General features: G+C 71.4%; 99 protein-coding genes, 3 tRNA genes, 3 rRNA genes, 1 other RNA gene and 3 pseudogenes (2 of these 109 running past the window's edge). 60 read left to right on the top strand and 49 right to left on the bottom strand.

Annotated elements, in window-relative coordinates; all coding sequences use genetic code 11:
• Nucleotides 1–181: the 3' end of a non-reducing end alpha-L-arabinofuranosidase family hydrolase gene (locus J3R08_RS30120; RefSeq protein WP_209963658.1), read on the top strand. Its footprint begins 1,361 nt before the window's first position; the window shows 181 of its 1,542 coding nt (coding positions 1,362–1,542); its start codon lies beyond the left edge, outside the window; its stop codon occupies nt 179–181.
• A 176-nt stretch (nt 182–357) separates the two neighbouring features.
• Nucleotides 358–651, top strand: coding sequence for a DUF4287 domain-containing protein (locus tag J3R08_RS30115; protein ID WP_069089878.1), 294 nt, complete (start codon nt 358–360; stop codon nt 649–651).
• 146 nt (nt 652–797) lie between these two features.
• Here the strand turns inward: J3R08_RS30115 and J3R08_RS30110 are convergent, their stop codons facing one another.
• The 4 genes from J3R08_RS30110 to J3R08_RS30095 all read right to left on the bottom strand — a co-directional run bounded on the left by J3R08_RS30110 (nt 798) and on the right by J3R08_RS30095 (nt 5,151).
• Nucleotides 798–1,319, bottom strand: coding sequence for an alpha/beta hydrolase (locus J3R08_RS30110; protein WP_043327807.1), 522 nt, complete (start codon nt 1,317–1,319; stop codon nt 798–800).
• Nucleotides 1,320–1,389: 70 nt separating this feature from the next.
• Nucleotides 1,390–3,108 carry an arginine--tRNA ligase gene (gene argS, locus J3R08_RS30105; protein ID WP_209963655.1) on the bottom strand — a complete coding sequence of 573 codons (1,719 nt, stop codon included), beginning with the start codon at nt 3,106–3,108 and terminating at the stop codon, nt 1,390–1,392.
• 270 nt (nt 3,109–3,378) lie between these two features.
• The gene (gene trpS, locus J3R08_RS30100) at nt 3,379–4,437 is read right to left on the bottom strand and encodes a tryptophan--tRNA ligase (RefSeq protein WP_064448821.1); all 1,059 of its coding nucleotides are present in this window, start codon (nt 4,435–4,437) and stop codon (nt 3,379–3,381) included.
• Nucleotides 4,438–4,707: 270 nt separating this feature from the next.
• On the bottom strand, nt 4,708–5,151 hold the full coding sequence (locus tag J3R08_RS30095) for a PRC-barrel domain-containing protein (protein WP_064448820.1): 444 nt from the start codon (nt 5,149–5,151) through the stop codon (nt 4,708–4,710).
• Between the two features lie 125 nt (nt 5,152–5,276).
• Between J3R08_RS30095 and J3R08_RS30090 the strand changes: the two genes are divergently transcribed.
• The 5 genes from J3R08_RS30090 to J3R08_RS30070 all read left to right on the top strand — a co-directional run bounded on the left by J3R08_RS30090 (nt 5,277) and on the right by J3R08_RS30070 (nt 12,227).
• Nucleotides 5,277–5,540 carry an SCO4848 family membrane protein gene (locus J3R08_RS30090; RefSeq protein ID WP_043327811.1) on the top strand — a complete coding sequence of 88 codons (264 nt, stop codon included), beginning with the start codon at nt 5,277–5,279 and terminating at the stop codon, nt 5,538–5,540.
• 630 nt (nt 5,541–6,170) lie between these two features.
• A 16S ribosomal RNA gene (locus tag J3R08_RS30085) occupies nt 6,171–7,685 on the top strand.
• A 378-nt stretch (nt 7,686–8,063) separates the two neighbouring features.
• Nucleotides 8,064–11,171 (top strand): 23S ribosomal RNA (locus J3R08_RS30080).
• 74 nt (nt 11,172–11,245) lie between these two features.
• Nucleotides 11,246–11,362 (top strand): 5S ribosomal RNA (gene rrf / locus J3R08_RS30075).
• Together the 16S, 23S and 5S rRNA genes form the textbook arrangement of a ribosomal RNA operon.
• A gap of 238 nt (nt 11,363–11,600) precedes the next feature.
• Nucleotides 11,601–12,227, top strand: coding sequence for an NADPH-dependent F420 reductase (locus J3R08_RS30070; protein WP_030502154.1), 627 nt, complete (start codon nt 11,601–11,603; stop codon nt 12,225–12,227).
• A 58-nt stretch (nt 12,228–12,285) separates the two neighbouring features.
• Here J3R08_RS30070 and J3R08_RS30065 read toward each other — a convergent pair whose 3' ends face one another.
• Entirely contained in the window at nt 12,286–14,103 is a 1,818-nt protein-coding gene (locus J3R08_RS30065) for a VanW family protein (protein ID WP_209964499.1), read from the bottom strand.
• Between the two features lie 185 nt (nt 14,104–14,288).
• Here J3R08_RS30065 and nudC point away from each other — a divergent pair, with 185 nt between their 5' ends.
• Nucleotides 14,289–15,188, top strand: coding sequence for an NAD(+) diphosphatase (gene nudC, locus J3R08_RS30060; protein ID WP_209963653.1), 900 nt, complete (start codon nt 14,289–14,291; stop codon nt 15,186–15,188).
• On the opposite strand, the gene J3R08_RS30055 is transcribed toward nudC, so the two are convergent.
• The gene (locus J3R08_RS30055) at nt 15,085–16,353 is read right to left on the bottom strand and encodes a polysaccharide biosynthesis protein (protein ID WP_043327814.1); all 1,269 of its coding nucleotides are present in this window, start codon (nt 16,351–16,353) and stop codon (nt 15,085–15,087) included. The two genes, nudC and J3R08_RS30055, sit on opposite strands and share 104 nt — an antisense overlap.
• A gap of 169 nt (nt 16,354–16,522) precedes the next feature.
• Here J3R08_RS30055 and J3R08_RS30050 point away from each other — a divergent pair, with 169 nt between their 5' ends.
• The 5 genes and pseudogenes from J3R08_RS30050 to J3R08_RS32915 form a co-directional block, all read left to right on the top strand.
• A complete protein-coding gene (locus J3R08_RS30050) occupies nt 16,523–18,262 on the top strand; it encodes a hypothetical protein (protein ID WP_209963650.1) in 1,740 nt (579 codons plus the stop codon).
• Nucleotides 18,263–18,303: 41 nt separating this feature from the next.
• Nucleotides 18,304–18,465: a hypothetical protein gene (locus J3R08_RS30045; RefSeq protein WP_157539048.1), complete on the top strand. Its 162-nt coding sequence runs from the start codon at nt 18,304–18,306 to the stop codon at nt 18,463–18,465.
• Between the two features lie 9 nt (nt 18,466–18,474).
• Nucleotides 18,475–19,299 (top strand): glycosyltransferase, encoded by an 825-nt coding sequence (locus J3R08_RS30040; protein ID WP_209963647.1) that lies wholly within the window; start codon nt 18,475–18,477, stop codon nt 19,297–19,299.
• Nucleotides 19,296–20,744 (top strand): glycosyltransferase family 4 protein, encoded by a 1,449-nt coding sequence (locus J3R08_RS30035; RefSeq protein WP_209963644.1) that lies wholly within the window; start codon nt 19,296–19,298, stop codon nt 20,742–20,744. The genes J3R08_RS30040 and J3R08_RS30035 overlap by 4 nt, the downstream gene beginning before the upstream one ends.
• Nucleotides 20,738–22,798, top strand: a pseudogene (locus J3R08_RS32915) (DUF3367 domain-containing protein); the annotation flags it as partial. The gene J3R08_RS30035 and the pseudogene J3R08_RS32915, both read left to right, overlap by 7 nt.
• 2,061 nt (nt 22,799–24,859) lie before the next feature.
• Here J3R08_RS32915 and J3R08_RS32910 read toward each other — a convergent pair.
• Nucleotides 24,860–26,302 carry an acyltransferase family protein gene (locus tag J3R08_RS32910; RefSeq protein ID WP_374102415.1) on the bottom strand — a complete coding sequence of 481 codons (1,443 nt, stop codon included), beginning with the start codon at nt 26,300–26,302 and terminating at the stop codon, nt 24,860–24,862.
• Nucleotides 26,303–26,437: 135 nt separating this feature from the next.
• On the opposite strand from J3R08_RS32910, the gene J3R08_RS30025 reads away from it, so the two are divergent.
• Nucleotides 26,438–27,481: a DUF3068 domain-containing protein gene (locus tag J3R08_RS30025; RefSeq protein WP_083297040.1), complete on the top strand. Its 1,044-nt coding sequence runs from the start codon at nt 26,438–26,440 to the stop codon at nt 27,479–27,481.
• A gap of 85 nt (nt 27,482–27,566) precedes the next feature.
• On the opposite strand, the gene J3R08_RS30020 is transcribed toward J3R08_RS30025, so the two are convergent.
• Nucleotides 27,567–28,301: a class I SAM-dependent methyltransferase gene (locus J3R08_RS30020; RefSeq protein WP_051611329.1), complete on the bottom strand. Its 735-nt coding sequence runs from the start codon at nt 28,299–28,301 to the stop codon at nt 27,567–27,569.
• 416 nt (nt 28,302–28,717) lie between these two features.
• On the opposite strand from J3R08_RS30020, the gene J3R08_RS30015 reads away from it, so the two are divergent.
• Entirely contained in the window at nt 28,718–29,341 is a 624-nt protein-coding gene (locus J3R08_RS30015; RefSeq protein ID WP_043327818.1) for a DUF6230 family protein, read from the top strand.
• Between the two features lie 77 nt (nt 29,342–29,418).
• Nucleotides 29,419–31,014 (top strand): DUF6114 domain-containing protein, encoded by a 1,596-nt coding sequence (locus tag J3R08_RS30010; protein ID WP_209963639.1) that lies wholly within the window; start codon nt 29,419–29,421, stop codon nt 31,012–31,014.
• A 46-nt stretch (nt 31,015–31,060) separates the two neighbouring features.
• On the opposite strand, the gene J3R08_RS30005 is transcribed toward J3R08_RS30010, so the two are convergent.
• Nucleotides 31,061–32,731 carry a DUF885 domain-containing protein gene (locus tag J3R08_RS30005; protein ID WP_043327819.1) on the bottom strand — a complete coding sequence of 557 codons (1,671 nt, stop codon included), beginning with the start codon at nt 32,729–32,731 and terminating at the stop codon, nt 31,061–31,063.
• 72 nt (nt 32,732–32,803) lie between these two features.
• On the opposite strand from J3R08_RS30005, the gene J3R08_RS30000 reads away from it, so the two are divergent.
• Entirely contained in the window at nt 32,804–33,775 is a 972-nt protein-coding gene (locus tag J3R08_RS30000) for a DMT family transporter (RefSeq protein WP_197494897.1), read from the top strand.
• A gap of 3 nt (nt 33,776–33,778) precedes the next feature.
• Here J3R08_RS30000 and J3R08_RS29995 read toward each other — a convergent pair whose 3' ends face one another.
• Both J3R08_RS29995 and J3R08_RS29990 read right to left on the bottom strand, forming a co-directional pair.
• Nucleotides 33,779–34,849: a PHP domain-containing protein gene (locus J3R08_RS29995; RefSeq protein WP_209963636.1), complete on the bottom strand. Its 1,071-nt coding sequence runs from the start codon at nt 34,847–34,849 to the stop codon at nt 33,779–33,781.
• Nucleotides 34,850–34,897: 48 nt separating this feature from the next.
• Nucleotides 34,898–35,641, bottom strand: coding sequence for a M23 family metallopeptidase (locus tag J3R08_RS29990; RefSeq protein WP_043327822.1), 744 nt, complete (start codon nt 35,639–35,641; stop codon nt 34,898–34,900).
• A 109-nt stretch (nt 35,642–35,750) separates the two neighbouring features.
• On the opposite strand from J3R08_RS29990, the gene J3R08_RS29985 reads away from it, so the two are divergent.
• The 4 genes from J3R08_RS29985 (at nt 35,751) to J3R08_RS29970 (ending at nt 37,652) form a co-directional block, all read left to right on the top strand.
• Nucleotides 35,751–36,146, top strand: a complete 396-nt coding sequence (locus tag J3R08_RS29985; protein ID WP_209963633.1) for a hypothetical protein — start codon at nt 35,751–35,753, stop codon at nt 36,144–36,146.
• A 73-nt stretch (nt 36,147–36,219) separates the two neighbouring features.
• Nucleotides 36,220–36,390, top strand: a complete 171-nt coding sequence (locus tag J3R08_RS29980) for a hypothetical protein (protein WP_166457820.1) — start codon at nt 36,220–36,222, stop codon at nt 36,388–36,390.
• Nucleotides 36,391–36,511: 121 nt separating this feature from the next.
• Complete coding sequence (locus J3R08_RS29975) at nt 36,512–37,036, top strand: tRNA adenosine deaminase-associated protein (RefSeq protein WP_043327823.1); 525 nt, start codon at nt 36,512–36,514, stop codon at nt 37,034–37,036.
• Between the two features lie 178 nt (nt 37,037–37,214).
• Nucleotides 37,215–37,652 (top strand): nucleoside deaminase, encoded by a 438-nt coding sequence (locus tag J3R08_RS29970; protein WP_197494900.1) that lies wholly within the window; start codon nt 37,215–37,217, stop codon nt 37,650–37,652.
• 17 nt (nt 37,653–37,669) lie between these two features.
• Here J3R08_RS29970 and J3R08_RS29965 read toward each other — a convergent pair whose 3' ends face one another.
• The 3 genes from J3R08_RS29965 to deoD all read right to left on the bottom strand — a co-directional run bounded on the left by J3R08_RS29965 (nt 37,670) and on the right by deoD (nt 39,593).
• Complete coding sequence (locus J3R08_RS29965) at nt 37,670–38,137, bottom strand: thioesterase family protein (RefSeq protein ID WP_166457818.1); 468 nt, start codon at nt 38,135–38,137, stop codon at nt 37,670–37,672.
• Nucleotides 38,134–38,772 carry a TetR/AcrR family transcriptional regulator gene (locus tag J3R08_RS29960; protein WP_030502134.1) on the bottom strand — a complete coding sequence of 213 codons (639 nt, stop codon included), beginning with the start codon at nt 38,770–38,772 and terminating at the stop codon, nt 38,134–38,136. The genes J3R08_RS29965 and J3R08_RS29960 overlap by 4 nt, the downstream gene beginning before the upstream one ends.
• Nucleotides 38,773–38,885: 113 nt before the next feature.
• On the bottom strand, nt 38,886–39,593 hold the full coding sequence (gene deoD / locus J3R08_RS29955) for a purine-nucleoside phosphorylase (RefSeq protein ID WP_043327826.1): 708 nt from the start codon (nt 39,591–39,593) through the stop codon (nt 38,886–38,888).
• A gap of 75 nt (nt 39,594–39,668) precedes the next feature.
• Here deoD and J3R08_RS29950 point away from each other — a divergent pair.
• Nucleotides 39,669–39,755 (top strand) — tRNA-Ser (locus J3R08_RS29950).
• 113 nt (nt 39,756–39,868) lie between these two features.
• On the opposite strand, the gene J3R08_RS32315 is transcribed toward J3R08_RS29950, so the two are convergent.
• A complete protein-coding gene (locus tag J3R08_RS32315; RefSeq protein WP_245254837.1) occupies nt 39,869–40,747 on the bottom strand; it encodes a DUF4231 domain-containing protein in 879 nt (292 codons plus the stop codon).
• 282 nt (nt 40,748–41,029) lie between these two features.
• On the opposite strand from J3R08_RS32315, the gene J3R08_RS29940 reads away from it, so the two are divergent.
• Nucleotides 41,030–42,013, top strand: coding sequence for a hypothetical protein (locus tag J3R08_RS29940; RefSeq protein ID WP_209963630.1), 984 nt, complete (start codon nt 41,030–41,032; stop codon nt 42,011–42,013).
• A 42-nt stretch (nt 42,014–42,055) separates the two neighbouring features.
• Here J3R08_RS29940 and J3R08_RS29935 read toward each other — a convergent pair whose 3' ends face one another.
• From J3R08_RS29935 to J3R08_RS29915, 5 genes are all read right to left on the bottom strand, one after another.
• The gene (locus J3R08_RS29935; RefSeq protein ID WP_209963628.1) at nt 42,056–42,592 is read right to left on the bottom strand and encodes a DUF4362 domain-containing protein; all 537 of its coding nucleotides are present in this window, start codon (nt 42,590–42,592) and stop codon (nt 42,056–42,058) included.
• Nucleotides 42,573–43,091: an RNA polymerase sigma factor gene (locus J3R08_RS29930; protein ID WP_370446803.1), complete on the bottom strand. Its 519-nt coding sequence runs from the start codon at nt 43,089–43,091 to the stop codon at nt 42,573–42,575. Before J3R08_RS29930 ends, J3R08_RS29935 begins: the two co-directional genes overlap by 20 nt.
• Nucleotides 43,092–43,168: 77 nt before the next feature.
• Nucleotides 43,169–43,690, bottom strand: a complete 522-nt coding sequence (locus J3R08_RS29925) for a hypothetical protein (protein WP_187693942.1) — start codon at nt 43,688–43,690, stop codon at nt 43,169–43,171.
• A complete protein-coding gene (locus J3R08_RS29920; protein ID WP_064446823.1) occupies nt 43,687–44,301 on the bottom strand; it encodes a hypothetical protein in 615 nt (204 codons plus the stop codon). Before J3R08_RS29920 ends, J3R08_RS29925 begins: the two co-directional genes overlap by 4 nt.
• Nucleotides 44,302–44,352: 51 nt before the next feature.
• Nucleotides 44,353–44,865: an NUDIX hydrolase gene (locus J3R08_RS29915; protein ID WP_209963625.1), complete on the bottom strand. Its 513-nt coding sequence runs from the start codon at nt 44,863–44,865 to the stop codon at nt 44,353–44,355.
• A 164-nt stretch (nt 44,866–45,029) separates the two neighbouring features.
• On the opposite strand from J3R08_RS29915, the gene J3R08_RS29910 reads away from it, so the two are divergent.
• Together J3R08_RS29910 and J3R08_RS29905 are read left to right on the top strand one after the other, a co-directional pair.
• Entirely contained in the window at nt 45,030–45,362 is a 333-nt protein-coding gene (locus tag J3R08_RS29910; RefSeq protein WP_209963623.1) for a YciI family protein, read from the top strand.
• Entirely contained in the window at nt 45,359–46,579 is a 1,221-nt protein-coding gene (locus J3R08_RS29905) for an RNA polymerase sigma factor (protein WP_209963620.1), read from the top strand. Before J3R08_RS29910 ends, J3R08_RS29905 begins: the two co-directional genes overlap by 4 nt.
• A gap of 235 nt (nt 46,580–46,814) precedes the next feature.
• On the opposite strand, the gene J3R08_RS29900 is transcribed toward J3R08_RS29905, so the two are convergent.
• Entirely contained in the window at nt 46,815–46,964 is a 150-nt protein-coding gene (locus tag J3R08_RS29900; RefSeq protein ID WP_209963617.1) for a hypothetical protein, read from the bottom strand.
• A gap of 112 nt (nt 46,965–47,076) precedes the next feature.
• Here J3R08_RS29900 and J3R08_RS32310 point away from each other — a divergent pair.
• The 3 genes and pseudogenes from J3R08_RS32310 to J3R08_RS29890 all read left to right on the top strand — a co-directional run.
• A pseudogene (locus J3R08_RS32310) lies at nt 47,077–47,188 on the top strand (IS5/IS1182 family transposase); the annotation flags it as partial.
• Nucleotides 47,189–47,360: 172 nt separating this feature from the next.
• Nucleotides 47,361–49,016, top strand: coding sequence for an NACHT domain-containing NTPase (locus J3R08_RS29895; RefSeq protein ID WP_209963615.1), 1,656 nt, complete (start codon nt 47,361–47,363; stop codon nt 49,014–49,016).
• Nucleotides 49,016–49,903: a pentapeptide repeat-containing protein gene (locus J3R08_RS29890; protein WP_209963611.1), complete on the top strand. Its 888-nt coding sequence runs from the start codon at nt 49,016–49,018 to the stop codon at nt 49,901–49,903. The genes J3R08_RS29895 and J3R08_RS29890 overlap by 1 nt, the downstream gene beginning before the upstream one ends.
• Before the next feature lie 105 nt (nt 49,904–50,008).
• Here J3R08_RS29890 and J3R08_RS29885 read toward each other — a convergent pair.
• Together J3R08_RS29885 and J3R08_RS29880 are read right to left on the bottom strand one after the other, a co-directional pair.
• Nucleotides 50,009–50,442, bottom strand: a pseudogene (locus tag J3R08_RS29885) (transposase); the annotation flags it as partial.
• 370 nt (nt 50,443–50,812) lie between these two features.
• Nucleotides 50,813–50,897 (bottom strand) — tRNA-Ser (locus J3R08_RS29880).
• Between the two features lie 81 nt (nt 50,898–50,978).
• Here J3R08_RS29880 and ffs point away from each other — a divergent pair.
• The 9 genes from ffs (at nt 50,979) to J3R08_RS29835 (ending at nt 61,308) form a co-directional block, all read left to right on the top strand.
• An RNA gene (gene ffs, locus J3R08_RS29875) (signal recognition particle sRNA small type) lies at nt 50,979–51,068 on the top strand.
• 107 nt (nt 51,069–51,175) lie between these two features.
• Nucleotides 51,176–54,031, top strand: coding sequence for a DNA polymerase III subunit gamma and tau (locus J3R08_RS29870; RefSeq protein WP_209963608.1), 2,856 nt, complete (start codon nt 51,176–51,178; stop codon nt 54,029–54,031).
• Between the two features lie 108 nt (nt 54,032–54,139).
• Entirely contained in the window at nt 54,140–54,448 is a 309-nt protein-coding gene (locus J3R08_RS29865; RefSeq protein ID WP_030502117.1) for a YbaB/EbfC family nucleoid-associated protein, read from the top strand.
• 8 nt (nt 54,449–54,456) lie between these two features.
• Nucleotides 54,457–55,050 (top strand): recombination mediator RecR, encoded by a 594-nt coding sequence (gene recR / locus J3R08_RS29860; RefSeq protein ID WP_069088852.1) that lies wholly within the window; start codon nt 54,457–54,459, stop codon nt 55,048–55,050.
• Between the two features lie 322 nt (nt 55,051–55,372).
• The gene (locus J3R08_RS29855) at nt 55,373–57,037 is read left to right on the top strand and encodes an ABC transporter substrate-binding protein (RefSeq protein ID WP_104114940.1); all 1,665 of its coding nucleotides are present in this window, start codon (nt 55,373–55,375) and stop codon (nt 57,035–57,037) included.
• 78 nt (nt 57,038–57,115) lie between these two features.
• Nucleotides 57,116–58,120 (top strand): ABC transporter permease, encoded by a 1,005-nt coding sequence (locus J3R08_RS29850; protein WP_069089549.1) that lies wholly within the window; start codon nt 57,116–57,118, stop codon nt 58,118–58,120.
• Nucleotides 58,117–59,085: an ABC transporter permease gene (locus tag J3R08_RS29845; protein WP_113973605.1), complete on the top strand. Its 969-nt coding sequence runs from the start codon at nt 58,117–58,119 to the stop codon at nt 59,083–59,085. The genes J3R08_RS29850 and J3R08_RS29845 overlap by 4 nt, the downstream gene beginning before the upstream one ends.
• Nucleotides 59,086–59,092: 7 nt before the next feature.
• Nucleotides 59,093–60,208: an ABC transporter ATP-binding protein gene (locus J3R08_RS29840; protein ID WP_069089551.1), complete on the top strand. Its 1,116-nt coding sequence runs from the start codon at nt 59,093–59,095 to the stop codon at nt 60,206–60,208.
• Nucleotides 60,205–61,308: an ABC transporter ATP-binding protein gene (locus J3R08_RS29835; RefSeq protein ID WP_104114937.1), complete on the top strand. Its 1,104-nt coding sequence runs from the start codon at nt 60,205–60,207 to the stop codon at nt 61,306–61,308. The genes J3R08_RS29840 and J3R08_RS29835 overlap by 4 nt, the downstream gene beginning before the upstream one ends.
• A 56-nt stretch (nt 61,309–61,364) precedes the next feature.
• Here the strand turns inward: J3R08_RS29835 and J3R08_RS29830 are convergent, their stop codons facing one another.
• Nucleotides 61,365–61,811: a hypothetical protein gene (locus J3R08_RS29830; protein ID WP_187693158.1), complete on the bottom strand. Its 447-nt coding sequence runs from the start codon at nt 61,809–61,811 to the stop codon at nt 61,365–61,367.
• Nucleotides 61,793–62,452, bottom strand: a complete 660-nt coding sequence (locus tag J3R08_RS29825) for an HNH endonuclease family protein (protein ID WP_069089554.1) — start codon at nt 62,450–62,452, stop codon at nt 61,793–61,795. The genes J3R08_RS29830 and J3R08_RS29825 overlap by 19 nt, the downstream gene beginning before the upstream one ends.
• A gap of 108 nt (nt 62,453–62,560) precedes the next feature.
• Between J3R08_RS29825 and J3R08_RS29820 the strand changes: the two genes are divergently transcribed.
• Nucleotides 62,561–63,991, top strand: a complete 1,431-nt coding sequence (locus tag J3R08_RS29820) for an MFS transporter (RefSeq protein WP_209963606.1) — start codon at nt 62,561–62,563, stop codon at nt 63,989–63,991.
• Nucleotides 63,992–64,043: 52 nt separating this feature from the next.
• On the opposite strand, the gene leuA is transcribed toward J3R08_RS29820, so the two are convergent.
• Together leuA and J3R08_RS29810 are read right to left on the bottom strand one after the other, a co-directional pair.
• A complete protein-coding gene (gene leuA, locus J3R08_RS29815) occupies nt 64,044–65,789 on the bottom strand; it encodes a 2-isopropylmalate synthase (RefSeq protein WP_043327846.1) in 1,746 nt (581 codons plus the stop codon).
• A gap of 238 nt (nt 65,790–66,027) precedes the next feature.
• Entirely contained in the window at nt 66,028–67,302 is a 1,275-nt protein-coding gene (locus J3R08_RS29810) for an MFS transporter (RefSeq protein WP_051611334.1), read from the bottom strand.
• A gap of 71 nt (nt 67,303–67,373) precedes the next feature.
• On the opposite strand from J3R08_RS29810, the gene J3R08_RS29805 reads away from it, so the two are divergent.
• Nucleotides 67,374–68,360, top strand: a complete 987-nt coding sequence (locus tag J3R08_RS29805; protein WP_064446810.1) for a DUF5937 family protein — start codon at nt 67,374–67,376, stop codon at nt 68,358–68,360.
• A gap of 10 nt (nt 68,361–68,370) precedes the next feature.
• Here J3R08_RS29805 and J3R08_RS29800 read toward each other — a convergent pair whose 3' ends face one another.
• Nucleotides 68,371–69,135, bottom strand: coding sequence for a hypothetical protein (locus tag J3R08_RS29800; protein WP_051611336.1), 765 nt, complete (start codon nt 69,133–69,135; stop codon nt 68,371–68,373).
• A 238-nt stretch (nt 69,136–69,373) separates the two neighbouring features.
• Here J3R08_RS29800 and J3R08_RS29795 point away from each other — a divergent pair, with 238 nt between their 5' ends.
• Together J3R08_RS29795 and J3R08_RS29790 are read left to right on the top strand one after the other, a co-directional pair.
• Complete coding sequence (locus tag J3R08_RS29795) at nt 69,374–70,639, top strand: aspartate kinase (RefSeq protein ID WP_030502103.1); 1,266 nt, start codon at nt 69,374–69,376, stop codon at nt 70,637–70,639.
• Nucleotides 70,640–70,645: 6 nt separating this feature from the next.
• Entirely contained in the window at nt 70,646–71,704 is a 1,059-nt protein-coding gene (locus J3R08_RS29790) for an aspartate-semialdehyde dehydrogenase (RefSeq protein WP_043327848.1), read from the top strand.
• A gap of 99 nt (nt 71,705–71,803) precedes the next feature.
• On the opposite strand, the gene J3R08_RS29785 is transcribed toward J3R08_RS29790, so the two are convergent.
• Entirely contained in the window at nt 71,804–73,255 is a 1,452-nt protein-coding gene (locus J3R08_RS29785; RefSeq protein ID WP_043327849.1) for a diguanylate cyclase domain-containing protein, read from the bottom strand.
• Nucleotides 73,256–73,433: 178 nt separating this feature from the next.
• On the opposite strand from J3R08_RS29785, the gene J3R08_RS29780 reads away from it, so the two are divergent.
• The 3 genes from J3R08_RS29780 (at nt 73,434) to J3R08_RS29770 (ending at nt 77,062) form a co-directional block, all read left to right on the top strand.
• Nucleotides 73,434–74,213, top strand: coding sequence for a phosphodiesterase (locus J3R08_RS29780; protein WP_043327850.1), 780 nt, complete (start codon nt 73,434–73,436; stop codon nt 74,211–74,213).
• 11 nt (nt 74,214–74,224) lie between these two features.
• A complete protein-coding gene (locus J3R08_RS29775; RefSeq protein ID WP_245254836.1) occupies nt 74,225–75,004 on the top strand; it encodes a histone deacetylase in 780 nt (259 codons plus the stop codon).
• 315 nt (nt 75,005–75,319) lie between these two features.
• Nucleotides 75,320–77,062: a bifunctional UDP-sugar hydrolase/5'-nucleotidase gene (locus tag J3R08_RS29770; protein WP_043327851.1), complete on the top strand. Its 1,743-nt coding sequence runs from the start codon at nt 75,320–75,322 to the stop codon at nt 77,060–77,062.
• An 82-nt stretch (nt 77,063–77,144) separates the two neighbouring features.
• Here J3R08_RS29770 and J3R08_RS29765 read toward each other — a convergent pair whose 3' ends face one another.
• Nucleotides 77,145–78,434: an MFS transporter gene (locus tag J3R08_RS29765; RefSeq protein ID WP_209963603.1), complete on the bottom strand. Its 1,290-nt coding sequence runs from the start codon at nt 78,432–78,434 to the stop codon at nt 77,145–77,147.
• 113 nt (nt 78,435–78,547) lie between these two features.
• Between J3R08_RS29765 and J3R08_RS29760 the strand changes: the two genes are divergently transcribed.
• A complete protein-coding gene (locus J3R08_RS29760) occupies nt 78,548–79,018 on the top strand; it encodes a hypothetical protein (protein WP_233607679.1) in 471 nt (156 codons plus the stop codon).
• A 74-nt stretch (nt 79,019–79,092) separates the two neighbouring features.
• Here the strand turns inward: J3R08_RS29760 and J3R08_RS29755 are convergent, their stop codons facing one another.
• The 4 genes from J3R08_RS29755 to J3R08_RS29740 form a co-directional block, all read right to left on the bottom strand.
• Entirely contained in the window at nt 79,093–80,196 is a 1,104-nt protein-coding gene (locus J3R08_RS29755; RefSeq protein ID WP_043330855.1) for a calcium:proton antiporter, read from the bottom strand.
• Nucleotides 80,197–80,273: 77 nt separating this feature from the next.
• Nucleotides 80,274–80,948 (bottom strand): HAD family hydrolase, encoded by a 675-nt coding sequence (locus J3R08_RS29750; protein ID WP_209963601.1) that lies wholly within the window; start codon nt 80,946–80,948, stop codon nt 80,274–80,276.
• Nucleotides 80,949–81,030: 82 nt separating this feature from the next.
• Nucleotides 81,031–81,107: transfer RNA gene (locus J3R08_RS29745), tRNA-Pro, on the bottom strand.
• 153 nt (nt 81,108–81,260) lie between these two features.
• Complete coding sequence (locus J3R08_RS29740) at nt 81,261–82,154, bottom strand: metallophosphoesterase (RefSeq protein ID WP_043327854.1); 894 nt, start codon at nt 82,152–82,154, stop codon at nt 81,261–81,263.
• Nucleotides 82,155–82,179: 25 nt separating this feature from the next.
• Between J3R08_RS29740 and J3R08_RS29735 the strand changes: the two genes are divergently transcribed.
• A complete protein-coding gene (locus J3R08_RS29735; RefSeq protein WP_043327855.1) occupies nt 82,180–82,635 on the top strand; it encodes a GatB/YqeY domain-containing protein in 456 nt (151 codons plus the stop codon).
• Nucleotides 82,636–82,704: 69 nt separating this feature from the next.
• Here the strand turns inward: J3R08_RS29735 and J3R08_RS29730 are convergent, their stop codons facing one another.
• On the bottom strand, nt 82,705–85,143 hold the full coding sequence (locus J3R08_RS29730; RefSeq protein ID WP_043330857.1) for a transglycosylase domain-containing protein: 2,439 nt from the start codon (nt 85,141–85,143) through the stop codon (nt 82,705–82,707).
• Between the two features lie 402 nt (nt 85,144–85,545).
• Between J3R08_RS29730 and J3R08_RS29725 the strand changes: the two genes are divergently transcribed.
• Complete coding sequence (locus tag J3R08_RS29725; RefSeq protein ID WP_043327856.1) at nt 85,546–85,866, top strand: WhiB family transcriptional regulator; 321 nt, start codon at nt 85,546–85,548, stop codon at nt 85,864–85,866.
• An 8-nt stretch (nt 85,867–85,874) separates the two neighbouring features.
• On the opposite strand, the gene J3R08_RS29720 is transcribed toward J3R08_RS29725, so the two are convergent.
• The 3 genes from J3R08_RS29720 to J3R08_RS29710 are packed head-to-tail and all read right to left on the bottom strand — an operon-like array spanning nt 85,875 to nt 88,666.
• Nucleotides 85,875–87,023: an ArsA-related P-loop ATPase gene (locus J3R08_RS29720; RefSeq protein ID WP_174535410.1), complete on the bottom strand. Its 1,149-nt coding sequence runs from the start codon at nt 87,021–87,023 to the stop codon at nt 85,875–85,877.
• 54 nt (nt 87,024–87,077) lie between these two features.
• Nucleotides 87,078–88,052 (bottom strand): ArsA-related P-loop ATPase, encoded by a 975-nt coding sequence (locus J3R08_RS29715; RefSeq protein WP_043327858.1) that lies wholly within the window; start codon nt 88,050–88,052, stop codon nt 87,078–87,080.
• 26 nt (nt 88,053–88,078) lie between these two features.
• A complete protein-coding gene (locus tag J3R08_RS29710; RefSeq protein WP_069088218.1) occupies nt 88,079–88,666 on the bottom strand; it encodes a hypothetical protein in 588 nt (195 codons plus the stop codon).
• 336 nt (nt 88,667–89,002) lie between these two features.
• Here J3R08_RS29710 and J3R08_RS29705 point away from each other — a divergent pair, with 336 nt between their 5' ends.
• From J3R08_RS29705 to J3R08_RS29675, 7 genes are all read left to right on the top strand, one after another.
• A complete protein-coding gene (locus J3R08_RS29705) occupies nt 89,003–89,440 on the top strand; it encodes a hypothetical protein (RefSeq protein ID WP_043327859.1) in 438 nt (145 codons plus the stop codon).
• 62 nt (nt 89,441–89,502) lie between these two features.
• Nucleotides 89,503–89,658: a DUF4177 domain-containing protein gene (locus tag J3R08_RS29700; protein WP_013289021.1), complete on the top strand. Its 156-nt coding sequence runs from the start codon at nt 89,503–89,505 to the stop codon at nt 89,656–89,658.
• Between the two features lie 5 nt (nt 89,659–89,663).
• Nucleotides 89,664–90,125: a RidA family protein gene (locus tag J3R08_RS29695; RefSeq protein WP_043327860.1), complete on the top strand. Its 462-nt coding sequence runs from the start codon at nt 89,664–89,666 to the stop codon at nt 90,123–90,125.
• A gap of 123 nt (nt 90,126–90,248) precedes the next feature.
• Nucleotides 90,249–91,043 carry an MBL fold metallo-hydrolase gene (locus tag J3R08_RS29690; RefSeq protein ID WP_209963599.1) on the top strand — a complete coding sequence of 265 codons (795 nt, stop codon included), beginning with the start codon at nt 90,249–90,251 and terminating at the stop codon, nt 91,041–91,043.
• The gene (locus J3R08_RS29685) at nt 91,040–94,621 is read left to right on the top strand and encodes an adenylate/guanylate cyclase domain-containing protein (protein WP_209963594.1); all 3,582 of its coding nucleotides are present in this window, start codon (nt 91,040–91,042) and stop codon (nt 94,619–94,621) included. Before J3R08_RS29690 ends, J3R08_RS29685 begins: the two co-directional genes overlap by 4 nt.
• A gap of 133 nt (nt 94,622–94,754) precedes the next feature.
• Nucleotides 94,755–95,213, top strand: a complete 459-nt coding sequence (locus J3R08_RS29680; RefSeq protein ID WP_043327862.1) for a hypothetical protein — start codon at nt 94,755–94,757, stop codon at nt 95,211–95,213.
• A 30-nt stretch (nt 95,214–95,243) separates the two neighbouring features.
• Nucleotides 95,244–96,710: a serine/threonine-protein kinase gene (locus tag J3R08_RS29675; protein ID WP_209963592.1), complete on the top strand. Its 1,467-nt coding sequence runs from the start codon at nt 95,244–95,246 to the stop codon at nt 96,708–96,710.
• Here J3R08_RS29675 and J3R08_RS29670 read toward each other — a convergent pair.
• The 10 genes from J3R08_RS29670 to J3R08_RS29625 form a co-directional block, all read right to left on the bottom strand.
• On the bottom strand, nt 96,697–97,149 hold the full coding sequence (locus tag J3R08_RS29670) for a hypothetical protein (RefSeq protein WP_043327863.1): 453 nt from the start codon (nt 97,147–97,149) through the stop codon (nt 96,697–96,699). The genes J3R08_RS29675 and J3R08_RS29670 overlap by 14 nt on opposite strands.
• A gap of 274 nt (nt 97,150–97,423) precedes the next feature.
• Nucleotides 97,424–98,587 carry an acyl-CoA dehydrogenase family protein gene (locus J3R08_RS29665; RefSeq protein ID WP_043327864.1) on the bottom strand — a complete coding sequence of 388 codons (1,164 nt, stop codon included), beginning with the start codon at nt 98,585–98,587 and terminating at the stop codon, nt 97,424–97,426.
• On the bottom strand, nt 98,584–100,599 hold the full coding sequence (locus tag J3R08_RS29660; protein WP_209963590.1) for a biotin carboxylase N-terminal domain-containing protein: 2,016 nt from the start codon (nt 100,597–100,599) through the stop codon (nt 98,584–98,586). Before J3R08_RS29660 ends, J3R08_RS29665 begins: the two co-directional genes overlap by 4 nt.
• A gap of 13 nt (nt 100,600–100,612) precedes the next feature.
• Nucleotides 100,613–102,220, bottom strand: coding sequence for an acyl-CoA carboxylase subunit beta (locus J3R08_RS29655; RefSeq protein WP_069088221.1), 1,608 nt, complete (start codon nt 102,218–102,220; stop codon nt 100,613–100,615).
• Nucleotides 102,217–103,356, bottom strand: coding sequence for an acyl-CoA dehydrogenase family protein (locus J3R08_RS29650; protein WP_043327867.1), 1,140 nt, complete (start codon nt 103,354–103,356; stop codon nt 102,217–102,219). Before J3R08_RS29650 ends, J3R08_RS29655 begins: the two co-directional genes overlap by 4 nt.
• On the bottom strand, nt 103,353–105,029 hold the full coding sequence (locus J3R08_RS29645; protein WP_209963587.1) for an acyclic terpene utilization AtuA family protein: 1,677 nt from the start codon (nt 105,027–105,029) through the stop codon (nt 103,353–103,355). The genes J3R08_RS29650 and J3R08_RS29645 overlap by 4 nt, the downstream gene beginning before the upstream one ends.
• A complete protein-coding gene (locus J3R08_RS29640; RefSeq protein WP_064446797.1) occupies nt 105,026–105,820 on the bottom strand; it encodes a TIGR03084 family metal-binding protein in 795 nt (264 codons plus the stop codon). Before J3R08_RS29640 ends, J3R08_RS29645 begins: the two co-directional genes overlap by 4 nt.
• A gap of 30 nt (nt 105,821–105,850) precedes the next feature.
• Entirely contained in the window at nt 105,851–106,471 is a 621-nt protein-coding gene (locus J3R08_RS29635) for a TetR/AcrR family transcriptional regulator (protein WP_043327870.1), read from the bottom strand.
• A gap of 104 nt (nt 106,472–106,575) precedes the next feature.
• On the bottom strand, nt 106,576–107,319 hold the full coding sequence (locus tag J3R08_RS29630; RefSeq protein WP_043327871.1) for a metallophosphoesterase: 744 nt from the start codon (nt 107,317–107,319) through the stop codon (nt 106,576–106,578).
• A gap of 114 nt (nt 107,320–107,433) precedes the next feature.
• The gene (locus J3R08_RS29625) at nt 107,434–108,111 is read right to left on the bottom strand and encodes a Crp/Fnr family transcriptional regulator (RefSeq protein ID WP_007466162.1); all 678 of its coding nucleotides are present in this window, start codon (nt 108,109–108,111) and stop codon (nt 107,434–107,436) included.
• 219 nt (nt 108,112–108,330) lie between these two features.
• On the opposite strand from J3R08_RS29625, the gene J3R08_RS29620 reads away from it, so the two are divergent.
• The 6 genes from J3R08_RS29620 (at nt 108,331) to J3R08_RS29595 (ending at nt 113,720) form a co-directional block, all read left to right on the top strand.
• Nucleotides 108,331–109,008, top strand: coding sequence for an adenosylcobinamide amidohydrolase (locus tag J3R08_RS29620; protein ID WP_043330858.1), 678 nt, complete (start codon nt 108,331–108,333; stop codon nt 109,006–109,008).
• A 187-nt stretch (nt 109,009–109,195) separates the two neighbouring features.
• Entirely contained in the window at nt 109,196–110,335 is a 1,140-nt protein-coding gene (locus J3R08_RS29615; protein WP_051611570.1) for a CapA family protein, read from the top strand.
• Nucleotides 110,336–110,394: 59 nt separating this feature from the next.
• Entirely contained in the window at nt 110,395–111,174 is a 780-nt protein-coding gene (gene nth / locus J3R08_RS29610) for an endonuclease III (RefSeq protein WP_064446796.1), read from the top strand.
• A complete protein-coding gene (locus J3R08_RS29605) occupies nt 111,174–111,776 on the top strand; it encodes a TlpA disulfide reductase family protein (RefSeq protein ID WP_043327874.1) in 603 nt (200 codons plus the stop codon). Before nth ends, J3R08_RS29605 begins: the two co-directional genes overlap by 1 nt.
• Entirely contained in the window at nt 111,773–112,465 is a 693-nt protein-coding gene (locus tag J3R08_RS29600) for a CoA pyrophosphatase (protein WP_043327875.1), read from the top strand. Before J3R08_RS29605 ends, J3R08_RS29600 begins: the two co-directional genes overlap by 4 nt.
• Before the next feature lie 76 nt (nt 112,466–112,541).
• Nucleotides 112,542–113,720 (top strand): MarP family serine protease, encoded by a 1,179-nt coding sequence (locus J3R08_RS29595; RefSeq protein WP_043327876.1) that lies wholly within the window; start codon nt 112,542–112,544, stop codon nt 113,718–113,720.
• 15 nt (nt 113,721–113,735) lie between these two features.
• Here J3R08_RS29595 and J3R08_RS29590 read toward each other — a convergent pair whose 3' ends face one another.
• Nucleotides 113,736–113,803, bottom strand: partial view of a phosphatase PAP2 family protein gene (locus J3R08_RS29590; RefSeq protein WP_209963585.1) — the end only. 658 nt of this gene lie beyond the right edge of the window; 68 of the gene's 726 nt are visible here — the last part of the coding sequence; its start codon lies beyond the right edge, outside the window; its stop codon occupies nt 113,736–113,738.

The raw sequence follows: 113,803 nt of genomic DNA, 5'->3' as shown, positions 1-113,803 counted from the left end.
CAGCGGCGCCACCTGGACCAACGACATCAGCCACGGTGAACTGATCCGCACCACCGCCGACCAGACCTTCACCGTCGACCCCTGCAACCTCCAACTGCTCTACCAGGGCCGCTCCCCCAACTCCGGCGGCGACTACGGCCTCCTGCCCTACCGCCCCGGACTGCTCACGCTTCAGCGCTGAGCGCGTACCCCCGAGGTGTGGAGAGCCCGGCCCGCGACCACGCGGGCCGGGCTCTCCGGCGTCTCGCCCGATCGTTGTCCTGGAGGCAACGACGGTGGCCCGGTCCGTCGTTGATCGGACCCGCGCCGCCCGGGAGGGTGGAGTTGTCACCGCCTCCCGGACGAAGGGTTGAGCAGATGTCCTTCCAGGCATACCTCGACGCGATCGAGGACAAGACCGGCAAGACCCCGCGCGCCCTGGTCGACCAGGCCCGGGAGCGTGGCTACGACGCCGCCGACGTGAAGGCCGGCGTGATCGTCGGCTGGCTCAAGGACGAGTACGGCCTCGGCCGGGGACACGCGATGGCCCTGGTCCACGTGATCAGGAACGGGCCGAAGATCAGCGCCAAGCACGTCGGCTCCACCGGCTCGCACCGCGACGACAGCGACACGCTGTGGCTGGACGGCAAGGCCGCCCGAGCCGCCGCGTAGCGGGGCGTGGACAGCGACGCCTATCGTTCGCGGCATGGGAGCGATCAAGCCGTGGCACCTGTTCATCCTGACGCTCTGCTGCCTGCTGCCGCTCGTCGCTGCGGTGGTGGGGGTGGTGTGGACGCGGCGACGCCGCCGCTGACCCGTCAGCGGCCGGCGACGAACTCCTCCACCGCCGTGCAGACCCGCCCCAGCGCCTCGGCCGAGGCCGCCAGCGGTCCGGGCACCATCATCGAGTGGTCGGCGTCGGCGACCTCCACCACGTACGGGGTGAGCCGGCGCGCCACCGCCCCGTCCCAGACCGGGTCGGCGGTGCCGCCGGCCAGCAGGAACGGCGCGGTGGCCCGGGCCAGCGGCTCCCGTACCGCGGGGTCGGTCAGCAACGGCGTCAGCCAGACCGCCGGAATGCCCCGGTCGGCGGCGAGCGGCGCGGCGAAACTACCGAGCGACTTGCCCACGAGCAGATCCACCCCGGCGTCGAGGACCGGATCCAACTGCTCGGCGACCCACTCCGGCGCGGCGTCGTGGCGCAGATCGCCGATCGACCGCCAGGTCACCTCGTGCACCTCGAAACCGCGCCGGCGCAACGCCTCCCCGAGGTAGACGAACAGCGGCCCCCGGGTGTCGTAGCCCCGTCCCGGAGCGAGTACCGCGCGTCGATCCGCCATGGCCGCCTACCTCTCGTTCGATCGATGCGTCACGCTAGCCGCCGCACGGGCTTCCGGTGGCCCCGCGGCCTCACAACCGTTCCGGGGTACGGATGCCGAGCAGGTCCAGGCCCTGCCGCAGCACCCGCCCGGTCAGCTCGCACAACACGAGCCGGCTCTCCCGCAGCGGTCCCTCCGCCCGCAGCACCGGGCAGCGCTCGTAGAACGCGCTGAACGCGACAGCCAGCCGGTGCAGGTAGGCGGTCAGGCGGTGGAACTCCAGGCTGCCCGCCACCTCCTCGACCACAGCGGCGAAGCCGACCAGTTCCATCGCGAGCGCCCGCTCGGCCGGCTCGGCAAGCGAGACCTCCGCGTCCGGCCGCGCCGCCGCGCCGGCCCGCCGGAAGATCGACCGGACCCGGGAGTACGCGTACTGGAGGTACGGCGCGGTGTTCCCGTCCAGCGACAGCATCCGCTCCCAGTCCAGCACGTAGTCCTTGTGCCGGTCCCCGGACAGGTCGGCGTACTTGATCGCGCCGATGCCCACCGCGCGCCCCACCTCGGCGGCCTCGGCCTCGCCCAGCTCCGGGTTGCGTTCCCGGGCCAGCGCGGTGGCCCGCTCCACAGCCTCGGTGAGCAGCCCGACCAGCTTCACCGACCCGCCGGCCCGGCTGCGCAGCATCCGCCCGTCCGGGCCGAGGATCGAGCCGAACCCGACGTGCTCGGCCCGCACCGGCGCGGTCAGCCAGCCGGCCTGCGCGCCGACCGCGAACACCATCTCGAAGTGCCGCCGTTGCGGCAGCCCGACCACGTAGAGCAGCCGGGTCGCGCCGAGCGTGCCGGTCCGGTGCCGCAGCGCGGCCAGATCGGTGGCCGGGTAGCCGTACCCGCCGTCGGACTTGCGCACGATCAGCGGCAACGGCTCGCCGTCACGGCCCACCGATCCGGGCGGGAACACGCAGTCCGCGCCCTCGCTGCGCCGCAGCAGTCCGAGCCGGTCCAGTTCCTCGACAGTCGGCGCGAGCTGGTCGTGGTAGCTGCTCTCGCCCCGGAAGTCGTCGCCGGTCAGCGTCACGTCGAGCAGGTCGTACACGGTCAGGAAGTAGCTCTCCGACTGCGTCACCAGCAGCCGCCACAGCCGCAGCGTCGCCGGGTCACCGCCCTGCAACGCCACCACCCGCCGCCGCGACCGTTCCCGGAACGCCTCGTCGTCGTCGAACTTCGCCCGCGCCGCCTTGTAGAACCCGTCCAGGTCACCCATCGACAGCTCCTGCGCCGCCCCGGCCTCGCCCAGGTCGAGCAGGTGCTCGATGAGCATGCCGAACGGCGTGCCCCAGTCGCCGAGGTGGTTGGCGCGCAGCACCCGGTGCCCGAGCCACTCCAGCGTCCGGGCCGCCGCGTCCCCGATCACCGTCGACCGCAGGTGCCCGACGTGCATCTCCTTCGCCACGTTCGGCGCCGAGTAGTCGACCACCACAGTCTCCGGCTCGGCCACCGGCGGCACGCCGAGCCGCGGGTCGACGGCCAGCGCGGACACCAGCCCGCCGAGCGCGTGGTCGGCCACCGTCAGGTTCAGGAAACCCGGACCGGACACCTCGACCGACGCGCAGACGTCGGCCAGCGCCGCGCGCTCCCGTACCTCCGCCGCGATCTCCCGCGGCGGCCGGCTGAGCCGCCGGGCCAGGCCCAGCGCCGCGTCGGACTGGAAGTCCGCGTGCTGGGAGCGCCGCACGGCCGGGTCAACCGGCACGCCGGCCACCGCCGCGAACGCCGGCGCCAGCCGGTCGGTGAGCAACCTTTCAAGATCCATGGGTACGCCGATCTCGCTGTGGATCCGCCGCGCGGATCACCTGACGGGAACGCGACGGCGGAGCGAGAACGGTCGATGACGACCGGCGGCTCGATCCGCCGGTCGCAGGAGGGAAGGCTCAGCGCAGGCGGTCGCGGGACCGCCGGCGTCGCAGCGCGCCGAGCCGGACGTCGGAGGACGTCATCGGGTACGCGTGCGAACTGGCCATGTCGGCAGCGTAACCGGCCGGCCCGGGGCGTGCGCAAGCGCGTACCCCGGGCCGGTCTGTCGTCAGGCCGAGGTGGCGACGGCCTTGCGGTAGCGCTCGGCCCGGCGCCGCACCTGGGCGTACGCGCTGCTCAGGCCCATCGCCCGGCGGACCTCGACGAGCGTGCGGCGCACCTCGACGCGGGTCCGCTCGGTGCCGGTGACGATCAGCTCGTCGACCAGGCCGGGCTGTGCCTCGAAGCGGGCCCGGCGCTCCCGGATCGGGTCGAGGAACCGGTTGAGCGCCGTCGCCAGCGCCTCCTTGACCTCGACGTCACCGACCCGGCCGGCACGGTAGCGGTCCTTGAACTCCGCCACCTGCGCCCGGTCCGGGTTGAAGATGTCGTGGTACTCGAAGACCGGGTTCCCCTCGACGGTGCCGGGCACGTCGGCGCGGACCCGGTTCGGGTCGGTGTACATCCCCATCACCTTGCGGCGCACGGTCGCCGCGTCGTCGGAGAGCGCGATCGCGTTCCCCTTGCTCTTGCTCATCTTCCCGGCGCCGTCCGTCCCGACCAGCGTGGGCGTCTCCGACATGAGCATGTCGGGCACCGGGAAGACCTCGCCGTAGAGGTGGTTGAACCGCCGGGCGATCTCCCGGGTCACCTCGACGTGCGCGGCGTTGTCCTTCCCGACCGGCACGACCTGCCCCTTCACGCAGAGGATGTCGGCGGCCTGGAGGACGGGGTAGCCGAGCAGGCCGTACGGCATTTCGTCCTTGCCGGCGTCCCGGGTCATCTCCTTCAGCGACGGCACCCGTTCCAGCCGGGGCACCGTGATCAGGTTCTGGAACAGCGTGTTCAGGTCGCCGACCTCGGGGATCGCCGACTGGAGGTAGAACGTGGCCCGCTCCGGCTCCACCCCGGCGGCCAGGATGTCGGTGACCATCTCGCGGGCGTTGTGCGCCACCTGCTCGATGTCCGCGCGGCTGTTGCGAGTGGTGAGCATGTGCAGGTCGGCGATGATGAAGAAGCTCTCGTAGCGCTGGTGCAGCCGCACCCGGTTGGCGATGCTGCCCACGTAGTGGCCGAGGTGCAGCCGCCCGGTCGGGCGGTCTCCGGTGAGCATGCGTGCAGAGGACATGGTCGTACGCCTTTCGTGCCGTTCGCTGGCGGGGAGAAGCGACCCGGGTGTCACCCGGGTCGGTGGAGCGGGCTCGTCAGAACGAGCGCCGCCATCGCCCGCCGGCGCGGAATCGGAGTCCGCCGGCACGGAGTACGTCGAGGATCTGCTCCCGGCCGTCGACAGCGTGGCCCGGAAGACCGCTACGGGTCTCCGGGAGGCAGCTGCGCGGCCGGACCATGCCTGACACGGTAACCGCTCACCGGTCTGCGCCGCTGCCTCCTGCCGCGCTTACTGCTGTCGATAGCTCTCGGAGTAGTAGCTGCCGACCCGCTCCCGGTACTCCGGGTGCGCGAAGTGGTCGCTGTCGAACGCGGGCGACTCCTTCACCTGGTCGCGGGTGCGGTCCACGTGCACCACGCGGTCCAGGTGGTCGACCCGGGCCACGGTGCCGGCCGGCAGCAGCACCTTCTTCCCGAAGATCCACGGCCCGGTGTCCACCACCAGGTAGCGCGCGTCGGCGTCCTCGTTCGCCTCGTCGATCGACCCGATCCGGCCGTCAGTCGCCTCCACCCGGTAGCCGGTGAGGTCGAGCGGCGTACCGGGACCGGGGGCGTCGAGCTGGTCGTCGGTGTCCGCGGCGCGCTGCCGCGGTACGTCTCCGGGCCGGGTCTGGTCGTACCCACCCGCCAGGGCGGACGGGTCCCGCCAGGCCCAGGGGTTGAACGGCTGCATAGGTGGCACCTCCCGCGCATCGGCTCGACGCCGGGAACAGTGCCCCGGCGGCCACGCCGGAAACACGCGTCGCCGTCCCCGACGCCCTGACCTGCGGGTACGGCCCGCTGGCATACTGGCCGACCATGGTCCTGTCACGTGGTTGGTCACTGTTCCTGGTCGCCGTCGGCGTGTGGACCTGGGCGATCTGGCCGAGGTTCGCGGTCGCCATCTGGAACGACGAGCGCGCCTGGTCTGCCGGCGTCGTCGGCGAGGGCAGTCCGACGGGTTTCCTCTGGGTGCACGCCCTGCTGATCGGCGCCTCTCTGGCGATCGGCACGACTGTCGGTGTCCTGGGCATCCGCGCCTACCGTGCCTCCCGCCGCCCTGCCCGCGTCGGACGGGTGTGACGCGCGCCGCTACCCACCGATTTGACGATCAAACCTGTGGCCGCGTAACTTTCTCTCTGCCAGCGCGGAACGGGGCAAACGGGACGAAAGTCCTGAAGCACCGAACCGGGATTGGCGCCGGGTCCGAACGAGGTTCTCACCTCCGCAAGACCTGGTCCGGGCGATGCTCGCCAAGACGCCGGAGGGCGGATTTGGCGGAGCGAAACCGACCGGGTAAGGTTGTCGACCGGCAGGGAACCGGGCGAGCTAGCGGGAGACCGCAGCGGCCGGCCTGCCAAATCCGATGATCAGACGCAGCGGGTGACTGCTGCGTGGGTTCAGCGGCGCCGACCCGTACGAAGCGTGACAGACCGGGACACACGGTTTGACACGGCAGAGACGGTGAGGTAACGTAGTAAAAGTGCCCGGCGCGAGAGCGGCGGGTGGTTGAACGAAATGCCCCAAACGGGGGCTCCGCGGTGCGGGGTTTCTGGTTGGTGTGTGGTTGTTCTTTGAGAACTCAACAGGGTGCTTGTAAAGCCAGTGCCAATTGTTTTATACCCCGGACTGGTGGCTGTTCTTTGGAATGGTTGCTGGTTGGGATTCCTTTGGCAACACTTTTGTTGCCAGGATGCTGTTCGACAAAGATTTTTGTTGGAGAGTTTGATCCTGGCTCAGGACGAACGCTGGCGGCGTGCTTAACACATGCAAGTCGAGCGGAAAGGCCCTTCGGGGTACTCGAGCGGCGAACGGGTGAGTAACACGTGAGCAACCTGCCCCAGGCTTTGGGATAACCCCGGGAAACCGGGGCTAATACCGAATATGACCTCCGATCGCATGGTCGGTGGTGGAAAGTTTTTCGGCTTGGGATGGGCTCGCGGCCTATCAGCTTGTTGGTGGGGTGATGGCCTACCAAGGCGACGACGGGTAGCCGGCCTGAGAGGGCGACCGGCCACACTGGGACTGAGACACGGCCCAGACTCCTACGGGAGGCAGCAGTGGGGAATATTGCACAATGGGCGGAAGCCTGATGCAGCGACGCCGCGTGAGGGATGACGGCCTTCGGGTTGTAAACCTCTTTCAGCAGGGACGAAGCGTAAGTGACGGTACCTGCAGAAGAAGCGCCGGCCAACTACGTGCCAGCAGCCGCGGTAAGACGTAGGGCGCGAGCGTTGTCCGGATTTATTGGGCGTAAAGAGCTCGTAGGCGGCTTGTCGCGTCGACCGTGAAAACCTGGGGCTCAACCCCAGGCCTGCGGTCGATACGGGCAGGCTAGAGTTCGGTAGGGGAGACTGGAATTCCTGGTGTAGCGGTGAAATGCGCAGATATCAGGAGGAACACCGGTGGCGAAGGCGGGTCTCTGGGCCGATACTGACGCTGAGGAGCGAAAGCGTGGGGAGCGAACAGGATTAGATACCCTGGTAGTCCACGCTGTAAACGTTGGGCGCTAGGTGTGGGGGGCCTCTCCGGTTCCCTGTGCCGCAGCTAACGCATTAAGCGCCCCGCCTGGGGAGTACGGCCGCAAGGCTAAAACTCAAAGGAATTGACGGGGGCCCGCACAAGCGGCGGAGCATGCGGATTAATTCGATGCAACGCGAAGAACCTTACCTGGGTTTGACATGGCCGCAAAACTGTCAGAGATGGCAGGTCCTTCGGGGGCGGTCACAGGTGGTGCATGGCTGTCGTCAGCTCGTGTCGTGAGATGTTGGGTTAAGTCCCGCAACGAGCGCAACCCTCGTTCGATGTTGCCAGCGCGTTATGGCGGGGACTCATCGAAGACTGCCGGGGTCAACTCGGAGGAAGGTGGGGATGACGTCAAGTCATCATGCCCCTTATGTCCAGGGCTTCACGCATGCTACAATGGCCGGTACAATGGGCTGCGATACCGTGAGGTGGAGCGAATCCCAAAAAGCCGGTCTCAGTTCGGATCGGGGTCTGCAACTCGACCCCGTGAAGTCGGAGTCGCTAGTAATCGCAGATCAGCAACGCTGCGGTGAATACGTTCCCGGGCCTTGTACACACCGCCCGTCACGTCACGAAAGTCGGCAACACCCGAAGCCGGTGGCCCAACCCTTGTGGAGGGAGCCGTCGAAGGTGGGGCTGGCGATTGGGACGAAGTCGTAACAAGGTAGCCGTACCGGAAGGTGCGGCTGGATCACCTCCTTTCTAAGGAGCACCATCCACCGAAAGGTGGCATGGAGCCCGCACCGCCCGAACGTGGTGGTGGGGTGCTCAGATGGCGGAGACACTGGCAAGTCGGTCGCCGGCAACGGCTGCGGATCCTCTAGTACAGCTGCTCTTCGGGGTGGTGGGAACGAGTCTGTGGTGCGGCTGGGGACGGATGTAAGCACCCTGTTGGGTCCTGAAGGAACAACCCGAGGTGGTTGTTGTTTCAGAGCCTTGAGGCAGACCGATTGAGTCTGTCGGGCGCCAGGCATGGCCTGGTCTCGCATACCGCCGGCGGTTAGCTGGGTTTGGTGTGGGGCTGTGGGTTGTGGGTTGGTTGTTTGTTGAGAATTGCACAGTGGACGCGAGCATCTTTGTGGTCAAGTTGTCAAGGGCGAACGGTGGATGCCTTGGCACCAGGAGCCGATGAAGGACGTGGGAGGCCGCGATAGGCCTGGGGGAGCTGTCAACCAAGCTGTGATCCCAGGGTGTCCGAATGGGGAAACCCGGCATCAGTCATGTGATGTCACCCGCACCTGAACACATAGGGTGTGTGGGGGGAACGCGGGGAAGTGAAACATCTCAGTACCCGTAGGAAGAGAAAACAAATAGTGATTCCGTGAGTAGTGGCGAGCGAAAGCGGATTGAGGCTAAACCGGCTGCGTGTGATACCTGTCAGGGGTTGCGTGGTCGGGGTTGTGGGACCCTGCTGAGCAAGCTGACACTTGTTCGAGAAGTTACAAAGCCAGTGGTTAGTCGAACAGTCTGGAATGGCTGACCGTAGACGGTGATAGTCCGGTAGGTGAAAGTTGCTGGTCTTCTGTGGGTGTTCCCGAGTAGCGGCGGACTCCTGAAATCTGCCGTGAATCTGCCAGGACCACCTGGTAAGCCTAAATACTTCCTGGTGACCGATAGCGGACGAGTACCGTGAGGGAATGGTGAAAAGTACCCCGGGAGGGGAGTGAAATAGTACCTGAAACCGTTCGCCTACAATCCGTCGGAGCCTTGCGGGGTGACGGCGTGCCTTTTGAAGAATGAGCCTGCGAGTTAGTGGCATGTGGCGAGGTTAACCCGTGTGGGGGAGCCGTAGCGAAAGCGAGTCTGAATAGGGCGTTTTTAGTCGCATGCTCTAGACCCGAAGCGGAGTGATCTAGCCATGGGCAGGCTGAAGCGCGGGTAAGACCGCGTGGAGGGCCGAACCCACCAACGTTGAAAAGTTGGGGGATGACCTGTGGTTAGGGGTGAAAGGCCAATCAAACTCCGTGATAGCTGGTTCTCCCCGAAATGCATTTAGGTGCAGCGTCGCGTGTTTCTTGCCGGAGGTAGAGCACTGGATGGTCTAGGGGGCCCACAAGCTTACCGAAATCAGCCAAACTCCGAATGCCGGTAAGTGAGAGCGCGGCAGTGAGACTGCGGGGGATAAGCTTCGTAGTCGAGAGGGAAACAGCCCAGATCACCAGCTAAGGCCCCTAAGCGTGTGCTAAGTGGAAAAGGATGTGGGGTCGCATAGACAACCAGGAGGTTGGCTTAGAAGCAGCCACCCTTTAAAGAGTGCGTAATAGCTCACTGGTCAAGTGGTTCCGCGCCGACAATGTAGCGGGGCTCAAGCACACCGCCGAAGCTGTGGCATTCACATTTTAACTTCGCCTGGCCTTGATGCCAGGTGCAGGTGTGTGGATGGGTAGGGGAGCGTCGTGCCGGGGGTGAAGCAGCGGGGTGACCCAGTTGTGGACGCGGCACGAGTGAGAATGCAGGCATGAGTAGCGAAAGAAGGGTGAGAAACCCTTCCGCCGGATGACCAAGGGTTCCAGGGCCAGGCTAATCCGCCCTGGGTGAGTCGGGACCTAAGGCGAGGCCGAGAGGCGTAGTCGATGGACAACGGGTTGATATTCCCGTACCCGCGAAAGAGCGACCCTGACGAACCTCGTTGTGCTAACCACCCAAACCGGCCAAGACCTTCGGGTTGAGGTTGGGGAGCGTGGGAACCTGGCGGGTAGTAGTCAAGCGATGGGGTGACGCAGGAAGGTAGCTGAGCCCGGCCGGTGGTTGTGCCGGGGTAAGCGTGTAGGCCGTGTCGTAGGCAAATCCGCGACACATGGGGCTGAGACGTGATGCCGAGCCGATTCAGGTGAAGTCAGTGATCCTATGCTGCCGAGAAAAGCCTCTAGCGAGTTCTTAGCGGCCCGTACCCCAAACCGACACAGGTGGTCAGGTAGAGAATACCGAGGCGATCGGGCGAACTGTGGTTAAGGAACTCGGCAAATTGCCCCCGTAACTTAGGGAGAAGGGGGGCCGGAGACGTGAAGCCCCGCGCGGGTGGAGCGTTGTATGGCCGCAGAGAGCAGGGGGAAGCGACTGTTTACTAAAAACACAGGTCCATGCGAAGAAGTAATTCGATGTATATGGACTGACGCCTGCCCGGTGCTGGAACGTTAAGGGGACCTGTTAGCCCGCAAGGGCGAAGCGGAGAACTTAAGCGCCAGTAAACGGCGGTGGTAACTATAACCATCCTAAGGTAGCGAAATTCCTTGTCGGGTAAGTTCCGACCTGCACGAATGGCGTAACGACTTCCCCACTGTCTCAACCACAGGCCCGGCGAAATTGCAGTACGAGTAAAGATGCTCGTTACGCGCGGCAGGACGGAAAGACCCCGGGACCTTTACTATAGCTTGACATTGGTATCTGAATTAGCTTGTGTAGGATAGGTGGGAGCCGGTGAAGCCTATACGCCAGTATGGGTGGAGGCAATCTTGAAATACCACTCTGGTTGATTTGGGTATCTAACTTCGGACCGTTATCCGGTTCAGGGACAGTGTCTGGTGGGTAGTTTAACTGGGGCGGTTGCCTCCTAAAGGGTAACGGAGGCGCCCAAAGGTTCCCTCAGCCTGGTTGGCAATCAGGTGTTGAGTGCAAGTGCACAAGGGAGCTTGACTGTGAGACTGACAGGTCGAGCAGGGACGAAAGTCGGGACTAGTGATCCGGCACTGGCATGTGGAAGCGGTGTCGCTCAACGGATAAAAGGTACCCCGGGGATAACAGGCTGATCTTCCCCAAGAGTCCATATCGACGGGATGGTTTGGCACCTCGATGTCGGCTCGTCGCATCCTGGGGCTGTAGCAGGTCCCAAGGGTTGGGCTGTTCGCCCATTAAAGCGGTACGCGAGCTGGGTTTAGAACGTCGTGAGACAGTTCGGTCCCTATCCGCCGTGCGCGTAGGATACTTGAGAAGGGCTGTCCCTAGTACGAGAGGACCGGGACGGACGAACCTCTGGTGTGCCAGTTGTCCCGCCAGGGGCACGGCTGGTTAGCTACGTTCGGAAGGGATAACCGCTGAAAGCATCTAAGCGGGAAGCTCGCTTCAAGATGAGGTATCCCACCCACTTTGTGGGGTAAGGCCCCCAGCTAGACGACTGGGTTGATAGGCCGGAAATGTAAGCCCGGTAACGGGTTCAGTTGACCGGTACTAATAGGCCGAGGACTTGACTACCAAGCTGCTACGCGTCCACTGTGCAACTCTGAACAAACGATCACCCACAGGGTTGGTTGACATGTTCATAGAGTTACGGCGGTCATGGCGGAGGGGAAACGCCCGGTCACATTCCGAACCCGGAAGCTAAGCCCTCCAGCGCCGATGGTACTGCACTCGGGAGGGTGTGGGAGAGTAGGACACCGCCGGACAAACATTCGATTTCAGGGCCACCCCTCACGGGGGTGGCCCTGAAACGCGTCCACCCCGAAAACCGGCCACCACACCGCCTGGATTCGGGCCGGCCGACGGGAATCACCACGTCGGCCGCGTCAGTCTCGTACCGTCGAGCCGGGACCTCTGACAACGGCCACGCCGGTGGGCCGAAACGTGACATGGCGTACGTCGGGACCGTGATCGGGGCCGACCGCACGGGGTACAGGAGTGGACATGGAGATTGGAATCATCGGGTCGGGGCACATCGGGGGCACCCTCACCCGTCGTCTGCGTTCACTCGGCCACGACGTCGCGGTGGCCAACTCCCGCGGGCCGCAGAGCCTCGCCGACCTGGCCGCCGAGACCGGCGCCCGGGCGGTGTCGGTGGAGGACGCCGTGCAGGGCGCCGAGCTGGTGGTCATCGCGATCCCGCTGAAGGCGGTGCCGCAGCTCCCGGCGGCGCTGTTCGACGGCAAGCTGGTGGTCGACGCCAACAACTACTACCCCCAGCGGGACGGCGACATCGCCGAGCTGCTCGACCGCAGCCTCAGCTCCAGTCGCTGGACCGCTGACCACCTCAAGGGCGCCCGGGTGGTGAAGGTCTTCAACAACATCCAGGCGGCGCACCTCATGGACGAGGGCAAGCCGGCGGGTACGGCAGGCCGGATCGCGTTGCCGGTGGCCGGCGACGACGCGGACGCCAAGCGGATCGTGATGGGCCTCGTGGACGATCTGGGCTTCGACCCGGTCGACGCGGGCACCCTGGACGAGAGCTGGCGGCAGCAGCCGGACACGCCCGTCTACGGCACCGACCGGGACGCCGACGGCGTACGCGAAGGGCTGGCCGCGGCGCGGCCGTGACAAGCATGGGAAAGGCCCCGCCGGATGCGTCCGGCGGGGCCTTTCCGTGTGTCGTGGATCAGTCGTCGCCCGGCTTCGGGGCGCAGATGAAGCGCGGCTCGGCGTCGTAGCGCCAGCTGAACTTCTCCCGCTTGACGACCTTGCCGTCCTTCTTGATGACCCGGAAGGCGTCCTGGGCGAACCCGACGGCGCCCGCGGCGGGGATGCAGGACGGCCCCGGGGTCAGGTACACGGTCTTCGGCTGGGTGATGTTGCGGCGGGGGCCGTACTCCGTCTTGACGCTGTCGTAGATCTTGGTGCTCCAGATCGAGACGGTGATCGAGCTGGACGTGTACGAGGTGTCGATGAGCACGCCGTGGGGCGTGTTGTTGCGGAACTTGAAGTCGAGCTGCGGCCAGTAGATGGTCGACTCGATCACGGCCGGGTAGCGGCTGAAGTAGAACGAGTGCGGCTTGTGCTCCACGTCCTCCAGCCCGGCGTAGTAGGTGGCGTTGAACAGCGTGGTGGTGAACTGGGAGACGCCGCCACCGACGCCCGGCACCAGCTTGCCGTTCACGATCGTGGGCGCGTCCTTGTATCCCTGGTCGTAGCCGCGTTCGCCGGTGTGCCCGTTGAGCGAGAACGTCTCACCCGGCTTCACGAGCGTGCCGTCCACGTCCTTCGCCGCGCGGACGATGTTCTGGCTGCGCGGGGAGGAGAGGCCGCCGGTGAAGTGGGTGGTGAAGGTCGACACCCGCTCCTTGATGCCCAGCTTCGCCAGCTCCGCCTCGGTCAGCTCGGGCGCGGCCGGCTTGAGCTCGGCGGACACCGTACGGCCCTCGGACTTGGGCAGCACCGCGAGCAGGGCCGGGCCGAGCGCGGCGGCGTCGACCTGGCGGCCGGCCTTGCTGGGCACCACCTTCGGCTTGCCGCCGCTGATGGTCAGCCCGGCGTCCTGTGGCTCGACCTCCAGCTTCGTCAGCCGGTCGCCGAGCGCGGCGCGGAGCCGCTTGACGTCGATCTTCGGGGTGAGCGTGCCGGCGTCGTCGGCGGAGAAGCGCAGTGCCCGGGCGATGGCGGCGGGCGGGATGGTGACCGAACCGCCGTCGGTGGTGAGCGTCACCGGCGCGGCGACGGCGGGCCGGGCCAGCTCGGCGACGAGGCGGTCGACCTCCTCACGGGTGGTGGCGGGCCACTTCTCGACGAGCGGCACGGTGATCGGCTCGGCGGCCAGCCAGCCGGCCTTCACCACAGCGGTGGCGCCGTCGGTGTCGACGGTGAGCGCCGGCTTCGGGTAGACCGGCTTCGGGGTGGTGCCGGTCCAGATGATCGCCGGCATCGTCATCTCGCGCCCCTGCGAGCCCATCACCTTCCGCAGGGCGGCCTCCAGCTTGGGCCGGTCGACGGTGACCACCGGTTCGACCGTACGGGAGCCGACGAGCCGGCTCACCGCGTGCGCGTCGGCCTTCGCGGCGGCCGCCACAGTGGCGTCCACGTCGATGGCGAGCCCCACGTCGGACGGCTTCAGCTCGGCCTTCTTCTCACCGACGGTGACCGCCAGCGGGGCGTTCAACGCCTCGGCCCGGCGCTCCAGCTCGGCGCGGAGCGCCGCCGCCGCCTCCGCGCGGCTGCGCCCGCCCAGCTCGGTGCCGAGCACCGTGGTGCCGCGGGGCACGTCACCGGCGTACGCGTAGGCGCCCAGGCCGACGCCGCCGGCGAGCACGGCCGCGACGATCCCCCCGGCCAGCAGCAGCCGGGCCCGTCGCGACCGCCCCGGCCGGCCCGTGTCGCCTCCGGGCGGTGTGGCGACCGGCTCCATCTCGACGCCGGGCCAGCTCACCGCCGCCACCTTGATGGTGGGCCGGTCGTCGGCAGCCGGCACCTTCTCGCCGTACATCGTCACTGCAACCTCGATCGGAAGTACACGCGGGGACCGCTTCCCCCGCGGGAGACACCTACGGTAACCAACGCCCGGGCGCGCCGGGAGTCTCCGGCCCGGCGTCGTGTCGGGGGTTCGGCGGTGTCGGCCCGATCACCCGATTCGGGGCCGCGCCCGGGCGCGGATCGTGGCACGGTGAGCGGGTGCTGGCGTACGGCGGTGGGTGGCTCGACCGGGCGGCGACGCTGCGCGGTGACGCGGAGTGGCTGGCCGGGCGGCTGGCCGATCCGGTGAGCGTGGTGTTGCCGCTGTGGCGGGACCGCTGCCTGGTCGACGCGGCCGGTCCGGTCCGGCTCACCGGCGAGCACGCGTCCCGCGTCCGGTCGGCCGCCGGGGAGACCGTCTTCCTGGGGCTCGACGACGACGTCGCGGTGTTCGCGGCCGATCTCTCCGCGCTCGGCGAGCGGGCCGCCGTCGAGTTGGCCGCCGCGACGCGCGCTGTCGATGTCCGGACGCTCGTGGGCCGGCTCGACCCGGCCGGGGCGGCGGTGCAGGCGTACGCCCGGGGGTTGCTGCTCTGGCACCGGCAGCAGCGGCACTGCGGCGCGTGCGGCGCCCGGGCCGTGGCCGGTGGCGGCGGGCACATGCGGACCTGTAGCGGTGGGGAGTGCGGGCGGCTGTGGTTCCCCCGGATCGAGCCGGCCGTGATCGTGCTGGTCGAGGCGCCCGGCCGGACCGGGCGCTGCCTGCTGGCCCGGCACGCGGGCGCGGCCGAGGGCAGCTATTCGACGCTGGCCGGCTTTGTCGAGGTCGGCGAGAGCCTGGAGGACGCGGTCCGCCGGGAGCTGGCCGAGGAGGCGGGCGTCACCGTCACCGACGTGGTCTACCAGGGGTCGCAGGCGTGGCCGTTTCCCGCCGGGCTGATGGCGGGTTTCCGGGCTGTCGCCGTGTCCGAGGAGGTCCGGGTCGACGGGGTGGAGTTGCTGGCGGCGCGCTGGTTCAGCCGGGCGGAGCTGCGGGCGCGGGTCGCGGCAGGGCGGCCGCTGGGCCGGGTGGACTCGATCGATCACCGGCTGCTGGGCGACTGGCTCGCGGAGGGCTGAACACCATCACCAGCGCGGTTCCCGCGGCGGTGGCGAGCGCGCACCACATGATGCCCTGGAACGTGCGGGGCGCGACGGTGGTGGTGAGCACGGCCAGGACGGCCGCGGCGACCCAGAGCGGCGCGGACGGCCAGCGCGCGCCCGCCGCGATCTTCGCGTTGACGGCCGCGAAGATCAGTGCGTAGAGCGCGCCGGTGGCGGCGAAGAACGGGGCGTACCTCCCCAGGGACGTGTAGTCCTCGCCGCCCACCAGCCGGAACGCGAACCCGCCGGCCAGGGCCGAGGCGGCGACGAGCACGACGCCGCAGCCGGCGACGATGGCGAGCACGACGGTACGGACCCGGTTGTCTCCCACGGCGAGCCGGGGCAGCGCCAGCACCACGATCACCTGGGGGGCCCAGAGCGCGCCCTTGGTGAGCACGGTTCCGACCGCGTACGCCCCGGAGTCGGCGGGCGAGAGCAGCTGGCGGGCGAAGATCAGGTCGGCGTACGACACCGCGAGCATCGCCAGCGCGGCGGTGCCGGCGCTCGCCACCTGCCGGATCCGCATGGTGGCGGCGACGTCGTTCCCGGCGGGCCGGTCGGGGCGGGCGATCCAGGCCAGCGCCGGTAGCACGAGCCAGGCGGTGAGCATGCCGGCGAGCAGGGTGACCACGACGTCGGCGCCGAGGACCAGCGCGACGATCATGCCGCCGTACCGCCCGAGCGCCACCACCCCCATCGCCCAGGCGAGACGGACGAAGCGTTGCTCACCCTGCAGTTCGCCGAGCCACCGGGCGGCCAGGACGACAGCGACAGTGGTGCCGGCGACCAGCGCCACGACGGTCGACGACAGCCGCAGACCGGTGATCATCAGCGGCGCGGCCACGACGACGGCGCCGCCGGCGACCGCCGTGGTGACGAGGCTGACCCGGTGCGTCGGCGCGCCGGGGTGGCGGGCCCGGTGCACAGCGACCGCCATCTGCAGCCCCACGCCGGCGACCCCGGCGATCGCGACGAGGGCCAGCGTCGTGGCGAGGACGCTCAGCTCCTCGACCGGCAGGTACCGGGCGCCGAGCATGGGCAGCAGGTAGGCGAGCCCGTTCGTCGCCATCGCGGCGACCGCGACGGCCGCGCCGGCGGTTCCCAGGCGGCTCGCGCCGGGCCCTGCCGTGGTCTCTGTCATCGCGCCTCATGTCGGTGTCGCCGGTGGAGCGGGTTCGCCTCGGACCTCGCGTCGTCGTCGCGGCTCGCTCGTCGACGTCGTGAGGCAAGCTACCGTCCGTACTCGCCCTGTGCCTAGAGTGCTGTCCGGAGCCCCGGGTGCGACGTCGGGCCCGCTTCCGTCCAGGTTCATGGGGGTCCGTGTGCGTCGAGCGTCACCGAGCTTCGGTCCGGCGCTGTCGCGGGCCGCCGTCGCGCTGCGCCGCTGGTGGCCGGAGACGGCGCTCGGTGTCGGCGTGGTCGTCGCGATCCTCGGCCCGGTGCTGCGCCGTGGCTTCGTCCTCCGGTACGACCTGGTGTTCGTGCCGGACCCGCCGTTCGGCGCGGTGGTCTGGGGCAGCGGCTCCGAACTGCCGCGTGCGGTACCGAGCGAGCTGCTCGCGGTCGGGCTGTCGCAGGTCGTCCCGGCAGACGTGGCCCAGAAGGTGCTCCTGGCCGGCTGTCTCGTCCTGGCCGCGGTGGGCGCGGCGCGGTTGGCGCCCGTCGGTCATCCGCTGGCGCGGGTCGCCGCCGGGCTCGCGTACGTCTGGAACCCCTGGGTGTACGGGCGGCTGCACCTCGGGCAGTGGGCGGTGGTGGCGGGGTTCGCGGCGTTGCCCTGGGCGTTCGCCTGGGTGCTGGGGGTGCTCCGGCCGCCGCCCGAGGGCACCGGCCCGGGGCGGCGTTCCGCAGTGGCCGGAGGGGCCGCGGTGGTGCTGGGCGGCCCGGCGATGGTGCTGGCGGCGGTGTTCGCCTGTGCGCCGGCGCTGGCTCTGGCGCGCCGGTGGCGGGCGTTTGTGGCGGGGGCGGCGACGTTGGCCGGCCTGACCGCTCCGTGGTGGCTCGCGCTGCTGAGCCGGGGCGGCGCCGTCGACGTCGACGAGCGGGGGGTGGCCGCGTTCGCGGTCCGCGCGGACACGCCACTCGGCGTGCTCGGCAGCGTCGCGACTCTGGGCGGCGTGTGGAGCCGGAACGCCGTGCCGGTCGGCCGGGACCAGTGGGCGGTCGCCCTGATCGCACTGACGCTGGCCGGCGCGGCGCTGTGGGGGTACGTGCTTACCCGTCGCCGCTGGCCGTCGGCGGCCTGGTGGGGTCTGCTCGCCGGCGCGGTGCTGGGCACTGTGGTCGCCGTGGCGCCGGCGTGGTCGCTGGGCGCGCAGGGGATGGTCGCGCTGGTCGAGCACGTTCCGCTGGCCGGCGCGGTCCGGGACGGCACCCGGCTGCTCGCTCCGCTGGCACTGGTGCAGGCGGTGGGTCTCGGGATGCTCGTGGAGTCGCTCGTGACGACCGGCGCCCGGGCGCTGGCCCCGCTGCTGGTGGTCGCTCCGGTGCTGCTCATGCCCGGTCTGGCGTGGGGTCTCGGTGGTCAGTTCGACACGGTGCGGTACCCGGCGGAGTGGGCGGCGGTGCGCGCCGAGGTGAACCGGGATCCGGCCGGGGGCACCCTGGTGTCGCTGCCCTGGTCCTCGTTCCGGGCCTATCCGTGGGCGGGGAACGTGCCGGTGCTCGATCCGGCCTCGCGGGCGTTCCGCCGGCCGGTGGTCGGGGACCAGGACGTGCTGGTCGGCCAGGACCGGATCCGTGGGGAGAGCCGGGAGGCGGACCGGGTGGCGGCGGCGTTGGCGGCGCCGGGTGATCCGGGACCGGCTCTGCGCCGGCTCGGGGTGCGGTATGTGCTCGTGCAGACGGACCAACCGGACGCCGCGCAGGTGGAGGGCCGGCTCGTGAGCGCCGAGCTGGTCCGGCGGGACGGGGCATTGACGCTGTTGCGTCTGCCGGATTCCGATTTCTCCGGCTCGTCCGGTCGCATCGGCATAATGCCGGTCCTGGGGTATTCGGTACTGGGGGCCACCCTGGTGATCGCCCTTTCGCACCGGGTCAAGCGGCAGTGACGCATGTTACTCTTCGGTACCTTTTTCCGAAGGGATCATCGATGAAGGCATCCTTCAATCCCCTCCTCACCGCGGTAGTCGCCGCGGCGGTGGGTGCCGTGCTGGGAATCCTGGCCGTCTCGATCGGGGCGTCCACCCTCGGCAACAGCAACAGCAAGCCAGCGAGCGTGGAGCAGCCCATCATCGTGTACGGCGAGCGCTGACGGTGCGGCATGGAGGTCCCCCCTCCTGACGTCTCGTCAGAACTGGTCGTACTCGACGTCGTGGTGCCCGCGTACAACGAGGCGCTCCGGCTGCCCGACACCCTGGTCCTGCTCCGGGCGGCGCTGGCCGAACTCGGTGTGCCCTGCCGGGTCACCGTGGTGGACAACGCCAGCGACGACGGGACGAGTGCCGTGGTGGTGAACGCGCCGCCCGGCCCGGTTCCGGTCCGCCTGCTCTGGTGCGGCGAACCGGGCAAGGGCTTCGCGGTGCGTCGGGGTGTGCTGGCCAGCGACGCCCGTTACGTAGGCTTCTGTGACGCCGATCTGGCCACCGCGCCGGCCGCTCTCGCCCAGGTGCTCAATCTCCTGTACGACGGCGCGGACGCGGTGGTCGGGTCGCGAGCCCACCCCGAGTCGGTCGTCGAGGAGCGGCACAGCGTGCTGCGACGCTGGGGCGCGGTGGCGTTCCGGGGCGCGGTGCGGCAGGTGGTGCGCGGCGTCAGCGAGACGCAGTGCGGGTTCAAGTTCTTCCGCAACGACGTCGCCCGGCGGGTCTTCGCGCCCCTGCGGTGCGGTGGATTCGCGTTCGACGTCGAGGTGCTGGGCCGCGCCGAGCGGGCGGGCGCCCGCCTGGTGGAGATTCCGGTCAGCTGGGTGGACGTGCCCGGCTCCCGCTTCTCACCGATCCGGCACGGCTGGCAGAGCTTCGTGGACGTCGCGAAGATCAACTGGTGGCTCCGTGGCGCCGACGTCGCCCCGGTGATGCCACTCGTCACGCTTCCGGTCACGCCGGACGTCACCGGCGGCACGGCCGCCGTTGGAATGCGGCCGTGAGTGTCGGAACACCCTCTACCGACGCGGCACCCACCACCGACGCCACCGTGGTGGGCCGCCGGGTCGTGGTGCTCAACTGGAAGGACCCCTGGCATCCTGACGCCGGGGGCGCCGAGGTGTACGCCTGGCAGGTCGCCCGCGACCTGGTGACCGCCGGCGCGGAGGTCACCTTCGTCACCGCGCGCCCGAAGGGGCAGCCCGGCGACGAGGTCCGCGAGGGCATCCGGATCGTCCGTACCGGCGGCCGGTGGACCATCTACCCCCGGGTGCTGGGCTGGCTGGCGCGCCACCGCCGGCAGTTCGACGCGGTGGTGGACTGCCAGAACGGCATCCCGTTCTTCAGTCCGGCGGTCCTGCCGGCGGCCGTGCCGGTGATCTGCGTGATCCACCACGTGCACGACCGGCAGTTCCGGTTGTACTTCGGCCCGGTCGTGGGTCGCTTCGGCGCCTGGCTGGAGGGACCGGTCGCCCGGCGCGTCTACCGCCGCGCGGTGACGCTCGCGGTCTCCCCCTCGACGGCGGTGGCGATCCGGGAGCGGCTGCGCTGGACCGGCCCGGTGGTCGTGGCGCCCAACGGCGCCGACGCGTCCCGGCCGGCCGCCGCGGGCGTGACCCGCGCCGACCGGCCACGTGTCGTCTGCGTCGGCCGGGTGACCCGGCACAAGCGGGTGGACCTGGTGGTCGACGCCGTGGCCCGGCTCCGGGCGCAACGGCCCGACCTGCGTCTGGACATCGTCGGCGGTGGGCCGGACGCGGCGAGCGTCCGCCGGCTGGTCGACGAGCGCGGGCTGAACGACATGGTCACCGTGCACGGCCACCTGCCCGCCGCCGAGCGGGACGCCCTGCTGGCCGCCGCCTGGTTGCACGTCTCCGCCTCGTGGGGTGAGGGCTGGGGTCTCGTGGTGGTGGAGGCGGCCGCCGCCGGGCTGCCCACTGTCGCCTTCGACGTGGACGGGCTGCGCGACGCGGTCCGGCCGGGCCGTACCGGATGGTTGGTCGACGAGGGTGGGGATCCGGCGCAGAACCTGGCCGCCGGCCTCGACCGCGCGCTGGACTCCCTGGCGACGCCCGGAGAGCCGGACCGGATGGCCGCGGAGTGCCGGCGGTGGAGCGGCTCGTTCCGCTGGACCGACACCGGCCGGCGGGTGCGTGCGGTCCTCGGGGATCTGCTGACGCCGCGCCCGCTGCCCTGGGCCGCCGGGAACACGTCGGTGGTGGTCCGGACCGACCAGCCGGAACGCCTTCTGGCCCGGGTGGCGCCGCTCCTGCCGCGTACCCGGCACGTCGCGATCGACGGGCAGAACCTGCTGCTCCTGGTGCCGGCCGCCGAGCCGGCCGCCGTCCGGCAGGCGCTGCTGCGGGCCGGGGTCGCAGCCGACGACATCGACGAGCGGAACGCCGGAGCGGACGAACTGCTCACCGGCGTTCCGGTACGGCAGTGCTGACCGCCTGGTCGACCGCTCGCCGTACCCCCGGAATTCCGAGCGCCACGGTGTCCCTGGCGGTGTGGCGCCTGCGCGAGCTGCTGGTCTGTCTCGCGCTGATCGGTCTCTGCGTCACCCAGGAGCCCGGGCTCATCGTGCCCGAGACGAAGCTGGACATGGCCCTGGACCCGGGCGGTTTCCTCGCCCGCGCGGCTCACCTGTGGACCGGGGACTGGCAGTTCGGCACGCTCCAGAACCAGGCCGTCGGCTACTTCTTCCCGATGGGCCCGTTCTTCCTGCTCGGTGAGGCGGTGGGCCTGCCGGCCTGGCTGGTCCAGCGGCTCTGGATGGCGACCCTGCTCTGCGTCGCCCTCACCGGCGTGGTGCGCCTGGCGCGCGCCCTCGACCTCGGCGGTCCGGGATCGCGTCTGGTGGCCGGCGCGATCTTCGCGCTGTCCCCCCGGGCGCTGTCCCTGGTCGGCACGGTCTCGCTGGAACTGCTGCCGTACTGCGTCGCCCCCTGGGTCCTGCTGCCACTGGTCAAGGGGGCCGCGGGCGGTTCGTTGCGGCGGGCCGCGGCGCTCAGCGGGCTCGCTGTGGTCTGCATGGGCGGCGCGAACGGCGCGGCCGTCGCGTGCGCCGTGCTGCCGGCGTTCCTCTACGTGGTGACCCGTGCGCCCGGCCGGCGGCGGATCCGCCTGCTGGCGTGGTGGACGGTGGCGATGGTGGCGGCCACCTTCTGGTGGCTGGTGCCGCTGCTGTTGCTGCAGCGCTACGGGTTCCCGTTCCTCCCGTACACCGAGAGCGCGGCGGTCACGACCAGCGTGACGTCGCTCCCGTCGGCGGTACGCGGCAGCACCCACTGGGTGGGTTACCTGGCCGTCGACGGCGTGCCGTGGTGGCGCGCGGGATGGGCGCTGGTCACCACCCCGTGGATGATCGTGCTCACCGCCCTGATCGCCTGCGTCGGCCTGGCCGGGCTCGCCCGTCGGGACCTGCCGGAGCGGCGGTTCCTGCTCGTCGGCGCCCTGGTCGGCCTGCTGGCCCTGACCGCGGGGAACCTGTCGACCGGGGGCGCCGCGTTCGCGTCGCCGATGCGTGAACTGCTCGACGGTCCGCTCGCCGCCCTCCGCAACCTGCACAAGTTCGACGTCGTGATCCGCCTGCCGCTTGCGCTGGCCGCCGCGCACATGCTGGACACGGTCGGCCGGATCGCGCTCATCCGCCGCTTCACGCGCCCCACGAACATGGCGCCCCGGCGGGTGGCGCTGGGCGCGACCGCCGCCGCGCTCGTGGCGGTGACCAGCGGCGCGGGGATGGCGGGACTCGCTCCGGGCGGCGGCTTCCACGCGCTGCCCGAGCACTGGCGGCAGGCGACCGGGTGGCTCGACCGGCACGCCGGGCCGGGCACCACCCTGCTGGTTCCCGGCTCCAACTTCGCCGAGTACAACTGGGGACGTCCGCTGGACGAGCCGGTGCAGCCGCTGCTGGACTCGCCGTGGGCGGTGCGGGCGCTGGTGCCGGGCGGATCGGCTGGCAACTCGCGGCTGCTCTCCGCCATCGACGAGCGGCTCGCCTCGGGCACCGCCTCGCCCGGACTGGCCGACGTGCTCAGCCGGCTCGGCGTGCGCTACCTGCTCGTCCGCAACGACCTCCGCCAGCCGGTCGGCGGCATCGCCTGGCCGGTCCTCGTGCACCGCACGCTGGACAGCGCACCGGGCCTGTTCCGGGTCGCCGCGTTCGGCCCGGCGTCCGGGGTGAAGCCCGACCTGAACGGGGCGTGGGACTACGGCCTGCACGAGCCGTACCCGGCGGTGGAGATCTACGAGGTGGACCGGCCGACGCCCCGGGCCACGCTGACCGACGCCGCGCTGCCGCTCAACCTGGTCGGCGCGCCGGAGACGTTGCTGGACCTCAGCGACGCCGGTGTGCTGGGCAACCGGCCGGTGATCCTCGACGGCGACCCCCCGCTGGTCAGCGACGGCGGCACCGTGCTCGCCGACAGCCTCCGGGACCGGGAGGTCGACTTCGGTCTGGTCCGGGGCAACACCTCGCGGACCCTGACCGAGCAGGACCCGACCCAGTTGGAGCGCCTGGAGCACGACATCCTCGACCCGGCGTGGCGGTCGTCGATCACCTCCTCGGCGTACGCCGGGGTGGCCGACGTCCGGGCGTCGTCCAGCGCGGCGGACGTCACCGGTCCGGCCGGGCTGCGCGACCCGTCGGCCACACCCTTCGCCGCCGTCGACGGCGACATCGGCACCGCGTGGTTGTCCGACGGCGCGCGCAAACCGGTGGGCCAGTGGGTCGAGCTGCGCTTCGCCGACCCGATCGAGGCCGACTCGGTGGAGGTGCAGGTGATGGGCGACGAGGTGATCGGCGCGCCGGTCACCTCGGTACGGGTCAGCACCGAGGGCGGTTCCCAGGTGCACCCGGTGACCGGCGCGGGCCGGTCGACGGCGCGGTTGCCGCTGCCCGCCGGCCGGAGCAGTTGGCTGCGGGTGACAGTCGAGAATGTCGCGGACGCCGACGTTCCGGGCCGCCGGGCGGGTATCCGGGAGCTGAGTGTCGCCGGGGTGACGCCCGAGCGCTACCTGCGACTGCCGGAGGTGCCCGCCGACGCCGTCGCGCCCGAGGTGGTCGCACTGGCCCGCAAGGCCACCGATCGATCCGCCTGCGCGGTCGCCGGTGACCACTACCTGTGCGCTCCCGACCTGATCCGGCAGGGCGAGGAGACCGGGCTGGTGCCCCGGCGCTTCGACCTGCCGGCCGCGATCCCCACCCAGCTGACCGGCCTGGCCCGGGCCACGCCCGCCACCGCGCTCGCGGCGTACGACGAGATGACGGGCGGCGAGACGTTCACGACGTCGAGTTCGTGGTTCGCCGACCCGGTCGCCTCGTCGAGGTCGCTGGGGGACGGGGACGACGGCACGGCCTGGTGGGCGGATCCGAGCGATCCGCAACCGACAGTGAAGATGCGCTGGGCCAGCGCGCGCAAGGTGAGCTGGGTGCGGCTGCGGTTCGCGGAGAGCCTCGTCGCGGCGCCGCCCAGGACGGTCCGGATCACCGGTGACGACGGCATCCGGGAGGTGACTGTCGACCTGGACGGTGTCGCCCGCTTCCCGGCTCTGCGTACCCGTGGGCTCACCGTTGCAGTGACCTCTACCGTACCGAGGGTCAGCCGGTCGACGGCGCTGTTCGAGCCGCAGTCGCTGCCGGTCGGTCTCAGCGGCGTGGACGTGCAGGGCGTGCCCGAACTGAACCAGCCGCGCGGCCTCGACCGTGAGGTGACGCTCCCGTGCGGCGCGGGGCCCACCATCGTGGTCAACGGGGTGAAGGTGCCGACGACGGCCACCGGGACGCTGCGCGACCTGCGCGACCTGCGGCCCCTGCGCTACCGCGCCTGCGCTCCCGCTACGTCGTCGGGCCGGGCCGCGAAGGCGGGCGCGGAGCAGGTCACGCTGCGGGCGGGCGGCAACGAGGTCTCCGCCCCGGCGGACCGGTTCGTCGTGGACAGCGTGATCTTCAGCGGTACGCCGGCCGAACGGCCCGTCGTCGCCGCGTCGCCGCGCCGGGCGTTGAGCGTGGTCGACTGGGACGACCAGCGCCGGTCGATCGAGATCGGTGCGGGTGGCGGCAGCTACCTGATGGTTCCGGAGAACGCCAACGCCGGCTGGCGGGCGACGCTCGACGGGCAGGAGCTGATCGCGGCCCGCCTGGACGGGTGGAAGCAGGGATGGTTCGTGCCGGCCGGTCCCGCCGGCCGCGTCGAGCTGGTCTTCACGCCCGGCGAGCACTACCGGATCGTCCTGTTCGTCGCCGGGGGCCTGTTGGTGCTGCTGATGGTCGGGGCGCTGATTCCCGCGCGCCGCCATCGACCCGCGTACCCGGTGGTGCCGACGATGATGCCGACCGCGCCGCTGCTCGCGGTGGCGGTGCCGGCGCTGCTCGGGGGCCTGGTCGGGCTCGGCTGCGCCGCCGCGGTGGTGGCGCTGCACCGGCGCCGCACGCCCGGCCCGGCATGGATCTGGGTGCCGGCCGCGCTGGGGCTCACCGTCTACGGGACCGAGCGTCTGTGGCTGCCCCGGGTCGGCGCGGAACGGGTGGCGGAGCTACTGGTCCTGTTGCCGACCGGGCTACTCCTCGTGGCGGTCGCCGCTCTCGTGTTGCGGTTCCGTCGGGTCCGCGGCCGGTACGAGGCGAGTTCCGAGGCCGGCCGGGCCGGCGCCCTGAAGCGCTGGCGCCGGCGTCGCGGCCCGGAGCGGGAGGTCGGGCTCGACGGCCACGGGCCGGCGGCGGCCACCGAGCCGCCGCAGCCGTCGCGCGGGCCGCTCGATGAGGTAGTAGCTGGCCGTCGCGACCGGGACGGTGAGGGCCAGGGTGACGGCGAGGAGAACCCAGAACGAGCTGTTCATCCGGGTGAATCCGAGCAGGCGGAAGCAGACCTCGAGCGCGAGGAGGTGCCAGAGGAAGATGCCGTAGGAGATCCGGCCGAGGAACATGACCGCCCGGTGGCTGAGGAGAGCGCGGGGCACCCCGCCGGACCCCGGCCCGACGAGGGGGGCGATCAGGCACCAGGCGACGAGCAGGAACAGCAGGTGCTCGGTGACCGACTCGACCGGCTTGGCGGGTTCGACCCCGCGCGGGCCGGCGATGGGCGTGCTCGCGATCCAGAGCAGCGCGCCGGCGATGAGCCAGGACGTTCCCGGGGCGAAGGTGAACACGCGCAGGCCGCGCGGCGTGGCGGACCACAGGTCCTCGTCGCCCCGCCCAGACCCGTCACCGGTCAGCCCGGTGAGGAACGGGGTCGAGGTCGTGCCGACGGGCCACGAGGCGAGCACGGCCAGCATGATGCCGATGCCGAACCAGTCGAGAAAGGCGGGCAGCCAGAGCACCGCGAGTCCCGGTAGAGGCGAGTCGGGACCGTGTGCGTACGCATTCCAGATGAGGCCGGCAAGGACGAGTACGGCACCGAACGCCAGTTGGCGCCGGGCTCGCCCGAGCGGGGTACGGCCGCCCATTCGGCGGCCGAGCACCGCTATCAGTGGCAGCGCAAGGTAGAAAGTCGCCTCCGTAGCCAGGCTCCAGGTCTGCTCCATGCCGACCGGGAGTCGCAATGGCTCGTAAATCTGTGCCAGAAGAAAGGGGATCGCCCAGTCCCAGACGGACTTCAGATAGTCGATGTTGAGCCAAGTCAGTGCGACGATCGCCATTGCCCAGTACCCGGGCAGAATGCGCAGCGCGCGGTGCCAGAGGTATCGCCGAACGGATGGTCCTGACTGTCCGTTAATGGCAGCGAGTGCGAATGGCCGATAGAGGAGGAAACCGGACAACGCAAAGAAGATCGCCACCCCGACATCCAGCCTGGCCAGCACAGCTGCGAGGTGGGCGAAGGAGTTGGTCAGTCCGCTGAGAAAGGAGACATGGTGGACGACCACGCCGATCACCGCCACCGCCCGCAGCCCTTCCAATGCGGGCAACCAACCGTCCGAACGGCCGGTATTAGTTGCGGACAGGATCGCCTGTCCGTTGCTCGAGTCCGGTCTGACGGGTCGGCTCACAGTTCCCTCGACATCCATTTGATCTCGCAGCCCGGTGGCTGCTGCACCCCCGGAGTCAGTACGTCGCGAGAGGTCGCATCGGACCATATCCGAAATCGGCCTCGTCATGTACTGTCAGCCGACTAGTCGAGTCTTTACAAGGGGAGGAGTTTCATGCGACCCACGTCGGGTGCCATCTTGGTGGCGGCAGGCGCGTTCCTGATCGTCGGGGCCGTGGCGACGCCGCTGGCCGTCGCGCCCGCTCTGGTCAAGGTGCCCCTTGACCAGAGTTCGGTAACGGTTTCAGAGGCGAAGAACGCGACCGTTCTTGATTTCAGCACGCTGGCCGAGCGCAGCGGCGTCAACCTGACCGCCCACCGCGCGGTGCGCGGCGACGTCGAGGCCGGCAACGCCGACCGGACGGTCTTCAACGTCGGTGTCCGGGTGATCGACGACGCGGGCAAGGAGATCACGGTCAGCACGGACCGGGTCGCCCTCGACCGGCGTACGGCGGAGTCGGTCGCCTGCTGTGCCGAGGCGGTCAACGGCGCGCCCTTCAAGCACGAGGGGCTCACCTACACCTTCCCGTTCGGTACGGAGAAGAAGACGTACCAGTACTTCGACAACACCGCTCGGAAGGCGTACCCCGCCGAGTACGTGGGCACCGAGAAGCTGCAGGGGCTGACCGTCTACAAGTTCGAGATGACGGCCGAACCGATCAAGATCAGCGAGATCGACGTGCCGGGCAACCTGGTCGGATCGGCCCAGCCCACGGTGACGGCCGGTCGCTTCTACGCCAACACCCGCACCCTCTGGGTGGAGCCGGACAGCGGCGTCATCGTCAAGGGGCAGGAGAAGCAGCTCCAGACCCTGCGTGACGAGACCGGCGCGGACAAGATCAAGATCATCGACGCCACGCTCGTCTTCACCGAGGACACCCAGAAGCAGCAGGCCAAGGCGGCCAAGGACGCGCGTGGGCAGATCAACCTGCTGACCACCGTGCTGCCGATCGTCCTCGGCGTCGTGGGTCTGCTCCTGCTCCTGCTCGGCCTGTTCATCATCGTCCGCGCGGCTCGCCGCCGGCCCGACGCGACGCCGGTGGACGCCGGCGACGGACCGGTGGACGACGTGCCGTCGCAGCGTTCGGCGGAGCCGGTCGACGACGACCCGACCGTGCCCGCCGGCGGACGCCACGCCGCGGACCGCGCGGAGTCCTGAGCGCCAACCCTCGCACCACCACACGAGCAGGCCGGCCGACCCACCCGGGTCGGCCGGCCTGCTCGTGTGCGCGGCAGGTGGCAGGTCAGAGGCGGCGCACCGCGTACCGGGTGCAGATCCAGTCCTCGGTGTACGGCAGGTCGGGCCGCTGCCCGACGATCTCCCCGCCGTTGGCGGCCACCAGCCGGGTCATGTCGGCGTCCGGCACCGCTGTCATCTTCATCGGCGCGGGGTAGTTGAGCAGCCGGCGCTGCGCCCAGCTGATCAGGCGGAACGGCGCGAGCTTCCAGATGACGCCCTTGGCCGTACGGGCCGGCTCGGTCGGCAGGCCCACGACGGCGACCCCGCCGGGGCGCAGGACGCGCAGGAACTCGGCGAGGTAGCTGTCGATCGCCGGGCGCGGCAGGTGCTGCAACACGAGCGCGCTGTAGACCAGGTCGAAGTGCCCGTCGGGGAACTGGCTGAGGTCCGGCGCGTCGTTGAGGACGAAGCGGATGTTCCCGGCGCTGCGGTCCAGGCGCCGGGCGGTCTCCAGCATCGACGGGGCGATGTCGACGGCGACGACCTCGCCGGCGTGCGGCGCGAGCGCCTGCGACAGCCGACCGGCCCCGCATCCGAAGTCCAGCGCGCGGTCCCATCGCGTGGGCAGGCCGAGCCGGCCCAGCCATCCGGTCGTCTCCTCGACGTCGGCGCGGCCGGTGGCCAGGAACTCCTCGACGTCCCACTGCCCGCCGCGCTTACCGGGCTGGACGAGGACGGCCCACAGCGGATCTTCGGCGCCCAGCTTGGTCCAGTCGCGCCGTACGTCGTCGAGATTCACGCCGAAACCCTAGGACATCCGGGGGTGCGGCTGGATCGACCCGGTCATCTGCCGGCTCGGATGTTCGGCCGACGACACTGCCCCGAACGGCCCATCGCGCTCGACGCACTGTACATTTGTTACTTGATTGTAATCCCTCAATGTGTCGTCACTGTGGGTTGATCAGGCGCTCGATGACGGTGTCTTTGCGCACTTTGACGCCCTTTTCCTGCTCCGGAGCGTCAACGCCTGGTGATGGCGAGCAAGCTTCGTGGCGCGCTCGTGTTACCGCCGGGTACACGAGGGGGTTGTGAGCTGCGCCGCATCGGGTGCACGATCAGGCTCGATCGTTACCCGTCGGTAACAGAGGGCGGGGCCCGGCGCGGGCCACCGGTACGACAACCGGCCGCCGCGCACATTCGCTCGAGGAGGAACCCGTGCAGAATCGGCTCGACAACCAGGGTCGTACCCGGTGGAAGCGGTTCGCCGCCATGATCGTGCCCACCACGGCCGCCGCCGGTGCCATCCTGTTCGGCATGTCGACCGGCGCCATCGCCTCCGACATCACCGTGTCCGGGCAGACCTTCAAGATCGGCGCGGACCGCCTGGAGGGCGAGGGCTTCAAGCAGTACGGCGGCATCGTCCGCGAGAAGGGTGAGGACGGCAAGGCCGGCGCGACGCGCCCGGTCGCGATGGCCGAGATCAGCAGCGCCGACCTGTACAACCTCTGCCAGTCCGTCCGCGCCGACCTGCCCGGCCTGCCGGTGGTGCTCACCATCAACGCCGGCGAGGGCAAGGACCCGGCCCGCGCCAAGGACCTGGTGATCGCGATGGACTCGCTCGAAGGCAACGCGACGTTCACCAACATCCAGATCGGCCGCGACGCCAGCGACCTGAACCCGACGGCCCAGCGCGGCTCGTTCGGCCAGAACTCCGACCGGGTCACCATCCGCGACCTGAAGCAGGTGTCCCGCTACACCACGTCCTCGACGTTCAACCTGGTCGGGCTGCGGCTCAAGGTCAACGTGGGTGACGACGCCAAGGGCAAGGAGTGCTTCTGAGCTGAGCACGGCCCGCGGTGGCCGACCACCGCGGGCCCGCCCCACCGTCCCCGCCCCCGCTCCGCCAGGAGGAGTACGTGACAACCGTCGAACCGTCCCACGCCCGGCTCGGCACCGCGGCCCGGACGTGGCGGACCTTCCGCCGCTGGCAGCGGAGCCGGCCGTTCTGGGGCGGCCTGTTCATCATCCTGGCCGGGGTGGAGATGCTCGCCTCCACCCGGCTGACCCTCAACGGCCTGAGCTTCAGCAGCGGCGCCACCGGCCTGCTCTCGCTGCTGATCCCGGCCATCCTCGGGACCTGCGGCGTGCTGCTCTGGCTCAGTCCGGCGCAGCGGCTGTTCTACTCGATCGTCGCGGCGGTCACGACCGTCTACTCGCTGATCGGGCTCAACCTCGGCGGCTTCTTCCTCGGCCTGCTGCTGGGCATCGTGGGCAGCGCGCTCGCCTTTGCCTGGGTGCCGGCCCGGCCGGCGGAGCTGGCGGCTGACGAGCGCGACACCGAGGCGGACGACGAGCGCGACACCAGGGTGGACCAGCGGGACGCCGACCTGGTCGACGTCGACGGCCCGGTCGGCGCCGAGCAGGTCGGCGTCGACCAGTCGGTCACCGGCCGGCCGGCCGCCCCGGAACCCGCTGACGAGCAGCCGGCCGGGGAACTGCCGACCGTCGAGGTGCCGGCCGGCGTACGGCCGGCCGTCGAGCAGCCGACTGCCGAGCGGCCGGGCGGGGAGCGGCCGGTCCCTCGGCAGTCGGTGAACGGGCAGGCGGCCGGATCCGACGGCGGCCCGCCCGAGTGGGCGGGCCGTTCGGCGGACCCGCGTGCCTTCGGCATCGTTCTGCTGGTGCTCGGCCTGGCCACCGCCGGCCTGGCCGTGCAGCCGCGCGCGGTACAGGCCGCACCGAGCAGGCCCGCCGCCAGCGCCTGCCCGACGAAGCCCGCCACGCCGTCGAAGGCGCCCTCCGCGACGCCCACCCCGACGCCGAGCGCGAGCCCGACGCGGGAGGGCAACATCATCACCGATTTCTTCGAGGGGATCGGTGACCTGTTCAAGGGCGGCAGCAAGAAGAGCGAGACGCCCTCGCCCACTCCGACCGCGAGCGGATCGGCGGCCCCGACGAGCAAGCCGACCACCCGTCCCGGCTCGACCGACTGCCCGACACCGGGCAAGCCGGGCAAGGAGGAACCGGCGAAGCCCGGCAAGGTGGAGCCCGGCAAGCCGCTGCCGCGTATCGCCGCCGACCCGGGCCTGCCGAAGGTGGCCAAGCAGCCGTCGAAGCTCACCGGCTCCAAGGTGACCATGACCGGGCTGCGGTTCGAGGGGATCACCGACCTGCGGACCGAGCAGGGCGCGCTCAAGGTGCTGAAGTTCAGCATGAAGGAAGCCGTGACCGACGACTTCCTGCTGGTCGCCGACGGCCCCAGCGGTCGCACCCAGCGGTACGCGACCGACCGTCTCACCGTCCGCGACGACGTCGCGTTCTACTGCACCCGGTTCGTCGGCAAGCTCGCCGGCATCAAGCTGACGCTGACGCCGGACCTGCCGTTCCCGGACGGCCTGCCGGTCACGCTGCCCATCCCGGTGACGTTCACCGACCCGGTCATCGACCTGGCGTACGTCACCAGCAACACGCTCACCGGCCGGCCGACGCTGAAGGTGACGCTCGGCGCCTGACCGGACGGGTGCCGGCGGTACGCGCCGCCGGCACCCGGAAGCCGGCTCAGAGCCGGGCCAGCGCCTTGCGCAGCGGGTCCAGCCCCAGCGAGCCCAGGTCGAGCGCCTGGCGGTGGAACTCCTTGAGGTCGAAGTCGGCGCCCTTGCGGGCCTTCGCGTCCTCCCGGGCCTGCAACCAGATCCGCTCGCCCACCTTGTACGACGGGGCCTGCCCGGGCCAGCCCAGGTAGCGGTTCAGCTCGAAACGCAGGTTCTCGTCCGGCACCCGGCAGTGCGCCCGCATGAACTCCCAGCCCAGCTCCGGCGTCCACCGCTCGCCCGGGTGGAAGCCGAACGGGTTGTCCTTCGGGATCTCCAGCTCCAGGTGCATGCCGATGTCGACGATGACCCGGGCCGCGCGCAGCGCCTGCCCGTCGAGCATGCCGAGCCGGTCACCGGGGTCGCCGAGGTAGCCCAGCTCGTCCATCAGCCGCTCGGAGTAGAGCGCCCAGCCCTCGCCGTGCCCGGAGACCCAGCACAACAGCCGCTGCCAGCGGTTGAGCAGGTCGGCCCGGACGGCCGTCTGCGCGACCTGCAGGTGGTGACCCGGCACGCCCTCGTGGTAGACGGTGGTCACCTCCCGCCAGGTGGAGAAGTCGGTGATGCCCTGCGGCACCGCCCACCACATCCGCCCCGGCCGGGAGAAGTCCTCGCTCGGGCCGGTGTAGTAGATGGCGCCGTCGCTCGTCGGCGCGAGGCAGCACTCGATCCGGCGTACCTGCTCGGGGATGTCGAAGTGGGTGCCGTTCAGGTCGCTGACCGCCTGGTCGGCGAGCGCCTGCATCCAGTCCCGGAACGCCTCCTTGCCGCGTACCGTCCGCGCCGGGTCGGCGTCGAGCGCGCGTACCGCGTCGTCGATCGAGGCGCCGGGCCCGGCGATGCGCGCGGACACCGTCCGCATGTCGGCCTCCAGCCGGGCCAGCTCCGCGAAACCCCAGGCGTACGTCTCGTCCAGGTCGACCTTCGCGCCGAGGAAGTACTGCGAGGCCAGTTCGTAGCGCTCCCGCCCGGCGGCCTGCTTCTCCCGCCCGGCCGGCGCCAGCTCGTTGCGCAGGAACTGCCCGAACTCGGCGGTGGCGGCGGTGGCGGCGGCCGCGCCCTTGCGCAGCTCCGCGCCGAGCGCGCCGTCGGCGTCGAGCCGCTCGACCATGCCGTGGAAGAAGTTGTCGCCCTCCGGGTCGACCCAGACGTCGCACTGCTTGGCCACCTCGACGAGCTGCACCTGCGAGCTGACCCGTCCCGCGGCGGCGGCCTCGCGCAGCGTGCGCTTGTAGCCGTCGAGCGCCGACGCGAAGCGGTTGAGCCGGGCCGCCACGTTGGCCTTAGCCTCCTCGCCGTCGGTCGGCATGAGGTCGAAGACCATCCGGATCTCGTGCAGCCCGCTGGAGATGACGTTGACCTCGCTGCCGGTCTCGCCGGCCTCGTACCGGGCCAGCTCCAGGCCGAGGCGCTCCTGCATGGCCTCCTTGGCGGTCCGCTCGGCCTCGGTCTCCGGCTCGGTCACGTCGAGTTCGCCGAGCGTGCGCCGGGCCAGGTCGGCGCGGGCCGCGTAGCCGTCGGGCGACAGGTCGTCGAGCTGGTCGTCGTAGCCGGCGATGCCGACGTAGGTGGCCCCGGTCGGGCTCAGCGGAGCCCACTCGGCCACGTACCGGTTGGCGAGGTCATCGATTCGTCCCACGAGGGGACCCTACGTGACCCCGCAGCCGAATTCCGCACGACATCGTCGTACCCGTGGGGCAGAGTGTCAGGGGTGACAGTCGATTTCACTCCTGACCGCGCGCCGCTGCGGAGCTGGCTGCCGGGGTTCGTCGCGCTTGCCGCCATCTGGGGTTCGAGTTTTCTGTTCATCAAGGTCGGCGTGGCCGAGCTGCACCCCGTGCACCTCACTCTCTACCGGGTGGCCACCGGCGCGGTCACGCTGCTGGTGGTGCTCGCCGTGCTGCGCGACCGGCTGCCCCGCGACCTTCGCGTCTGGGGGCACATGCTCGTGGTGGCCGCGTTCGGCGTCGCGGTGCCGTTCACGCTGTTCGGCTACGGCGAGCAGCGGGTCGAGTCGATGCTCGCCGGCATCTGGAACGCCACCACGCCGCTGATCGTGCTGCCGCTGGCGGTGCTGGTGTTCCGCACCGAGCGGCTGACCGTGCGGCGGGCGGTCGGGCTGGGGCTGGGCTTCGTCGGGGTGCTCGTGGTGCTCGGCGTCTGGGAGGGCGTCGGTGGCGCCCACTTCGTCGGCCAGCTCATGTGCTTCGGCGCGGCTGCCTGCTACGGGCTCGCCATTCCGTACCAGAAGAAGTTCGTCGCGGGCAGCGCGTACTCCGGGCTGTCGCTGTCGGCGGCCCAGCTGCTGGTGGCGACCGCGCAGCTCGCGCTGGTCGCGCCGTTCGTCGGGACGCCGCCGTCCCCGGCCGGGCTCTCGCCGCGCGTGATCGCGAGCGTGCTGGCGCTCGGCGCGCTCGGCACCGGGCTCGCCTTTGTCATCAACATGCGCAACATCCGGCTGGCCGGGGCGAGCACGGCGTCCACAGTGACGTACCTGGTTCCGGTGTTCGCGGTGCTCGTCGGCGCGGTCGTGCTGAGTGAGCGGATGACCTGGCACCAGCCGGTGGGCGCGCTCGTGGTGCTGGCCGGCGTGGCGGTCGCGCAGGGCCTGTTCGGCCGGCGCCGCACGCGCCCGGACGTGGTGGTGCCGGCCCGCACTGTCGAACCGGCCGCCCAGGGCTGACCCTCAGCTACGGCCGGCTGTCCACTTCACCAGGCGGTCGGCCGTCCAGGTGTTCACCACCCGGTTCGCCGGCACCCCGCACAGCGCGGCCCGCTCGCAGCCGAACCGCTGCCAGTCGAGCTGGCCGGGGGCGTGCGCGTCGGTGTCGATGGCGAACCGGCACCCGGCCTCCAGCGCGAGCCGGATCAGCCGCTTCGGCGGGTCCTGCCGTTCCGGCCGGGAGTTGATCTCGACGGCTACGTCGTGCTCGGCGCACGCCGCGAAGACGACGTCCGCGTCGAACTCGCTCTCCTTGCGGGTACGGGCGCGGTGCCCCTTGTCGCCCGGCCCGGTCACGCCGGCGGGCCGGGAGGAGACCATCCGGCCGGTGCAGTGCCCGAGGATGTCCAGGTGCGGGTTGGCGATCGCGGTCAGCATCCGGCGGGTCATCTTCGCCCGGTCGTCGTTTAGGCCGCTGTGCACCGAGCCGACCACCACGTCCAGGCGGGCCAGCAGGTCCTCGTCCTGGTCCAGCGAGCCGTCGGCGAGGATGTCCACCTCGATGCCGGTGAGCAGGCGGAAGCCCTTCGGCAGCGCCTCGTTGACGGCGGCGACGTGGTCGAGCTGCTTGCGCAGCCGCTCCGCGGTCAGGCCCCGGGCCACCTTCAGCCGGGGCGAGTGGTCGGTGAGCACCAGGTACTCGTGGCCCAGCTCGACCGCGGCGAGCGCCATCTCCTCGATCGGCGAGCCGCCGTCGGACCAGTCCGAGTGGGTGTGGCAGTCGCCGCGCAGCGCGTCCCGCAGCTTCGCCGCCGCCTCGTCCAGGTCGGTGCCCTCGGTCGCCAGCAGCCGGCGCAGGTAGACCGGCTCCTCCGCGGCCAGCGACTCGGCCACGCAGCGGGCGGTGACGTCACCGACGCCGGACAGCTCGGTCAGCTTGCCGGTGCGGGCCCGCTCGGCCACCTCGGCGGCGGGCAGCGCGCCGAGCGTCTTCGCGGCCGACCGGAACGCCCGGACCCGGTAGGTGGCCTCGTTGGCCCGTTCCAGCAGGAACGCGATCCGGCGCAGGTCGGCGATGGGATCCCGGGCACTCATGCCCTGGAACCTACGCGCATCCGCCGCCCGCCGCGCGACCCCGCACCGTCAGCCGCCCGTGGTGGACCGGCCCGGCGACGCCGGGCAGCCGTGCTTGCGCTGCCAGGCGGTGACCTCGGCGACCGGCGAGCGGTTGCCGTCCTTGCGCCACGAGTTCAGGTAGGGCGCCGGCCAGACCACGCCCCGGCGGATCCACCAGTCGTCCTTTCCCGTGCACTTCGGGGAGAGTCCGAAGTGCAGGTGACAGACGTTGTTGGCGTTGCCGGTACGGCCCACCTTGCCGAGCTGCTGCCCGGCCCGGACCCGTACGCCCGGGTCGATGCCGGCCGCGACCGCGCTCAGGTGCGAGCCGTAGTAGCGCACCCCGTCGTCGCCGAGCAGCGAGACGGAGAGCCCGCCGTTGTTCGGGCCCTGCGGCCCGCGCTTGTCGAACCGGTCGACCCGGCTCACCTCCAGCACCACGCCGTCGGTGACCGCCACCACCGGCTCGCCGCAGTCGGCGAACACGTCGGTGCCCGGGTAGCCGCCGTGCGTCGGGTGGTAGTCGACGTTGCCGGCGCGGACGGGGAAGACCCGCTTCACGTCCGTGCGGGCCGGCGACGGCGGGGAGGCGGTCGGCGGTGCCGGGCTCGCCGGGTCGGCAGGCTGCGCGCCCGTCGCGATCGGGCTCGGTTCCTGCCACCTGTCGGCGCGCCCGGTGGAGGCGCCACACCCCCCGGCGGCGAGCGCCGCGACGAGCAGCAGGACCGGGTACGCCGGCCGCGTCCGGCGTCCGATCGATGGCGAGCGCATCCGGTCATCCTGACAGACCACTACCGTAGGGACGAACGCCGCGACCGCGTCACACCCGCCGGTCACTGTGCGTGACGCCGACGTGGATCGTTCGGGGAAGGGGGCGGTGGTGACGTACGGGTGGCAGGGCGGACCCGAGGGGACCGGTTCGGGGGCGTTCCCGCCTCCGCCGCGTACCCCCTCGGGACTCTTCCCGTCCAACGCGCCGATCCGGCCCAGCTACCGCGAGCCGTACCCGATCACCGGCTCCGGGGTCGCGGTCGGCGCGCTCGTCGCGTTCGCCTGGTTGCTGCTGTTCGGGCTGCTCGGCCGCAACATCGCGGGTTACGCCTGGTGGACTCTGCTGGCCGGCGCCCTGGCCTGGGCGGCGGCTGCGGTGCTGGTCCGCCACGGTGACCGGGGGGTCGCCACCGGGGTCGCGATCGTCACCGCCGGTGGTTGGAGCATCGCCGCCGCGCTGGTCGCGATGCGGTGGGCGCAGACCGGCGACTGGCCGCTCTGGTGACCATGGGTGCCGGTTTCGCTGCGTAGCGAAGGCCACCTTGACGTTCGCGCGGTGACGGTCCACGCTCGGCGGTATGGCCTGGACCACACCGCCGCGGCTCGACCCCGAGCGGAGCCGCCGTCGCCTGCAACTCCTTGCCGAGTTGGCCGGTGCCCGCGCGGTGCAGCAGCGCCAGCGACCACAGCGCGCGCGTACCGAGCGGCTGCGCCAACTCATCGCCACCCGTCGGCGCGTCGTCGGCTGACCGGCTTTCTCTTCAGAACGGCCGGCCCTTACGGGGCGTTGACCGGTCGCCCGCCGACCCGACCGGTTAACGTGCATCGCGTGACCTGTCGGCGTGCTGCCGAGGCCAATTTGGGGGGACCGTGTCGTACTTCGCTGCTGCCGTGGCGCGCGTCGACGGCGGCTGGACCGCGGGCGAGGTGAGCCTGCGGGGCGTCACCGACATCGAGGAGGTGGCGGACCGGCTGCGCGACGTCGAGCCGGACGCCGACCTGTCGCTGCTGTTCGTCGAGGCGGACGACACGTACCTGGTCGTCCTGCGCCTGGACGAGGGGGAGGACCTGCGGGTCTTCGGCTCCGACTCGGCGTTCGCGGAGGAGTCCCGCCTGGGCGCGCTGCTGGTCGGCGATCTGAAGACGTCGGTCACCGGGCTGGAGGAGGTCGACGAGCCGCGCGCCTCCAGCGGCGACGACGACAACGAGCAGCCCGCTGTGGACCCGGAGGCCGACCCGGTCGGTGACGCGGACCTGCTGGCCGACCTGGGCATCCCGGCGCAGAAGCTGCTCGCGCTCTGCGCACACGAGGGTTCCATGCCGGCCGACGTCACCGCCGAGATCTGCCAGGTGCTCGGCTGCGTGGACGAGGTCGAGGAGTTGCGTGAGGTCTGAGCCCGGGGAGTCCCGGACGCCCGGCGCCGCCGAACCCGCCGACGCGACCGATCCGGCGCTGGAGACCGTACGCCCGGGGCAGCCCACCCCCGGCCGGACCGCGCGCGTCGGTCCCGGCGCGGACGAGGCGCTCGCCGAACCGGGCGCGGTCGGCCGCCGGCAGCGGCACGAGCTGTGGATGCGCCGGGCCCTGGAGGTCGCGGTGACCGGCCCGGACGAGGCGACCCCCGACGCCGACGACGTGCCGGTCGGCGCGGTGCTCTACGGCCCCGACGGCGCCGAACTGGCGATCGGGCGCAACGAGCGGGAGTTGACCGGCGACCCGACCGCGCACGCCGAGGTGCTGGCGTTGCGCCGGGCCGCGCAGCGGCTGGGCCGCTGGCGGCTGGACGACTGCACGCTCGTCGTGACGCTGGAACCGTGCACCATGTGCGCCGGGGCGATCGCGCTGGCCCGCGTCTCGACAGTGGTGTTCGGCGCGTGGGAACCCAAGACCGGTGCCGTCGGGTCGCTCTGGGACGTGCTGCGCGACCGCCGCGTCACGCACCGCCCCGAGGTGTACGGCGGCGTGCTGGAACGCGAGAGCGCGGCGTTGCTGCGCGCGTTCTTCCGCTGAGGAGTTCTGGTCTTGTCTCAGGCTCCGGCCGGCGCGGGGCGCAGCAGCGTCGCGGCGATTGCGCGGCCGACCTCGGTCCACGCGGTCGGACGCAACGTCGCCGGGTCCAGCCGGACGATCGACCGGGTGCCGGTGGCGTGCACGGTGGCGCCGTCGGTCGAGCGGAACTCGAAGGCGTACTGGGCGCTGCTGGTGCCGAAATGCTCCAGCCAGAAGTGCACCGCCACCGCGCCGACGCCGGTGACCGGCGCCCGATAGCTGATGGTGAACTCGCGGACCGCGTGGAACACGTCCGGCGCGGCGTGCACGTCGCCGCGGTAGACGACGCCGCGCTCGGCCCAATAAGGCGTGAGCGCGCGTTCCAGCAGCACCGCGTAGCGGGCGTTGTGCAGCAGGCCCATGGCGTCGAGGTCGTCGAAGTGCACCGGCACGTGCGCGACGTGCCCGAACTCGGCGGCCTGCCGCTCTACTGTGGTGTGGCTCATGACTGGCCTTCCGGTAGCAGGGTCGGATCCGGGCAGAGCGCCCGCAGCCGGGTCAGCAGGCCCTGGCGGGCGTGCCGGTAGGTGGCGTCCGGGTCGAGCAGCCGGGACCGCATCACCGCGCTGATCCCCAGCGCGTCGATCTCGTACGCGAGCAGTGGCACGTCCAGGTCGGCGGGGAGTTCGCCGAGGTCCACCGCCTCCTGGACGAGGCGTTCCAGCAGCGCGGTCCAGCGGGCGAACGCCTCGGCGAGCCGGTCGCGGACCGGGCCGGGGCGGGCGTTGTACTCGAACTCGGTGTTCGCGAAGAAGCAGCCGCCGGGCAGCACCCGGGCGGCGTAGAAGTCGATCCGGGCCTCGTGCAGCGCGCGCAGCCGGCGTACGCCCCGGGGCGCCTCCAGGGCGGGCGCGACGATCATCTCCTGCCACTGCGCCACGGCCCGGTCGACGGTGGCGAGTTGCAGCGCCTCCTTGGAGCGCCAGTGCGCGAAGAGGCCGGACTTGCTCACCTCCAGCCGGTCGGCGAGCTGCGCCAGGGAGAGGCCGTGCAGGCCGACCTCGGTGGCCAGCGCCACGGCGGTGTCCAGCACCGCGGTGCGGGTGCGGTCGCCACGGGCGACGCGGCCGTCGGAGGTCATGCGGGCAGCGTATCGGGAAACAAGCACGACCGGTCGTATTTATTTTTGTGACCCGGGTAACGCGCGACCGCCCCGCCACCTTGCGGCGGCGGGGCGGTCCAGGGTCGATCAGGTCAGGCGATGATGGTGTCCAGCGCGATCTCGACCATCTGGCCGAACGTCTGCTCACGCTCCTGCGACGTGGTCTTCTCGCCGGTCTTGATGTGGTCGCTGACGGTCAGGATCGTCAGCGCGCGGGCCTTGAAGCGCGCCGCGATCGTGTAGAGCGCCGCCGACTCCATCTCCACCGCCAGCACGCCGTAGTCGGCGAGCGTGTCGTACAGGTCCGGCCGGTCCGTGTAGAAGGCGTCCGCCGCCAGGATCGGCCCCACCCGCATGCTGATGCCGCGCCGCTCGGCCACCTCGACCGAGGTACGCAGCAACCCGAAGTCGGCCACCGGGGCGTAGTCGATCAGCCCGTCGAAACGCATCCGGTTCATGTTCGAGTCGGTGGACGACCCGATCGCCGCCACCACGTCCCGCAGCTGCAGATCCTCGGTCAGGGCGCCGCAGGAGCCCACCCGGATCAGCGACTTTACGCCGTACTCGTTTACCAGCTCGTGGGCGTAGATCGAGGCGGACGGCATGCCCATGCCGGAGCCCTGGACGGACACGTCAACGCCGTTCCACTTGCCGGTGAAGCCCAGCATGCCGCGCACCGTCGTGTAGCAGCGGGCCCCCTCCAGGTAGGTCTCCGCGATCCACTTGGCCCGCAGCGGGTCGCCCGGCATCAGGACCCGCTCGGCGATCTCTCCCGGCTCAGCGCCGATGTGCGTACTCATGGCAAAGATCCTGCCAGGCCGGGCCGAGGGATACCGGTTCGGCGTCCAAGCCGGCGGTCCTGTACCCTCGTCGGCGGTGGCGTGTCCGAGTGGCCTAAGGAGCACGCCTCGAAAGCGTGTGAGGGTTTACGCCCTCCGCGGGTTCAAATCCCGCCGCCACCGCTCGTGAACAGCGAGAACGCCCGGACGATCCGCGAGGATCGACCGGGCGTTCCGCTTCCTGGTCTCAGTCGCTGGGGTCCCTGGTGCTTGCGCTGTCCTCAGAGAAGGTTCCGTCACTCTTCGCGCTTGACCTCAGCGGGCTGATCGAGCTGCTGCTGCCGCTTGTTCTGCTCGTCGCGCAACCTCTCAACAGTGTCAGCGAAGAGGGCATAAGCTTTTTGCTCGTCAAGTCCGAGGTACTTGCCAACGCGGAGCTCGACCGCCTCGTACTCTCGTTCAATCGCGTCCGCTGTCTGCTGTGAATTGAAGCTCCGCTCGTGGTATTTGAAATATCCGGTAAATCCTGCCGATAGGCCCACAGCTGCACTCGCAGCGACGGTCAGCCATCTAGCTTGACTGAAGGCTACTGACGCGGTGGCAATGGCGGAGGTGACCACCGATCCGATAATGATGATGCTCTGGAATCGGTTATGGATTCTCCGTGTTCTCCCAGCATCCTCGCGAAACTGCGATATTAGGTCGGGAACGTCGTCCCTATAGCGCTTTTGAGCCAGCAGTGCGGGGTCCTCTTTGCTGCTGGTGTTCGTGTCTGCGTCCGCTTGCGTGCGTCGCCGCACGACGTGGAGCTTCTTGATAAGGATGCGAGTCGTGCGCATCCGCTTGTACTGCCAGTAAGCCAGTACCGGTGAGGCGAGCAGCGATGCGGCGAGTGCTACATACAGGTGGTTTGAGAAGCGACCTAAGTGTCCGACGTTGAAGAAAGTGGCGACTACTGCGCCGCCGGCGAGTAAGAGGTTTCCGGCGAAGATCCAAGCCATGCCGACCTTGCGCCATAATTCTTGGAGGTGGAGCTTTTCTTCTGCGTCGAGGATTTGGCTGCGGACGTAATCGGGGTGCCAGCCTTTGGAGCTGTTGTCGATTACTTCCTTCCACTTCTTCTCATTCGCCGACCCGCTAAGTCTTTCCCCAAGCCGCGACATCCCCGACCACATGGCGTTACGGTATGGCGACGTATGTAACCCAACAAGGTGAAACCCTGTCGTCTTCTCGACAGTTGTCATGCCTGTCGTGTGCTGTGGGGGCCGGCGGGTTGGTGGAGCGCCTGGCTGCTGCCGCGAGCGTCCGCGCGGAGCTCAATGCTCGACCTCGGCCCGCCCTAGGTATCCGGGCTCGTGTATCTGCGGCGTCCTGCCGGTTAGTGTCAGCGTCCGCACAAGGGAGGAACCGCTGTGGTTTTCACGCCTGAACAACCGTTGGCACCCGCCGGACCGGTCATGTCCCGTTCCGGTGGCTCCATTCGGCCGCACCTGATCTGGGAGGCGGTGCTGCTGGCGCTGACCGTCGTCGCCGCGGTGGTGTGGTACTCCCAGGACGGGTCGCGGCTGTCGCCGCTGGTGTTCAACATCGCCTCCGCCGGCCTGTTGGCGACCGCCTTCGCGCTGTCGCTGCGCACCGCCACGCCCAACCTCGCGGTCGTCGCAGTCGGGGCACTCGCCGGCCTGACGTACGCGGAGGTGCTCGACGCCGGCGCCCCGGTCCTCGTCGCGGCGGTCGCCGCGATCGCCGCCGCGGCGTTCTTCGGTCTCGGGATGGGCCTGATCGCCGGGCTGCTGCAGGCGCCCGGGTGGGCGGTGTCGCTCGGCGGGCTTGCCCTGACGCAGGGCATTCTGCTCGCCACCACCGGCAGCGGCGGTCCGCGGCGGCTCGCGAGCGAAGGTTGGATCCGGTCCGACGGTGCCGGGGCCGGGTGGCTGGTGCTGTTTCTCCTGCTGTCGATCGGCGGCGCGGTGGTGTGGTCGGTCCCGGCGGTGCGGCGGACGCTGAGCGGTAACCGGGTCGTCGCCGGGGAGCCGCTGTCGCCGTTCGGTGCACGGCTGCTGGGCGCGGTCATCGGCCTGGGCGGTTCCAGCCTGATCGCGGGCGCGGCCGGAGTCCTGCTGGCCGGCCGGATCGGCGCAGCAACCGCATCGGCCGACATCGGCCAGCTGACGTTGGTGGCCGGCGCCGTCCTGCTCGGCGGCGTGAGCGTGGCCGGCGGGCGGGGCGGCTTCGCGGGCACCGTGCTGGGGGTCACCCTGCTGTGCCTGGTGCAGATGATCATCCTCGTCGCGGACGGCCCCCGGTGGCTGCCGACTGTCGTCTTCGCGCTGGCGATCCTCGCCGGCCTGGGCGTCAGCCGGGCGCTGGAGGCCCTGCAACCGGCACTGCCCGCGAGCGTGTCGGGTGCCGGGCCGGCGGAGCCGACGCGGAAGTACTGACCGCTGTCAGCTCGGCCGGGCGTTCTCGCTGCCGGGGCGTGGTCAGCGCGGTACCGGCGACGAGCACTGCCGGAACATGATCCTCCCGCTTGTGACCTCGGGGCCGGTGCACCTCTTCAGTACGAGACCCTGCCCGCCGCCGAACCTGTCCTGGCGGAAGTCGGTGGTCACCTCCACCGTGCCGTCTATGCCGACGACGTAGAGGGTCGGGATCGGGTCGCCTTCGTCCGTCGACGAGGTCACGGCGAGGCGGGCGGGGCGGTGCGCCTGGACCGCGTCGAGGAAGCAGGTGATCGCGGCTTCCGGTATGCGGTCCATGAGCCCGAGCACGTGATCGCCGCAGTTCACTGTGGCTCCCGTGCCAACAGGGGGCGAGGCGTCCGTACCTCCGTTGTTCGTCGCGGCCACGCCGGCGGACACTGTCGCGACTGTCAGGACCGCGACGAGCGCCACGCCGCCTGCCGTCCGTCGTCGACGTAGGCGCTCGCCGCGCGCGCGGACCCGTTCGGGTGGCGCCAGGTTCAGGGCGGCGGTGTCGTCCTCCAGCGCCGCGATGGCCTCACGGATGCGTGCTGACATCGGAGTCCTTCCGCTCGTCGTCGGCATCGAGCAGCGGGGCGAGCGCCGTCCGCGCACGGGACAGGTAGACCTTGACGGTGCCGGCGGGCATCCCGGTGGTCTCGGCGATCTCGCTGATCGGCAGGTCGGAGAGGTAGTGCAGGACCACCACCCGCCGCTGCGACTCCGGTAGCTGCCGGAGCGCCGCCAGGACCGCGACCCGGTCCGGTGACGGCTCGGGCGCTTCTGTGGACGGGCCGAGTCTCGCCCGTGCGGCGAGCCAGCGTCGGACGCTGCGCCACCGGTTGGCGGCCAGCCGCCACGCGACCGTTCGTACCCAGGCTTCGGGCGAGTCGTAGCCGGACAGCGACGACCAGCGCGCCCAGGCGCGGGCGTACGCCTCCTGCACGACGTCCTGTGCCTCGCCGAGATCGCCGCAGACCGCGTAGACCTGGTGCAGGACCCGGGCCGAGGTCGCCGCGTAGAAGGCGTCGAAGTCGTCGCTCGTGCCCATCCGCATCGTCCCTCTCCCTGGCCGTCACACATATACACACCGCCAGGGGGCCACCGGTTACAGCCAGGTGGTCGAGCCGAATGTCAGCAGGGGCCGTAGCCCTCGTCGAAGAGGCGGCGGGCCCAGTCCGCGTACCCGGCGATGATCTCGCGGACGGTGACGCCGTCGTGCAGGAACAGGTACGCGCGGTCGCCGTCGCGGGCGAGCAGCCCGGCGAAGCGGTGACTGCCGGGCGGCGCCGGCAGGTCGGTGGCGCCGGGGTACGCGGCGCGGACCTCGCCGATCGGCGTGCCGGCGCTGATGCCCTCCGGTGTGCTCATCGGGTCGTCCAGCCAGAGCAGGACGAGCCGGTCGTCGACGAAGATCGGGCTGACCGCCCCGTGCCCGACGAGTGCGGGCCCGCAGGCCTCCTCGTCGGCGCGCAGCACGCCGCGGCGGGTCAGGTCCGCCTCGGTGGCGCCGAACTCCGCGTCGCGCAGGCCGTCCAGGCTGACCACCTGGGCGGCGCCGACGGGCCGGGCCGGCCACTGTGGATGAACGCCGCTGCCCGCCACTGATGCGGCAGCAAGCAGCACGGCAATAAAGCCGAATTGTCGTAATTTCATGCAATCCCCCAGTCACCAACGGGACCGGGGCGATGAGGTTGCTGGTGCTGGCCGGATTGGCGAAGTTCCCACTCTTCGGCCAGCTCGTCCCAGTAGTCGGCGGACAGCCCGCGCCGGCCGTGCGTCAGCCAGCCGTCGGTGTCGCGCTCCAGGTGCAGGCCCAGCTCGGCGAACGGGTCGATCCACGCGCCCGGCTCCGCGCCCAGCCTGGCCAGCGCCGTGTTGATCGGCCACTCGGTACGCGGCCGGTCCAGCGCGGCGTCGTACCGCGGCCCCCAGCTCACCTCGCCGCCGAGCCACACCACCGCCGACTGGTGGCCCAGCCCGCCCGCGAACTCCGCCTCCAGGTACGCGACCGGGCCGCTGGTCGACCAGCAGGCCAGCACCTCCGCCAGCGGCGGCGAGAGCACCAGCCGGAACGGGCGCTCGGCGCGCGGCTCTTCGGTGGCGAAGTCCGGCAGCCCGCCGGTCAGCTCCTGCACCAGTTGCGGGGTCACCGGCAGCAGCGCGAAGTCCTGACGGAGGGCGGCGAGCACCGCGTGGTCCAGGTCGGCGGTCTGCTCGCGAAGCAGCTCGACGTCGGCGACCACGGCGCTGAGCTGGTAACTCATCCGGTCCTCTCGGCGTCCACAGGCTGTGGATGGAACATGTGTACGACGATCTCAGGTGGCTCCGTTGGTCAGATACCTCGGGCGTCCGTCGCTCAGCGCGGCCACCGCGTGACGCAGCCGATGCCAAACGTACGGGCGAAGCAGCCCCTGCGCATCATCGAGCGCAACGAATCGTGCGTCGGCCAGTTCGCCGTCAGCCGGTTTCAACGGCTCGGCGGGAGGCAGTGCACCGCCGTCGAAGATGAACATCAGGCTGTCGTCCCACGGGCCGTGCGGTGCGACCCAGTCCACCACCAGCAACGGTCCGACGCGCAGTTCGAGACCCAACTCCTCGCGCACCTCCCGCTCGGCGGCCAGGTGCGGCGGCTCGTTCGCCTCCGCCATGCCGCCCGGCAGGTCCCAGTCCGGCTTGTAGCGCGGATCTACCAGCAGGACGTCGCCGTCACCGTTGCGCAGCAGTACGTCGGCTCCCACCCGCTTCCGGGGCTGCCGCGCGTTGCCCTCGGCGAGGTGGGCCTGCCAGGCTGCCGGATCTCGCTCGTACAGGGGACGCTCGTCGGCCATACCGACGATTGTCGGCCGTCCTCACGCCGTCGGCAGCGGCCTCGGCGTTCGCGTACGAGAATCGGGTGATCGACCTCGTCGGAGGCTGTCGGATCGGGGCGGCGACGTTCGTAGCCGGGGTGACAGTGGCCGCGAGGCGGCCGGGGAAGGCGAAAGAGGAACCGATGGCGCAGTACCTGATCTCCGTACTCGACGACACCACCGGCTCGGCCACCGAGGCGGAGATGGCCGCGATCGGTGAGTTCAACGAGCGGTTGCGCGCCGACGGCCACTGGGTCTTCGCCGGCGGCCTCGCCGCGCCCGAGACCGCCACAGTCGTGGACGCGCGGGACGGGAACCCGGTGTTCACCGACGGCCCCTACCTGGAGACGAAGGAGTACGTCGGCGGATTCTGGATCATCGAGGCGCCGGACTTCGACGTGGCGCTCCCGCTCGCCGCGCTGGCGTCGCAACGGTGCAACAGGCGGGTCGAGCTGCGGCCGTTCCTGACCGCGTGACAGACGTCGGCGAGGCGCTCACCCGGGTCCACCGCGAGGAGTGGGCCCGGGTGGTCGCCACGCTCGCCCGGCGCATCGGCGATCTCGACGTGGCCGAGGAGATGACCGCCGAGGCGTTCGCCGCCGCCGTCGAACGCTGGTCGGCCGACGGCGTACCGCCGAACCCCGGCGCGTGGCTCACCACAGTCGCGTACCGCAGGGCCGTAGACCGGATCCGGCGCGAGAGCCGGCGGGAGGACAAGCACCGGGAGGCGCTGATGCTGACCGACGTGCCGGAACCGCTCGGTGTCATCGACGACGACCGGCTCCGCCTGATCTTCACCTGCTGCCATCCGGCGCTGGCCATGGAAGCGCGGGTGGCGCTGACGCTGCGCCTGGTCGGCGGACTCACAGTGCCGGAGATCGCCCGGGCGTACCTGGTTCAGGAAGCCGCCATGAGCCGGCGGATCACCAGGGCCAAGACGAAGATCAAGGCGGCCGGGATCCCGTACCGGGTGCCGTCCCGCGAGGACCTGCCGGCCCGCGTCACCGGCGTGCTCGCCGTTCTCTACCTGGTCTTCAACGAGGGCTACCTCGCCTCCGACCCGGACAAGGAGGCGGTGCGCGCCGACCTGACCGGCGAGGCGATCCGGCTCACCCGGCTGGTCCGTACGCTGCTGCCCGACGACCACGAGGTCACCGGCCTCTTGGCTCTGATGCTGCTGACCGAGGCCCGCCGGCCCGCCCGGGTCTCCGCGACCGGCGAACTCGTCGTCCTCGCCGAGCAGGACCGCAGCGCCTGGGACCGCGACCTCATCGCCGAGGGCCACGCCTTGGTCCGCGCGTGCATCGCCGCCGGACGGCCGCCGGGCCGCTACCAGATCCTCGCCGCGATAAACGCCGTACACACCGACGCCCGCGACGCGCGGGACACCGACTGGTCGCAGGTCGCCGCGCTCTACGACCATTTGGTACGCGTCGACCCGTCGCCGATCGTGCGACTCAACCGGGCGGTGGCGGTCGCCGAACTGGACGGGCCGCAGGTGGCGCTCGCCGAGGTGGAGGGGTTGCCGCTGGACGGGTATCACGCGTACCACGCGACGCGGGCCGAGCTGCTGCGGCGGATCGGGCGGGGTGGGGAGGCGCGGGAGGCGTACGACCGGGCGATCGAGTTGGCGGGGAACAGCGCGGAGACGGCGTACTTGAAGCGGCGGCGGGACCAGTTGGGCGGCAGGTGAGGCGCAGGGCCGGACCCCGGCGGGCAGGCCATGCGCCGATCAGGTGTTCACCACGCGGGCATGTCGGGGAGATAGTCGATCGAGGTGGTCCTGGGATTGGCCATTGCGGTGTGCCACAACCCGGCCCCGTCCACGCCGAACAGGTTAAAGATCAAGTTAGCTCGTGTTTCATAATGTCCTGGTAGAGCTTCGACGAGGGGTTGGTCAAGTCGGGCTGGAAGTCGCAGGGCGCGGATTAATTGCCGCCGCGAGGGCAGTACGCGTGCCACAGGAACGCCACGATGCCGTTGCGCAACTTCGCCCAGTCGATCACCCGCGGGGTCTGCGCGCTGCCCAGGGTGCACTGCGAGAAGTCGAACGCGACGATGGCCGCACCCGGAGTCACTTCGCCGGACGCATCCGCCGGCCATCGTAAACAGCGCCGATCCCGGTGGTGGGCGCTTGGACTCCGGCCGGCAGGCGTTGTTGGCTCTGGCCCATCTAACACGCGATCGCACCTCAAGACCTGGAAGATCACGGCAAAGCTACGCAGCTGCCAAGGCGAGCGACCCGATCGTGCAGGCCATCCTCGTTCTGCACCACATCGAGACCAACCGCTACGCAGGATGAAACGGCTCAATCAGGCTCGGCCATCAGTGCCGTCAGCAATAAGCCGCCTCTGTCGTGTCCGTGGCTGCCGTCATGGCACCGCCACCATCCGACGCTACAAGCTTTGTCCCTCCGTAGGAGTACCTCCTTGAGTTGAGTGGTCTAGCGTACGTCCAAGGGAGACACTCACGAGATGCCGAAGGGCCCGCGAATGCAGCCGGATCAACTTGAGCGTGCCGTCGCTGAGCTGTTTAGGCTCAACAACTACGATGTTTCGGGGCCGCTTCACGTCAACGATGCAAGCGTTGATCTTAGGGCGATTCCGCTCGGGGACCCATTTGCCAAGCCGATATTCATCGAGGTAACCGTCGAATACGTTGACAACACTAAATACGGCAAAGACTTAACAAAGTACGTAGCGTGCAAAGAGCGATATCCGGGATGTGTATTTTTGATCGTGTCGCTTGAGGGGTTCACGCAGTCAGTGAGGGGTAGGGCGCCTGCGGACGTGGAGCTGCTAACCTACGCCGAACTCGCGGCCAAGTTTGAGAAGTTTCTACCTTACCAAAGAGCCGTGCTTGATGAGGGTGGATTGGCCGAAGAGCTTAAAAAGCTTGCTGACGTTTATGAACACCCTCAATTTGAGCAAGATGGAAGGCTCACTCAGGCACTGGTGGAGTTGGATAACTGGGCTTCCAATGCTTCGGTTGGTGCTGGATGGCTAATCGTAGTGGGCGAATATGGCACAGGAAAGACCGCTCTAACTCAGATGATGCTAAGGAGGCTTATGGAAAAAAACCGAGCCGATCCGTCTGCTCCCATACCGGTTCGGATTGAGCTCAGAGACTTTACAAAGCAGTTTGACGTTTCGTCTCTCCTTCACAAGTTTCTAGACGACAACGGTCTCGGGCATGTTCCGGTTCACTATTTCTCGTCGCTTATCTCGAAGGGTCGCATCTTCCTTATTCTCGACGGATATGACGAGATGGCCCAATACATGCATCTTCTTGAAAGGCGTGTCTGTCTCGAGGCGCTGGCGCGTCTCGGCCGTGATGGAGCGAAGGGCATCCTGACATCTCGACCCAACTACTTTTCAGAGGCCGAGGAGCTTCACGTACTCGAGACACTCTACAGCTCGCTGTCCGAAGCCGGCATCTCAGCAGTCGAGGACTATACAGCGGAGGCGGCACTTGACGCGCTGTTCCAACGCCAATTCTTAGAGCGAAATGAGCGTAGGTTGCAGGACCTGGACGAAGAACAGACGGAGGCGTTGGTCCGGCGGAAGTTGGGTTCTGACGAGGAAAGGGTTTCCATTGTCCTTGGCCTTTTGCGGAAGGTGTCGCGGCCGACCGATGATGGGATACGGGCTCTAGGTGGCAAGCCAGTCATCATTAGTTATCTTGTAGAGCTGGCAGACTTATTGGCTAGCAGAGATACTGCGCGACGCGACTTATCGATTACAGAGTTTGGGTGTTTTCGTCTGATCGTAGACCAGCTCATGACTCGGGACCGTCGACGCTCGCCAGCTATGCCAGTGGAGTCACGACGCGTATTCCTGCAGCGCATGGCGATGAGGCTGAGCCAGGCAGATCTGGCAATGTTCGAGGAGAAAGACTTCATGCGACTCATCTCCGAGGTGTTTAAGAACCGAATCGATCGACTCCCGCCATCCGAGCGTGAGGGCGAACGGCAGACCATCTACGCCGATTTGCGGTCATCTGCCACACTCACTCGCGTCTCAGTTGGCGGCAAGGAGGGCTGGCGATTCTCCCACAACTCGCTGCGCGAGTTCTTGGTTGTCGAGTACCTTCTCCACTGCCTTGGCCAGCGGAAGGAACCGGTAATCTGATGCGAATCACAGACACCATGTACGCCTTTCTCAGCGGTGAGTCGGAGGCGCTCAAAGTCGATGCTTCCGCCCAGTTAGCTGCACAGTGGGGCCTTTTCGATCCGGGGGCACTGGCACCCACCCTAGCCTTGCTCTGGTCGGCTCGCTATGCAGACTGGACGGGTACGTCTGATCAACTACTGAGCGAACTGATCGGCCCTGACGGTGTTCTAGATCATTGTCGTTTCGAACGTTGGCAAGTGGCGAATGGTGTAGAAGGAGCGATGGCAAGGTCTTTTCGCGCAGCAGTGCTAGTGGAGTGCAACTTCGCTGGCATGGATCTGCGTGGTTCCCGCTTCGACGGCGCGTGGCTGGAAAGCACTGATTTCTCGTCTGCGGATCTGCGTAATGTCGACTTCACCGGTGCGAGTCTTCTCGACGTCGACCTCACCGACGCCAGTCTAACCGGCGCGAACTTTCGGAACGTAGAAGAGGGATTATACGTGAAGGAGTCGGGTCGTGAGTTTACCGGGAGCCGGGCAATGGGCCTACTGCAAGCTCGTGGAGCCTACACGCCCGAAATTCCAACCATCTTCGTCGCAATGGCCCACCCCCATTATGAGATTGCGCGAAAAATAGCGCGGAGGCTGTCCGAGGGTGGTCAGAGTCAACTCCTTGGATTGACCCAGAGAGGCGTCTCGCAGAAGGAGCCGGTGGCGGCGCAGCGATTCGTCAACCTTCTCGTTTCTGTCGGTTTTGCCTCGTACGATCGCAGTGGTGCCTCACGGACCTTGGAACCCACCGTCGCAGGCAGGCTGCCTCTGCGGCAACTCGCCGAAGAAACCAGCCTGGATAATGCATTCCGCACGTATTTTGGCCTCAGTAAACTTGCGAAGCGTGTTGGCTGAAGTGCGAAGTGTCGCTTCGCTGCACGAACGCGCGCGCCAGCCGGTTTGGTCCCTTAGGAGGCGTCGCCGGACGTCTGCAGGGAGGCAGCAAAGGACTTTACATAGGCGGCGCGATGTCAACCGGAACGTGTGCGGTTCAGATGAATGATGCAGGTCTGCACCACCGTGCGGGCCACACGTTCGTGACGACCTCCGGCAGGCTTTCAGCCCGTCGCAGACGAGGAAGAACACGTCCTTCACGCCCCGGTTGCGCAGGTCGGTCAGCACGCTCATTCAGAACTTCGCGCCCTCACCGCCCGAGCCCGCCCACAGCCCGAGGATGTCCTTCTCCCCGTCGAGGGTGATCCCGATCCCGATCGCCGCGTAGAACGGCCGGTTGGCGACCTGCCCGTCCCGCACCTTCACCACGATGCGTCGATGAACACCGCCGCATAGATCTCATCCAGAGGCCGATGCGACCAGTCCGTCATCTCCTCGATCACCTTGTCGGTGATCCGGGAGATCGTCTCCTTCGACACCGACTCCCCGTAGATCTCGACGACCGCGCTCGGCGGCGACCCTGAAGGCGCGGATGGCGCAACGGCCCGGCGCGGGTCGTCGGAGTGCCCATGGCGGTGCCAGCAGGGTTGCTGGGCGGTGGCGGCGGAGATGGCGATGGCGTCGATCGGGTCGGAATCGCTGTGCGGCACCAGCAATTGACGGATTAGGTGCGCCGCGACATCGCCCAGCAGCTCGGCGGGCTGCTGTGGGACGACGCGCTGCGCGGACCGGGGAGAGCAGCAACGAACCGCGTCGGCCGAGCGTCCGGAGTGGGTCAAGTGAGACGACAACTGAGATGGCAGCGACTGCGGAGGCGACGAAGGGCCGGCCCCGTAGGGCCGGCCCTGCCGTTCTTCCTGCTCAAGCGAGCGGAGGATACGAGATTCGAACTCGTGAGGGTGTAAACCCAACACGCTTTCCAAGCGTGCGCCCTAGGCCTCTAGGCGAATCCTCCGCGAGCCAGGATACAGGTCCCGCGACGGCGGGCCACCCCACCCTCCCGGAAGATCCACAACCCTTCGGGTAGGCTTGGCGTCACCTCCCGTGCGGCGGTACCTCGTGAACCTCCCCAGGGCCGGAAGGCAGCAAGGATAAGCGAGCTCTGCCGGGTGCACGGGAGGCCTTTCTGTCTCCCGGGCCGGGTAACGTCGCTGCGGGTCGGGTCACGGGGTGGTGGGTGGTCACCCGGGGCCGACCGGCGCAGAATGGCTCGGTCGAGAGGAGGCGGGACGGGTGGCACTGGCCCTTTACCGCAAGTACCGGCCGCGGACGTTCGCCGAGATCATCGGCCAGGATCACGTCACCGAGCCGTTGTCGCAGGCGCTGCGCAGCGGCCGGCTGAACCACGCGTACCTCTTCTCCGGCCCCCGGGGCTGCGGCAAGACCTCCAGCGCCCGGATCCTGGCCCGCTCGCTCAACTGTGAGCAGGGCCCCACGCCCGAGCCGTGCGGGCAGTGCGAGTCCTGCCGTTCGCTCGCGACCGACGGCGCCGGCTCGATCGACGTGATCGAGATCGACGCGGCCAGCCACGGTGGTGTCGACGACGCCCGTGAGCTGCGGGAGAAGGCGTTCTTCGCGCCGGCCCGCAGCCGCTTCAAGATCTACGTCATCGACGAGGCGCACATGGTCTCGTCGGCCGGCTTCAACGCGTTGCTGAAGCTGGTCGAGGAGCCCCCGGAGTACGTCAAGTTCATCTTCGCCACCACCGAACCGGAGAAGGTCCTCGGCACGATCAAGTCGCGGACCCACCACTACCCGTTCCGGCTGATCCCGCCGAAGGTGCTCCGTCCCTACCTTGAGCAGCTCTGCGAGGCCGAGGGCGTCACTGTCGATCCGGCTGTCTTCCCGCTGGTGGTCCGCGCCGGTGGCGGCAGCGCCCGGGACAGCCTCTCCGTACTCGACCAGCTCATCGCCGGCGCCGGCCCGGAGGGTGTCGGCTACGCCCGGGCCGCCGCGTTGCTCGGCGTCACCGACTCGGCGCTGATCGACGAGATGTGCGACGCGCTCGCCGCCGGTGACGGCGCCGCCGCGTACGCGACTGTCGACCGGGTCGCCGAGGCCGGCCACGACCCGCGCCGCTTCGCCTCCGACCTGCTGGAACGCCTCCGCGACCTGATCGTGCTCCAGCAGGTGCCGGATGCCGCCGCCAAGGGCCTCATCGACGGCCCGGCCGACCAGATCGAGCGGATGGCCGCCCAGGCGCAGCGCCTCGGCCCGGCCACGCTGTCCCGCTGCGCGGACATCGTGCACAACGGCCTGGTCGAGATGCGCGGCACCACGGCGCCCCGGCTGCTGCTGGAGCTGATCTGCGCCCGGATGCTGCTGCCCGGCGCGGACGACTCGTCCGGCGGCCTGCTCCAGCGCCTGGAGCGGATGGAACGCCGGCTGACGCTGGGCGGCGTCGAGCCGTCGCCGTCCGCGCATCCCACCCAGACCCCTGAGGTACGCCCGGCGGCTCCCGCCCCGGGCGCGGCTGCCGCCGCGGTCCACCCGGATTCCGCCGGCACGCCGGCGGCTCCCGGTGCCCCGACCGGTGCCGCCGCCGCACGTGCCGCCGCAGCCGCCGCTGCCGGTTCCCGCAGCGCCGCGCCCGGTTCCCGCCCGGGCTCTGCCGTCGGGGCTACCGGCTCCCGTCCCGCCCCGGCCGGTGCGGCTGCCGACGCCGGCCCGGCCGCTGCCGATTCCGGCTCGTCGACGACCGAGGCGACAGCGGCTGCCGGAACTCACCTCGGCACGGACGCCGGGTTCTCCGCGTCGGCCTCCGAGCGGTCAACTGCCGGCCCGACGACTTCCGGTCAGGCCGCCGCCCGACGTCCGGTGCCGCCGTCTGCGGTGATGCCCGACCCGGCCACGCCCGAGCCGCCCCGCCCCGGCGCGGCGAATCCGGGGGCGCTCGACGCGGTGGCGGTGCGCCGGGTCTGGCCCGAGGTAGTAGGCAAGGTGAACCGGAGCAACAAGCGGATCGCCGCGCTGATGCGGGACGCGGTGGTGCGCGACCTGGACGGCGACACGCTCGTGCTGACCGTGAAGTCGACGGTGCTGGCGAAGATGATGGCCGACCATGCGGCCGTGCTGACCGACGCGCTCTACGAGGAGTTCGGCGGTCGCTGGCAGATCCGCTGCGAGGTGGCGGGCGAGCGCGGCGCCGCATCGCTCGGCGGCCCGTCCCGCCCGTCCGGCGCGGCACGAGCGCAGACCGACAGCACGCCCGACCGCGCACCGTCCGACAGCGTCCCGGGCCGCCCGGCGTTCGCTCCGACGGCTCCGGCGTCCGACACCTCACCCGGTCGCCCGGCCCCCGGAGTGGCGGCCAATGCTCAGGCGCGCTCCGATTCCGGCAGCTCGGGCGACTTCTCCCACTCGACCACACCCGACGCGAGCCGTCTTGGCTCGACGGACGCCGGACCGGGCCGTCCTGACTCCGGTGCTGCCGGTCGTCCGGCATCCGCCGGTCTCGGCGACGCCCCGGGACAGCCGGTGTCCGGCTCGACCGGTGCCACGGGCAACCGAACCCTCGGCAGTCAGGGCGCGGCCGGGCAGGCCGACGAGGACGACTGGCCGGAGCCGGTGCGGCCCGGTGGCGCGGCGACCGCTGCCGCCTCGGCCGCGAGCACCGGCGACGCGGAGGACTGGCCGGCGGCGGCACGTCCGGGCGGGGGCACGGCGACCGCTACCGCCCCTGTCGCCGTACCCAAGCCTGCCGCACCCCCGACGGCGCCGGCCGGTGGCGCGAGGCCGGGGGGCGGCGGGCCGAAGAACAGCGCGATCGCGGCGGCGCGTGCCGCAGCCGCGGCGGCTGCTGCCGGCGGCGGTCCCGGCAAGGGGTCGCGCGCGGCGCAGCCGGCGCGGAAGACGGCCGACGCCGAATGGGCGGGCGAGCCGCCCTACGACCCGGACTTCGACGGCCCGGTCCGGGGTGGGCGGGCGCCTGCCGCGGCGCCGGCCTACGAGGGCTTCGACCCGGGCGACGAGCCGCTCGACGACGTGATCGACGAGCGGACGGCCCGGCAGTCGAGCGAGGAGCAGGCGGTTCAGCTGCTGCGTGAGACGTTCGGGGCCGAGAAGATCGACGAGGTGGACGCGCGCTGAGCGCGCGCCGACCGAGAAGGAGCTGCGCCGCGGCCCGACTAGGCTGGGCGCGGCCGAGCAGACGAGTGGAAGAAGGAGCGGTCCGTGCGCCCAGGTGGACAGCCGAACATGCAGCAGATGCTGAAGCAGGCGCAGAAGATGCAGCAGCAGATCGCCAAGGCCCAGGCCGAGCTGGCCGAGGCGGAGCTGACCGGCACCGCCGGCGGTGGCCTGGTCACCGCCACCGTCGCCGGCACCGGTGAGCTGAAGGCGATCAAGATCGACCCGAAGGCGGTCGACCCAGAGGACGTCGAGACGCTCGAGGACCTGGTGGTCGCGGCCGTGCACAACGCCGCCGAGGCGGCCCGCGAGCTGACCGAGAAGAAGATGGGCCCGGTCGCGGGCGGCATGGGCGGCCTCGGCCTGCCCGGGTTCTGAGCCGGCAGATGTACGAGGGTGCCATCCAGGACCTGATCGACGAGCTGGGCCGGCTGCCGGGCGTGGGCCCGAAGAGCGCCCAGCGGATCGCGTTCCATGTGCTGTCGGCGGATCCGGCCGACGTGAACCGGCTGGCCGGCGCGCTGCGCAAGGTCAAGGACCTGGTCCGGTTCTGCACGACCTGCTACAACGTGGCCGAGTCGGAGCAGTGCCGGATCTGCCGCGATCCCCGGCGTACCGACGAGGTGCTCTGCGTGGTCGAGGAGCCCAAGGACGTGGTGGCGATCGAGCGGACCGGGGAGTTCCGCGGGCGCTACCACGTGCTCGGTGGCGCGATCAATCCGCTGGAGGGCATCGGTCCGGACAACCTGCGGATCCGTGAGCTGATGACGCGCCTCGGCAGTGGTTCGGTACGTGAGCTGATCCTGGCCACCGACCCGAACACCGAGGGCGAGGCGACCGCCACCTATCTGGCGCTGATGGTCAAGCCGATGGGGATCGCGGTGACCCGGCTGGCGAGTGGGCTGCCGGTCGGCGGCGATCTGGAGTACGCCGACGAGATCACGCTGGGCCGCGCGTTCGAGGGGCGCCGAGCCGTCTGAGTTGTGCCGCGTCGCTTCCGGCGGGTGCCCTGCGGGGTGCCCGCCGGACGTGTTCGCGCGCTGGAACCCGGCGCGCGCCGATCTGACACGAACGTGCGTCCGGGACCGGATCGACGTAATAAATTCGGCCTTCAAACCGACGAAAATTCGGCGCTAGGCAGTGTTCTCCTTCGAATCGAATGCCTCGATCCAGAACAGACACGATTCGATACCAACCCGCCCCCCGCCCGTTTCCGCGCCGTCCACCCGAGGGCTAAGGTCTGCGCACATCGGTGACCCTGTCACCACGTTGTCCGTACCCCCAAGGACGAGGTGAAGCACCATGCGTGCATCCAGGCCGAAGGTCGCAATCGCGGCCGTCGCGGTCGCGGCCCTCGCGGTTGCAGGCTGCGCCGAGAGCGACCGTGAGAGCGGCTCCGGAGGAAATAGCAAGAAGGACACCCTCGTCTTCGGCGTCGCCGGAGACCCGAAGGTGCTCGACCCCAGCTTCGCCAGCGACGGTGAGTCGCTGCGCGTGGCGCGCCAGGTCTTCGAGACGCTGGTCCGTCCGGAGGAGGGCGGCACCAAGGTGACGCCGGGCCTCGCGGAGTCCTGGACGCCGGACGCGGCGGGCACCACCTGGACCTTCAAGCTCCGCTCGGGCGTGAAGTTCCACGACGGCACCGACTTCAACGCCGAGGCCGTCTGCGCCAACTTCGACCGCTGGTACAACGCCAAGGGCCTCATGCAGAGCCCGGACGTGACCGCGTACTGGCAGGACGTCATGGGCGGGTTCGCCAAGAACGAGGACCCGGAGCTGGGGCCGAGCCTCTTCAAGTCCTGCACCGCCAAGGACGCCACCACTGTGGACCTCACGTTCACCCGGGTCTCCAGCAAGATCCCGGCCGCGCTGATGCTGCCGTCGTTCTCGATCCAGAGCCCCAAGGCGATGGAGCAGTACGACGCCAGCAACGTGACCGGCACCGCCGAGGACATCAAGTACCCGGCGTACGCGATGGAGCACCCGACCGGCACCGGCCCGTTCAAGTTCAAGGCGTGGGACATCGCGAACAAGACGCTCACCATCGAGCGCAACGACGACTACCACGGCGAAAAGGCCAAGCTGAAGACCATCATCTTCAAGACGATCTCGGACGAGAACGCCCGCAAGCAGGCGCTCCGCTCGGGTGACATCCAGGGCTACGACCTGGTCGGCCCGGCGGACGTGGAGCCGCTGAAGAAGGAGGGCTTCAACGTCCTCACCCGGCCCGCCTTCAACATCCTCTACCTGGCGATCAACCAGAAGGGGAACCCGAAGCTGGCCGACCTCAAGGTCCGGCAGGCCATCGCGCACGCGCTGAACCGGCAGGCCCTGGTCGACTCGAAGCTCCCCCCGGGCGCCAAGGTCGCGATGAACTTCTTCCCCGACACCGTCGAGGGCTGGAACGGCGACGTCACCAAGTACGACTACGACCCGGCCAAGGCCAAGGCTCTGCTGGCCGAGGCGGGCGCGTCGAACCTGACGCTGCGGTTCCACTACCCGACCGAGGTCACCCGGCCGTACATGCCGAACCCGAAGGACATCTTCGAGTTGCTCTCGGCGGACCTCAAGGCGGTCGGCATCAACGTCCAGGCCATCCCGCTCAAGTGGAGCCCGGACTACCTGAACGCCACCACCTCCGGCAACAAGCACGACCTGCACTTCCTCGGCTGGACCGGTGACTACGGCGACGCGTACAACTTCATCGGCACCTTCTTCGACCGCCAGAAGGACGAGTGGGGCTTCAACAACCCCGCGCTCTTCGCGCAGTTCAAGGACGCCGACACCACCGCCGACGTGGCGGCCCGGACGGAGAAGTACAAGGCGCTGAACAAGACGATCATGGACTTCCTGCCGGGTGTGCCGATCTCGCACTCCCCGCCGGCGATCGTGTTCGGCAAGGACGTGACCGGGGTCAAGGCGAGCCCGCTCACCGACGAGCGGTACTCGAGCGCAGAGTTCAAGTGATCTGAACGCACCGTACGCGGGCGGGCGCTGTGACCACAGCGCCCGCCCGCACCCCTCCGCACACCCTCCGAGGCGCCCGTGTTCCGGTTCATCGTCAGACGCCTGCTACAGCTGATACCCACGCTGTTCGGGCTCTCCGTTTTGCTGTTCATCTGGCTCCGCCGACTTCCCGGCGGTCCCGAGACCGCGATCCTCGGTGAACGGGGCACGCCCGAGTCGCGCGCCGCGATCCGGCGCAACCTCGGTCTCGACGAGCCGATCCTGGTTCAGTACGCCCGTTTCCTGCGGCGGATGATCCGGCTCGACCTGGGCACGTCGACCGGCACGAAGCGGGCCGTCACCACGGAGTTCCTGGAGCGGTTCCCCGGCACCGTCGAGCTGACCGTCATGGCCATGATCCTCGCGGTCGGCATCGGGATCCCGCTCGGCTACCTCGCCGCCCGCCGCCGCGGCCGGTTCCTCGACCACGCCTCGGTCGGCGGATCGCTCATCGGCATCTGCATCCCGGTCTTCTTCCTGGCGTACGTGCTCAAGGCGATCTTCGCCGAGAACCTGGGCTGGTTCCCCTCCAGTGGCCGGCAGGACCCGACCATCGGGGCGACCCGGGTCACCAACTTCTTCGTCCTCGACGGGATCATGACCCGCGAGTGGGACGCCGCCGCCGACGCGCTCTGGCACCTCGTGCTGCCGGGCATCGCGCTGGCGAGCATCCCGCTCGCGATCATCGTCCGGATCACCCGGGCCAGCGTCCTGGAGGTGCTCAACGAGGACTTCGTCCGGACCGCCGAGGCCAAGGGGCTGACCGAGCGGACCGTCCGTCGCCGGCACGTGCTGCGTAACGCGATGCTGCCGGTGGCCACCTCGATCGGTCTGCAGACCGGTCTCCTGCTCTCCGGCGCGGTGCTCACCGAGACCGTGTTCGCCTTCAGCGGCATCGGCGCGTTCGTCGCCGAGTCGATCAGCCAGCGCGACTATCCGGTGCTGATGGGCTTCATCATGATCATTGCGGTGGTGTACGTGCTGGTGAATCTCCTGGTCGACCTCTCCTACAGCGTGATCGACCCGAGGGTGAGGGTGCGATGACCATCACCGGAGGCAAGAAGCGCGAGAAGATCGACCGGCTCGCCGAACTGTCCGCCCGCGAGGACGAGCAGGGGGTGAGCCTCTGGAAGGAGGCGTTCCGCCGCCTGCGGCGCAACCCGGCGGCCATCATCGGCGTCGTCATCCTGGCCGTCTTCGTCCTGGTCGCGGTGATCGGGCCGTTCTTCGTCCCGTACAGCCCGACGGACTCGATCGGCATCCGGGAAGGGCTGGTCAAGTCCGGCCAGGGCGTCATCCCGGGCGCCTCCGCCGACCACTGGCTGGGCTTCGACCACCAGGGCCGGGACGAGTTCAGCCGGCTGGTCGTCGGGGCCCGGCAGACGCTGCTCGTCGGCGTGGTCTCCACCCTGATCGGTCTCGCGGTCGGCGCGCTGATCGGCGGCGTCGCCGGCGCGGCGGCCGGGCTGGGCGGACGCTGGGGCCGCTGGATCGACAGCACCCTGATGCGCTTCATCGACATGCTGCTGGCCATGCCGAGCCTGCTGCTCGCGGTGAGTATCGCGGCGCTGCTCGGCGCCAGCCTCACCACCGTGATGATCGCCGTCGGTGTGGTGTCCGTGCCGATCTTCGCCCGGCTGCTGCGCGGCTCGATGATCGCGCAGTCCAACAGCGACTACGTGCTGGCGGCGACGGCGCTCGGCGTGAAGCGGTCGAAGATCGCCCTCACCCACGTGGTGCCGAACTCGATCGCCCCGGTCATCGTCCAGGCCACGCTGACGCTGGCGACCGCGATCATCGAGGCCGCCGCGCTCTCCTTCCTCGGCCTCGGCAACCCCGACTCGGCCATCCCGGAGTGGGGCGTCATGCTCGCCGACGCGCAGCCGTACCTGGGCATCCGGCCGGGCCTGGCGATCTACCCGGCGCTCGGCATCATCATCACCGCGCTCGGTTTCACCCTGCTCGGCGAGGCGATGCGCGAGGCCCTCGACCCGAAGCTGCGGAAGTAGGTCTCTCATGGCACTGCTCGAAGTGGACGACCTCTCCGTCACGTTCGCCCGGCGTGGGCAGCGCACCGTGCGCGCGGTGGACGGGGTGTCCTTCTCGGTCGACGCCGGCGAGGTGGTCGGCCTGGTCGGCGAGTCCGGCTGCGGCAAGAGCGTCACGTCGCTGGCGATCATGGGGCTGCTGCCCAAGCAGCCGGGCCTGCGGGTCGGCGGCAAGGCGGTCTTCGACGGCACCGACCTGCTCCAGCTCGACGACCGGTCCCGCCGCGACATCCGCGGCCGGGACGTGGCGATGATCTTCCAGGACCCGCTCTCCTCGCTGAACCCGGTCATCCCGATCGGGCTGCAGGTGACCGAGGTGCTGACCCGCCACCGGGGGATGAAGGGCGAGGCGGCCGCCAAGGAGGCCGCCGAGCTGCTCGACCGGGTGGGCATCCCGGACCCGCGCCGCCGGCTCAAGGAGTACCCGCACCAGCTCTCCGGCGGCATGCGGCAGCGGGCGCTGATCGCCATGGCGGTCGCCTGCCAGCCCCGGCTGCTGATCGCCGACGAGCCGACCACCGCGCTCGACGTCACCATCCAGGCGCAGATCCTGGAGTTGCTGAAGGACCTGGTCCGCGACTCCGGCACCGCGCTGGTGATGATCACCCACGACCTCGGCGTGGTGGCCGGCATGTGCGACACCATCAACGTGCTCTACGCCGGCCGGGTGGTGGAGACGGCCACCCGCCGTCCGCTCTTCCGCCAGCCCCGGCACCCGTACACCGAGGGGTTGCTCGCTTCGGTGCCCCGCCTGGACGCCGGCCGTGGCGAACGGCTCAACCCCATCCCCGGCTCGGTGCGCGACGTGCTGCCCTGGCCGGACGGCTGCGCGTTCGCCCCGCGCTGCGCCCGCCGTGTCGACGAGTGCGTGGGCGAGCCGCCGGAACTGGTGCTCACCCACGACGCGCGCAGCTACCGCTGCGTCAACCCGGTGCCGATCCCCGGCCTGACCCCGGAGGCGGAGGTCCGGGCCACCGCGCCGACGACCGCCGAGCCGGGTACGGTGCCGGCCCAGGCCGAGCCGGCCGACCCGCCCGCGGCGCCCGGTTTCGGACCGGCACCGCGCGAGGAGGAGACCCCATGAGCGACAACGACATCCTCGTCGAGGTCCGCGACCTGAAGGTGCACTTCCCGATCCGGCGGGGCGTGCTCTTCGACCGGACCGTCGGGCACGTCAAAGCCGTCGACGGGGTCGACCTGAGCATCCCGCGCGGCAAGACGTACGGGCTGGTGGGCGAGTCGGGCTGCGGCAAGTCCACGCTCGGCCGGGCGCTGCTGCAGCTCACCCCGCCGACCGCCGGCGAGGTGCAGTTCGACGGCGTCGAGCTGACCACGCTGCCGGCCGGCAAGCTGCGGACGATGCGCCGCCGGATGCAGATGATCTTCCAGGACCCGATGTCCAGCCTGGACCCCCGGCAGAACGTCGAGTCGATCCTCACCGAGGGCCTCCAGACCCACGGCATCGGCACCGACCGCAACGACCGGCGGCGGATCATCGGTGAGACGCTGGACGCGGTGGGACTGCCCAAGTGGGCGCTGTCCCGCTACCCGCACGAGTTCTCCGGCGGCCAGCGCCAGCGCATCGGCATCGCCCGCGCGCTCGTCCTCGGCCCGGAGCTGATCGTCGCCGACGAGCCGGTCTCCGCGCTCGACGTGTCGATCCAGGCGCAGGTGGTGAACCTGCTGGACGAACTCCAGGACAGCCTCGGCCTGACCTACCTGGTCATCGCGCACGACCTGGCGGTGGTGCGGCACATCTCCGACATCGTCGGCGTGATGTACCTGGGCGCGCTGGTCGAGGAGGCGCCGAGCGACCGGCTCTACACCGAGCCGCTGCACCCGTACACCCGGGCGCTGATGTCGGCGGTCCCGGTGCCGGACCCGGACGTGGAGGACCGGCGCGAGCGCATCCTGCTCGCCGGGGACCTGCCGTCGCCGGCCAACCCGCCGTCGGGTTGCCGGTTCCACACCCGCTGCCCGTGGGCGCAGCCGACCCGCTGCGCCGACGAGCGGCCGGAGCTGCGCCAGATCGGCGCCAGCCGGGTGGCCTGCCACTGGGCCGAGCAGATCGCCGCCGGTGAGCTGCGCCCGCACGAGGTGACCGCGAAGATCACCCGGCCGGAGGGCGAGGGTGAGGAGCCGGGCGTGGTCTCCGCGCCCAGCGAGCCCGGCTCGTACGTCTGATCCGACAAAGGCGCGTCCCCACCGGGCCGGGTGGGGACGCGCCTTTTGTCTGTCGGTCAGCCCTCGGGGCGGTTGAGCAGCCCCACCGCGATCGTGTGCACGGCGTCCAGCGCCGCCGGGTCGGCCAGCGGCGCGGAACCGCCGGTGACCGCGTACCACTCGTCGGCGTCCTTGTACTGCACCCGCAGCGTCACCCGGCCGTCGGCGTGCTCGGTGCGCAGCGTCAGCTCGCCGGTCACCACGCCCACCTCGTCGGTCATGACCCCGCCCGGACCGGGGACGATGTCGGTGGTCCGGTCCGCCGCTCCGGCCGGCGCGCCCCCGGCCGGCGCCCCCGGCACCGCGTCGGCGGTCATGCCCGCCCCGGCGACGTCCGCCGACTCCGGCTGCCGGCCGTCCGCCGTCATCCCGGCCGAGGCCGGACCGGCGGGTGCGGCGTCTGTCTCCGGCGTGCCCGCCGGGGCCGGTGTGGCGTCCGGCCCGGTCACGGTTTGCTCGCCCATGTGCAGCCCTCCAGCATGTCGGTGAGAGCGGCCTTCTCGGCACTTGTCACAGTCAGCCGCCAGTAGTGCTTGACCGTCACCCAGTCCGCCGCGTACTGACACCAGGACGACCGGTTCGGCGGCTTCCACTGGGACGGATCCTGGTCACCCTTTGCCCGGTTGGACCGCGCCGAAACCGCGATGAGCTGCGGCCGGGTCAGGTCGTTGGCGAAGTCGCCGCGCTTCGAGTCGTCCCACTCGTCCGCGCCCGACCGCCACGCGGCGGCCAGCGGCACCGTGTGGTCGATGTCCACGCCCGACGGATCGGTCAGCACCACCCCGTCGTAGACGCTCTCCCACCGGCCACCCACCACGTTGCAGCCGGACAGCTTGATGTCCTCGCCGTCGCGCTGCAGCACGCTGTCGCGTACGTCGCAGTTCTTGCCGGTGCCCCGCCAGTGCGGGAAGCGGGAACGGCTGTAGCCCTTCATCGACCCGGCGGTGGCCACTGTCAGCTCACCGAGCTGCTTGTTGACGTTCCCGGCGGCGCTCGGCGGCGCCTCCGGCTCGGTGACCGACACCTCGCAGCCGGCCACGCCGAGGGCGAGCACCGCGCTCAGCGCGGCCGCCAGCCCGGCTCGGGCTCCTGATCTCGTACGCACAGACGACACCTCTCCAGCTTGCGTGCTCCGGGCGAGTCCGCACAGTACCCGGCGGCGGTTTCTGCGATTCGTGGCGTCGAGGATGGGCGGCGGGCAGAGTGGTGAGACGTGACCGCACCCGCACCCGCTCCCGCCCTGCGTACCGGCTCCGCCGCCGGACGCGGCACGCTGCTCGCCGCGATCCTCGCCTCCGGCATGGTGTTCCTCGACAGCACTGTCGTCAACGTCGCGCTGCCGCGCCTCGGCGCGGAGCTGGACGCCACCGTCGCCGGTCTGCAGTGGACCGTGAACGGCTACCTGCTCATGCTTGCCGCGTTCGTGCTGCTCGGCGGCGCGCTCGGGGACCGGTTCGGGCGGCGGCGCATCTTCCTGCTCGGCGTGGTCTGGTTCGCGGTGGCGTCGGTGCTCTGCGGGCTCGCCCAGGACACCGGCTGGCTCATCGCCGCCCGGTTCCTCCAGGGCGCAGGCGGGGCGCTGCTCACCCCCGGGTCGCTGTCGGTGCTCCAGGCCAGCTTCCACCCGGACGACAGGGGCCGGGCCATCGGCACCTGGTCCGGACTGTCCGGCGTGTCCACAGCGCTCGGCCCGCTGCTCGGCGGCTGGCTCATCGACACGCTCTCCTGGCGGTGGATCTTCTTCGTCAACCTGCCGTTGGCCGTGGGCGTGGTGTTCGCCGCGCTGCGCTGGGTGCCGGAGAGCCGCGACGAGGCGGCGTCTCGTACCGGAAAGGGGCGGCGGTTCGACGTGGCCGGTGCGCTGCTCGGCGCGCTCGCGCTCGGCGGAGTCACGTACGCGCTGATCGACGCCCCGGCGCGCGGCGCCTCCCCGGCGGTGCTGGTCGCGGCAGTGCTCGGGGTGGTCGCCGTGGTGGTGTTCGTGCTGGTCGAGCGGCGGCGTGGCGACACCGCGATGCTGCCCACCGGGCTGTTCTCCAGCCGGCTGTTCTCCGTGCTGAACGTCTTCACCGTCGTGGTGTACGCCGCGCTCGGCGGGTTCACCTTCTTCCTCGCCGTCTACCTGCAGAACGTGGTCGGCTGGTCGGCGCTGCTCACCGGCCTGGCCACAGTGCCGATGACGGTGCTGCTGCTGGTCGGCTCGCCGCGCGCGGGCGCGCTGTCGGCCCGCATCGGCCCCCGGCTGCCGCTCACCGTCGGCCCGGTGATCGCCGCCGTGGGTCTGCTGCTGCTGCGCCGGGTCGGGCCTGGTGCGTCGTACTGGGTGGACGTGCTGCCGGGCGTGGCGCTGTTCGGCGCCGGGCTCACGCTCGTGGTCGCGCCGCTGACCACGTCGGTGCTCGGCGCGGTCTCGGACCGGTTCGCCGGGGTGGCGAGCGGCTTCAACAACGCCGCGTCCCGGGCCGGCGGCCTGCTCGCGGTGGCCGCGCTGCCGCTGCTGGTCGGGCTGTCGGGCACCGGGTACGAGCAGAAGGGCGCGCTCGCAGTCGCGTACCGGGGGGCGTTGGCGTGGTGCGCGGGGCTGCTGCTCGCCGGCGCGGTGCTAGCCGCCGTGCTGATCCACCGCCCCGGGCGGAAGCGTTAAGAAGGGCCCCCTCCTATGCAGAATGCGTTAAGAAGGGGCCCTTCCTTACACCTCAGGCGCGGGTGCGGTTCACCGCGCTCGTGACCGCCTTGATCGAGGCGGTGACGATGTTCGCGTCCACCCCGACGCCCCACACCGTACGGCCGTCCACCTCGCACTCCACGTACGCGGCGGCCTGCGCGTCCCCACCGGAGGACAGCGCGTGCTCGTGGTAGTCGAGCACCCGTACCGCCACGCCCAGGGACTGCAGCGCGTTGACGTACGCGTCGATCGGGCCGTTGCCGACGGAGGTCAGCGCGCGGGTCTCCCCGCCGAAGCCGACGCGGGCGTCGATCTCGACCTTGCCGTCGACGGTGCCGATGGTGTACTCGGCCAGCTTCACGGCCGGGTCGACCTGGTGGTCGACCAGGTAGTTGCGGGCGAAGATATCCCACATCGAGCCCGGCTCGACCTCGCCGCCGTCGTGGTCGGTGACCTGCTGCACCACGCCGGAGAACTCGATCTGGAGGCGGCGCGGCAGGTCGAGCTGGTGCTCGGTCTTCATGATGTACGCGACGCCGCCCTTGCCGGACTGCGAGTTGACCCGGATGACCGCCTCGTAGGTGCGGCCCAGGTCCTTCGGGTCGATCGGCAGGTAGGGCACCGCCCAGGTGAAGTCGTCCACCGGCACCCCGGCCGCCGCCGCGTCGGCGTTCAGCGCGGCGAAGCCCTTGTTGATCGCGTCCTGGTGGGAGCCGGAGAACGCGGTGTAGACCAGGTCGCCCGCGTACGGGTGGCGCTCGTGCACCGGCAGCTGGTTGCAGTACTCGACGGCGCGCTTGATCTCGTCGATGTTCGAGAAGTCGATCATCGGGTCGATGCCCTGGGAGAACATGTTCAGGCCCAGCGTCACCAGGTCGACGTTGCCGGTGCGCTCACCGTTGCCGAACAGGCAGCCCTCGATCCGGTCCGCGCCGGCCAGCAGGCCCAGCTCGGCGGCGGCCACGCCGGTGCCCCGGTCGTTGTGCGGGTGCAGGCTCAGCACCAGGCTGTCCCGCCGGGGCAGACGCCGGTGCATCCACTCGATCGAGTCGGCGTAGACGTTCGGCATCGCCATCTCGACCGTGGCCGGCAGGTTGATGATCAGCTTCCGGTCCGGCGTCGGGTCGATCACGTCGATCACCGCCGAGCAGACCTCCAGCGCGTACTCCAGCTCGGTGCCCGTGTACGACTCCGGCGAGTACTCGTAGTGGATGTCGGTGTCCGGGGTGTGGATCTCCGCGTACTTCTGGCACAGCCGCGCGCCCTGGGTGGCGATGTCGGTGATGCCGTCGCGGTCCAGGCCGAAGACCACCCGGCGCTGCAGCGTCGAGGTGGAGTTGTAGAAGTGCACGATGGCCCGGCGGGCGCCGCGCAGCGACTCGAAGGTCCGCTCGATCAGGTGCTCCCGGCACTGGGTCAGCACCTGGATGGTGACGTCCTCCGGGATCAGGTCCTGCTCGATCAGCTGCCGTACGAAGTCGTAGTCGGTCTGGCTCGCCGACGGGAAGCCGACCTCGATCTCCTTGTAGCCCATCTGCACCAGCAGCTGGAACATCCGCCGCTTGCGCTCGGGCGACATCGGGTCGATCAGCGCCTGGTTGCCGTCGCGGAGGTCGACTGCGCACCAGCGGGGCGCGGCCTCGACGCGGCGGGTGGGCCAGGAGCGGTCCGGCAGGTCGACGCCGAACTCACGGTCGTACGGGACGTAGCGGTGGACCGGCATCCGGCTGGGGCGCTGGCTGGCGAACGGATCGGTGGCGGTGACAGGTTGAGCCATCTCGGAGTGCTCCCTGGAACATGTGGCGTCAGCAGATCGGAAAGGTGTCGGCGGAATGCCGGGCGACGGTGCGCGGCGGTGCCGAGAAGAAGATCGGATGTGCTGGACGGCGCGTAGCGACTCCGCGACGAGGTGCCGGCCGGTCAGGCCTCGTCGCGGCAGCCAAGGAGAAGGTACGCGCGCCACATGACAAGGTCACCCTACGTGGTGGGACGTGCGGTGGGAAGGCTGGTCCGGACTATGGGACCAGAGTCACGGAGCCGGAGGGCTTCGCCACGTCCGGTAGCCGAGGTGTCCGTTCCGCCCGGGTCACCGCGGGCACGATCGCCAGTCCGACGAGGATGAAGATCGCCGAGGCCGGGTACCAGCCCCAGCCGCCGGTGCTCACGCCGAGCGCGGTCAGCCCGGCCGGAGCGATCAGGAACTGCAACTGGGAGCCGAGCCCGAACGCGCCGACGTACGCGCCGCGCTGGGCGGCGGGTGGCAGCGTGGCGGTGAGTCCCCAGGCGCCCGCCGACTCGATCAGCTCCGCCAGGATGAGCAGTGTCGCGGCGGCCACCAGCGCGACCACGGTGAGCGCTCCCCGGGTCGCGCCGGAAATCGGCAGGACCAGGCAGAACAGGGCGATCAAAACCGCGCCCCGACGGGACGCACGGGCCGCGCCCGGCGCGTCGTCCGCGCCCCGGCTGGCGCGTACCTGGAACAGCACGATCAGCACGGTGTTGAGCAGCACCAGCCCGGCGATGATCGTCTTCGGCGCGTCGGTGTGGGTGAGGATCCACAGCGGCATCACCGTCAGGTAGAGCGTCTGGTGCGCGGTGAGCAGCCCGGAGAGCAGCGCGACGGTCATGAACGGCCGGTCCCGCAGCACCGCCAGCCGGCTCATCGGCTCGGCCGTGCGGGTCACCTCCGGCAGTCGCGGCAGCCGGCGGACGAAACCGGCGGTCACCAGGAAGACCACGGCGATGAACCAGACCATCCCGCGGTACGCCCAGATCGTGTCGACGGCCAGCACCAGGCCGCTGATCAGCGCGCCGATCCCGAAGCCGACGTTCAGCGAGGAGCGCTGGTAGGCCATGGCGGTGACCCGTTCCTCCGGGCGCAGCACGTTGATCGAGTAGACCTGGCGGGCCACGCCGGTCGCCGCGCCCGTCACGGCCAGCGCGATCACCACCGCGAGGAACCCGGCGAAGCCGCCGACGAACGGGTACGCCGCGAACAGCGCCGCGTCCAGCAACAGGCAGACGATCCACACCCGCTGCGGCCCGTACCGGTCGGTGAGCCCGCCCAGCGGCACGGTGCCGAGCAGTGACGCGCCGGCGGCGAGGGAGAGGCCGAGACCCACCTGGGCCGGACTCAGCCCGAGCGCCCGGGTGAAGAACACGGCGCTGCCCGCCTGGAACAGTCCGGTGCCGACGGCGTAGACCATCGCCTGCACGGCCAGGGCGCGGGTCAGCCCGGCCGGTGGTACGACGTCGCGGACGGCGGTGCGGATGCTCTCTCTGGCCCCCATGACCGATGAGCAGATCGTGCCCCCCACGCGCCGGTCGAGCCTTTTAGGCTGAGTCGAATCGGGGGGTGCGCATGTCCGAGTTGCGGTTCACGCTGGCCGACGTCGCGGGCGTGCGGTTCGGTGTGTCGCCGGCCAACGAGACGGTCATGAGCCTGTGGGCGCTCGCCGATCCGGCCCGCTATCCGGTGCACCTGCAGTGGATCGACCGGGCTCGGGCGACGCTGCGCCGCCCGGAGGTGGCCGAGCGGGTCGCTCCGCTGGTGCACCTCACCCTGCCGCGCCGCTGGCTGCCCGACTTCCTCACCCCGGCGGCCCGCCCCGGGGTGGAGATGGACGGCCAGCTCGACCAGATCGCCGCGACGCCGCCCGACGTGGTGGTCCGGGACCTGCTGGCGACCACGCCGAGCGGACCACTACGCCCGTTCGGGCGGGCGTTGCTCGCCGACCCGACCGAGCTGTTGCCGCCGCTCGTCGAGGCGATGCGGGTCTGGTACGACGAGGCGATCGCCCCGGACTGGCCGCGGATGCGAGCGGTGCTCGACGCCGACGTCGCGTACCGGGCGGCCCAGCTCGCCGAGGGCGGGACGGGGAATCTGTTCGAGCGGCTCCACCCTGGCCTGCGGTGGCTCGGCGACCGGGTGGTCAGCGACGACCCGTTCGAGCGGGACTTCGACCTGCGGGGGCGAGGGCTGGCGTTGAACCCGAGCGTGTTCAGCCGCCAGCGGGTGCTGTGGAACCTGCTGGAGGACTCGTTGCCGGCCGCGGCGTACCCGGTTCGGGCGGTCGGGACGCTGTGGGAACGCGGACCTGAACCGGCCGGCGACGCGCTCGCCCGGGTGGTCGGCGGCGGCCGGGCCGCCCTGCTGAACCTGCTCGACGCGGCGACGACCACCACGGACCTCGCCCGGCTCACCGGGCTGTCCGCCGGGAACGTGTCCCAGCACCTCTCCGCGCTGCACGCCGCCGGTCTCGTCACCCGGTCCCGCGCCGGGCGGCACGTGCTCTACCGCAACACCGAGGTCGGTGCCGCGTTGCTCCGCGCCGCGCGTGGCGGCTGAGCGGAACGCGTCACGGCGCTCCCGGGCTCGGGGCGTCCCGGCTCACCGGCTCGCCGTCGGTCACCGCGCCGGCCAGTTCGACGGTGCCCGGCGCGGCGCCGGGCTCGCCGGTCAGCGTCAGCGTGCCGAAGCCGGCCCGGACCGCCGCCGGTGTGCCGTCCTCCCGGAAGCAGTAGATGCCCACGTCCAACGGCGCGTTCAGCGAGGCGGAGGTCGTGTCGACCGAGTAGCACCGGCCGGTGACGCCGGGCAGCGGCGCGGCGGGGGAGACAGCGAGCGGCGCGCGCCTGTCGGTCAGCACCTCCAGCCAGTCGGTGAACGGGTGCTGCACCCGGGGGTCCAGCCGACGGGGCACCGCGTCGTCGGCGTCGCCGAGCCGGACACAGCTGGCCGCCTGCGTCCAGCCGGCCGAGGGCAGCGCGCACTGGAACAGCCCGTCGGAGGTGGCGGCGAGCGAGACGTCCACCGTCCCGTCCCGCCCCCAGCCGGGCACGTCGACCCGCCAGCTGCCGTCGTTGGCGCTGGTCACCGCCACCGTGCGGGGAGCGCCTTCGGCCGGGGTGAAGGAGTACGCGGCGGTGTGGTGCCGGTCCTGCGCGGCGGCGGCCAGCCCGGCCAGCTCGTCGCGGGCGGCGTCCACCTGCACCGGCACCGGGTCGGCGGAGCCGGTGGGCGCCGTTTCGGGCCGGTCGTTCACACAGGCGGCCAGCAGCGTCGGCAGGATGAGCGCGAGCGCGCCGGTCGCCCGGCGGGCCGCGCGTCGATGAGCGTGCACCGGCTCATTCTGCGTCGTCCGGGCGGCCGCGGACAGCCCACCGTACGGCTGTACCGCTTGGCGTGTCGCGTACTCCCGGGCTGGTGAGCCGCCCCACGCCGGGGCCGGATGGTGGGATCACCCGACCCGGCGTCGCGGGCCGCCCGATAGGCTGAGGCGGTCTGACACGCGCCGCCGGACCGAGAAACCCGGCGGCGTCGGCACGCTCAGGGTCGTCGCTGGGAGGGAGTGCACCGTCGTGGCACTCGTGGTGCAGAAGTACGGCGGGTCCTCCGTCGCCAACGCCGAGCGGATCAAGCGGGTGGCCGAGCGCATCGTGGCCGCGCGCAAGGCCGGCGACGACGTGGTCGTGGTGGTGTCCGCCATGGGCGACACCACCGACGAGCTGCTCGACCTCGCCAACCAGGTCAGCCCGCTGCCGCCCGGCCGCGAGCTGGACATGCTGCTCACCGCCGGGGAGCGGATCTCCATGGCGCTGCTCGCCATGGCCATCCACAACCTGGGGTACGAGGCCCGCTCGTTCACCGGTTCCCAGGCGGGCGTGATCACTACCTCGGTGCACGGCCGGGCCCGGATCATCGACGTGACCCCGGGGCGGCTCAAGGGCGCGCTGGACGAGGGCGCGGTGGTCATCGTGGCCGGCTTCCAGGGCGTCTCGCAGGACACCAAGGACGTCACCACGCTCGGGCGGGGCGGCTCGGACACCACCGCCGTGGCGCTCGCCGCCGCGCTGGAGGCGGACGTCTGCGAGATCTACACCGATGTGGACGGCATCTTCACCGCTGACCCGCGGATCGTGCCGAACGCCCGGCACATCACCCGGATCACCTACGAGGAGATGCTGGAGCTGGCCGCCTGCGGCGCGAAGGTGCTGCATCTGCGCAGCGTCGAGTACGCGCGGCGCGCGGGCTTGCCGATCCACGTCCGTTCGTCATACTCGACCAACACCGGCACGATGGTCACCGGATCGATGGAGGACCTTCCTGTGGAACAGGCACTGATCACCGGGGTCGCCCACGACCGCAGCGAAGCGAAGATCACGATCGTCGGCGTGCCCGACGAGCCGGGCGCCGCCGCGCGCATCTTCGACACGGTCGCCGGCGCGGAGATCAACATCGACATGATCGTGCAGAACGTGTCCACCGAGGGCACCGGCCGCACCGACATCTCGTTCACGCTGCCCAAGGCGGACGGCCCGACCGCGATGACCGCGCTCAGCAAGATCCAGGAGACGGTCAAGTTCAAGGGCCTGCTCTACGACGACCACGTCGGCAAGGTCAGCCTGATCGGCGCCGGCATGCGCTCGCACCCGGGCGTGGCCGCCGGCTTCTTCGCCGCCCTCGGCGCGGCCGGCGTCAACATCGAGATGATCTCCACCTCGGAGATCCGGGTCTCCGTGGTCTGCCGCGACACCGACCTGGACAAGGCGGTCCGCGCCATCCACGACGCCTTCGAGCTGGGTGGTGACACCGAAGCCGTCGTCTACGCCGGCACCGGGCGGTAACGCGCCGTGGCGTCGCTGCCCACCCTCGCCGTGGTCGGGGCGACAGGTGCCGTCGGTACGGTGATGTGCCAGATCCTCTCCTCCCGGCGCAACGTGTGGGGCGAGATCCGGCTGCTCGCCTCCGAGCGGTCGGCCGGCCGGCGCGTGCAGTGCCGGGGCGAGGAGCTGACCGTCCAGGCCCTCACCGCGGACGCTCTCGACGGCGTCGACGTGGCCATGTTCGACGTGCCGGACGACGTGTCGGCGCAGTGGGCCCCGGTCGCCGTCGCGCGCGGCGCGGTGGTGGTCGACAACTCCGGCGCGTTCCGGATGGACCGCGACGTGCCGCTCGTCGTCCCCGAGATCAACCCCGACCAGGTACGCAACCGACCCCGGGGCATCATCGCCAACGCCAACTGCACCACGCTGGCCATGATCGTGGCGATCGCCCCGCTGCACCGCGCGTACGGCCTGCGCGAGCTGGTGCTCGCGTCGTACCAGGCGGTGTCCGGGGCCGGGCAGGCCGGCGTGGACGCGCTGCACCTGCAGCTCGGCAAGATCGCCGGGGACCGGGCGCTCGGCTCCCGCGCCGGTGACGTGCGCCAGGCCGTCGGCGACGAGCTGGGTCCGTTCCCGGCGCCGCTGGCGCTCAACGTCGTACCGTGGGCGGGCTCGCTCGCAGACGACGGCTGGTCGTCGGAGGAGTTGAAGCTCCGCAACGAGTCCCGCAAGATCCTCGGGCTGCCCGATCTCAAGGTCTCCGCCACCTGCGTACGGGTGCCGGTGGTGACCGGTCACTCGGTCGCCGTGCACGCGGTCTTCGCCACCGAGGTGGACGCCGAGGAAGCCCGCGAGGTGCTGCGCAACGCGCCGGGCGTGATCCTGGTCGACGACCCGGCGTCCGGGGAGTTCCCGATGCCGATCGACGCGGTCGGCACCGACCCGTCCTGGGTGGGCCGCATCCGCCGCGCGGTGGACGACCCGAGAGCCCTCGACCTCTTCGTGACCGGCGACAACCTCCGCAAGGGCGCCGCCCTGAACACGGCCCAGATCGCCGAACTCCTCGCCAGGGAACTCACCGCCTAGCCCCGTCGATCTTGCACTTCGCGCCTTGGCATAAGGGGTAAATGCCCCGTGCTTCGGGCCGCAAGTGCAAGATCGCGGGATCGCGGGGGACAAGGTGGGTCAGGCGGCGGAGAGGTGGACTCCGTCTCGGCCGTGGCGCTTGACCGCGTAGAGGGCCTGGTCGGCTCGGTGCAGGGTGCGTTCGGGGGACTCGCCGGGCCGCGGCAGCGCGATGCCGACGCTGATCGTCCGGCCGGTACGGCGGGCCGCCTCGGTGAGCCGCTCCGCGATCCGGACCGCCTCCTCCGGGCGGCTCACCTCGATCACCGCCACGAACTCGTCCCCGCCGGTCCGGTACAGCTCGTCGCCCTGGCGCAGCGCGCCCTCCAGTGCCCGGGCCAGCCCCACCAGCAACCGGTCGCCGGCCTGGTGGCCGTACGTGTCGTTGACGTCCTTGAACCCGTCCACGTCGATCGCCAGCAGGGCGGTACGCCCCGGCGTGGCGGTGGCGATCCGCTGCCCGAACGAGCCGGTGTGCCGTAGCCCGGTGAGCGGGTCGGAGCTGGCCTGCTCGCGCAGCCGGGCGAGCGTACGCAGCCGGTCCAGGCAGGTCCACGCCTGCCCGGCGAGCAGTTCGATCAGGTTGACAGTGGTCGGGTCGGGGCGCAGGCGCTGCTCGTCGGCGACCAGCAGCACGCCGCCGGCAGCCGGCGTGCCGACCGGCACCGCCACCAGTGTGCGCGCGCCCGCCCGGGTCAGCGGCAGGTACTCCTCGGTGGGCGGGTGCCCCGCCTCGCCCAGCGTGTACGCCGAGCCGTACCGGTGGGCCCGGTCGATCATGCGGTCCAGCGCGGCCGGGCCGGCCTCGGCCAGCTCGGCGCGGATGCGTGCCTCCAACTCGCCGGGGGTGTCGGTGGGCGCGCCGAGGCGTGGGCCGCTCCGCCCGGTGAGGACCAGCACGGCGGCGGAGAGCGCCGACACGTCCCGGGCCGCGGCGAGCGCGGCGGTCATCAGGTCCCAGTCGGTCGGGGCGGCGGTGAACGCGGCGGCGTGCCGGAGCAGCTTCTCGCTGCGGCTCTCGGCCGGTGACCCGCCGAGCGCGGCGATCCGCCCGCCGAGGCGGTCGGCCACCAGTTCGGCGGTCTCCCGCCACGCCGCGAGCGGGACGGGCTCGCACCACTGCAGGTCGAGCACGCCGATGGGCCGGCCGTCCGGGTCACGTACCGGAACGCAGAGTTCGGCGGTGACGTCCGGCCGGACCGGCAGGTAGTCGGGGTCGGCGCTCACGTCGGGCACGACGGCGGTCACCCCGGAGGCGTACACCCGCCGCACCACCGAGGGTTCGGGTCGGTGGCGGGCGGGCGCGTCGGCGGTCGCCGGGACGTGCGAGAAGACCTGCCACGCGCCGGTGGCGGCGACGCAGCGCAGACGGTCGTGGACCCGGAGCAGGACGGCGGCGGTCGCCGGGGTGTGCCGGGCGAGCGCGGCGACCGTCCACTGGCACGCCTCCGGGACGGTGGACGCCGTGGGGAGGCGCACCGTGACGTCGCGGAGTACTCGCTCGTGATCCACGTCGTTCCTGCTCGGAGGGGGTAGGTCGCGATCAAGCGTACTCAGCGCGACCGTCACCGACCTTCGTACACATGTGCTATCCACAGGCTGTGGACGCAGCCTGTGGGCGGGATCGGGCCTGCGCGGGGAGGGCGCGCGGCGATAGCGTGAGGGCCCGGGCACCCCGAGGAGGCGGCCGATGCTCATCGCCCAGCTCAGCGACCCGCACGTGACCACCGGCCCGCTCGCGGCCGACCCGGCGTCCGGGCTGCACCGGGCGCTCGGCACGGTGCTCGCGCTGCGTCCCCGGCCCGACTGCGTGGTGATCACCGGCGACCTGACCGCCAACGGCCGGCCGGACGAATACCTCGCCCTGCGCGAGATCGTCGGCGCGTTCCCGCTACCGGTGCACCTGGCCACCGGCAACCACGACGACCGCGAGTCGCTGCTCGACACGTTCGGCGGCACCCCCTACCTGGCCGGCGGCTTCTCGGCGCACTACCACGTCGACCTGCCGGACGCGACGCTCGTGGTGCTCGACTCGCTCACCCCGGGCAGCACCGGCGGCCGGCTCGGCGACGAGCAGCTCGCCTGGCTCGACGGGGTGCTCGGCGGGCGTACCGACGCGCCCGCCGTCGTGTGCCTGCACCATCCGCCGGTCGCGGTCGGCGTACCGGGCATGGACGCGATGGGCCTCGCGGACGCCGACGCGCTCGCCGCCGTGGTCGGCCGGCACCCCCATGTCGTACGCGTCGCCGCGGGGCACCTGCACCGCCAGGTGACAAGCGCGTTCGCCGGTACGGTGCTGACCGTCGCGCCGAGCACGTGGATCCAGGTGAGCCTGAGTATGTCCGACGAGGAGGAGCCGGGGTTCGTCGCCGAGCCGACGGCCTTCCTGCTGCACCTGGTCGCCGACGGCGGCTGCGTGACACACACCGTCCAGGTCAGCCACGCCGCCGGGCGCACCTGCTGGTTCTGACGGCGACGCCGATGCTCTGGTACGTCGCGTACGGCTCGAACCTGCACGCCGCCCGGCTCGACTGGTACCTGCGTGGCGGACGCCCACCCGGCGGGCTGCGCACGTACCCCGGCTGCCGGGACTGCCGGCCACCGCGCCGGACCGTCCCGGCGCTGATCCCCGGCGGGGTCTATTTCGCGGGCGAGTCGCGGGCCTGGACCGGCGGCATGGCGTTCTACGACCCGCAGCTGCCCGGCCGGGCGGCGGCGCGCGGCTACCTGGTGACCGTCGAGCAGTTCGCCGACATCGCGGTGCAGGAGATGTACCGGCCGCCGGGCGCCGACCTGGCCGGTATCCGCGCGGCGGTCGAGACCGGGCGGGCGAGGCTCGGGCCGGGCCGCTACGAGACGCTGCTGCGGGTCGGCGTCCGCGAAGGGCTGCCGATGCTCACGTTCACCGCGCCGCACCGCGCGGTGGAGGTGCCGTGGACCCGGCCCGCTCCGCTCTATCTCGGGATGCTGGCGCGCGGTCTGCGGGAGGCGCACGGCTGGGACACCGCGCGGATCGTCGGCTACCTGGCGGGCCGTCCGGGAGTCGCCGGGCGGTGGAACCGGCGGGCGTTGCGCGGGCTCGTCGCCGCCACCCACAGCCGGCTTTCGAACCGGCTCTCCGGGGCTTCGGTCGAATTCGGACAGTCCGTTGCGGATGTCGATCCGTCAGACGTGAACGACCGTTCGGCTCGCGATGGGTGTCCGCCAGGCGCTGATTCCGGCGAGGACGGTTGCCAGCGCAAGGAATTGCGCGTGACATGAGCGTCGGCGCCGGCTCCCTGTCCCTGGGAGCCGGCGCCCTTCACGACGCGGGCATCGACAGCGAGCGCCGCGCGGAAATTCACCAGACCGTCATGTCCGACTCGTCCGGCGGACCGGTACGGGTCTCCCACCACGTCGACGATTCCGAATGCCACCCCGGTCGACCTGAGGCCCGGTGGATGAGAAGCTACCCCCGAGCGGGGGTGGCGTTCCCCGATTGCCGCCTTCCACGATCGACCCCTGTCATGGCACGGACCAGGGCCACCGGGCGAACCATCGTCCGGACACCAGCATCGGTATCTCACGAGGAGTTCCATGTCCGTCACCGGGATGCGACGCCGGGCCGTAGTCGGCCTGGCCGCACTCGCCGCGACCGCGTTCACCGCTGTCGCCGTCACCCCCGACCAGGCCGAGGCGCGCCCGAAGCCGGTCGACGTCCAGCTGCTCGCGATCAACGACTTCCACGGCAACCTGGAGCCGCCGAGCGGGTCCAGCGGCACCATCGACGGCCAGCCGGCCGGTGGCGCGGAATACCTGGCCAGCCACCTGAAGTCGATGCGCGCCGAGGCCAAGAAGCAGGGCAAGGGCACCGTCACTGTCGCCGCCGGTGACCTGATCGGCGCCTCGCCGCTGCTGTCCGCCGCGTTCCACGACGAGCCGACCATCGAGGAGATGAACCTCGCCGGGCTGGAGTTCGCGAGCGTCGGCAACCACGAGTTCGACGAGGGCGCGGCCGAGCTGCTGCGCATGCAGCGCGGCGGCTGCCACCCGGTGGACGGCTGCGCCGACGGCACCCCGTTCGGTGGCGCCAAGTTCAAGTACCTCTCGGCGAACGCGTTCAAGACCTCCACCGGCCTGCCGCTGATGCAGCCGTTCGGCATCAAGATCGTCAAGGGTGTGCCGATCGGCTTCATCGGGATGACCCTGGAGGGCACCCCGAACATCGTCAGCCAGCAGGGCGTCGCCGGCCTGCGGTTCAGCGACGAGGCCGACACCGCCAACAAGTACGCCAAGATCCTGCGCCTGCTCGGCGTCAAGAGCATCGTCGTGCTGCTGCACGAGGGCGGCGTGCAGAACGGCGGCGGCATCAACGACTGCACCGGGTTCAGCGGCCCGATCGTCGACATCGCCAACCGGATGGACCCGTCCATCGACGTGATCGTCAGCGGGCACACCCACGCCGCGTACAACTGCAACATCAACGGCAAGCTGGTCACCAGCGCCAGCTCGTTCGGCCGCCTGGTCACCCAGATCGACCTGAAGATCGACCCGCGTACCCGCGACGTGGTGAGCGCGTCCGCGAACAACGTGGTGGTCACCCGGGACGTGGCGCCGGACAAGCCCTCGACCGACCTGATCAACCGGTACAAGACCGCGCTCGGCCCGGTGGCCGACCGGGTCGTCGGCGAGACCACCGCGGCGATCACCAAGACCCAGGAGAACCTGTACCAGACCGGGGTCGACGTCAACGGCAAGCCGACGTACCAGACCGGTGAGTCGCCGCTGGGCAACGTGATCGCCGACGCGCAGCTCGCCGCGACCGACACCGAGCAGAACGCGGTCGCCGCGTTCATGAACCCCGGTGGCGTACGCGCCGACCTCGACGCCGGCCCGGTCACCTACGCCGAGGCGTTCACCGTGCAGCCGTTCGCCAACAACCTGGTGACGCTCGACCTGACCGGTGCGCAGCTCTACTGCATGCTGGAGCAGCAGTTCACAGTGGCGCGCGTGCTCTACGCGTCCTCCACCGTCAACTACGTCGTGGACGTCGACGGCACCACCGCGCCGGCCGGCACGCCGTGCGCCGGCACCCGCGTGGTCCGGGGCAGCCTCACCATCAACGGCACCCCGGTGACGGACACCGCCACCTACCGGGTCACCGTGAACAACTTCCTCGCCGGTGGCGGCGACGGCTTCAGCGTCCTGACCGGCGGCACCAACGCGGTGACCGGCCAGATCGACCTGGACGCCTTCACCGCGTACCTGACCGAGAAGTCGCCGGTCTCCCCGCCGGCGCTGGACCGGATCCGCACCACCACCGAGGTCGCCGCCGGCTGACCGCCGACCGCACCGCCGACGGGCCCCGGAGCGAATGCTGCGGGGCCCGTTCGCGTGTCAGCCGCCGGGGACGTGTCCCGGGTCAGGTCGCCCGCGCGGGCTCGGGCTCCGGCGTCTCGGCGGCCGTCAGGCGGCCGTCCTGCGCGGCGGTGAGCAGCGGACGCAGCGACAGCGCGAGCAGCGAGGCGGCCAGGCAGCCGCCCACCACGACCGCCACCCAGACCCGGCCGTTCGCCGCGCCGATCAGCGGCCCGGCGGTGACCGGGCCGACCACACCGCTGATCCCGAAGATCATCGAGCTCATCGCGTTGTACCGGCCACGCAGCTCGTCGGTGGCGAGCGCGTTCGTGAGCGCGGGCATGACCGGAGACAGCATCGTCTCGCCGAACCCGAAGATCGCCGAGCAGGCCACCACGCCGAGCGCCGCGAGCAGCGCGTTGCCGCTGCCCACCACGCCGGCCGCGCCGAGCACCAGCCACGCGCCGGCGAACACCGCGCCGACGGTGGCCAGGGCACGGGTACGGCTGCGCCCCTCCAGCCGCCGGATCACCAGCAGCTGGGAGAGCACGATCATGACGGTGTTCGCGGCGAGCGCCCACGCCACCACGCGCGGCGTCACCTCGACCACCCGCACCGAGTACGCCGCGAAGCCCACCTCGATCTGCGCGTACCCGCAGGTGGTGAGCACCAGGCCGAAGATGACGAGGCGGCGGAACGGCCGGTCCCGCAGCACCGTGAGGTAGCCGCCGGTCCTCCGATCGGCGGCCGTCGCCCCCGTGGCCGCGACCGGCCGGCGCCCCACGTGCGGCAGCGTCAGCAGGATCAGCGCCGGCGTCAGGTAGCTCACCGCGTCCAGCAGGTAGATCACCTCGAACGTGACCGGACGGGCCACGTCGACCACCGCGCCGGAGATCAGGCCGCCCGTGCCGATACCGAGGTTGAGCAGCGCGAAGTTGAGCCCGAAGACGCGCTGCCGCTCGCCGTCGTCGGTGAGCGAGGCGAGGATCGTGTTCTGCCCGGCCCAGATCGCCGAGCTGCCGACGGCGATGAGCGTCATCACGCCGAACGCCGAGGCGGTCGAGTCGACGAGCGCCAGTGAGCCGACGCCGATCGCCTCGATCACCAGGCAGGGCAACACGACCCGGCGCGCGCCGAAGCGGTCGATGAACGTGCCGGCCAGCGGCGAGAGCGCCAGCGTGACAGCGCCGAACCAGCCGATCACCAGCCCGGCCCGGGTGTCGGTCAGGCCGCGTACGTCGGTGAGGTAGATGAACAGGAACGGCAGGGTGAGGCCGCGCCCGACCGCGGAGAACAGGGTTCCGAGCAGGATCCGGCGGGCTTCGGGACGGGCGGGCAGGGCGCGGCGCAGCATGGCAGGGATTCTGTGCTTCGGGTACGACTCTCGCGACCCGTTTACCCCTTACACACGCGGTCGCTGGGCCGGAAGGTGAGCGAACACACGTGCTCTGCCATGCTGACCCGGTGATGACGACCTGGCGGCACCTGCCCGCACCGGCCCGCGAGATCGCCGAGACGGCCACCGACGCGGTGGGCGCCGCGCAGGCCCGCGACGCCGAGACGTACGCCCCGGCCGTCGAGCGGCTGGCCGCCGCCGACCGGTCCGGGCTGGTGCTCGGCGGTGTGGTCCGGCTGCTGCTGGAGGAGGGCCATCCGGACGGGCTGGACGGCGACGACGTACGCCAGGTGCTGGAACAGTGCGTCCGGTCGGCGGCGGCCTGGTGGCCCGACGTCGACCCGCACGTGCTGCTGGTGCTGCTGGCCGGCGCGCTCGGCGTCTACGACCCCGGTGACGACGAGAACCCGCCCGGCCCGGCGGCGGTCGCCCGGCACGCCCCGCTGCTCGTGGCCGACCTGCTGGCGGTCACCGGACGACCGTTCGCCGAGTACCTGACCGCCGCGTTCGCCGAGGTGGCGCGCACGGAGACGCACGACTGACGGACCTGTTGGCCGGCGGCTCACCGGCCGGCGGCTGGCGCGTCGGTTTACGGGCCCGCGGCTGGCGCGTCGGCCTACGGGCTCGCGGCCAGGAAGACGAACGCGGCGAGCAGCACCAGGTGCACGCCGCCCTGGAGCACTGTGGCCCGGCCCGGCACGACGGTGAGCACCGCTGTGACAGCGGTCAGCGCCAGCAGCGTCATCTGGGTGCCGCCCAGGCCCAGCATCAGCGGCCCGTCCAGCCAGATCGAGGCGATCGCGATGGCCGGGATGGTCAGGCCGATGCTGGCCATGGCCGAGCCGAGCGCGAGGTTGAGGCTGATCTGCACGCGGTCCCGCCGGGCCGCCCGGGCGGCGGCGAGCGTCTCCGGCAGCAGCACCAGCAGCGCGATGACCACGCCGACGAACGCCTGCGGCAGGTTCGCCGCGCTGACCGCGGTCTCGATCGCCGGGGAGATCGTCTTCGCGTCGCCGACCACCGCGACGAGCGCCACCACCAGCAGGGCCAGGCTGGCCAGGGCGGTACGTGTGGACGGCGGCTCGGCGTGGCCGTCGCCGGTCTTGTCCTCGGCGAGGATGCTGCCCTCCTGGGTGACCGGGAGGAAGTAGTCGCGGTGCCGGCCGGTCTGCACCATCACGAACAGCAGATAGAGGGCCAGCGAGGCGACCGCCGCGAAGGCGAGCTGGGCGGGGGAGAACTCCGGGCCCGGCCGGCTCGTGGTGAACGTCGGCACCACCATGCTGAGCGTGGCGAGCGTCGCCACCGTCGCCAGCGCCCCTCCGGTGCCCTCCGGATTGAACACCGCCACCTGCCGGCGCAGCGCGCCGAGCAGCAGCGACAGGCCGAGGATGCCGTTGCAGGTGATCATGACGGCGGCGAAGACGGTGTCCCGCGCCAGCGCCTGCGTCTTGTCCCCACCGCTGATCATCAGCGTGACGATCAGACCGACTTCGATCACGGTGACCGCCACCGCCAGCACGAGCGAGCCGTACGGCTCACCGACCTTGTGCGCCACCACCTCGGCGTGGTGTACGGCCGCCAGCACAGCCGCCGCGAGCAGGGCCGCCACCACGAAGATGAGCGGGCCGGGCAGCTCCCGTCCCCAGGTCATCACGAGCACGAGCACGGCGACCAGGGGCGCGACGGTGGTCCAATCGGTCAGGCGGGATCGGATCATCGGCGGCATGCGCATAACTTTGCCAGGCGGCAGGGTCGACGCCGCGTGGCGGGGTGGCTTCGGGCAGTCCTGTCGATCTATTCGGTCGAGGCCGGTTGCTCCACATGGGTGGGCAGGTCACGGAGGTTCGCGATCACCGGTCCGATCCAGCCGGGATCGGTGTCCTGGTGCTCGGTGGTCCGCAGCACCGTCATGCCGACCGCCGCCGCGCCGGCCAGTTCGCCGTCCGCGCCGTCGCCCACGTAGACGCATTCCGCCGGCGCGACGCCCAGGCGCTGCGCGGCGGTGCGGTAGATCGCCGGGTCCGGCTTGGCCAGCCCGACCGCGCTGGAGAAGACCGCGACGTCGAAGCGCCGGGCGAGTGGGCCGGCCGCCCACGCCTCGGCGGTCTCGGAAGTGGCATTGCTGATCAGGGCCAGCCGGTGGCCGCGCTCGCGCAGCGCGTCGAGCACGTCCAGGGTGCCGACCGGGACGCGGCCCAGCACGCGGCGGGCCAGCGCACGCCGATGCGCGGCGGCGTGGCTTACCTGCTCGTCCGTCGGCGAGCCGCCGAGGCGTTCGGCGAGGATGCGGACGGTCTCCTCCGCGCTCCACCGGACGAGCCGGTCCCGCCACGTCGCGTGGTACGCGGCGACGAGCGCCGCCGGAGCCACCCCGACCAGGAGCGCCATCTCGCCGACCACCCGGTCCCGCTCGTCGTCGGCGCCGTGGACCAGGGTGTGGAAGAGGTCGAAGATGACCGGCCGTGGCATGCCGGGATCCTACTGCGAGGGTGATCACGGCTGGGGAAACGCAGAGGGCACATCCGATGGATCGGATGTGCCCTCTTACCTCTGGTCGGGGTGGCCGGATTCGAACCGACGACCTCTTCGTCCCGAACGAAGCGCGCTACCAAGCTGCGCCACACCCCGAGGCGTGCCGACAAATAGTAGCCCACCCGCCCGCACGGTCAAACTCGGTACCCCCCCGCTCCGCGCGGGCGGCAGATCTTGGTACGAACCGGCCCTCGGAGGGGCGGGCGCGTACCAAGATCTGCCGGGAAGCGGGGACGCCGGGCGGCGGGGTCAGCGGGAGATCAGCGTGAGGATGCTGGCCTCGGGGGGGCAGGCGAAGCGGATGGGGGCGGTGGGGTGGGTGCCGAGGCCGGCGGAGACGTGCAGCCACGAGTCCGAGCCGGGCCAGCGGTGCAACCCGCGCGCCATCGAGCGGGGCAGCCCGCAGTTGGTCACCAGCGCGCCGTACCCGGGCACGCACACCTGGCCGCCGTGGGTGTGCCCGGCGAGCAGCAGGCCGAAGCCGTCGGCCGCCATCCGGTCCAGCACCGCGGGCTCGGGGGAGTGGGACAGCGCGATCGACAGCGCCGCGTCGCCGCTGACCGGGCCGGCCACGGCGTCGTAGTCGTCGCGTTCGATGTGCGGGTCGTCCACGCCGACCAGCTCGATCTCCCGCCCGCCGGCCTTGAGCGAGGTGCGCGCGTTGTTCATGTCGACCCAGCCGGCGCCGGTGAGGATGTCGCGCAGTTCCTCGTACGGCAGGGGCGTGCCCTCGGTGTATTCCCGGTCCGGCAGGAAGTAGGTGAAGGGGTTCTTCAGGACCGGGCCGGTGTAGTCGTTGGAGCCGAAGACGAACGCGCCGGGCAGGTCGAGCAGCGGTTGCAGCGCGCGCAGCACACCCGGCACCGACTCCGGGTGGGCCATGTTGTCGCCGGTGACCACGACCAGGTCCGGGTCGAGCGCGGCCAGCGAGGCCACCCAGTCCTGCTTGCGCCGCTGGGCGGGCATCATGTGCAGGTCCGAGAGGTGCAGCACCCGCAGCGGTTCGGCGTCGGTCGGGAGCACCGGCACGTCGTACCGGCGCAGGGTGAACATGTTGCGCTCGATGAGCGACGCGTACGCGAGGGTGGCCGCCCCGGCGGCGACGGTTCCGGCCGCGAGACGGAATAGTGTGCGCTTTCGCATGGCGTTCAGGGTAGTTTCACCGTCCATGAGCACGCTGAAGGACCGTCTCACCGCCGACATGCGCGCCGCCCTGAAGGCGCGCGACGAGCTGACCACCTCCACGCTTCGCATGGCCCTCGCGGCCGTGGGCAACGCCGAGGTGGCCGGCCGGGAAAAGCGCGAGCTCAGCGACGACGAGGTGCTCGCGGTGCTGGCCAAGGAGGCGAAGAAGCGCCGCGAGGCGGCAGTGGCGTTCGCCGACGCCGGGCGCGCCGAGCAGGCCGGCAAGGAGACCGCCGAGGGTGAGGTGCTGGAGCGCTACCTGCCCAAGCAGCTCTCCGACGAGGAACTGGCCGAGCTGGTCTCGGGGGCGCTCGCCGCGGGCGGCTTCACCGGCAAGGCGCAGATGGGCCCGGCCATGAAGGCCGCCCAGGCCGCGGTGGCCGGCCGCGCCGAGGGGGGCCGGGTAGCCGCCGAGGTACGCCGCCAGCTGGGCCTCTGACCGTCCCGTAGACACAAGAAGAAGCGACGGCCACCCCCTTCACGGAGGTGGCCGTCGCTTCGTCTGGGATCAGTTCCCCGGTCGTCCTGGTCGGCCGTTACCCGGTCCGCCCGGGCCACCTGGTCGGTCCGGCGTCGCGGTGCCGCCCTGGTCCGAGTCGCCCTTGCCGGAGCTGACCTCGATCATGACGACGCCGCCCTTGATGGTGCGCCCGTTCGGGCTGGTGCCGGCCGCGGTGCCCGCCGGGCAGTCCGACGCCACCTTGTTGCTGGAGACCACCGGCTCGAAGCCGGCGCCCTTGAGCCGGGACTTCGCGCTCTCGATGGACGCGCACTTTACATCCGGGATGGACCGCTGGTCACCCAGGACGATCTTGCCGCTGGGCGGGGTGAAGTTCTTCCGGTCCTTGCCCTTCATGGCGTCCCGCAGCGTCTCGTAGACCGCCGGGTTGATGCCGGTGGGCACGTCGTGGCCCATCTTCTGGTTGGTCTGCGGCCAGTCCGGGTCGGCCATGATGCCAGCCACCGCGTACTGCTTGGTCATGGCGACCAGCGAGGAGGTCTTCTCCGAGTCGGTGGTGCCGGACTTGCCGGCCACCGGCGCGTCGACGATGTTGCGGACGTTGCCGGCGGTGGCGGTGCCGCACTTCGTGGTCGAGGAGCGGTCACCCACCGGGCAGCGGGCGGCGTCCACGGCGGCCCGGGCCACCTCGGTGCTGACCCGCTGCTCGCAGCGCGGGTTCGCGACGTCGAGCTTCTCGCCCTCCGGGCCGCGGATCTCCTGCACCGGGATCGGCTCGCAGTACTTGCCGTCGGCGCCGAGCGTCGCGTACGCGTTCGCCAGCTCCAGCGGGGTGGTCTGCGAGACGCCGAGGCTGAACGCGCCCCACTGGTGCGGGTTGGCGGCAAGTTGCGCGTCGCTCGACGAGCGGAACGAGATGCCGAGCTTCTGCGCCGCCTTCACCACGTTCTCCGCGCCGACCCGCTGCTGCAGGTCGATGAAGAACGTGTTGACCGAGAAGCCGAAGCCGCTCCACATGTTGTGCATGCCGGCCATCGAGGCGTTGGCGTTCTTCGGGCAGTACTTGTTGGTGCCCGGGCAGGCGGCCGGCGAGTTGAACTCGACCGGGTAGTTCGACTTGAACACCGGCTGCGCGTTGATCGGGTAGCTGAGCGGGTAGCCCTTCTCCAGCGCGGCCACCAGCGTGAAGATCTTGAAGGTCGAGCCCGCCTGGTAGCCGGCGATGCCGGGGCCACCGGTGATCAGCGGGTTCACCGTGTTGGGGTAGTTGCCCCGGATCTTCTTCTTGGCCTTCGCCGGGTCGCTGGAGATCTTGTTCTGCGGGTCGTCCGGGTCGTCGAGCTTGAAGTTGCGGTTGACGGCGACGGCGCGTACCCGGCCGGTGCCGGGCTCGACGGCGGCCACCATCCGGGCCGCCTTGCTGCTCTCGCCCAGGTTCTTGCGGACGGCCTTGTCAGCGGCCTTCTGCGCCTGCACGTCGAGCGTGGAGATGATGGTGTAGCCGCCGCTCTTGAGCCGCCGCTCACGGTCGTACGAGGTGGCGCCGAACGTCTCCTGCTGCAGCCACCAGCGGTAGAGGTAGTCGCAGAAGAAGCCCCAGGAGCGGGTGGTGGTCTGGGTGCAGCCGTTCGGGGTGCGCTTGCCCTTGACGACGAGCTTGATCTTCTTGGCGGCGTCCGCCTCCTGCTGGGTGATCGCCCCGATCTGCACCATGTTGTCGATGACGTAGTCGCGCCGGCCGACCGCCTCGGGGTAGCCCGCGGGGGTGGTCGGGTCGAACGCGGTGGGCGCCTTCACCATGCCGGCGAGCATGGCCGACTCCTGGATGTCCAGCTTGCTCGGCGGCTTGTTGAAGTAGACCTGGCTGGCCGCCCAGATGCCGTACGCGCCGTTGCCGAACGCGGCGATGTTCAGGTAGCGCTCCAGGATCTCGTCCTTGGAGAGCTCCTTGTCGATCTGCAGCGCCAGGCTCATCTCGCGCAGCTTGCGGGCGCTGGTGTCCTCGGTGGCGGCGACCACGTCGGCCGGGTGGGTGGCCGAGTAGGAGATGGCCAGCCGGACGTACTGCATGGTCAGCGTCGACGCGCCCTGCCGGGAGGAGCCGGCGGCCTGGTTGTTGACGAACGCCCGTGCCACACCGTTGAGGTCCACGCCGTTGTGCTTGTAGAAGTCGTGGTCCTCGGCCGCGATGATGGACTTCTGCATGTGCGGCGAGATGTCCTTGAGCTTGACGTCCTTGCGGTTCTCGTCGTACATCGTGGCCAGCACGGTCTTGCCGTCGGACGCGAGCAGTTTGGTCATCTGCGGCGACCGGGCGACTGTGAGCTCCTTGGGCAGCGCGCCGAATGTCTCCGAGCCGGCCTTCGCGGCCAGTCCGGTCATCGCCACCGCGGGGAAGGCCGCCGCAGCGACCACCACTCCGGCCAACAGGCCGCAGATCAGCAGCGATGCGGCGTTGGTCAGCACGTTGTGGTCACGTTTCCGCATCCAGGTCACCTCGACAGGGTACGCGAGCAGGGATCGGCGGGCGCGCGGGGAACTTTCCCCATTTCCTGCATGCGCCGGCCTCGTTGTGCTAAACGCACGAGCCCTGGTCCTGGGTTGCGTGAGATCCGGCGGAAGTCTCTCTGAAACCCGGGAGGGGCGCAGCGTTTTCACGTACCCGGGCGGGGTAGACGCCGGGCGAAAGCCCGGGAAGCCGGGAGTGTCCGGAATGATGGATTTCGCCGACAACGTTGCGTAATCGGGCGACTACACAGCATGATGGTGGCGGCGAAGGCAGCCGTGCGTCGTTCGTGCCGCCCTGGGGAGGCCGGCGCGGACGACCGGGGGGAGTTCGAGGGCTGCTCGCACGAAGTCGGTAGGTACTGCAAGGGGGGACGTGTACAGATGGGCATGATCACTGACTGGCCGTCACTGGCGGCATGTCAGAACGGAGACCCGGACGCGTTGTTCGTACAGGGCGCCGAACAGAACGTGGCGAAGAGGATCTGCCGGAGCTGCCCAGTTCGGTACGAGTGCCTGGCCGACGCGCTCGACAACCGGATCGAGTTCGGTGTGTGGGGTGGCATGACCGAACGCGAGCGCCGGGCGTTGCTGCGCCGTCACCCGCAGGTGACCAGCTGGCGCAAGATGTTCGAGGCGGCCATGAAGAAGAACGCCAAGGAGAAGGCCGGCAAGGACAAGGTCCTGGTGACCACTGCCACCTGACCGCCAGGTCAGCTCCGGCTGATCGCCTCGCCGATCGTCCGCAGCCCGTCGACGTCGTGCACGTCGGCGGGCTGCGCGGCCACCGACACCGCCGGCACCGCCGGGAACGCCTCGGTGAACCGGGCCGCCACCTGCTCCTCGCGTACCGCCTGCTGGGCCAGCGCGGCATGCGCGCGCAGCACCTCGACGGTGCCCTCGTGCCCGCCCGCCGCGGCCAGCCGCTCCGCGGCGGCCAGGCTCTCCGCCGCGGACAGGGCCGCCGCCGGCCGGTGCACCCGGTTGAGCACCAGCCCGGCCAGCGGCATCTGCTCTTCCCGCAGGCGACCCGCGAAGTAGGCGGCCTCCCGGACCGCGTCCGGCTCCGGGGCCGCGACCAGCAGGAACGCCGTCTCCCGGGCCTGCAGGATCCGGTACGTCTGCTCGGCCCGCTGCCGGAACCCGCCGAACATCGAGTCGAGGGCGGCGACGAAGCCGGACAGGTCGGTGAGCAGTTGGGCGCCGAGCACCTTCTGCACCACCTTGGAGAACATCCCGAAGCTCGCCGTCACCAGGTTGAACATGCTGCGTCCGCCGGTGCGCGCCGGGGCCAGCAGCAGCCGCAGCATGCGGCCGTCGAGGAATCGGGACAGGCGGGCCGGAGCGTCCAGGAAGTCGAGCGCGGACCGAGACGGCGGCGTGTCCACCACGATCAGGTCCCACTCGCCCCGGGCGTGCAACTGGCCCAGCTTCTCCATCGCCATGTACTCCTGCGTGCCGGCGAAGGTGGAACTCATGGCCTGGTAGAACGGGTTGGCGAAGATCTCCGCGGCCTTCGCCGGGTCGGTGTGCTGGAGCACCACGTCGTCGAACGTGCGCTTCATGTCCAGCATCATGGCGTGCAGCTCGCCGCCGCTGGCCTCGACGTCGATGCCCTTGACCTGGCGGGGTGTGTTGTCCAGCTCGGTCAGGCCGAGCGACTGCGCCAGCCGGCGGGCCGGGTCGATGGTGAGCACCACGGTCCGGCGGCCGTGCCGCTCGGCCGCGCGCAGCGCCAGCGCCGCGGCGGTGGTCGTCTTGCCCACGCCGCCCGCCCCGCAGCAGACCACGATCCGTACACCGTCGTCGGCGAGGATCTGGTCGACGTCAAGCGGAGGCGCCGCGTCTTCGGAAGGCACCAATCGAGCGTATCGGTCCCGAGGGGCACTCTGCTCCGTGCCGGTCGCAGGTGTGAGTCAATCCGCCCGGACGAGGGTCTCGGCGAGCGCCTCCAACCCGGCCCGGTCGACTCCTCCGGGCAGCAGCGGCAGTTCGATCATGGGCAGGCCCAGCTCCACCAGGTCGCCCCGGAGCGAGTCCTCCAGCTCTCGGCGTACCTGCTGGTCGTGGGCCTCCTCGACGAGCCCGGCCACGGTCGGGCCGTCGGTCGGCAGGCCGGCGGCGGCCAGCCCGCGCTCCAGCTCGGCCGCGGTCACGGCCCGGCCGGCCGGCACCGGCGGGCGGACGCCGTTGACGATCACCCGGCCGACCGGGAAGCCGAGCTGGGTCAGCTCGGCGACTGCGTCCAGCGTCTCCTGGACCGGCATCTCCTCCAGCAGCGTGACCACGTGCACGGCTGTCATCGGCGACCGGAGCAGCGCGGAGACGCCCTCGCTCTGGGTCTTGATCGGGCCGACCTTGGCCAGCCGGGCGGTCTCCGCTGTCACGTTCAGGAAGCGGCCGATGCGCCCGGTCGGCGGCGCGTCCAGCACGACCGCGTCGTACGTCCGGCGCGAGCCGCTGGTCCGGGTGGTCGCCTCCTTGACCTTGCCGGTGAGCAGCACGTCGCGCAGGCCCGGCGCGATCGTGGTGGCGAAGTCGATCGCGCCGAGCTTGCGCAGAGCCCGGCCGGCCGCGCCGAGCTTGTAGAACATGTCCAGGTATTCCAGGAGCGCCGCCTCGGCGTCGACCGCCAGCGCCCGCACCTCACCGCCGCCGGGCGCGTCGGCGAGGTGCCGCTCCTCGTACGGCAGCGGGTCGGTGCCGAAGAGCTGGGCGATGCCCTGCCGGCCCTCCACCTCGACCAGCAGGGTGCGCCGGCCCCCGGCGGCCAGGCCGAGGGCCAGCGCGGCGGCCACGCTCGTCTTGCCTGTGCCGCCCTTGCCGGTCACCACGTGCAGGCGGGCCGGCCATCTGCCGGCGGACTCGGCCGGCTGCTCACTCGCTGCCACCCGTCGAGCCTAACCAGCCGGCCGGATCAGCCGACCTCGCAGACCCACCAACCCGTCTTCCGCACCACTGTGAAGCGCAGGGACTGCTCGGCGACCTTCTCGTCGGCGGTGGTCATGGTCACCCGGGCGGAGACGGTGGCCCGGTCGCCGGTCTCGTTGTCGACGGTCGGGTTGCTCCAGCGGAACCGGGGGTTCTGGTACTGCTCGGCGTACTTGCGCACCTCGGCGACCTTGGCGGCGATCTTCTCGTCGTCCCGGGCCGCCGAGCAGACGAACGTGGCCGCCTTCTCGGCGTCCCGCTCCTGGTAGACGGCCTTGAGGAAGCCGTCCACCGCGATCTGCGGTTCCTTCGCTCCCTGGCCGTTCTCGGCGTCGCGCAGGACCAGGAACGCGGCAGTGCCCCCACCGCCGCAGAGCAGGACCGCGGCGGCCAGCACCAGCGAGGCGATGAGCAGCGCCGGTCGCTTGCGTGGTGGGCCGCCGGGCGGGCCGGGCGGATACGCCGGTGGCCCGGCGGCGGGAACGGCGCCCGGCGGTGTGCCGCCGCCGGGCGGTGATTGTGGGTGCGGGTCGCCGGGCGTGCCGGTGTCGCCACCGGCGGGCGGTTGGGTCATCTGTCTCCCCCGGGTTGCGGCTCCCGTCGCCGCCCCAGGCGACGGGCACGGGTCGAGGTGGTCGGGCGCGCGTCCGCGCGTGCCCAGTCCGGAAGGGTAGCGGTCGGCGGGGCGCTTGCCAGCCCCGCGTACGCACCGGCGGGAGGCGAGTTCGCGGTCGCGTTCCGGACCAGGCTTGTGTCACATATGTGACTGGTTGTGACGAAGCGTGCGCGTCCCGTTGCCGGGACTGGCCGGAGGTCCTACGTTCGTCCCGACACGGAGAGCCGGACCCGCCGGACGGTGCCGAGGCGGATGGCGGTGTCAGTGAGCAGGTACGACGCCCGGAGGCGACGCATGCGCGACGCGGAGAACACCCCCCGAGCCCAGTTCCCCGGCGACCGGTCCGGCCGGCCCGGCGAGGCCGACGTGCCCGCCTCGTTCAACGAGCGGTCGTACCGCCTTCCGGTCGAGGTGGTCCGGACGCCGTCCCGCCCCGGCGCGAAGGGGCGGGACGAGGACGAGCCCGGCTACGTCATCCACCTGCCGGTACGGGTGGCCGACCTCGCCGCGGCCACCGCGCTCGCCGGCACCGTGGCCACCTCGCTGAGCTTCCTGGTGGAGCTGGACGCGGGCGAGACCACCGTCTCCACCGCCGACGACCAGAACAACAGGCACCGGGTCTTCTGCGATCTGCTGCTGCCCGACCGCAGCCGGTGCCCGCAGCGCTTCGAGCACGAGGGCCCGTGCGGCGAGCCGCCCTCCGCGCCGGAGCCGCGTCCCGCGTCCCGTTGACGACGGCGGACCGTAGGCTGTGCCTGACCGAAGTCCAAGTCAGGCAAGGGAGCCCTCCTCCGATGCAGAAGTGGGAATACGCCACGGTGCCGCTGCTGGTCCACGCGACCAAGCAGATCCTCGACAACTGGGGCGAGGACGGCTGGGAACTGGTCTCGGTGGTGCCCGGCCCGAACCCGGAGCAGCTCGTCGCGTACCTGAAGCGCCCGAAGGGCTGACCGGCATGAGCAACGGACCCCACGCGAAGCTCGCCGAACTCGGCCTCGCACTGCCCGAGGTGGTGCCGCCGGTGGCCAGCTACGTGCCGGCCGTCCAGTCCGGGCAGCACGTCTACGTCTCCGGCCAGCTGCCGATGGCCGAGGGCAAGCTGCTCGCCACCGGCAAGGTCGGCAACGGCGTCTCCGCCGAGCAGGCGAAGGACCTGGCGCAGCGGTGCGCGCTGAACGCGCTGGCCGCGATCGACGCGCTGGTCGGGCTGGAGAACGTGGTGAAGGTCGTGAAGCTGACCGGCTTCGTGGCCAGCGCGCCCGGTTTCACCGGCCAGCCCGGTGTGATCAACGGTGCCTCGGATTTGTTCGGCGCCGTGTTCGGCGAGGCCGGCCGCCACGCCCGCAGCGCGGTGGGCGTGGCCGAACTCCCCCTCGACGCCCCGGTAGAGGTAGAGGTCATCGTCGAGGTCGTCTGACCCGCCCCGCCGAGCCCGCGATCTTGCGGTTACCGCCCTGGCAGAAGCCCCAGACGGGGACAAACCAGCGGCGGGAACTGCAAGATCGCGGGGAGTGGCCGGGGGAGTCGTACGATCGCTGCCATGGGTGGGCGTGTGACCGGGGCCGCTGGGGCGCTTGCAGATGGGCTGCCGGGGTGGGTGACGCTGTTGCGCGCGCCCAATCCGGGGCCGATGACGCTCGACGGGACCAACACGTGGGTGCTGCGGGCCGGGCCGGACGCGCCGGCCCTGGTGGTCGACCCGGGCCCCGCCGACGAGGGGCACCTCGCCGCGATCGCGGCCCAGGGGCCGATCGGCGCGGTGCTGATCACGCACGGGCACCCCGACCACACCGAGGGCGCGCCCCGGCTGCGTGAGCTGCTCGACGGCGTACCCGTGCTCGCCGCCGACCCGGCCCACACCGCCGGCGGTGACCCGCTCACCGCCGACACGCGCCTCGACCTGGGGCTCGGCCTGCGGCTGCTGCCCACCCCCGGGCACACCGCCGACTCGGTCTGCCTCCTCGCCGAGCACGACGGCGATCGGGTGGTGCTGACCGGCGACACGATCCTCGGGCGGGGCACCACCGTGGTGGCCCACCCCGACGGGCACCTCGGCGACTATTTGTCGAGCCTGGAACTGCTCTCCACGTACCGGGAGGTCCCGGTGCTCCCGGGCCACGGCCCGGCGCTCGCCGACTGCGGCGCGGCGGCCGACTTCTACCTGGCCCACCGGCGGGCCCGGCTGGACCAGGTGCGCGCCGCCGTGGCCGCGGGCGCCACCACCGCGCCCGAGGTGGTCGCCGTGGTCTACGCCGACGTCGACAGGTCGCTGTGGTGGGCCGCCGAGTGGTCCGTCCGCGCCCAGCTCGAACACCTCGGAGTGGAGCAGCCGTGACCTGCCCGGTGTGCGGGACGGTAGCGGTACCCGGGGCGCGGTTCTGTCACAACTGCGGCGCGGCGCTGCCGGCCGCCGCCACGCTGCCCGCCGCCGAACGCCGCGTGGTGACAGTGCTCTTCGGTGACCTGTCCGACTTCACCTCCTGGTCGGAGGACCTGGACCCGGAACGGGTCGGCGCGGTCACCGACCGGGTGCTCGCCGCCCTCGCGGGCGCGGTCAAGACGTTCGGCGGCCACGTCGACAAGCTCACCGGCGACGGGATCATGGCGGTCTTCGGCGCGCCGGTCGCCCACGAGGACGACGCCGAGCGGGCGGTCCGCGCGGCGCTGTCCATGCAGCGCGCGGTGCGGCGGGTGCTCGACGACGAGCGGGGCGGCGGCGCGCCGCTGGGCCTGCGCGTCGGCCTCAACACCGGGGACGTGATCGCGGGCATCCAGGCGGCGATCGAGTACACGGTCATCGGCGACACGGTGAACACCGCCGCGCGGCTCGCCGACGCCGCCGCGGTCGGCGCGGTCTACGCCGGGGCGCGCACCTCCGCCGCCACCCGGCACGTCGCCTCCTGGCGGGCGCTGCGCCCGCTGCGGCTCAAGGGCAAGCGGGAGCCGGTCGAGGCGTACGAGCTGCTGGGCCTGCTGGACGCGCCCGGCACCCGGTCCGGTCTCGGCGACGAGGCGCCGTTCGTGGGCCGGGAGACCGAGATCGGACGGGTCGCCGGCCGGCTCGCCGAGGTGATCGACCGGGGCGAGCCCCGGGTGCTGCTGATGACCGCCGAGGCGGGCATCGGCAAGTCCCGGTTCGCGGCCGAGGTGGAACGCCTCGCCGCCGGATACGACGTCGGCGCCGGCCGGTACGCCGCGCACACCGGCGCCCGGGTGCTGTCGGTGCGGTGCGCCGCGTTCGGCGAGCGCCGCCGCCTGGCCCCGCTGGCCGACCTGGTCCGTGCCGCCGTCGGCCTGCCCGGCGACGCGGCCACCGCCGTCACCCGCCCGGCCGTCGAGGAGCGGCTGCGCCGCCTCGGCCAGCGCCTGTCCCGGCTCCCCGGCGACCCGCCACCGATCGCCGTGGACCAGCTCCTGGCCCTGCTCGGGTACGCCGAACTGCCGCCCGCCACGGAGAACGGTGAGTGGAACGCGGCCGGGCCGCCACCGGACGACGAAGCCGTGCCGACCGCTGTCGCGGACCTGCTCACCGCGCTCGCCGTGGAGGCGCCGCTGGTGATCGTGGTGGACGACCTGCACGACGCCACGGCCGAGACGCTCAAGGCGTTGGCGCTGACCCTCAACCGGCTCAGCGGGCCGGTGCTCGTGCTGCTGCTCGGCCGTCCCGAGCTGGTACGGACCGCCGGCGCGCTGACCCGGGTCGCGGACGCCGAGGTGCACGCGCTGCCGCCGCTGCGCGGCGCGGACGCCTCCCGGCTGCTCACCAGCTACCTCGCCGGTGGCCGCATGCCCCAGGCCGACACGGACCGGCTGCTCGCCACCGCCCAGGGCAACCCGTTCTACCTGGCCGAACTCGTAACGCTGCTGATGGAGCGCGGCGCGCTGACCGCCGGGCCGGGCCGCGGCGCGGACGTCGGCTGGCGTCTCGCGCCCGGCTCGCTCGGCAGCCGGCTGCTCTCCCGGGACCTGGCCGCGGTGCTCGCGGCGCGTATCGACGCGCTGCCGCCGGATGCCCGCTCGGCGCTGCGCGACGCCGCGGTGGTGGGCGACACAGTGCCCGCCGGTGCGCTGGAGGCGCTGCGCGAGCAGCGGCTCGGGCAGGACGGCCGGCCCGCCGCGGTGGCCGCCGTCGAGCTGGACCGGGCCGTGGAGGAGCTGCTGCAACGCCGCATGCTGCACCGCACCCGCACCGGGTTCGCCTTCGCCACCCCGCTCATGCGGGAGGCCGCGTACGCCGGGGTGAGCAAGGCCGAGCTGGCCGAACGGCACGCGGCGCTGGCCCGCTGGGCCGCGCCGGAGAGCGTGGACGGGACGGGCGGCGCCCCGGCGGGCGCCTTCACCGAGGCCGCCCGGGACGACTTCGTCGCCGAGCACGTCGAGCGGGCCACAGCGCTCGCCGACGCGGTCAAGCTGCGCCCGGACGCGCCGGCCCGGGCGGTCACCCCGCTGGGCGTGGCCGCGCTGGGCCGGGCCGCCCGCCGGTCACTGCGGTCGGGGGAGCCGGCTCTCGCGGTCGAGTACGCCGAACGCGCGGCCGAGCTGGCCCGCGACGGTGTACCGCCGGCCGACCGGGTGACGCACGCCCGGGCGCTGCTCCAGATCGGCCGCCCGGCCGACGCGCTCGCGTTCGCCGAGAAGATCGCCGCGAACACCGGTGACCCGGCCACCCGGACCGCCGCGCTGCTGCTGGCCGGGCAGGCCCAGCAGACGCTGGGTGACGCCGAGCGGGCCGAGCGCAGCTGGCAGGAGGCGTTGCAGGTGGCCACCGACGCCGACCTGCCCACCATGCGGGCGTCGGCGATGCGGCGGCTCGGCATGGCCGACTTCATCGCCGGCCGGCTCGGGCAGGCGAGCAGCCGGCTGGCCGCGTCTTATCAGGTCAGCCTGGCCGCCCGGGATCCGCGCGGGCAGGCCTGGTCGTTGCAGAACCTGGCCTGGGTGACCACCACCCGGGGCGACTTCGCCGGCACCGACGCGGTGCTCGGGCGGGCCGCCCGGCTCTTCGCCGAGCTGAAGGACCCGTACGGGCGGGCCTGGCTGCGCGGCACCACCGCGTTCGCCCGGCTGCTCGCCGGACGGCTGCGGGAGGCGTGCCGGATGGCGCGGGTGTTCCTGCCGTTCGGGGAGCGGGTCGGCGAGGCGTGGGCGGTCGGCACGCTGCGCGCGGTTGAGGCGTACGCCACCGCCGAGCTGGGCGACCTGGCCGAGGCGGACCGGGCGGCGCGGCGCGCGTACCGGGACTTCGCCGAGGTGGGCGACGACTGGGGACAGGGCTTCGCGCTCGTGGTGCGCGGGGTGGTGGCGCGCGGGCTGGGCGAGCCGGAACACGCGGCCGACCTGTTCACCGACGCGCTCGAGTACGCCGACCGCACCACCCACCCGCTGCTGACCGGCATGGCCGGGACGCTGCGCGGCTTCGTGGCGCTGGACATGGTCGACCACGAGACCGCCGAGCGGGAGGCACGATCGGTGCTGACCCGGGTGGAGCCGCACAACCCGCAGGCCCCGGCCCAGGTCGCGCCCCGGGTGCTGCTCGCCATGGCCCGCCTCGCGGCCGGTGACCCGGGCACCGCCGTGGGGCTGCTCGCCCCGGTCGCCACCGGCGCGGCGAACGCGCCCTCGCTGCTGTTCTCCCGGCGGCAGACGATGGCCCGGTACGCCGCCGCGCTGCTCGCCCACGGCCAGCGCGAACAGGCGCTCGACTGGGCGCAGCGGTCGATCACGGCGCCGGCCGAGGACGTGCGCAGCCAGGTGGTGGCGCGGCTGGTGCTGGCCGAGGCGCTCGACGCGTGCGGCCGCCGGGCCGAGGCGCTGACGAACGCGGAGGAGGCGGTACGCCTCGCGTACGCCACCGAACAGCGCAGTGAGCGGATGGTCGCCGACGCGTTGCGGGTCCGCCTCTCCGGCGGCTGATCGCCCGTGTTCTGACGGTTCCGGGGATGTGTTCGTCGGTGGAGCCGGTTAGCGTGGGCGGCGACAGTCGTGGATCGACTGCCGCCTCCCGGTGCGCGCCTGCGTCACCGGCGGACCACGCTGGGGAGGGACGATGAGGCTGCCGCGCTCGGGCGCCGGCTGGACGATCGCGGTCTTCGGGCTCCTCGCGCTGCTCCTCGGCGCGCTCGGCCTGATCTGGCCGGAGACTCAGCTTCGTCTGCTCGGCTTCGAGGTGCCGGCCGAACGCGCCCCGGGCGACTACACCGGCACGTTCCTCACCGCGTCGTCGATGGCCTCGTTCAACATGGGGGTCTACTACCTGCTCGCCGTCGCCACCGAGTGGCGGCCGTTCTACCGCTTCACGGTCTGGTTCCGCCTGGTCACGTTCACCGTCTTCACCATCGCGGTGCTGTCCGACGTCGCGCCGGACCGGTTCTTCGCGGTCGCCGCGTGGGAGGGGCTGGGCGCGGTCGCGACAGCCGTCGGCCTGTGGTGGGACGCGCGCCGGGCGGGCACCGCCACTGACGACTCCGCGCCGGATCCGGTGCCGGCCACCGACGCGGCCCGCTGAGCGGCCGGACCAGTTGGGTATTTTCGAACCGTGACCGAGACCCCGCCCGGCGCCGTGCGGCTGCCAATCGTGCCCGGTCTGACCGATCTGCAGGTGTTCGCCCGGGGCGGCTACGCCACCATCTACCGGGCCACCCAGATCTCGGTGGGGCGCGAGGTGGCGGTCAAGATCGAGAACCGGACGCTGGACAGCGAACGCGACCAGGCCCGCTTCCTGCGCGAGGCCCGCGCCGCCGGGCGGATGTCGTCGCACCCCCACGTGGTCGACCTCTTCGACGTCGGGGTCACCGTCGACCAGCACCCCTACCTGATCATGGAACTGTGCGACGGCTCGTACGCGGAGCGGATGCGCACCTCGCCGCTGGGCCCGGAGGAGACCCGCGACCTCGGCGTGAAGATCGCCGACGCGCTGGCCCACTCGCACGCGGCGGGCGTGCTGCACCGGGACGTCAAGCCGGCAAACATCCTGCACTCCGAGTTCAACTCGGCGGTGCTCGCCGACTTCGGCCTGGCGGTGCTCGCCGAGTTCCGTGACTCCTCGGTCATGCTGGAGGCGCTCACCCCGGCGTACGCGCCGCCCGAGACGTTCAACCACAGCCCGCCCAGCCCGGCCGTCGACGTCTACTCGCTGTGCGCCACCCTCTACGCGGTGATGTACGGCCGGCCGCCGCGCTGGCACTCGGAACGCAACCCGAGTCTGGTGACCGTGCTGGAGATGTTCCAGCAGCCCATCCCCGGGCTGCCCGGGGTGCCCGGCGAGCTGATCGACGTACTCCGGCTGGGGATGTCGAACGACCCGGGCGCGCGTCCCTCCGCGGTCGAGTTGCGCGGCCTGCTCGCCGGGCTGCCGCTGGACGGCGCCCCGGCCAGCGGCGCGCTCTACGACGGCGCCGAGCGCTACCGCCGTAGCGGCGGCCCGAACCCGCGCCCGCCCGCCGACGACGACCACCCGACCGTGGCGTCGCGGGCCCGCCGCTGGCCCAAGCGCTGGTTCCTCGGCGGCGCCGGGGTGCTCGCGCTGGCGGCGTCGGCCGGTGGCGGCTGGCTGGCCGCCGGTCACACGCCCGCCGCTCCGCCGACCCCGGTGACGAGCGGCGTGGCCGGGGGGCCGGTGCCCGGCTGCGCGTCCGCCGACGTGCGGCTGCCGGCCGGCGCGCGGTGCGCTTCCGAGCTGGAGTGCTTCGGTCCGGTACGGCTGCGCCGCGACCGGGCCGAGGCGAGCCGGGTGCCCTGCGACGGCCAGCACACCTGGGAGACGTACGCCGCGGGTGACCTGCCGGCCGGTCTCGCCGGCGCCAAGCACGACGCGGTGGTCGCCGACCCGGCCGTCGGCAAGGTGTGCAACCCCGACACGTTCCGGGTGGTCAGTGGCGCGGACCCGGCGAACGGATGGAACCTCGAGGTGCTGCCGCCGGAGACCGACGCCGACCGCACCTACCGGTGCCTGGCCGGGCGGGGAGTGAACGCGCTCGCCGGGCCCACGCTCACCGGCCGCTGAGCCCTCGGCTCTGCCGCACCGACCTCGGGTCGAGCGTCTCCAGCGTGTCGGCGTCCACCGCGGTCTGCGTCCGCAGGCCGCGTACCGCCCGCGGGTCCAGCGTCTCGAGCGTGTCCGCGTCGACCGGATGGCCGCCGGGGGCGCGCAGGTTCCGTACCGCCCGGGGGTCGATCGCCTCGAGCGTGTCGGCGTCCACTCCGTACCCGGCCTCGGGCAGCCAGGTCTCGGGCGACGGGGTGTGCCCACCACCGCTGACGGGCTGGCGGGCCGCGGTGATCGTCACCCCGGCGATCATGCCCAGCACGACGCAGACCAGGGCCAGCACGACCGACAGGATGCCGGGCGGGCGCCACACCGCGAGGGCCACCACCGCCGCAACCGTCGCCAGGGACGCGACGACGGCCTTCGCCCGCGCATCGGGCTTCGGGAACGATCTCACCCGACAAGCATGGCCCAGCGCGGCAACCTGTCAACCGGCGGGCCGAGACGGCTTCCCGTCAGTCACGCTCCACTTCGGAGCGGCAGAAGCGTCGATCGAGCAAATCGTTACATCTGTTGGCCGGCTGCCGTATCGCTCCGGGTTGGGAAGCCGCTACCGTGAGCGTCGATCCGGGAGTGGCGAGGCCGAGGTCTCCTCGACCACACCGCCCAGTGACGGACCCCCGGGGTACGGCAGGTGATCGGGCACCCGCCGTACCCCGGGCCCACCTCGGTCAGTAGGACTTGTCCTGGCCGAGGACGTGCTGGGCGACGAAGTTGAGGATCATCTCGCGGCTGACCGGGGCGATCCGGCCCGCGCGTACCGCGCCGAGCAGCGTCGACACGCCGTACTCGGTGGTCATGCCGGCCCCGCCGAGCGCCTGGACGGCGGTGTCGACGGCGAGCGCGGCGGCCTCGCCGGCCGCGTACTTGGCCATGTTGCCGGAGATGCCCGCTTCCAGGTCGCGACCCGCGTCGTACAGCGTCGCCGCCTTGTAGATCATCAGACGGGCCAGCTCGACCTGGACCGCCGCGTGCGCGAGCGGGTGCGCCACGCCCTGGTGCGAGCCGATCGAGTTCCCGCCCCACACCTTGCGGGTGGCGGTGTAGTCGCTCGCCCTGTCGATCGCGTACCGGCCGGTGCCGGCGCCCATCGCGGCCACCGTGATGCGCTCCGGGTTGAGCCCGGCGAACAGCGCCGGCAGCCCGGCGTCGAGCGACTCGCCGACGAGCGCGTCGGCGGGCAGCCGGACGTCGTCGAGGAAGAGCAGGAACTGGTTCTCCGGCGACAGGATCTCCATGTCCAGCTTGGACTTCTCCAGGCCCGGCGCGTCGGTCGGCACGATGAACAGCGCCGGCTTCAGCTTCCCGGTGGACGCGTCCTCGGTGCGAGCGACCACGAGGACGTGCCCGGCCTCGTCCACGCCGGAGATGTAGATCTTCCGGCCGCTGAGCAGCCAGTCGTCGCCGTCGCGGCGGGCCACTGTGGAGAGCCGGTGGAAGTTCGAACCGGCGTCCGGCTCGGTGATCGCGAAGACGATCTTCTCGGAGCCGTCGGCGAGCCCGGGGAGGTGCTTCTTGCGCTGCTCCTCCGTGCCGTGCTTGCTGATGATCGTGGCGGCGATGGCGGGGGAGACCACCAGGAGCAGCAGCGGGCAGCCGGTCGCGGCCAGCTCCTCGCAGACGAGCGCCAGATCGGTGATGCCGCCGCCCCCGCCGCCGTACTCGGTGGGGATGTTGACGCCCAGGTAGCCCAGCCGGCCGGCCTCGTGCCACAGCTCGGTGGTGTGCTCGCCGGCCTTGGCCTTCGACACGAAGTAGGAATGGCCGTACTTGCGTCCCAGCTCCCGTACCGCATCGCGGAGCTGGTCCTGTTCGGGGGTGAGGTCGAAGTTCACTGGGGGTCCTCCTCGGGGTCCACGACGGCCAGTACGGCACCCGTCTCGACCTGGCCGCCGGCGGGCACCGGCAGTTCCGTCACCACGCCGTCGGCGGGGGCGAGCACGGGATGTTCGAGCTTCATCGCTTCGAGCGTCAGCAGCAGGTCACCGGCGGCGACGCGCTGACCGACCTCGACGTGCACCCGGGTGACCGCCCCGGGCAGCGGCGCGAGCAGCGACCCGGCCGCCAGCTCCGCGGTGGGCAGGGGCAGGCGGGGCAGCTCGGTGAGGCTCGCCGCCCCGTCCGGGCCGTCCACGAAGACCGACGACCCCACCCGGTGTACGCGGAAGGCCCGGCGAACCCCGTCGACGTCGAGCACCACCCGGTCCGGGGCGGCCGTCACCAGCTCGACCACCGGCAGCTCGGTGTTAACAGGGGACCCTTCCTCTACCGGATCCGTTAAGAGGGGGCCCTTCCTTCCCCACTCGGCGAGGGCGCCGGTGCGGTCCAGGCGGTAGTGGACCTCGATCTCCTCGTCGCCCGGGCCGGTGAACCGGGTGACCTGCGGGAAGGAAGGCACGTTGCGCCAACCCGACGGCAGCCCGGCCAGCACCGGGGCGGCGGCCCGGCGCGCGGCGGCAGCGGCCAGCGCGGCGGCCAGCGCCACCACCGGAAGCTGCTCGGCCGGCAGCAGCGGCTCGAACACCTCCGGGTGCCGGTCCAGGAAGCCGGTGTCGACGTCCACGGCGGCGAACTCCGGGCTGCGCAGCACGCGGACCAGCAGGTCCCGGTTGGTGGCCACGCCGTGCAGCTCGGCGCGGGCCAGCGCGCCGGCCAGGGCGCGGGCCGCCTCGGTGCGGGTGGGCGCCCAGGCGACGAGCTTCGCCAGCATCGAGTCGTAGTGCACGCTCACCGTCGAGCCGTCCACCACACCCGAGTCCAGGCGCAGCCCCCGGGCCGGACCGAACTCGGCGGCGACCCCGGGGATCGCGAACCGGTGCAGCGTGCCGGTGGCCGGACGGAAGCCCTGAGCCGGGTCCTCGGCGCACAGCCGTACCTCGATGGCGTGGCCGTCGGCCGGCGGCGTGGTGGTGACCGGCAGCGGCTCGCCCTCGGCGACGAGCAGTTGCAGCCGGACCAGGTCCAGCCCGGTGGTCAGCTCGGTGACCGGGTGCTCCACCTGGAGGCGGGTGTTCATCTCCAGGAAGTGCACCTGCCCGTCCGGCGCGAGCAGGAACTCCACTGTTCCCGCGCCGACGTAGTCGACGGCCCGCCCGGCCGCCACCGCCGCCTCGTGCAGCGCCGCGCGCACGTCGTCGGGCAGCACGCCGGGCGCCTCCTCGACGATCTTCTGGTGGCGGCGCTGGATCGAGCAGTCGCGTACCCCGAGGGCCACGACGGTGCCGTGGGTGTCGCCGAAGATCTGCACCTCGACGTGGCGGCCGCGTTCCACGTACCGCTCGATGAAGACCGTGCCGTCGCCGAACGCCGCCGCGGCCTCGCGGCGCGCGCCCGCGACGGCCTCGGCCAGCCCGGCCGCGTCGTGGACGATCCGCATGCCCCGGCCGCCGCCACCGGCGGCGGCCTTGACCAGCACCGGGAAGGCGGTGACCTCGGCCGGGTCGGTCCACGTGGGCAGCATCGGCACGCCCGCGTCGGCGAGCAGCGCCTTGGCGGCCATCTTGTCGCCCATCGCCGCGATCGCCTTCGCGGACGGCCCGACCCAGGTCAGGCCCGCGTCGGTCACCGCCGCCGCGAACTCGGCGTTCTCGGCCAGGAAGCCGTAACCGGGGTGGACGGCGTCCGCGCCGGACCGGCGGGCCGCGTCGAGGATGGCGTCGATGCGCAGGTACGTCTCGGCCGGCGTGTTCCCCGGCAGCCGTACCGCCTGGTCGGCGTCGGCGACGAACGGCGCGTCGGCGTCCGCGTCGGAGTGCACGGCGACGGTGGCCACGCCGAGGGCGCGGCAGGTGGCGAAGACCCGGCGGGCGATCTCGCCCCGGTTCGCGACCAGAAGCTTCGTGATCAATTGAGTACGCCCCCTACATCCGGAAGACGCCGAAACCGTCGGCGCCCTTCACCGGTCCGTTGTGGATCGCCGACAGGCACAGCCCGAGGACGGTACGGGTGTCCCGGGGGTCGATCACCCCGTCGTCGTAGAGCCGCCCGGACAGGAACAGCGCGCCGGACTGCGACTCGATCTGCTGCTCGACCATCATCCGCATGGCGGCGTCGGTGTCCTCGTCGTACTCGCGGCCCCGGGCGGCGGCTGCCTGCCGGGCCACGATGGACAGCACCCCGGCGAGCTGCGCCGGGCCCATCACCGCCGACTTCGCGTTCGGCCAGGTGAACAGGAACCGCGGCTCGTACGCCCGGCCGCACATGCCGTAGTTGCCGGCGCCGTAGGAGGCGCCCAGGTTGACGGTCAGGTGCGGCACCTTCGAGTTCGACACCGCGTTGATCATCAGGGCGCCGTGCTTGATGATGCCGCGCTGCTCGTACTCGGTGCCGACCATGTAACCGGTGGTGTTCTGCAGGAAGACCAGCGGTGTGTCCGCCGCGTTGGCGAGTTGGATGAACTGCGCGGCCTTCTGCGCCTCCTCGCTGAACAGCACGCCCCGGGCGTTCGCCAGCACGCCGACCGGGTAGCCGTGCAGCTCACCCCAGCCGGTCACCAGCGCGGTGCCGTAGCCGGGCTTGAACTCGTCGAACGCGCTGTCGTCGAGTACCCGGGCCAGCACCTCGCGCGGGTCGAACGGCACCTTCAGGTCGGCGCTGGCGATGCCGAGCAGCTCCTCCGGGTCGTACCGGGGTGGCAGCGGGTGCGGGTTGCGGGGCGGCGGGCCCTGCTTGCGCCAGTTGAGCCGGCGGACGCACTGCCGGGCCAGCCGGATCCCGTCGCGTTCGTCCTCGGCGAGGAAGTCGGCCAGGCCGGACGTGGTGGCGTGCATCGCCGCGCCGCCCAGCGACTCGTCGTCGGTGACCTCGCCGGTGGCCATCTTCACCAGCGGCGGCCCGGCCAGGTAGACCTGCGAGCGGTCCCGGATCATGATGGTGAAGTCCGACATGCCGGGCACGTACGCGCCACCGGCGGTGGCGTTGCCGAAGACCACGCTCACCGTCGGGATCCGCTGCGCCGACAGCCGGGTCAGGTCCCGGAACACCCGGCCGCCCGGAATGAAGATCTCCGCCTGGGTGGGCAGGTCCGCCCCGGCCGACTCGACCAGGTTCACCATCGGCAGCCGGTTCGCCGCCGCGATCTCACCCGCCCGCCGGGTCTTCGCCAGCGACCACGGGTTGATCGCGCCGCCGCGTACCGTCGGGTCGTTCGCCACGATCAGGCACTCGACGCCCTCGACCACGCCGATGCCGGTCACGGTGCTGGCGCCGACCGGGAAGTCGGTGCCGAACGCGGCCACCGACGACAGCTCCAGGAACGGGCTGTCCGGGTCGAGCAGCAGCTCGATCCGCTCCCGCGGGAGCAGCTTGCCGCGACCGTGATGGCGGGTCACGTACTTCTCGCCGCCACCGCCCCGCGCCTGGTCGAGCGCCGCCTCCAGTTCGGCGAGGCGTTCCAGCAGCGCCTCCCGGTTGGCGGTGAAGGCGGGCGCGGACGGGTCGATCGTGCTCTGCAGAACTGTCGTGCTCACAGGCCCATGCCCTTCGCGATGATCTCGTTCATGATCTCGGTGGCGCCGCCGCCGATGCCGAGCAGCCGGGCGTCGCGGTAGTGCCGCTCCACCTCGGCGTCACGCATGTAGCCGAAACCGCCGTGCAGTTGCAGCGCGGCGTCGACGACGAAGTCGCACGCGGACACCGCCACGTTCTTCGCGATCGCCACCTCGGTCACCACCGGCTGCCCGGCGGCGACCCGCTCGGCGACCTCGTGCACGTACGCCCGGGCCGCCTCGGTGCGGGAGTGCATCTCGGCCAGCCGGTGCCGCACCACCTGCCGCGAAACGAGCGGCCGGCCGAACGTCTGACGGTCCCGGCACCACCGCACCGTCAGGTCCACGCAGCGCTGCGCGGTCGCGTACGCCTGCGTGGCGAGCGACAGCCGCTCGGCGGCGAACTGCTGCATGATGGCGAGGAAGCCGGTGTCCTCCGGGCCGACCCGGTTGCGCACCGGCACCCGGACGTCGACGAAGGACAGTTCGGCCGTGTCGGAGCAGTGCCAGCCCAGCTTCTCCAGCCGCCGGCCCACCGTGAACCCCGGCGTGCCCTTGTCGATCACGAGCAGGCTGAGCGAGCCCGACCCGGGAAAGTCGGTGCAGACCGCAGTGGTGACGAAGTCGGCCCGGACCCCGCTGGTGATGTACGTCTTGGCGCCGTTGACCACGTAGTGGTCGCCGTCGCGTACCGCGCAGGTGCGGATGCCCGCCACGTCCGAGCCGCCGTCCGGCTCGGTGATCGCCAGCGCGCCGATCATCGTCCCGGCGAGCGCGGGACGGACGTACTTCTCGATCAGCGCCTCGTCCTGAGCCTGAACCATGTGCGGCAGCGCGATGCCGTGCGTGAACAGCGCGGCGATCAGCCCCGACGACCCGCCCGAGCGGATGATCTCCTCGGTGACCACCATCGAGTCGAGCAGGTCGCCGCCGCTGCCGCCGACCGACTCCGGGAAGCCGATGCCGAGCAGGCCGACCTTCGCGGCGGTCTCGTGCAGCGACCGGGGCAGTTCGCCGGCCCGCTCCCAGTCGGACAGGTGCGGCAGCACCTCCCGGACCACGAACGAGCGGGTCAGCTCGCGTAGCTGCCGGCGTTCCGGCGTGTCCACGATGGTCATGCCGCAACCTCCGTCGGAAGGTCGACCACTCGCGAGCGCAGCAGCTCGCCGAGCGCCTTGGCCTGGGGATCGAACCGGGTGGACGCGGCCACGCCCTGCCCGAGCAGCCCGCGGATCACGAAGTTGACGGCGCGCAGGTTCGGCAGCTCGTACCGCTCGACGGTGAGCGACGCCGTCTCCGGCAGCAGCTCGGCCAGCCGTTCCACGGTCAGCCAGTCGCGCAGCCACGGCCAGGTCGCGTCGGTACGCGCCCAGACGCCCAGGTTGGCGTCGCCGCCCTTGTCGCCCGAGCGCGCGCCGACCAGCTCACCGAGCGGCCCCCGCCGGGTGGCGTGCAAGGAAGGGCCCCCTGTTAACGCCTCGTGTTGTACAAGGGTCCCTTCCAAACCGCTCGTCACCGTCGGCGGCGGGATCGGCACCCGCTCGCCGGAGGGCAGCACCGCCACGTGCTCGACCGCGTCCTGCGCGATCGCGTCGGCGGTGAACACCCCGTACGGCGTCGCGTCACCGGGCAGCGTGGTGAGCGTGCAACCCGGATAGGAGGCCAGCGCCAGCTCCACCGCCGCCGCCGAGAACGCCCGCCCGGCCCGCGACTTGTCGCCGTCGCGCAGATGTACGTGCAGCAGCGCGCTCGCCGCCTCGGTGTCGCCGGTGTCCGGGTGGTCGGTACGGGCCAGCGTGAACTCCAGCCCTTCCGTGCCGACCGACTCCTCGATCTGGGCGCGGACCAGTGCCGCCTTGGCCGGGATGTCCAGCCCGCACAGCACGAACGTCATCGAGTTGCGGAAGCCGCCCAGGTTGTTGACGCCCACCTTCAGCGTGTCCGGCGGCGGCGTGCCGCGCACCCCGGACACCCGGACCCGGTCCGGGCCCTCCTGCTCCAGCCGCACCGTGTCGAGCCGGGTCACCACGTCCGGCCCGAGGTAGTCCGGGCCGCCCACCTCGTACAGCAGCTGGGCGGTGACCGTCTCGACCGTCACCGCGCCGCCGGTGCCGGCGTGCTTGGTGAGCACCGAGGAGCCGTCCGCGTGCAGCTCGGCGATCGGGAAACCGGGCCGGTGCCCGCCGTCCGGCAGTTCGGTGAAGAAGCTGAAGTTGCCGCCGGTGACCTGCGCGCCGCACTCGATCAGGTGCCCGGCCACCGTGGCCCCGGCCAGCGCGTCGAGGTCGTCGCGGGTCCACCCGAAGCGGGCGATCGCCGGGCCGACCGCCAGCGAGGCGTCGGTGACCCGACCGGTGACCACCACGTCCGCGCCCGCGTCCAGGCAGGCCGCGATCCCGAACGCGCCCAGGTACGCGTTGGCGGTCAGCGCGTCCGGCCGCTGGATCGCGTCGCCCTCGACGTACCCGACCCGCACCTGGAGGCCGAGCCGGTCGCCGAGCGACCGGATCGCGTCGGCCAGCCCCGCCGGGTTGAGGCCGCCCGCGTTTGTGACCAGCGTGACGCCGCGCTCCAGCGCGGTGCCGAGCACGCCCTCCGCCTGGCGCAGGAACGTCTTGGCGTAGCCCAGCGACGGGTCGCGCATCCGGTCCCGGCCGAGGATGAGCATGGTCAGCTCGGCCAGGTAGTCACCGGTCAGCACGTCCAGCTCGCCGCCGTCGAGCATCTCCCGCCAGGCGGCGAAACGGTCGCCGTAGAAGCCCGACGCGTTCCCGATCCGCAGCACGCTCATGAGGGAACTCCGCTCGCCGGTTCCCGCTTGTCACCGGGCGGGCCGGCGAACGCCTGGGCCACGTCCAGCCACTCGTCGGCCACCGGCCCGGTGGCGGTCAGGGCCAGGTCGGCGCGGTGCCGGCGCTGCGTGACGAGCAGGCAGAAGTCGAGCGCCGGGCCGGTCACCCGGTCGGCCGCGTCGGCCGGCCCGAACTCCCACACGTCACCGCCCGCGGGCGCGGTCAGCTCCACCCGCACCGGCGCCGTGGGCACCGCACGGCCGTGGGCGGCGAAGCCGTGCCCGAGGGTACGGAAGCCGAGGTGCGCGATGTGGCGCAGGCGCTGCGTCGGGGTACGGCTGACGCCCAGCGCGTCTGCCACGTCCTCGCCGTGCGCCCACGTCTCCATCAGCCGGGCCGTCACCATCGAGGTGGGCGACATGCTGGTGCCGTACCAGGGGATCTTCTGCCCGGCCGGGACGGCGGTGAGCGCGCCGGCGAGCGCCGACCGGCCGGAACGCCAGCGGGCCAGCAGCGCAGGCGGGGGCGCGAGGAAGGACTCGGCGCCGTCCTCGACCAGGCGCGACGGGTCCGGCGCGGCCATCACCGAGGCGAAGAACGCGGACTCGTCGGTGGCCGCCAGGTAGGCGACGTGGTCGGTCCAGGCCAGGTGTGCGATCTGATGTGCGACGGTCCAGCCCGGGGCCGGTGTCGGCCGCTCCCATCCGTCCGGTGGCAGGTCCGCGACGAGCGCGTCGAGTTGTTCGGACTCGGCGGCCAGATCCGCGAGCAGGGCTGTCAGGTCGACCATTGTGCCTCCGGGCGGGGGTGGGTCAGGGGATCAGTGCCGCTCGCTCTCGGGGGTGAGCAGCGCGGCGAGCTGGCGTTTCCAGGTGTGCAGCAGGGCGGCGCGGCGGGGCGAGTCGTCGCTGAGCAGGTTGGCCACGCCGAGGCCGCGGAGCAGGTCGAGCGTGGCCTGCACCGACTCGCGTACGCCCGGCTTGCGCTCGTCCACGCCGAGCAGCTCGACGGTGAGCCGGTGCATCTCGCGGCCGATCCGCGCCTCCAGCGGCACCAGCGCGGCGCGCAGCTCGGCGTCGGTACGCGCGGCCACCCACAGCTCCAGCGCGGCCGCGAACAGCGGGCCGGTGAAGGAGGCGGCGAGCAGGTCGACCACGCCGTCGAGCCGCTGCGGGCCGACCGGCAGGGCCGCCGCCTCGGCGCGCAGCTCGGCCGCCCGGCGCTCGGTCAGGTGCGCGACGGCGGCGGTGACCAGCGCGGCCTTGGTGGGGTAGTGGTGCAGCTGGGCGCCCCGGGAGACCCCGGCGCGGGCCGCCACCACTGTCGTGGTGGTGCCAGACCAGCCGTGCTCCACCAGGCAGTCGACTGTCGCCTCCAGCAGCCGGGCCTGGGTGGCGCGGCTGCGCTCCTGCTGCGGAACTCGGCTCGGTGCGGTGGACACGCCATCAGCCTGCCGCCCCCAAAACAAACAGTCAAGCCTGACTTTTTTGAAGGAGGGGGCCCTTGTTAACGCCTGCGGTAGCGGAAGGGCCCCTTTTTAACGCCTCAGCGGCCGTCGCGCGGAGCGAAGACGGTGAGCGCGTCGGCGTCGGAGTGGCGGGAGCGGACGTACTCGTCGGCCCAGGCCGCCGCGTCCGGAAAGGCGGACTCGGTGGCGATCCGGGCACATGCGGCGTCCACGTCGAAGCGCGTACGGCGCAGTTGCACGCCCGGACCGAGCAGCGCCCACCAGGCGCCCGCGCCCCCGTACGGCATGCCGACGCTGCCCGGGTTCACCACCAGGCGGCGGTCGGCCAGCCGGGTGAACGGCATGTGCGTGTGCCCGCAGACCACGGTGCCGACCTCGGGCGGCAGGCCGGCGAAGACCTCCGCCCAGCGGTCCAGCCGCGAGTCGACGAGCACGACCTCCTCGTCGTCGCGCGGGGTGGCGTGGCAGAACAGCACGTCGCCCAGACCGGTGACCGGCAGCGTGACGGACGGCGGCAGCGCGGCCAGCCGGGCCACCTGGTCGTCGCGGAGCTGCCCCGCGGCCCAGTTCGACACCTCGATCGGGGACGCCGCCCCGGCACGCGCCTGCACCAGCTCCCGGTCGGCGTTCCCGCCGACCCAGCAGGCCCGGTCACCGAGCGCGGCCAACCGGTCCAGCACCTCGACCGGCTGCGGACCGGCCGCCAGGTCGCCGGTGAGGACGATCAGGTCGGCGGCGGCCACGTCCGGCTCGGCCAGCACTGCTTCCAGCGCGGGCAGCACACCGTGGATGTCGGAGAGAACGGCGACACGATCCGGCATCGCCTCAGCCTGGCGACCCGTACCCGGAAGGTCCAGCAATTCTGCGCCGGGCAGAGACGGCACCGGCCCGGCTCCGCGCGTTGGCGGGCCGGGCCGGAGAAGCCGGTACGGAGGTCAGACCCGCGCGCGGCGGGCCAGGCGCTCCGGGTCGAGGATGATGATGCTCTTGCCGTCCAGTCGCAGCCAGCCGCGCGAGGCGAAGTCGGCGAGCGCCTTGTTGACGGTCTCCCGGGAGGCGCCGACGAGCTGGGCGATCTCCTCCTGGGTGAGGTCGTGCGTCACGCGCAGCACGCCGCCGTCGCGGGTGCCGAAGCGGCCGGCCATCTGGAGCAGGTTCTTGGCGACCCGACCCGGCACGTCCGTGAAGATCAGGTCGGCGAGCGAGTCGTTGGTCCGGCGCAGCCGGCGGGCCAGCACCCGCAGCAACTGCTCGGCGATCTCGGGCCGGTTGTTCAGCCACGGCCGCAGGGCCTGCTTGCGCAGGCGTACGAGCCGGGTGTCGGTGACCGCGGTGGCGGTCGCCGTACGCGGACCGGGGTCGAAGAGCGACAGCTCACCGACCATGTCCGACGGGCCCATCACGGCGATCAGGTTCTGCCGGCCGTCCGCCGCGCGGCGACCCACCTTGATCTTGCCGGACAGGAGGATGTAGAGACTGTCGCCGGGTTCGCCCTCGTTGAAGACGATTTCGCCCTTGCGGACCTCGATCGTCTCCATCTCCTTGGCGAGCGCCTCGGCAGCCTCCGGGTCGACACCCTGGAAGATCCCGCTGCGGGCCAGTACCTCGTCCATCGCGCACCTCCGCCTGCGCGTGCCGTCCGTCGGCCGGGTCCGCCGTCCGCTGATCCCTCGCGCGCCGCCAGTCTAGGCGCACATGAGTAGGAATCAGAGGTGCACCCCTGGAATCTTGATCGTTGGGCGTAACCCGCCCGACCCGGTGAGCAGCTAAGATCCCGCTTCCGGTCCGGGCCGGCGCCACCCGTTCCCTCCTGTGATCGTAGGGTGACCGGCGTGCTGTGTGAGCCGTTCCTGACCACCCGGTCCGAAGCCGGGTGGGACATCCCCCTGCTGGTCTGGCGGCCCGAGACGCCGCTGCTGGCGGTCGGCTCCGCTCCGCTGGGCGGCGGGATCGGCGTCCGCGGGTGGGTGCTGAACGCGACGGTGCCGATGTCGTACGACCGGGACGACCCCGCCGCGCACCTGGCCGAACTGGCGCACGGCCTCGGCCTGGGCGGACCCGGCGTCGGGCTGCTGACCGGCGTGGACGTGACCGAGGTGGTCAGCCGCGCCGACGGCGGCGTCCGGGTCTGGGCGACCGTCGGCCTGGGCACGCCGGTCTGGGCCGCCGCGCCCGAGCCGGCGCGGCCCGCCGTGCCCGAGCCCGCGCAGCGCGTCGGCACGGTCAACATCGTCGCGTACGTGCCGCAGCGGCTCGGCGACGCGGCACTCGTCAACGCGGTGGCCACCGCCACCGAGGCGAAGGCGCAGGCGATCTGGGAACTCGGACTGCCTGCCACCGGCACCCCCACCGACGCGGTGACTGTGCTCTGCCCGGCCGACGGCGATCCGGCCCCGTACGGCGGGCCCCGGTCGGCCTGGGGCGCGCCACTGGCCCGGGCCGTGCACGCCGCCGTCCGCTCGGGCGGCGCCGGAACCGTGGTGCCCTGGTCCGACCGGCGGGCGGGCTGACGTGCGCCCCTCACATGCGACACGCCGGGTTTTCCGACCGATCGGCCCTCGTCGCGGCGTTCCGGGGACGGTAGCGTCGCCGACGATGTACGCTCCCGCCCGTTCTGTGCCCCGTGCCCGCCGCGCCGCCGTCGCCGCGCCGCGCCCAGCCCTCCCCGGACCTCGTCGAGGCGCGGTCCGGACCCGTCTGGCCGCGCTCGCCGCGCTCGCCGCCGTCCTGTTCGCCACCGGCTGCGCCGGTGACGCCGGCGGATCGGGCGGCGACGCGAGGTGGCAGGCCGGTCAGGGCGGCGGGTCGACCGGCGCGGCCGGACCCGCCACCGGTGACCAGCCCGCGGCGCCGAACGCCCCCGACGAGCCGTCGATCTCGCTCACCGCGACCGGCGACGTGATCATGGGCAACGCCCCGGACCGGCTGCCGCCCAACGGTGGCAAGGGCTTCTTCGACGACGTGAAGTCGGCGCTCAAGGGTGACCTGGTGATGGGCAACCTGGAGGAGCCGCTCACCGACGACACCGGCGCCGGCAAGTGCGGCCCGCAGCCGAAGAACTGCTACCAGTTCCGGGCGCCGCCCGGCTACGCCGCGCACCTGCGCTCGGCCGGGTTCCAGCTGCTCAACCAGGCCAACAACCACGGCTACGACTACGGCCGCCAGGGCTACGAGAACACCCAGTCGGCGCTGGAGGCGCACGGGCTCAAGCACACCGGCGCGCCCGGTGAGATCACCGTGGTGGACGTCAAGGGCGTCAAGGTCGCCGTGGTGGGCTTCTCGTCGTACCCCTGGTCCAACAGCCTGGTCGACCTGAACGCCGCCAAGCAGGTGATCGAGATGGCCAAGGAGGCGGCCCAGATCGTCGTGGTGCAGGTGCACATGGGCGCCGAGGGGTCGGACAAGACCCGGGTGAAGCCGGGCACCGAGATGTTCTTCGGCGAGAACCGTGGCGACCCGATCCGCTTCTCCCGCACGGTCATCGACGCCGGGGCCGACCTGGTCATCGGCCATGGTCCGCACGTGCTTCGCGGGATGGAGTTCTACAAGGGGCGGCTGATCGCGTACAGCCTGGGCAACTTCGCCGGCGGCGGGAAGTCGCTGAACAGCTCCGGGCGACTCGGCTGGGGCGGCGTGCTCAAGGTGTCGCTCACCGCCGAGGGGAAGTTCGTCGGCGGCACGTTCACCTCCACCGTGATGAACGGAGTGGGACGCCCGTCGGTCGACCGGCAGAACCGTGGCCTCGGGCTGGTCCGCGAGCTGAACGGGGCCGACTTCCCGGACACCGGGGCGAAGCTCGACGCGACCGGGAGGATCACCGCGCCCGCGGGTGGCTGAGCGCACGACCACCGCGCCGAGCCGCCGGAGCGTCGGCCCCGCGACGTAGGCTGGCCGACGTGACCACGCGCTCCCCCGAGACCGACCTCGGCCGTACGCGCCGCGCCCGGCGCATCGGCCGCGTGCTGACCGAGACGCACCCCGACGCGCACTGTGAACTCGACCACTCCAACGCGCTGGAGCTGGCAGTCGCGACGATCCTGTCCGCCCAGTGCACCGACAAGAAGGTCAACGAGGTCACGCCGAAGCTGTTCGCCCGCTACCGCACCGCGGCCGACTACGCCGGGGCGGACCGCGCCGAGCTGGAGGAGCTGATCCGGCCCACCGGGTTCTACCGCAACAAGACCAGCTCCCTGATCAACCTCGGGCGCGCGCTCTGCGAGCGGTACGACGGCGAGGTGCCCGGCCGGCTGGACGACCTGGTCACGCTGCCGGGGATCGGCCGCAAGACCGCCAACGTCATCCTCGGCAACGCCTTCGGTGTCCCCGGCATCACCGTCGACACGCACTTCCAGCGGCTCGTGCAGCGGTGGGCGCTCACCACCGAGACCGACCCGGTGAAGATCGAGCACGCGATCGGCGCGCTCTACCCGAAGCGCGACTGGACGATGCTGTCGCACCGGGTGATCTTCCACGGCCGCCGGGTCTGCCACGCCCGCAAGCCTGCCTGCGGCGCGTGCACGCTGGCGAAGCTGTGTCCCGCGTACGGCACCGGGCCGACCGAGCCGGCCGCTGCGGCCAAGCTGCTCAAGGGCCCCCGGGCCCGTGACCTGGCGGTGGCCGTCGGCCTCGACCCCGACCTGGTGCCGCAGCAGGCCGCCGCGGCGGACGTGCCGTGATGCGCCGTCTCGCGTACCTTCTCGTCCCGCTGCTGCTCGCGGTGGCGGGCTGCACCGCCACGGCCGACGAGCCGGAACGTCCGGCGCCGGCGACCCGGGCCGAGCGCCCCTCGCCGTTCGCCGACTGTGCTCCGCTGACCGTCGTGCCCGCCGCCGCGGCTCCGACGCCCGCCGGTAAGGCCGGGGACCAGCTCCCCGACCTGACGCTCAACTGCTTCACCGGCGGCGCGCCGGTGAACCTGCGCGACGTCAAGGGCCCGGCGGTGATCAACGTGTGGGCGTCCTGGTGCCCGCCGTGCCGCAAGGAGCTGCCCGCGTTCCAGCGGCTCAGCGAGCGGGCCGACGGCCGGTTCCAGGTCATCGGCGTGAACAGCCGGGACAGCCGCGGCGGCGCGCAGTCCATCGGCGAGGACTACGGCGTCGGCTTCCCGATGCTGCTCGACCAGGGCGACGCGTTCCAGCGCGCGCTGGAACGCAACGCGTTCCCGCTCACGGTGCTCGTCGACGCCGACGGGCGGATCCGGCACACCGACGCCACCGGCGCGCTCGACGACGCCCGCCTCGCCGCGCTGCTCCAGCGCCACCTCGGGGTGAAGGTATGACCCGACGGCCGCCGGGGTGGTTCGACCCGCTGCTGGGCCGGCTCGGCACCGCGCGCGCGGAAGACTTCACCCGCATCGTCACGCCGGAGCGCGGCGGCCGGGAGAGCGCCGTGCTGGTGCTGCTCGGTGAGGAGCCCGGCGCCGGGCCGGACGTGCTGGTCCTCCAGCGCGCCGCGACGCTGCGCAACCACGCCGGTCAGCCGGCGTTTCCCGGCGGCGCCGCCGACCCGGAGGACGCCGACGCCCGCGCCACCGCGCTGCGCGAGGCGAACGAGGAGGTCGGGCTCGACCCCGGCAGCGTCACCGTGCTGGCCGAGCTGCCCCGGCTCTGGATCCCGGTCAGCGACTTCGTGGTCACGCCGGTGCTCGCCTGGTGGCACGACCCGCACCCGGTGCACCCGCGCGAGCCGGCCGAGGTCGCGCACGTGGCCCGGCTGCCGGTCACCGAGCTGGTCGACCCGGAGAACCGGATGCGGGTCCGTCATCCGAGCGGCTGGACCGGCCCGGCGTTCTCGGTGCGCGGCATGCTGGTCTGGGGCTTCACCGCCGGCGTGATCGACCGGTTGCTGGAGATGGGCGGCTGGTCCCGGCCCTGGCCGCGCTCACGGGTGGTGGAGCTGCCGCCGGTCGACGCCACACCCGCGCCGTCGGCGGGCACCGAACCGGCCGACGAGACACCCGTGCGTTGATCACCGGTACGCATCCTCGGGTCACGTTCCGCGAGCGCTGAGCCGAGCACGGGCCCGGTGCCCGTACCCTTGGGGCGTGTCCGCCGTGGATCTCGTCCTTCTCCTGCTCATGCTCGTGTTCGCGATCAGCGGATACCGTCAGGGTTTCGTCATCGGGGCCCTGTCGTTCTCCGGCTTCTTCCTGGGCGCGCTGCTCGGCCTCCAGGTCGGGCCGCTGATCGCCCAGCAGTTCACGGCGAGCGGCACCCGCGTGCTGGTCTCCCTGGTGGCGATCTTCGGGCTCGCGGTGCTTGGGCAGGCGCTGGCCGGCTGGCTCGGCTCCAACCTGCGGGCGGCCATCACCGGGCCGGCCGGGCGGAAGGTCGACGACGTCGGTGGCGCGTTCATCTCGGTCATCGCGGTCATGCTGGTGGCCTGGCTGGTCGCCGTGCCGCTCGGCTCCTCCTCGGTGCCGTGGCTGGCCTCCTCGGTCCGTAACAGCGCGCTGCTCACCGTCGTCGACCAGGTGCTGCCGGACAAGGCGCAGGACCTGTCCACCGCGCTGCGTGACACCGTCGACACCAACGGCTTCCCGGACGTGTTCGGCGATCTCGCGCCGACCCGGGCCCGGCAGGTCGCCCCGCCCGACCCGGCGCTGGCCAACTCGCAGGTGGTGCAGAACAGCAGGCGGTCGGTGGTGAAGGTGCTGGGCTCCGCGCCGAGCTGCTCGCGCCGCATCGAGGGCTCCGGCTTCGTGTACGCCGACGACCGGGTGATGACGAACGCGCACGTGGTCGCCGGCACCCGCTCGGTGGCGGTGGAGCTGCGCGGCGAGCGGTACGACGGCGAGGTCGTCGTCTACGACCCGGACCGGGACCTCGCCGTGCTCTACGTTCCCGGGCTGCCCGGCCCGTCGCTGCGCTTCGCCGCCGGTCAGGCCGCCACCGGCGCGGACGCGATCGTGCTCGGCTTCCCGCTCGACGGCCCGTACGACGCCCGCCCGGCCCGGATCCGGGACGTCGACCGGATCACCGGTCCGGACATCTACTCGGCCGGGGACGTCACCCGGGAGATCTACACGATCCGGGCGCTGGTCCGCAGCGGCAACTCCGGTGGCCCGCTGGTCTCCTCGAACGGGCTGGTGCTCGGCGTGATCTTCGCGGCGGCGGCGGACGACCCGAACACCGGTTTCGCGGTGACAGCGGCCGAGGCGCGGCCGGTGGCGCTGGCGGGCGCGGAGCGTACCCGGGGAGTGGCCACCGGCGAGTGCACCTGAGCCGGCCGGCGGCGCTCAGCCGCCCGCCGGCGCTCCCGCCGGTGTCGCCTCGTCGCCGGAGCGGGACAGCGGCAGCCGGGCGC

It is taken from the genome of Micromonospora sp. HB375 (genome assembly GCF_017872985.1).
Classification (GTDB): Bacteria; Actinomycetota; Actinomycetes; order Mycobacteriales; family Micromonosporaceae; genus Micromonospora; species Micromonospora chalcea.
The sequence above is the reverse complement of the archived record's forward strand: the minus strand, read 5'-3'. Positions and strand labels throughout refer to the sequence as shown.

Excerpts from the sequence above, each read along its gene's own strand:
- J3R08_RS30110 (WP_043327807.1), bottom strand. The coding sequence starts at position 1,319 with ATGGCGGATCGACGCGCGGTACTCGCTCCGGGACGGGGCTACGACACC.
- J3R08_RS29845 (WP_113973605.1), top strand. The coding sequence starts at position 58,117 with ATGACCATCACCGGAGGCAAGAAGCGCGAGAAGATCGACCGGCTCGCC.
- J3R08_RS29625 (WP_007466162.1), bottom strand. The coding sequence starts at position 108,111 with ATGGACGAGGTACTGGCCCGCAGCGGGATCTTCCAGGGTGTCGACCCG.
- J3R08_RS29835 (WP_104114937.1), top strand. The coding sequence starts at position 60,205 with ATGAGCGACAACGACATCCTCGTCGAGGTCCGCGACCTGAAGGTGCAC.
- J3R08_RS30025 (WP_083297040.1), top strand. The coding sequence starts at position 26,438 with ATGCGACCCACGTCGGGTGCCATCTTGGTGGCGGCAGGCGCGTTCCTG.
- J3R08_RS32910 (WP_374102415.1), bottom strand. The coding sequence starts at position 26,302 with ATGGATGTCGAGGGAACTGTGAGCCGACCCGTCAGACCGGACTCGAGC.
- J3R08_RS29910 (WP_209963623.1), top strand. The coding sequence starts at position 45,030 with ATGGCGCAGTACCTGATCTCCGTACTCGACGACACCACCGGCTCGGCC.
- deoD (WP_043327826.1), bottom strand. The coding sequence starts at position 39,593 with ATGAGTACGCACATCGGCGCTGAGCCGGGAGAGATCGCCGAGCGGGTC.
- J3R08_RS30090 (WP_043327811.1), top strand. The coding sequence starts at position 5,277 with ATGGTCCTGTCACGTGGTTGGTCACTGTTCCTGGTCGCCGTCGGCGTG.
- J3R08_RS29725 (WP_043327856.1), top strand. The coding sequence starts at position 85,546 with ATGGGCATGATCACTGACTGGCCGTCACTGGCGGCATGTCAGAACGGA.
- J3R08_RS29765 (WP_209963603.1), bottom strand. The coding sequence starts at position 78,434 with ATGCTGCGCCGCGCCCTGCCCGCCCGTCCCGAAGCCCGCCGGATCCTG.
- J3R08_RS29940 (WP_209963630.1), top strand. The coding sequence starts at position 41,030 with ATGTCCCGTTCCGGTGGCTCCATTCGGCCGCACCTGATCTGGGAGGCG.
- J3R08_RS29770 (WP_043327851.1), top strand. The coding sequence starts at position 75,320 with ATGTCCGTCACCGGGATGCGACGCCGGGCCGTAGTCGGCCTGGCCGCA.
- J3R08_RS29890 (WP_209963611.1), top strand. The coding sequence starts at position 49,016 with ATGCGAATCACAGACACCATGTACGCCTTTCTCAGCGGTGAGTCGGAG.
- J3R08_RS30040 (WP_209963647.1), top strand. The coding sequence starts at position 18,475 with ATGGAGGTCCCCCCTCCTGACGTCTCGTCAGAACTGGTCGTACTCGAC.
- J3R08_RS29750 (WP_209963601.1), bottom strand. The coding sequence starts at position 80,948 with ATGCCACGGCCGGTCATCTTCGACCTCTTCCACACCCTGGTCCACGGC.
- J3R08_RS29690 (WP_209963599.1), top strand. The coding sequence starts at position 90,249 with ATGGGTGGGCGTGTGACCGGGGCCGCTGGGGCGCTTGCAGATGGGCTG.
- recR (WP_069088852.1), top strand. The coding sequence starts at position 54,457 with ATGTACGAGGGTGCCATCCAGGACCTGATCGACGAGCTGGGCCGGCTG.
- J3R08_RS29830 (WP_187693158.1), bottom strand. The coding sequence starts at position 61,811 with ATGGGCGAGCAAACCGTGACCGGGCCGGACGCCACACCGGCCCCGGCG.
- J3R08_RS29630 (WP_043327871.1), bottom strand. The coding sequence starts at position 107,319 with ATGCCGGATCGTGTCGCCGTTCTCTCCGACATCCACGGTGTGCTGCCC.
- trpS (WP_064448821.1), bottom strand. The coding sequence starts at position 4,437 with ATGTCCTCTGCACGCATGCTCACCGGAGACCGCCCGACCGGGCGGCTG.
- J3R08_RS29740 (WP_043327854.1), bottom strand. The coding sequence starts at position 82,154 with ATGCGAAAGCGCACACTATTCCGTCTCGCGGCCGGAACCGTCGCCGCC.
- J3R08_RS29920 (WP_064446823.1), bottom strand. The coding sequence starts at position 44,301 with ATGAGTTACCAGCTCAGCGCCGTGGTCGCCGACGTCGAGCTGCTTCGC.
- J3R08_RS29695 (WP_043327860.1), top strand. The coding sequence starts at position 89,664 with ATGAGCAACGGACCCCACGCGAAGCTCGCCGAACTCGGCCTCGCACTG.
- J3R08_RS29775 (WP_245254836.1), top strand. The coding sequence starts at position 74,225 with ATGCTCTGGTACGTCGCGTACGGCTCGAACCTGCACGCCGCCCGGCTC.
- J3R08_RS29980 (WP_166457820.1), top strand. The coding sequence starts at position 36,220 with ATGGCCTGGACCACACCGCCGCGGCTCGACCCCGAGCGGAGCCGCCGT.
- J3R08_RS29640 (WP_064446797.1), bottom strand. The coding sequence starts at position 105,820 with ATGGTCGACCTGACAGCCCTGCTCGCGGATCTGGCCGCCGAGTCCGAA.
- J3R08_RS29935 (WP_209963628.1), bottom strand. The coding sequence starts at position 42,592 with ATGTCAGCACGCATCCGTGAGGCCATCGCGGCGCTGGAGGACGACACC.
- J3R08_RS29645 (WP_209963587.1), bottom strand. The coding sequence starts at position 105,029 with ATGAGCGTGCTGCGGATCGGGAACGCGTCGGGCTTCTACGGCGACCGT.
- J3R08_RS29600 (WP_043327875.1), top strand. The coding sequence starts at position 111,773 with ATGACCCGACGGCCGCCGGGGTGGTTCGACCCGCTGCTGGGCCGGCTC.
- J3R08_RS29990 (WP_043327822.1), bottom strand. The coding sequence starts at position 35,641 with ATGCGCTCGCCATCGATCGGACGCCGGACGCGGCCGGCGTACCCGGTC.
- J3R08_RS29650 (WP_043327867.1), bottom strand. The coding sequence starts at position 103,356 with ATGACCATCGTGGACACGCCGGAACGCCGGCAGCTACGCGAGCTGACC.
- J3R08_RS29995 (WP_209963636.1), bottom strand. The coding sequence starts at position 34,849 with ATGAGTGCCCGGGATCCCATCGCCGACCTGCGCCGGATCGCGTTCCTG.
- J3R08_RS29915 (WP_209963625.1), bottom strand. The coding sequence starts at position 44,865 with ATGGCCGACGAGCGTCCCCTGTACGAGCGAGATCCGGCAGCCTGGCAG.
- J3R08_RS30055 (WP_043327814.1), bottom strand. The coding sequence starts at position 16,353 with ATGACAGAGACCACGGCAGGGCCCGGCGCGAGCCGCCTGGGAACCGCC.
- J3R08_RS29970 (WP_197494900.1), top strand. The coding sequence starts at position 37,215 with ATGCGCCGGGCCCTGGAGGTCGCGGTGACCGGCCCGGACGAGGCGACC.
- J3R08_RS29605 (WP_043327874.1), top strand. The coding sequence starts at position 111,174 with ATGCGCCGTCTCGCGTACCTTCTCGTCCCGCTGCTGCTCGCGGTGGCG.
- J3R08_RS30095 (WP_064448820.1), bottom strand. The coding sequence starts at position 5,151 with ATGCAGCCGTTCAACCCCTGGGCCTGGCGGGACCCGTCCGCCCTGGCG.
- J3R08_RS29810 (WP_051611334.1), bottom strand. The coding sequence starts at position 67,302 with ATGGGGGCCAGAGAGAGCATCCGCACCGCCGTCCGCGACGTCGTACCA.
- J3R08_RS29730 (WP_043330857.1), bottom strand. The coding sequence starts at position 85,143 with ATGCGGAAACGTGACCACAACGTGCTGACCAACGCCGCATCGCTGCTG.
- argS (WP_209963655.1), bottom strand. The coding sequence starts at position 3,108 with ATGGATCTTGAAAGGTTGCTCACCGACCGGCTGGCGCCGGCGTTCGCG.
- leuA (WP_043327846.1), bottom strand. The coding sequence starts at position 65,789 with ATGGCTCAACCTGTCACCGCCACCGATCCGTTCGCCAGCCAGCGCCCC.
- J3R08_RS29680 (WP_043327862.1), top strand. The coding sequence starts at position 94,755 with ATGAGGCTGCCGCGCTCGGGCGCCGGCTGGACGATCGCGGTCTTCGGG.
- J3R08_RS29865 (WP_030502117.1), top strand. The coding sequence starts at position 54,140 with ATGCAGCAGATGCTGAAGCAGGCGCAGAAGATGCAGCAGCAGATCGCC.
- J3R08_RS30045 (WP_157539048.1), top strand. The coding sequence starts at position 18,304 with ATGAAGGCATCCTTCAATCCCCTCCTCACCGCGGTAGTCGCCGCGGCG.
- J3R08_RS29855 (WP_104114940.1), top strand. The coding sequence starts at position 55,373 with ATGCGTGCATCCAGGCCGAAGGTCGCAATCGCGGCCGTCGCGGTCGCG.
- J3R08_RS29925 (WP_187693942.1), bottom strand. The coding sequence starts at position 43,690 with ATGAAATTACGACAATTCGGCTTTATTGCCGTGCTGCTTGCTGCCGCA.
- J3R08_RS30115 (WP_069089878.1), top strand. The coding sequence starts at position 358 with ATGTCCTTCCAGGCATACCTCGACGCGATCGAGGACAAGACCGGCAAG.
- J3R08_RS29710 (WP_069088218.1), bottom strand. The coding sequence starts at position 88,666 with ATGACCCAACCGCCCGCCGGTGGCGACACCGGCACGCCCGGCGACCCG.
- J3R08_RS29960 (WP_030502134.1), bottom strand. The coding sequence starts at position 38,772 with ATGACCTCCGACGGCCGCGTCGCCCGTGGCGACCGCACCCGCACCGCG.
- J3R08_RS29895 (WP_209963615.1), top strand. The coding sequence starts at position 47,361 with ATGCCGAAGGGCCCGCGAATGCAGCCGGATCAACTTGAGCGTGCCGTC.
- J3R08_RS29840 (WP_069089551.1), top strand. The coding sequence starts at position 59,093 with ATGGCACTGCTCGAAGTGGACGACCTCTCCGTCACGTTCGCCCGGCGT.
- J3R08_RS29780 (WP_043327850.1), top strand. The coding sequence starts at position 73,434 with ATGCTCATCGCCCAGCTCAGCGACCCGCACGTGACCACCGGCCCGCTC.
- J3R08_RS30070 (WP_030502154.1), top strand. The coding sequence starts at position 11,601 with ATGGAGATTGGAATCATCGGGTCGGGGCACATCGGGGGCACCCTCACC.
- J3R08_RS29735 (WP_043327855.1), top strand. The coding sequence starts at position 82,180 with ATGAGCACGCTGAAGGACCGTCTCACCGCCGACATGCGCGCCGCCCTG.
- J3R08_RS30065 (WP_209964499.1), bottom strand. The coding sequence starts at position 14,103 with ATGTACGGCGAGAAGGTGCCGGCTGCCGACGACCGGCCCACCATCAAG.
- J3R08_RS29705 (WP_043327859.1), top strand. The coding sequence starts at position 89,003 with ATGCGCGACGCGGAGAACACCCCCCGAGCCCAGTTCCCCGGCGACCGG.
- J3R08_RS29755 (WP_043330855.1), bottom strand. The coding sequence starts at position 80,196 with ATGATCCGATCCCGCCTGACCGATTGGACCACCGTCGCGCCCCTGGTC.
- J3R08_RS29760 (WP_233607679.1), top strand. The coding sequence starts at position 78,548 with ATGACGACCTGGCGGCACCTGCCCGCACCGGCCCGCGAGATCGCCGAG.
- J3R08_RS30050 (WP_209963650.1), top strand. The coding sequence starts at position 16,523 with ATGGGGGTCCGTGTGCGTCGAGCGTCACCGAGCTTCGGTCCGGCGCTG.
- J3R08_RS29930 (WP_370446803.1), bottom strand. The coding sequence starts at position 43,091 with ATGCGGATGGGCACGAGCGACGACTTCGACGCCTTCTACGCGGCGACC.
- J3R08_RS29700 (WP_013289021.1), top strand. The coding sequence starts at position 89,503 with ATGCAGAAGTGGGAATACGCCACGGTGCCGCTGCTGGTCCACGCGACC.
- J3R08_RS29965 (WP_166457818.1), bottom strand. The coding sequence starts at position 38,137 with ATGAGCCACACCACAGTAGAGCGGCAGGCCGCCGAGTTCGGGCACGTC.
- J3R08_RS32315 (WP_245254837.1), bottom strand. The coding sequence starts at position 40,747 with ATGTGGTCGGGGATGTCGCGGCTTGGGGAAAGACTTAGCGGGTCGGCG.
- J3R08_RS29805 (WP_064446810.1), top strand. The coding sequence starts at position 67,374 with ATGTCCGAGTTGCGGTTCACGCTGGCCGACGTCGCGGGCGTGCGGTTC.